Source organism: Streptosporangium sp. NPDC002524, assembly GCF_040295985.1.
In the GTDB taxonomy this organism is placed as follows: domain Bacteria; phylum Actinomycetota; class Actinomycetes; order Streptosporangiales; family Streptosporangiaceae; genus Streptosporangium.
On record NZ_JBEOWK010000017.1, the window covers coordinates 115344 to 228864 of the forward strand.

The window sequence follows — 113521 nt, forward strand, 5'->3', positions numbered from 1 at the left end:
CGATGATCTCCAGCAGCCCCGGCCGGAGCTCGGCGGGCTGCAGGTAGCTGACCCGCACCCGCTCGACGCCCTCGGTCGCGGCGAGGGAGGGCAGCAGCTTCTCCAGCGCCCTCAGGTCGCCCAGGTCCTTGCCGTAGGAGGTGGAGTTCTCGCTGACCAGCACCAGCTCCTTGACGCCCTGCTCGGCCAGCCAGGCGGCCTCGCCGAGGAGCTCCCCGGCGCCGCGCGAGACGTACGCCCCGCGGAAGGCGGGGATGGCGCAGAACGTGCAGCGCCGGTCGCAGCCGGAGGCGAGCTTCAGCGAGGCCACCGGGCCGTCGCCCAGGCGCTTGCGGAGCGGCCTGGGGCCGCTGGCGGGGGCCACGCCCTCGGGCAGCTCGCCGTGGCCGGGAATGGCCGTCTTGGGGGCGGCGGCGCGCTCCACCGGCGAGATGGGCAGCAGGGTCCTGCGGTCGCGCGGGCTGTGCGGGACGAGCGACCTGCCCGCCAGCACGTCGTCGAGGCGCGTGCCGATGTCGGTGTAGTCGTCGAAGGAGATGACGGCGGCGGCCTCGGGCAGCGCGTCGGCGAGCTGGTCGCCGTACCGCTCCGCCATGCAGCCCGCGGCGACCACCTTGGCCCCGGAGTCGGCCGCGGCGAGCAGCGTGTCGATGGAGTCCTTTTTCGCCGAGTCGATGAAGCCGCACGTGTTGACGACGACGACGTCGGGATCGTCGTCGCCCAGCTGCCAACCGGCAGCCTCAAGACGAGCGGCGAGTTCCTCGGAGTCGACCTCGTTGCGTGCGCAACCAAGCGTGATCAGCGATGCGGTTCGGCGGGATGACATGGTGAACACTACGGTATCGGGAGTTGGCCACTACCCGATGCACCTCCCCCCATTCAGGCACCGCCGCACCCCCTGCCCCGCCCCGGATGTCCCGCCGCCGGGACGGCGCGGACGCCCCGGCCGGACCCCGGTGACGCGGACGCCCGGGAGCCGTCCGAGACGGGCTCCGTACGGTGTGACCTAGCGTTTCTTGGTGGCGGGGGCCTCGTAGGAGCGGTTCACGACCTGCCCCCGGCGGCCGGGGGCGCCCAGGTTCTTGCCGTTCACCTTCAGCGAGACGGCTCCCCCGTCGCCGAAGGTGACCCGCATCCCGGTCTTCGCCTTCCAGGTCGAGGTCTTGCCCGCCGCGAGCGTCCCGGAGAAGAGCCTCCGGCCGGTCGAGTCCTGTACGTCGAGCCAGGAGGTGCGCTTCGCCCTGACCTGGAGGACGACCATGTCGCGCCGCCGCCGCTCCTCGGCCAGCGACGCGGCCCGGCGCGGCGAGTCGGGGCCGGAACCGGCCGTGGGCGGCGGCGGCACGGCGGGCACCGGCATCGGGCGGAGGTCCGCCACCGGGGTGTCGCCCCCGCCCATGGTCCGCACCACGCCGAAGATGACCACGATGCCCAGGGCCACCGCCATCGCCGTCGTCCAGTTGGGCGAGCGGCGCTCACGGATCTTCAGCGGCATGTCGGCCTGGAAGACGCTGGAGGCGCGCACCGGCAGCGGCACGCCCCCGTGCTGCTCGTCGTAGCGGTGCACCAGCGCCTCGGGATCGAGGTCAACGATCTTGGCGATGTTTCTTATGTGGCCCCGCGCGTAGAAATCTCCCCCGCACTGGGAGAAGTCATTCCTCTCGATTGCCTGGATGAGCACCTCGCGAATGCGTGTCCGCGCGCTCAACTGCCCGACGGTCATCCCCATTGACCGCCGGGCATCCGCCAGATCGCTTCCAATGCCCATGGCGCACGCCTCTCAGCCCCCGACGTTGCGTAGCGACACCTATTCAATCAGTAACCGCACGGAGGATGCGCGGCGGGGGTCACATTCCCGTACGGCGCCGTCATTCCCGGGCGGGCCGGTCGAGAGACGGTATTCACCGCCATGTACCGGCACTCCCCGGCGCGGACCGGCCGGAGCGCCGGCGACTCCCCGCGCGGACCGGCTCTAAGGACCGGCGACTCCCCCGCGCGCGCCGGCCGGACCCTCCCGTACGACGCCGTCGGCCCCCGCGCAGGCCGCCCGGGGACCTCGCACGGCACCGCGCGGGGCGGCCGGCCCTCGTGACGGGCTCCGCGTGGACCGGCCGGAAACCTCCCGCGCGTGCCGTCAGCCCCCGCGCAGGTCGATCAGCAGGCCGGGGAGCTCGTCCGGCTTGACCATGACCTCCCGCGCCTTCGACCCCTCGCTGGGCCCGACGACGTTCCTGCTCTCCAGCAGGTCCATCAGGCGGCCCGCCTTGGCGAAGCCGACCCTGAGCTTGCGCTGGAGCATCGAGGTCGAGCCGAACTGGGTGGTCACGATGAGCTCGGCCGCCTGGACCAGCAGGTCGAGGTCGTCGCCGATGTCCTCGTCGATCTCCTTCTTGACTGCCGTCGCGGCGGCCACGTCGTCGCGGTACTCGACCGCCATCTGGGCCTTGCAGTGCCCGACGATCTCGCCGATCTCCTTCTCGGAGACGAAGGCGTTCTGCAGCCGCATGGGCTTGCTGGCGCCCATCGGCAGGAAGAGCGAGTCGCCCTGCCCGACGAGCTTCTCGGCGCCCGGCTGGTCGAGGATGACCCGGGAGTCGGCGAGCGAGGAGGTGGCGAAGGCGAGCCGGGAGGGCACGTTGGCCTTGATCAGGCCGGTGACCACGTCCACGCTGGGACGCTGGGTGGCGATGACCAGGTGGATCCCGGCGGCGCGGGCGAGCTGGGTGATGCGGACGATGGAGTCCTCGACGTCGCGGGGGGCGACCATCATCAGGTCGGCGAGCTCGTCGACGATCACCAGCAGGTACGGATAGGGCTGGTAGACCCGCTCGCTGCCCGGCGGCGGCACCAGCTTGCCGGTGCGGACCGCCTTGTTGAAGTCGTCGACGTGCCGGAAGCCGCTGGCGGCGAGGTCGTCGTAGCGGCGGTCCATCTCCCCGACGACCCACTCCAGGGCCTCGGCGGCCTTCTTGGGGTTGGTGATGATCGGCGTGATGAGGTGCGGGATGCCCTCGTAGACGCTGAGCTCGACCCGCTTGGGGTCGACCAGGACCATGCGGACCTCGTCGGGGGTGGCCCGCATCAGGATCGAGGTGATCAGCCCGTTGACGCAGACCGACTTTCCCGCGCCGGTGGCGCCCGCGATGAGCAGGTGCGGCATCTTGGCCAGGTTGGCCACTATCGTGCGGCCCTCGACGTCCTTGCCGAGCCCGACGATCATCGGGTGGTGGTCGGCCTGGGCCACCGGGGAGCGCAGGATGTCGCCCAGCGAGACGAGGTCCTTGTCGGTGTTGGGGATCTCGACCCCGATCGCCGACTTGCCGGGGATCGGGGACAAAATCCGGACATCGGCTGACTTGACGGCGTACGCGATGTTCTTGGTGAGCGCGGTGACCTTCTCGACCTTGACCGCCGGGCCGAGCTCGATCTCGTAGCGCGTCACCGTCGGCCCCCGGGTGAAGCCGATCACCTGGGCGTCGATCATGAACTGTTCCATCACGCTGGTCAGCGCGTTGACGACGACGGTGTTCGCCTTCGTCTGCGGCTTGGGCGCGGTGCCGGGGCGCAGGAGCTGCGGCTCGGGCAGGGTGTACGGGCCCGCCTGGGGCGACAGGACGAGCTGCTCGACCTTGCGCGGGGCCGGGGTCGGCTCGGGAGGCGCGAACGACTCGGCTCTGGCCACGGCCTCGGCGGGCTCGTCGTCCACCAGGCCGGGCACGATCTCCGGCGAGTGCCCGGAGGGTCCGCCGGGGGTCTCCGCGACCAGGGGGGTGTCGTAGGGCTTGACGTGGTCGCCCAGCTCGGTGCCCTCGGGCTCCGCCTTCTTGCGGGTGGCGGGCTTTTTCCTGGACACGCGCGGCGTGGGGGGCAGGTCGCGGTTGAAGAGCATGTGCCGGATCTCGGCCAGCCGCTCCGGGACCCGGTGCACCGGCGTCGCGGTGATCACCAGGATGCCGAAGCCCGACAGGATCAGCAGCAGCGGGATGGTGATGAAGGACGGCAGGATGCTCGCCGGGGGCGCCGAGACGATGAATCCGATCATGCCTCCGGCGGCCGACACCTTGTCCATGCCGTCGGAGCTGCCCCCCGAGGGGTACGGCGTGCCGTGGACGACGTGCACGACGCCGAGCACGCCGATGGTCAGGGCGGACCAGCCGATGATCATCCGGCCGGTGTCGGCGTTCTGGTCGGGGTGACGCAGCAGCCGCCAGGCCAGCAGCATCAGAAGGATCGGGATCACCCAGGTCAGCGAGCCGAAGACGCCGCGCATGACGCTGTCGACCACGGTGGAGACCGTGCCGGTGTTCTTCCGCCAGGTCATCGCGGCCAGCACGACCGCCCCGGCGAACACCGCCAGGCCGAGCCCGTCGCGGCGGTGCACGGGGTCGAGCTCGCGCGCGTTCTGCCCCAGGGCTCGCGCGGCGCCGCCGATGCCCCCGGCGAGGAGCATCCAGATGCCCATGAACAGCTTGCCGATCATGATGAGCACCCAGCTGATCGGGTCGTGCTGGGGTGAGGGCTTGCGGGCCTGGCTCGTGCTCCTCCCCCGGCCGGCGGGCGCCCGCCTGGCGGGGGCCGTACGGGCCTGGGAGGCGCCCGAACGGCCGGAGGGCCCCTTGCCGGGGGGCTTTCCTGAGGAGCCTTTAGACGTACGGGTGGCCATGTTAGGGAGGTTAACGAGACGGGTGGTGGATTGCGCGCCGACTCGCCGCAGCGTCCGGCCCTCGCCGACGTTTCACAAGATCGGTCGATACTTCGTGAACAGTGATGTGGGGCACCAAAGGCCCCATTGGTTTGCTGGAAAGCGTCTTCCATTCCATGTATTGACATTGCGTTTCATGTAGTAGAACCTCCTCACCAACAGGGCGTTGGGAGGAGACACATGTCCGCACTCGACTGGTCCGTTCTGGGCGCGTACTTCCTTGTCATGATCGGTATCGGCGTGTGGTCGAAGCGCCGCATCAAGACCGTGATCGACTTCTTCACCGCCGGGGGCCGTATCCCCTGGTGGCTGTCCGGCATCTCGCACCACATGTCGGGATACAGCGCGGTCATGTTCGTGGCGTTCGCGGCCGTGGCCTACAACTACGGGCTCGCGATGTACGTCTGGTGGGCGCTGACGATCGGCATCGGGATCGGCATCGGCGCCTTCGTCTGGGCGGCCCGCTGGAACCGGCTCCGTTCCAAGCACGGGGTGATCTCCCCGCTGGAGTACCTCGCCCGGCGCTACAACCTGCCGACCCAGCAGGTGCTGGCCTACAGCGGCGCGCTGCTGAAGGTCGTGGACATCGCGGCGAAGTGGGTGGCGATCGCCATCCTGCTCCAGGGCTTCGCGGGCATCCCGATCCAGTGGGGCATCCTGGTCACCGGGGCCGTCACGCTGGTCTACATCACCGCCGGAGGGCTGTGGGCGGACGTGCTCACCGACTTCGGGCAGTTCGTCATCCAGGGCGTCGCGGGCATCGCCATGTTCGTCGCGATCATGGCCCAGCTGGACGGCGTCGCCACCCTGTGGACCATGTGGGACAAGCTGCCCCCGGGCCACGGCGAGCCGTTCGCCGGGCCGTACACCACGACGTTCTTCCTCGCCCTGCTGTTCATCAAGACCTTCGAGTACAACGGCGGCATGTGGAACCTGGCCCAGCGCTACATGGCCTCCCCCTCGGGCTCGGCCGCGAAGCGCTCGGCGCTGCTGTCCAGCGCGCTGTGGCTGGTCTGGCCGCTGATCCTGTTCATCCCGATGTTCGCCGCGCCGCTCATCGTGCCGGGCCTGGCCAACGCCGAGGAGGCGTACGTGCGGCTGGCGCAGACCCTGCTGCCGCAGGGCGTGATCGGGCTGGTGCTCGCGGGCTTCTTCTCCCACACCATGGCGATGGTCGCCTCCGACGCCAACGTGATCTCATCGGTCATCACCAGGGACATCGCACCCGTGATCGTCCGCAAGGTGCGCGAGCTGTCGGCGCGGGCCGAGCTGACCTTCGCCCGGGTGACCACGTTCACCTTCGTCCTGATCAGCATGGCGATCGCGATCTCGACCGAGGGCCAGGGCGTCGTGCTGAAGATCGTCGTCGACCTGGTCGCGGCGACGATGGGGCCGATCTCCATCCCGCTGATGCTGGGCATGCTGCCGTGGTTCAAGCGCAGCGGCCCGACCGCGGCCATCGTCTCCTGGGCCGCCGGGCTGGGCGTCTGGGCCTACGTCAAGTGGATCATCGAGTCCAAGGACACGGCGATGGTCGTCGGCGTGCCGCTGGTGACCTCGCTGGTCCTGTACGTGGTGATCGGGTTCCTCAGGCCGGAGAACCGCGAGGACCGCGACGCGCTCGTCGACTCCCTGTCCACCGAACCCGGGTCCACCGACCCGGAGCAGCAACAGCGTGCCGGAGCGGTCGGCTGACCGCTCCCCCTCCCCGGCACGGCCCGGGCCCCCACAGCGCGGTGGGGGCCCTCACGGCGTGCGACGCCATCCAGTGGTTCGACGCCTCGCGGACGCGGGGGGCGGGGTCTCAGGGGCTTCAGGGCGCGGCCGGTGGCCGCGCGGTCGTCCCCGGGCGTGGCGGGCTCCAGGACCCGCCCGCCCGGGAACATGCTTCTTCCACCGAGAGGGGAAGGGAAACACGCGAACCGGGAATTCGTCCGGTCCGGGAGCAGGGCTCCCGCCGGGCCACGCGCCGGACCCCGGCCACTCGCCGGACTCCGGTCACGTGCCGGACTCCGAGCACTCACCGGACTCCGGTCACGTGACCGGAGTCCAACCGCATGCCGGACTCCGGCCGCACGCCGGACCCCGAGGGTTACTTGTCGGACTCCAGGACACCGCCGTTGGCCACGTCCGACTTCTCGATCTCGGTGAAGACGATGCGTACCGCCTCGCGGCGCGCCTTCAGGATGTCCACGGCCGCCTCGGTCAGCGCCGCCACGAACTCGCGGCGCTGGTCGATGGTCCTGCCGGACAGGAGTTCCACGGTGATGTTCGGCATGCTGATCCTCCAGGCTCAGGTTGTTGCATAACATGAGACCACATCCCATTACATGGAACAACTGGAGACCGTAACCGACCCGAGGAAGCGGGAGACGACCGGCCCGGCCGTCGAGCCCGGCGACTCGGGGCAGCCGTACGGCGGCGCCGTCGCGCTCAGCCGTTGAGCGCCGGGGCGGCGGGAGCGCCCGGTGCGCCGAGGGCGGCGGAGACCTCGCGGGCCGCGGCGACGACGTCGGGCGCGAACCGCTCCAGGTCGTCGCGTCCCATGTCCATCGCGAGGGCGGAGATGGAGATGCCGCCGAGCACCTGGCCGGTGTGGTCGAAGACCGGGGCGCCCACGCAGAGGATGCCGGGCAGGTTCTCCTCGTTGTCGAGCGAGTAGCCGCGGGACCGTACCAACGCCAGGTCGGCCAGCAGGTCCTCCGGCGTCGCCAGCGTGGTGGGGGTCGGGGCGGGCATGCCCGTACGGGCGCAGATGGCGCGGACCTCGTCGGCGCCGAGCTGGGCGAGGACCGCCTTGCCGATCGCGGTGCAGTGCAGGCGCAGGCTCATCCCGACGCGGGACGGCATCTGGTACGGCCTCCGGCCCTCCAGCTTGTCGACGTAGACGGCCTCGTCGCCGCTGCGGATCGCGAAGTGCGTGGTGTAGCCGATGCGCTCGTGCAGGGCGTTGAGCGCGCCGGAGGCCTGGCGGGCCGGGTCGAAGCGGTTCATGACCCGGCCGGCCAGCGTGAGGATCCGGGGGCCCGGCTCGTAGCCGCCGCGGCCGTCGGCCCGCGCGAACCCCCACTCGACGAGCGACTGGAGGATGCGATGGACGGTCGACTTGGACACGCCCGTCGCGGCGGCGATGTCGGTCACGCGGTGGTGCTCGGCGATCGCCTCCAGCACCGCCAGCGCCTTGTCGATGGAACTGCCTTCCCTGACCACGATCGTGAGCCTACTGGTCAGCGCGCCAACCAGCCTCCGTCGACGGCCAGCAGGTGCCCGTTGACGTAGTCGGAGGCGCCGGACGCCAGGAAGACGGCGGCGCCCACGAGGTCCTCCGGGGTGCCCCAGCGCCCCGCGGGGATGCGGCCCCTGATCTCGGCCTCCCGGGCGGGGTCGTCCCAGAGCCGCTCGGTGTTGCCGGTCCTGATGTAGCCGGGGGCGATCGCGTTGACCTGCACCCCCGAGCCCGCCCACTCGCAGGCCAGCGCCCGCGTGAGCCCGGCGACGCCGTGCTTGGCGGCGGTGTAGCCGACGACGTTGACGCCGCCCTGGAAGGACAGCATGGAGGCGATCATGATGATCTTCCCGGAGCCCCGGGCGAGCATCCGTGCCCCGAGGACCTGGCTGAGCAGGAAGACCGCGTCCAGGTTGACGTCGAGCACCTCGCGGAAGGACTCGTGGGAGTGCTCGGCGGCCGGGGCCCTGCGGATGATCCCGGCGTTGTTGACCAGCACGTCTACCGGGCCGAGCCGCCCGGCCGCCTCGGGGACGGCCCGGGGGTCCGACAGGTCGAGCACCCACCGGGAGGCCTGCCTGCCGGTCTTGCGGACCTCCGCCTCGACCTCGTCCAGGTCGTCGTCGCGGCCGTGCAGCACGATGTCGGCCCCCGCCGCCGCCAGGCCCACGGCGAGGGCCCGGCCGATCCCGGTCCGCGCGCCGGTGACGAGCGCGGTCCTGCCCTCCAGTGAGAACATCAGCGCAGCTCGCCGATCTCGACCTGCTCCATGTCCTCGAAGGCCTGGTTCTCCCCGCCCATCGCCCAGACGAAGGAGTAGCTCCTCGTCCCGAAGCCGCAGTGCACCGACCAGGACGGGGAGACGACCGCCTGCCGGTCGGCGACGACGAGGTTGCGCGTCTCGTCGGGCCGTCCCATCAGGTGGATCACCCGCTCGCCGGGCGGCAGGTCGAAGTAGAGATAGACCTCGGTCCTGCGTTCGTGGGTGTGGCAGGGCATGGTGTTCCACATGCTGCCGGGCTCCAGCACGGTCACGCCGAGCACGAGCTGGCAGCTCTGGATGCCCTTCGCGTGGACGTACTTGTAGATCGTCCGGTCGTTGGAACCGTCCTGGCCGCCCAGCCGTACCGGCTCGGCGTCCTCCAGGGTCGCGGCGACCGTCGGGAGCGTGGCGTGCGCGGGGGTGGAGACCAGATAGAAGGCACCGCCCTCGAAGACCACCTCGCGGGCGCCCCGGCCGACGTAGAGGCATTCCTTGGCGCCCAGGGGGTACGCGGTGCCGTCGACGGTCACCGTGCCGGGCTCGCCGATGTTGACCACGCCGAGCTCGCGGCGCTCCAGGAAGTACTCCGACCTGAGCGGGTCGGGACAGTGCAGTCTCAGTGGCCCGTCGCCCGGCAGGGCCCCGCCGACCACGATGCGATCCTCGTGGGAGTAGAGCAGCCGCACCTCCCCGGGCACGAAGAGCTGCTCCACCAGGAACCGGCGGCGCAGCCAGTCGGTGGTCGCCCCGGTGATCTGGTCGGGTGCCGTGGCGTGCCGTACCTCCATCGCCCCTCCATTGTTCTATTACATGAAATTAGAAGCTGCTACATAGAACACTGTGAGCATACAACGGCCCCCTTCCCCGCGCACTCACCGCGATTCCCGCCGCGTACGGGCGTCCGGAAAACGATCCCCGGATCGCGAACCTTTCCCGCCGGAACCGGGTCCCACATAGGGGACCGCCACCGAACAGACCACCGAACAGATCACCGAGCGGATGGGAAAGACCGATGACGACTGGCACGGCACGGACGACGATCCGGCTGGCAGCGGCGGGCACGCTCCTCGCGACCGTTGCCCTCACGGGAGGCACCGCCCTCGCGGAGACAGGGGAAACCGCCGCGGGGATCCCGAGGAACTTCCTGCTGCACGAGCCGCAGGCCCGCAAGCCGGTCAAGTATCCGGGCGAGGAGACGTGGACCATCAGCGACCGGCTGGGGGCGAACCTGGGGATCAACCCGTGCGGCCTGCGCCGTCCCGCCGACCGCGGCCGGGTGGCCATGCGGACCGTCGACTACCGGGCCCCCGAGCACCACTCCGGCGAGCAGCTGGTGGTCTACCGCTCCACGGCCGCCGCGCGCGGGGCGATGGCCGGGCTCCTCGGGCAGGTCGAGAGGTGCGCCCGCGTCAAGTACGAGAACACGGTCACCAGGACCTGGGCCGACCCCGTCCGCGCCGGGGACCACGCCGTGCGGATCACCCTCCAGGGCTACGACGCCAAGGGCGTGCGCCCGGTCGTCGGCGGGCAGCGGGCCGTCGTCGTGCGCGAGGGCCGGGCAGTGGCGATCTACGTGCTGGCGGGCGAGTACGGCAGGGTGCGCGCCTCCGACTTCACCCGGCAGCTGAAGGACGCCAGGAAGATGGCCGCCAAGATCTGCTCCCTGCGCGGCGTCTGCTGACGGGCTGCCCGCCATGGGGAAGATCCGGTGCTCCGTCAGACGGGAAGTCCCCCGTCCGCCACGGAGAAGGGCCCAGTGAGCCGGCGCCCGTACGACGGGGGCCCGTACGGCGGCCGGTGAGGCCGCCGTACGGCGCGGGGGTCAGACCTCGACCACCACGGGGATGATCATCGGGCGGCGGCGGTAGGTGTCGCTCACCCAGCGCCCCACGGTCCTGCGGACCACGCGGCGGACCTGCTGGATGTCCACCACCCCGTCGGCCGCGTTCTCCTGCAGGGCCCTCTCGACCTGCGGCAGGATGTCGTCGAACATGGCCGGGTCGATGCCGGATCCCCTGGCGTGGATCTCCGGGCCCCCGGCGAGCTTGCCGGTGGCGGTGTCGACCACGATGACGATGGAGATGAAGCCCTCCTCGCCCAGGATGCGGCGGTCCTTCAGCGCGAAGTCGGTGACGTCGCCCACCGAGGTGCCGTCCACGTAGACGTAACCGGCCGGAACCGCGCCCACGATCTTGGCCCGGCCGTCGACCAGGTCCACCACGACGCCGTCCTCGGCGATCACGATGTGGTCGTCGGGCACCCCGGTCAGCGCGGCGAGCTTGGCGTGCGCCCGCAGGTGACGCCACTCGCCGTGCACCGGCATGAAGTTGGACGGCCGCGTCAGGTTGAGCACGTACAGCAGCTCACCGGCGGCGGCGTGCCCGGAGACGTGCACCTTCGCGTTGCCCTTGTGCACCACGCGGGCGCCCCAGCGCGACAGGCCGTTGATCACGTTGTTGACCGCGGTCTCGTTGCCCGGCACCAGCGAGGAGGCCAGCAGGACCGTGTCGCCCTCGGCGATGCGGATCGGGTGGTCGCGGTTGGCCATGCGCGACAGCGCCGCCATCGGCTCGCCCTGGGACCCGGTGCAGATCAGCACCACGTCCTCCGGCGGCCAGCCCTCGATCTCCTTGGAGTCGACGATCAGGCCCGGCGAGACTCTCAGGTAACCCAGGTCGCGGGCGACGCCCATGTTGCGCACCATCGAGCGGCCGACCAGCGCGACCTTGCGGCCGTGCTTCTCCGCCGAGTCGATGACCTGCTGGACGCGGTGGATGTGGGAGGCGAAGCTCGCCACGATCACCCGCTTGCCCGCGGTGCGGATGACCTCGTCGATGACCGGCGCGATCTCCCGCTCGCTGGTGACGAAGCCCGGCACCTCGGCGTTGGTCGAGTCGGACATCAGCAGGTCGACGCCCTCGCCGCCGAGCCTGGCGAACCCGCCCAGGTCGGTCAGCCGCCCGTCGCTGGGCAGCTGGTCCATCCGGAAGTCCCCGGTGTGCAGGACGATGCCCGCGGGCGTCCTGATCGCGACGGCCAGCGCGTCGGGGATGGAGTGGTTGACGGCGAGGAACTCGCACTCGAACGGCCCGAACCGGTGCCGCTCCCCCTCCACGACCTCGCGCTTGTTCGGCTGGATGCGATGCTCGGTGAGCTTGGCCTCGATCAGCGCCAGCGTCAGCCTGGATCCCACGATCGGGATGTCGCGGCGCTCGCGCAGCAGGTAGGGCACGGCACCGATGTGGTCCTCGTGCGCGTGGGTCAGGACCACGGCCTCGATGTCGTCCAGGCGGTCCCGGATGTACTCGAAGTCGGGCAGGATCAGGTCGATGCCGGGCTGGTCGGGCTCGGGGAAGAGGACCCCGCAGTCGACGATCAGCAGACGGCCTTCGTACTCGAACACGGCCATGTTGCGGCCGATCTCGCCGAGACCGCCCAGCGCGACGATGCGCAGGGCACCCTCGGGCAGCGCGGGCGGCAGCCCGAGTTCGGGGTGGGGGTGACTCATCCGGTCACACCTCTCTCAGAGGTCTCACATGCGACGGGGGTCCTCGTGGGCAGCAGGACTACTCCCTCGCCGAGCACTCCGTCCCCCAGCGGACCGACGTGTCTTCTTTCTCGCAAACTCTCGTTCCTCCCGGATGCGGCCGGTGAAGGCCGCGGCGTTTTATCTCATGTCACAACTTCGTCGGACAGCTTCACACCGCCCGCGATCAAGTCTTCGCGCAGCCTCGTGAGCTGCTCCCGGGTCGCCTCCACCAGGGGCGACCTCAGCGGCCCCGCGGGCTGCCCGACCAGGGACAGCGCCGCCTTCGCCATGATCGCGCCACCGGCCTGCGTCATGATCGCGGAGACCACGGGAAGCAGCCTGCGGTGGATGGCGAGCGCGCCCTCGACGTCCCCGGAGCGGTAGGCCCCGATCATCGCGGCGAGCTCCGCGCCCACGACGTGGCCGATCACGCTGACGCACCCCACGGCCCCCACCGATAGCCACGGCAGGTTGAGCGTGTCGTCACCCGAGTAGTAGGCCAGGCCGGTGGACGCGATGATCTGCGACCCCTCGAACAGGTCGGCCTTGGCGTCCTTCACCGCGACGATCCGCTCGTGCCCGGCGAGCCGCGCCAGCGTCTCGCCCTGGATCGGCACGCCGCTCCGGCCGGGGATGTCGTAGAGCATCACCGGCAGGGCCGTCGCGTCCGCCACCGTGGCGAAGTGGCGGTAGATCCCCTCCTGGGGGGGCTTGCTGTAGTACGGCGTCACCAGCAGGAGACCGTGGGCCCCGGCGCGCTCGGCGGCCTTGGCCAGCCCCACGCTGTGGTGGGTGTCGTAGGTCCCGGCTCCGGCGACGACCGTGGCGCGGTCGCCGACCGCCTCGACGACGGCGCGCAGCAGGCGCTCCTTCTCGTCGTCGGTGGTCGTCGGGGACTCCCCCGTCGTACCGCTCACGACGATGCCGTCGTTACGCTGCTCGTCCACCAGGTAGGTGGCGAGGCGCCCCGCTGTCTCGTAGTCGACCGCTCCGTCACTCGTGAACGGTGTGACCATCGCGGTCAGCATGCGGCCGAAGGGGGCGTCGGAGGTTCCAGTTGGCGCTGCCATAGACCGAACGCTACCTGGATCCGCTGAAACGGTGGACCCCGCCACCCCGCCTAACCTCCGTCCACCGATGGGCCCAAGAGCGAACATCCCCCCGAGGTGCCCGCTGCACACCGTACACGCGGATATACACCGCCGTGGCGACGGACCCCGGCCGACGCTCCGGGCGGACCGTTCCCGCGGTCGCGCGAGAGGCGGAACGCCGACCGGGCCGGACGTCACGGACGGCGGCACGGGCACGAGCGGCCGTCGCCGGAGAGAGCGGGACCGGTCACCGTCGAAGCCGTCGCCGGATCACCGCCTGAATCACTACTGAAGGGACGGAGAGCCCGTGAACCGGCACTCGCCCGCCTCGCGCCCGGTTTAATGAAATAACGAGAACTTTGTCCGCTTTAACGGCGGCGAGAGCACCCTTGAACGAGAAAGAGGCCGCCGATATGTGCTCGGGGGTACACACATCGACGACCTCTACCGTTGAATCGGCGTTCCTTACGCGGGCGTTACAGGGTCTCTGAGATATTTTTGGCCACTTCTGGGAGCGGCGGTAAAGTTGGAGCTCCAAATCGGAGCCATTACCCTGCGTTGTGCATTGAATACGACAGGATGGGACAACGCCCCAGACCCCCAGGGATGGACACGTGGCAAGCTCCGATCCTGTCTACCTGCGCGTCGTCGCCGACATCCGGCGCCAGATCGTCGACGGCTCCCTTCCCCCCGGCGCCCCGATCCCCTCGCGCGCCCAGCTGACCAGGAAGTACGGCGTGGGCGAGACGGCCGCCCGGCACGCGCTGCGCGTGCTCGTCGCCGAGGGCCTGATCGTCGGCCGCGTCGGCTCGGGCCACTACGTGCGCGAACAGCCGGTGCTGCTCCCCCTGCACCGATGGCGTTTCCACGACCACCACGCCCCCTTCGGCGCGGACATCCAGTCGCAGGGCACCCGGGCCACCTGGGACTGGCGGGCCGAGCCCGCCGGAGCCACCCCCGACATCGCCCACCGCCTCCGGCTGGACGAGTCGGCCCCGGTCACCCGCACCCACTACGTCTTCCGCGGCGACGGCAAGCCGATCCAGCTGGCCACCTCCTACGAGCCCGCCGAGTTCGGCGAGGCCGTGGAGGAGAGCCCCCGGAGCCTGATCGCCCGCCTGTCGGCCGTCGGCGTGAAGGTCACCGAGATCGTCGAGCAGGTCTACACCCGCGTCCCGCAACCGGCCGAGAGCGACGCCCTCGCCCTGCCCGCGGGCGTCCAGGTCCTGCACGTCGAGCGCACCCACTGGGCCGGGGACCGCCCGGTGGAGACCAGCGACATCGTCATCCCCGGCGACCGCTTCCGCCTCGTCTACAGCCACCCCCTGCACCCCTGACCCCCGGGTCCGGGGAAACGATCAGCCCGGGGAAACGCTCACAAAGCCTTAAAACCCTCTTCAGTTGCAATATCCCCTCTGGCCGTACGCGTGGCCGACCCTCGGACGGAACGGATCGACCAACCGTGATCCGTTCGTCGGATGGATCGGCCACGAAGAGGGGCAGCGGATGCGTAGATGGCGTGCGGCCACAGTGATCGCGACGATCGGTGTCGCGATGGGGGCGCTGCCCGGGACGGCGGTCGCCGACGGGGACGGAGACAGGGACCGCGACAGGCACCACCGCCGCACCCTCGACCTGCAGGCCCACCGGGGCGGGCTGGGGCTGGTCGTGGAGAGCACCCTCGCCTCGTTCGCCAACGGGCTGGAGGTCGGGGTCGGCACGCTGGAACTCGACGTGCAGATCACCGAGGACGGCAGGGCGGTCGTGACCCACGACCGGCAGGTCAACGGCAGGAAGTGCCGGGACACCGCCCCCGCGTTCGACGGCGATCCCGAGTTCCCCTACGTCGGCAAGTTCGTCAACACGCTGACCCTGGCGCAGGTCAGGACCATGGACTGCGGCAGCCAGACGCTGGCGGAGTTCCCCGGCCAGCGACCGGCCCCCGGAGCCCGGATGCCCCTGCTGAGCGAGGTGTTCGACCTCGTCAAGCGCTATCGCGCGCACGACGTCATGCTCAACGTCGAGACCAAGGTCGAGGCGGGGGCGCCGGAGCAGACGGCCCCCAGGGAGCAGTTCGTCCAGGTCGTGGCGGCCGAGATCCGCAGGGCCGGGATGCGGCGCCAGGTCACCGTCCAGAGCTTCGACTGGGGCGCCCTGATGCGGATGCGCCAGGTCGACCGGAGGCTGCCTCTCGTGGCCCTGACCAACCGGGACTTCCTCCAGACCGGACAGCCCGGCGCGTCCCCCTGGCTCGGCGGGATCGACATCGACGACTTCGGCGGCGACCCGCTCAGGGCGATCAAGTCCTTCGGCGCGACCGCCTTCTCCCCCGTGCACGGCACCCCGCAGAACGGGAAGATCACCGACCCCGGGTACCAGCCCTACGTCACCAGGGAGATGGTCGACCAGGCGCACCGCCTCGGCATCAAGGTGATCCCGTGGACCGTCGACGACGAGCCGACGCTGAACAAACTCATCGACGACGGCGTCGACGGCATCATCACCGACTACCCCGACCGCCTGCGCAAGGTGATGTCCGACCGCGGGTTCAGGCTCCCCCGGCAGTACTTCCGCAGGTAGTCCCGACCGGGCTCTTGCGGGCAGTCCCGACCGGGGGCCACGCCGGTTTCGCGACCACACCGGCCTCGCCCCCGGCCTCTCGTCGTCCGGCCGGAATGTCGGCGCCACCTGGTAGAACCGACCTGGTTTCCCAAGCCGGAGGTGCCGATTGCGCGTCAAGGACATGCCCGCCAACGACCAGCCGCGCGAGCGCCTCCTGTCCGGCGGGGCGACCGCGCTGGCCGACCGGGAGCTGCTCGCCCTGCTGATCGGCTCCGGCAGCCGGGGCACCAACGCGATGGAGCTCGCCTCCCACCTGATCGCCCACTGCGGCGACCTGCACGGCCTGGCCCGTTCCGACGCCCACCGCCTGATGCGCGTGCCCGGCATCGGCCCCGCGAAGGCGGCCAGGGTCATCGCCGCCTTCCATCTCGTACGACAGGCGCAGGCCGAACCCGAGCGGCGCCGCGTCACCTGTTCCGGGGACCTGGCCGCCGTGGCGGCCCCGCTCCTGCACGGCCTCAGTCACGAGCGGGTGGTCGTGGTGGTGTGCGACCCGAGCGGCGCGGTGACCCGCAAGACGATCGTGAGCGAGGGCGGCAGCGACCACGCGCCCGCCCCGGTCCGCGAGATCATGAGCACCGTCCTCACCTCCGGCGGCTCCTCGTTCGGCCTCGCCCACAACCACCCGAGCGGCTCACTCGACCCCAGCCCCGCCGACCTGGAGGTCACCGCCCGCCTGCGCGACGCCGCCGAGACCGTCGGCCTTCGCTTCCTCGACCACCTCGTCGTCACCGACACCGCCTGGCGCCGCGTCCCTCCGTGACAAACGGAGAGGGCCCGGCAGGTGAGTGTGGGAAGGGACGCCTGCCGGGCCGCTGTCCGGCGGCCCCGCACCGGACCCTCCGACCGATGCGGGACCGCCGCCCGACCTCCCCGGACGACATGGCCTCCTTCGGGAAGATCGGGGGCTTTTCGCGGGCGCCGGTCCGGAGTCGTCCTCCTCCCGGCGCCCGATCGTCAGCGGGCGGCGCCCATCAGGAGCCGAAGCCACAACTCCTGCGTCCGCCTGGCGACCACCCAGGGCGACTCGTGCACGACCACTCCCTTTCTCGCCCGTTCCGTTCGCCGTACGAACATCAGCCCGCCCGCCTGACAGAGCTCGTAGAAGGTGGGAAGGCAGTCACAGGTGTGCTCCTTGATCCGCAACCGGTCGGCCCTCGGCCGCTCGGGCCTCCAGTCGATCGGCTCGTAACCCACCTGCAACGGCGCCACGTGGTGCCCGTGATGCCGCCCACCCGGCACCCCCGCCACCACGAGGACTTCCATCCCCCACGTGCTCACTCGATGACGATACGTCTAGTCGTATCTTCTCGTCAAAATCATTATCGGCTTTGGGGGCATTAGAGGTAGCGTTATGACCGTGTCCGTAGCTGTTCGTCTATATTCTGAGTGTGCTCGATCATGATGGAGACACCCACCTCTACCTCCAGATCGCAGAGATCATCCGTCAGCGGATCACGGAGGCCAACCTTCCGTCAGGGCATGCCGTTCCGAGCGAGACCGACATCAGGAGCGAGTTCGGTGTCGCACGAACAACCGCGAGACGGGCGGTGCAGACACTTCGGGATGAAGGACTCGTCTACACGGTTCAGGGCGAGGGCACGTTCGTAGGCCCGCCCGACGAAGGAGTCCGTCAACCCCGCAGAACACCCATGTACCAGCAGATCGCCGACGAGATCGCCGAGCGCATTCGCACCGGTTCCCTGCAACAGCGCCGCCCTATCCCGAGCGAGACAACGCTGATGCAGCAGTACGAGGTGGCGAGGGAGACCGCGCGTCGTGCGATGGGACTTCTCCGTGAGCAAGGATGGATCTACACCGTGCCCCAGCGCGGGAGTTATGTCTCTCCTGAGGAGAAATGGCCGCAGGAATAGCGAGGACGTTTACAGATTCATCCTGGTCAGCCCTATCGATACATCTAACGTATGGCTGTGCTCGACAGAGACGGACCGGTTCCCCTGTATCAGCAGGTGGCCGACATTTTGCAGCGTCACATTGATGAGGGCGATCTCATCCTCGGTGACCCCGTTCCCAGCGAGGTCGACCTCGAGACCGACTATGGCATCGCACGCACTACGGCCCGCCGGGTGACCCGAGAACTTCGTGATCGGGGCCTGGCGCACACCATCCAAGGCAAGGGCACTTTCGTAGGCCCTGTGGGGATTCCACTCCGACGACGGAAAACCCCCATCTACGAAGAGATTGCCAACGAAGTTGCCGACATGATCCAGCAAGGCAGGATCATGGTCAATCGTCGAATCCCCAGCGAGAAACTGCTCATACGCGAGTACGGCGTCGCCAAGGCCACCGTCCGGCATGCCGTCGCGTTCCTGCGTAGTCAAGGCTGGGTTTTCACAGTGCCCCATCGCGGCACCTACGTGTTGCCGCCGGAGAAATGGCCGACACATACCCAGCAGCGCGACTCTTCGGGTGAGTGAGGGTTACGGGGTACGGGCGGGAGCGGCGGGCTTCCAGGGCTCGGTTGGCGTGGGGTTCCGTGGAGGTCTCGCTGTGGATCACTTCCAGGAGGCGGTGGTCCATGGCGATGACGAAGGGCATCCGGCGGGTGAGGAGAACGGGCCCACCGTGACGACCACGGCGGGCGCCGGAGGGCGGGCCGGTGGTCGCCGGACCCGGCCGGGTGTCACTGGAGTTCGTAGACCAAGGATGTTTTCCCGGGGCCGTCGCCGTGCTGGGCGTGGACCCACAGGTGGGTGGTGCCGGGCGCCGGAGCGATGTCCACGATGCGGGCGGGCGGACCGCTTCGCGGCGGAAGAGCGGACCTCGCCCATTCGCCGTTGCGCAGGTTGAGCACGTAGGGCGTTCCGTTCGCGGGATTGGCGGCGATCCACACACCGCCGACGGAGTCGGTGCGCACAGCCGCCAGCCCTGTGTGGTGGCCCACATCGAGTCTCACCTGGTTCCACGCCGCGCCGTTCCAGTGGAGGACGACCGGGCGGGCGCCGTCGGCCCAGCCGGGGCCGACCGCCCACGCGTCGTTCCCCAGTCCCGCCGCCAGGCCGCTCAGCCGGCCGAGGAAGGGTCGTCCGTGGCAATCGCGCCGCGCGATAGCCGGAGTGCACGGTAGCGGGGTCACCCTCCATCGCTCACCGTTCCAGTGCAGCGTTCTGGGCCAGCCCCTGTCATCGACCACCCACACGTCGTCGGGGCGGGCCGCCGCCACCGCGACCAGGTCCGTCGCCTCCGGGGGTGTTTTCCTGCGCAGGGCCGTGCCGTCCCAATGAACCATGTCCGCGGGAGGCCCCTCGGGACCGCCTCCCTGCGTGAGCCACACGTCGTTCCGGCCGACGACGGCGAAGTCGCCGGTCCAGTCCAGATGACGAGGACGATGACGCGTCCAGCGGCCACCGGAGAACTGCCAGAGATGCTCGGCCGAACCACCCTGTTCGCCGGGCACGTGGTTGATCACCAACACCGCGTCGCCGGACGGCGAGGCGCTGACGTCGATGTATCCGGCCTTCTTCAGCTGCCCGGGCAGGCTGCCGGCGGGATTCCAGCCGGAGGTGTTCCAGTGCAGCAACGACGTGCCGGGGCGCCCTTCGGCGGTGACGAACAGCCACGCCTGGTTTCCCGCGAGGGGAACGACCCGGTGCGTGGCGCCGGCCGCCGCGGGTTCGGCCGCGTATCTCAGGTGCCAGCGGGAGGTCAGCTCACCGATCCGCCGCACGTCGGCCGGTCCGGCGTCCCTCAGGGCCCGGCCCGCCGTGTCTCCCGCCAGCAGGCCCGCGATCAACAGAGCGGAGAACGCTGCCCGCCATCCCGATTCATTGCCCATGACTCAGATCTTCGTGCGACACCCGGCTTCGCGGGGCCTCGACGCGGAAGATCACGAAGTGTCACCGGAGCATCAGGGGGTTTCCCGCGCTTCGGTCACGGGTGCGGGCGGGAGCGGAGGGCCTCCAGGGCCCGGTCGGCGTGGGATTCCATGGAGGTCTCGCTGTGGATCACTTCCAGGAGGCGTCGGTCCACGTCGATGACGAAGGTCATCCGGCGGGTGAGGAACGGGCCCACCGCGACCGTACGGCGGGCGCCGAGGCGCCGGGCGACGGTGCCGTCAGGGTCGGAAAGCAGGGGAAAACCCAGCTGGTTGGCCTGGGCGAACCTCGCCTGCCGGTCGACCCGGTCGCGGCTGATCCCGATCCTGGTCGCCCCCTCGGCCGCGAAGTCGGCCGCCAGGTCACGGAAGTGGCAGCTCTCGGCTGTGCATCCGGAGGTCATGGCCGCCGGATAGAAGAAGAGCACCACCGGCCCCTTGGCCAGGAACTCGCTGAGCCGTCTCCGCGTACCCGTCTCGTCGAGGAGCTCGAAGTCCTCGACCACATCTCCCACCGAGAGGCTCACGCCCACGAGTCATCTCCTTATGTCATCGGGGGATCTCCGCTCGCCCCGGCCGTCGTGATCGGCGAGTGGAAGTCGGAGTCCCAACCTCATTTCTAAGCGATTCACCGGCCGAGCGACAGGCCCACAGCCGACCCACCCTGGAATATCCGTTCCTGTCCTCCGGAAACCCCGCGAACCGCCGCTGAACCTCTCAGCCGCGGGCCCGGCCCGGCCGTCCCCGGCGTCCCAGGTGCGCGTACGGGTGTACGACGGCGAGCGCGAGAAGCGTGAAGACCGGAGCGGCCACACCGGCCCAGGGCGGCGCGAAGCGCAGGAGCAGGGACGCGCAGAGGGCACCGAGGACGAGGGCGACGACGATGGCGGTGCGACGCCGGTTGTCGGTGGACCAGCCCGGCCCGGAGGTCTCGAACAGGGCGGTGAGGGTGCCCGTGACGAACGTGGCCGTGATGCCCGCGAGGTCGACCCGGCGGGCCGCCGCGGCCTGCATGCCCATGGCGCAGGATCCCGCTCCGATCAGCGCGAGGATCACGACGGGGCCGGGCGCGCCCCCGCTGATCGCCCAGCCGGCGAGGAAGGCGATCTGGAGGGCCAGGCCGGCCCACAGGAGCCTGACGGCGGCCGGCGACCACAACGCGTTTCCTCCGTGACGCCCCGGCATGGTGAAGCCGATGAGCAGCCCCGCGCAGAACCCCGCGCAGGCCAGCCCGGAACGCAGCGCGTGGAGCACCCAGTCCTCGCGGCCGGCGAGGGCGAAGAGGATGAGGTTGCCGGTCATGTTCGCGGTGAAGACCCCGCCGAGCCCGAGGAAGGCGATCGCGTCCATCGCCCCGGCCGCCAGCGTCAGCAGCACGAGAGCGACATGGCTTCGCCGCTGGACGGACCTCGTCTCGGGCGCTCGTACGGGAACGGGCTTCTCACCGGAAGCGGGCGCGGGAGGTGGGCCGACGGGCACCGAGGGGTCTTCGCCCTCAGGGCGAGTCATGGGGCTGATCGGCCATCTGCCGTCCTCCGGGGTCATGCGACTGCACGCATGGTGCATTTTCCCAGCTCGGAGCGGTTTCACCCGGCTTCTCACCTTCGGAAGCAGCCGGCACGACGCTTCTTCCCGAGTTGACCCCACACTCATGAGGGATCGTCCTATCCTGGCCGCATGCCGTACATCGAGGATCGGATCGACACCGTCGAAGCCGATATCACCGAGATCAAGAATCGTCTCGGCAGGTTGGAACGTTCGACGGGCAACATTGAGAAGAACTCCGCCGTCACACGGGACAACGTCGCCAAGCTCGAAGCCGGGCAGATCGAGATCCGCGACCTGCTCGCCCGTGTCGTCGCGCGGCTGGAGAACGTGGCCTCGTAATCCGTACGAGATCCGGACGGCAATGAGCCCCGGCCCGGGGAAGGCCGGGGCTTTCGTGTGCCGCCGGCCAGGCGTTCAGAACACCGGAATTATGTCCTCGGGGTCGAGGAAGTCGACCTGGACGCCGTCGATGTCGAGTTCGGGGATGGCGGGGAACTCGATGCCCCAGCGTTCGACGATGACGCGGATCCTGGCCATCGCCACGCGCCAGTTGTCGGCCTGTTCCTCGTACGAGAGCACGCCGAGGCCCGCGTCGCGGGCGTGGTCCATCAGGACGCGGTGGTTGTGCAGGAAGTACGGGGGGAGCTCCCAGAAGCCGCCGGGCGGCTCCCAGAGGATCATCGAGAGGAAGACGAAGCCCGCGCGCAGCTGGCGGGTGATCAGGGAGCGGGTGTCGTCGGTGAGGCCCGGCCACTCGTTCTCCAGGATGGTCATGCAGATCTGCAGGTGGCGCGACTCGTCGCGGCCGATGCGGTGGAACATGTCGCCGAAGACGGGGTGCCTGGTCCCGGTGGCCATGCCCCGGAACAGGGTGGACGCGGCCATCTCCCCCATCATGAAGCTGGTGAACAGCACCGGCAGGCTGTACCTGCCGACGGCGCCGCTGTAGCCCGTCCAGTAGCGGCCACCGTTGTGGTAGAGCCAGCCGATGTTGTTGTGGGCGGCCTTCTCCAGGTCGGTGGTGGGGGTCCAGTCGAGCGGCCCGCCCGGCCAGAGTTTGGCGATCGTGCGCTGGCAGCACTCCTCGTGGTTCATCTCGTCACGGGTGATCGAGAAGAAGCACTTCCTGACCGGGTCCTCCTCGTGCTTCTCGAACGCCTGGATGGTGGCGCGGGCGAAGACGGCCGGGCCCGAGGCGTCGAAGTTGGCGAGGACCGAGAACCAGTACATGATCCCGAGGCGCTGCTCGTGGGTGAAGTCGCTCGGCCGGAGATCGTCCCAGGGCAGGTCGGCCGGGTTCCAGACCACGCGCTTGGACTTCTCGTAGATGGCGGCGAGCTTCTCGGTCTCGACCCGCCACTCCATCGGGTAGATGTTCGGCTGGGGGATCTCGGGAGCGGGCCAGAAACCGCCCTCGGGAATCGTCAGGTCCGCCATGGTCACACCCCCTGTGACAGCTTCGCTTCACATTTTGCGCCTGTATGTCACGTCTTTCAAGGACGCTTCGGGATCCGGCCCGGCGCGCCACGCTCCGGGATCCGGCACAGAACACCCCCGCCCCGGGAATCCGGCCCGGCTTGACCCGGCCCGGTCCCGAAGGTGTTCAGGAGCGGGCCCGCTGTGTGAGAGCGACGCACGCGAGGACCGCCAGCGCCGCCGCGATCGTGACCGCGCCGAAGAGCTCGCCGAGCAGCAGCCAGGCCCACAGCAGCGTCAGCAGCGGCTGGGCGAGCTGGGTCTGCCCGGCGCGGGCGATGCCGCCCATGGCCAGGCCCGCGTACCAGGGGATGAAGCCGAGGAACATCGAGACCAGGCCGACGTACGCGAATCCGGCCAGTGAGGTGGCGGTGGGCCGCGGGTCGGTGGTGAGCGCGAGCGCGACGGTGATCGGCACGGTCAGCGGGGCGGCGAGGACGAGGGTGTGGGAGATCACCCGCCAGCCGGAGGTCTCGCGGGCGAGGCGCCCGCCCTCGGTGTAGCCGACGGCGGCCGACAGCAGCGCGCCGACGAGCAGCAGGTCGGCCCCGGTGACGTGGCCGCCGCCCATGCTGAGGGTGAAGGCGGTGATCGACACGGCCCCGAGGCCGCAGGAGACCCAGAACAGCGCCCTGGGCCACTCCCCCGCCCGCAGCACCGCGCAGGCGGCGGTGGCCGCGGGCAGCAGCCCGATCACCACGGCGGCGTGCGAGGTGGAGGCCCCGGCGTAAAGCGCCAGGCCGCTAAAGAGGGGGAACCCGAACACCACGCCCGCCACGATGACGCCGTACGACCGCAGCCGGGACCTGGGCGGCAGCAGCGGCACCCTGGCCACGAGCAGGAACGCGGCGGCCGCGACGGCCGCGACGGCGGCCCGGCCGACCGCGACCAGGTAGGGGTCGAAGCCCTCCATCGCGAAGACCGTCGCCGGGAACGACCCCGAGAACGCCAGCACGCCGAGCCCGGCCAGCAGGGTCCCCCGCCAGGCCCTGCCCGGCGCCTCGGGCGGCACCGCGCCGGACGGCCGCCGGTCGTGGCGCGCCTCTCTGGGAGACACCACCTGCACCGGCGAGGCCGTACCCGCCGCTATCCGATTTGGTACGATAGCGCTACTCTTTTCACTCATGAATGACGATAGCAGTATCGTCCGGCTCGCCGCCACGCTCCGTGATGAGGTGTCGCGGCTCCGTCCGGGCGACCGGCTGCCGTCGAGCCGGGAGCTGGTCCGGCTGCACAACGTGAGCCCGGTGACCGTGTCGCGCGCCATCGGCAGGCTCGCCGCCGAGGGGCGGGTGATCACCAGGCCCGGCAGCGGTGCCTACGTGGCCCCGGCGATCACGCGGGGCGGCGAGAGCGCCGACATGTCGTGGCAGACGGTCGCGCTCGGCGACAGGGTGGTGGACGACAGCGAGGTGAGCGGCCTGCTCACCGCCCCGCCCGAGGGGGTCATCCCGCTCACGGGCGGCTACCTCAACCCGGTCCTGCGGCCCTCCAGGGCCCTGTCGGCCGCCGCCTCCCGGGCGCTGCGCCGTCCCGACGTCTGGGCGATGCCGCCGCTGGCCGGTGTCCCCGAGCTGCGAAGGTGGTTCGCCCAGGAGCTGGGCGGCGACGTCACCCCGTCGGACGTGCTGATCGTCAGCGGCGGGCAGTCGGCGCTCGTCCACGCCTTCCGGGCCCTCGCCGCCCCCGGCACCCCCGTACTCGTCGAGACCCCCACCTACCCGGGCGCGCTCGCGGCGGCGCGGGCCGCCGGGCTCCGCGCGACGGCCGTGCCCGTCGACCGCGACGGGGTGCGGCCCGAGCTGCTCGCGGAGGCGTTCGCCGTGACCGGCGCGCGGGTCTTCCTCTGCCAGCCGACCCTGCACAACCCCACCGGCGCGACCCTGTCCCCGGAACGGCGCGAGCAGGTGCTGGCGATCGCCCGCGCGGCCGGGGCTTTCGTGATCGAGGACGACTACGCCCGCTACTTCGCCACCGCCCCCGTACCGCCGCCGCTGGTCGCGCTGGACGCCCACGGCACGGTCGTGCACATCAACTCGCTGACCAAGGTCCTGTCGCCGAGCCTGCGGGTCGCCGGGGTCGTCGCCCGGGGCCCCGCCGCGCGGCGCCTCCGGGCGAGTCAGCTCGTGGAGTCATTCTTCGTGGCCAGGCCGCTCCAGGAGACGGCGCTGGAGTTCGTCGGCTCGCCCGCCTGGCGGCGCCACCTGGCCACCCTGGGCACCGAGCTGGCCCTGCGCAGGGACACCCTCGCCGCCGCCCTCACCGCCCGGATGCCCGGCGCCGGGATCCATCTCGTCCCTCGCGGCGGCCTGCACCTGTGGGTACGGCTTCCCGAGGACCGGGACGAGGAGGCCGTGGTGGAGGCGGCGGGGAGGGCGGGCGCGCTGGTGAGTCCCGGACGGATCTACTACCCCGCCGAGCCGCCGGGCCCGCGCGTCAGGGTGACCCACTCGGCGGCCGTCCACACGGCCGAGCTGGTCGAGGGCGTCCGCAGGCTGGCGACGGCCCTGGACTCCCTCTGACCGTGCCTGACCTACTCCCCGGCGTCACCCTGCCACCGCGCCCGGCCCCGCTCTCCCCGCGCGAACCGGCTACGGCCCTGAACAGCCTCTAATCACGCCTGACCTGCCCTTCGGCGTCACCCTGCCACCGCGCCCGGCCCCGCTCTCCCCGCGCGAACCGGCTACGGCCCTGAACAGCCTCTGACCACGCCTGACCTGCCCTTCGGCGTCACCCTGACGCCGCGCCCAGCCCCGCTCTCCCGCGCGACCCGGTGACGGCCCTGGACAGTCCCTGGCCGCCTGACCGCCCTCGCGGGGGTTCGGGGGCGCCCCCTGCTCCCGAACCCCCGCGAGAGTGGTCAGGCGGCCGCGAAGACCTCGTGGTGGGTGACCGTGAGCTCGCGCTCGACCAGGAAGCGGTCGTCCTCGTCGTAGAAGACGGCGCGTGACGGATCGTCCCCGGCGAAGGCGGTGATCGCCTCCCACGACTCCCAGAGCGAGGTCAGCAGGAACTCGGCCCGCTCCCCCACGTCCCGGCGGGTGAAGCACACCCCCCGGTTGCCCTCGGTCGAGGTGTAGCCGACGTATCCCGTGGCCAGCAGGTATCTCTCATAATCGGCGGCGTCCTCGACGCGGGTCCACCCTCTCCACACCCTCATGATCATGGTCTCTCCTCCGATACGACCGATACGACCGGTCCGGCCGGTCCGGCGCGCGCCTGCCGGTCTCCCTGAACGCGAGATAGGCCAGGTACCACATGACAACCTCCTTGAAACACCATCTATGACCTTATGGCGGTGTCGAAAGGAGCACAACCCCCTAATGGCGTACAGTGGTTGCGAAGAGGGAGGAGGTGAGCGACGACATGGGCAATCCCTCCGAGCTGGTGATCGACTTCGTGAACACGTACGACGTCGAGGAGGAGACCGACGCGATCCCCTCCCCGGCCGCGCTGACCGCCTGGCTGGGCGGGCGGGAGCTGATCGGCCCCGAGGACACGGCCGACGAGCGGGACCTGGCGACGGCCGCCGATCTCCGCGAGGCCCTGCGCGAGGCCCTGCGCCACAACCACGACCGCCCCGGCGGTGGTGATCACGGCCCCGGGCTGTCGCGGCCCTTCGGCGCCCTCCCGCTGCGCGTCGCGCTGACCTCCGGGGGGCCGGTGCTCGAACCGGTCGCGACGGGGGTGCCCGGCGGCCTGGCCGGGATCGTCGCCGCCGTGATGAACGCCCACGCCGACGGGATGTGGCCGCGCCTGAAGGTCTGCACCGAGAGCAGCTGCCAGTGGGCGTTCGTCGACTCGTCCAAGAATCGTTCACGCTCGTGGTGTTCCATGAGGGTCTGCGGCAACCGCACGAAGACAAGGGCATATCGGGCCCGACGGCAGACGGAGCCGGGTTCACGTCATCTCTGAGTCGGATTCCCCGATACGGTGTAAGAGCCTGCCTCACGGATCCACCCGCCTGATGCCCGCTCGCGTGGCACGAGATCCACGAGACAGCGCGTTTCGAGGCGACGGCAGACGGCAGAGAAGGAGCGGGCCGAGATGGCAGACGTAGGCGTGCGGGCGGCTCGGCACGAGGATGTCGCCGCGGTGACGGGCACCCAGATCCGCGCGTGGAAGTACGGCTACCGGGATTTCCTTCCCGAAGGACCGCTGGAGCAGATGACCGGCCCCGCGGCCGAGAACATGTGGCGCCAGCAGTGGGACGACGCGATCACCTCGCCGCCCAGCCGCCGGCACCGCGTGCTGGTCGCCGTGGAGCAGGTCGTCCTCGACACCGACGCCTTCCCGGCGCTCGGCCCCGGCGGCATCGAGGCGATGGCCGCGCTGCAGGGCGCGGAGAAGGTCGCCGGCCTGGCCTCACACGCCCCGGCGGAGGACCCCGACCTCGACCCGACCATGGCCGGGGAGATGCTCACGTTCCTGATCGACCCCGACCACGTCCGGCGCGGACACGGCAGCCGGCTGCTGAACGCCACGGTCGACTACCTCCGTGACGACGGCTACCACACCATCGTGACCTGGGTCTTCGCCGACAACTACGCGGTGCTGGGCTTCCTGGAGTCCGCCGGGTGGGGCGCCGACGGGGCCGAGCGGGTCATCGACATGGGCCGTACGGTGCGGATGATCCGCCTGGCGACCGACATCAGCTAGAGCCGGAGAGGAACCTCGCACGCCCATGGCCACCCCGAGCCAGTGGATCGCCGGAGCACGTCCGCGCACCCTTCCCGCCGCCGTCGTCCCCGTCGCCGTCGGCACCGGAGTCGCGATCGGGTACGCCGGAGGGGTGTGGTGGCGGGCCCTGCTGGCCCTGTTCGTGGCCCTCACCCTCCAGGTGGGCGTCAACTACGCCAACGACTACAGCGACGGGGTGCGCGGCACCGACGAGGACCGGGTCGGCCCGATGCGCCTGGTCGGCTCGCGCGCCGCCTCACCTCGCCAGGTCCTCACCGCGGCCCTCGCCTGCTTCCTCGCCGCCGCGGTGGCCGGGCTCGTGCTCGTCGTGGTCACCGGGGCCTGGTGGCTGCTGCTGGTCGGCGCGCTCGCGATCGCCGCGGCCTGGTTCTACACCGGCGGCTCCAGCCCGTACGGCTACCGGGCGCTCGGCGAGGTCTCGGTCTTCGTGTTCTTCGGCCTGGTGGCGGTGGCGGGGACCACGTACGTCCAGCTCGAACACCTGCCCTGGCTCGCGGTGGCGGCGGCCGTCCCGGCGGGCCTGCTGGCCTGCGCGATGCTCGTGGTCAACAACCTGCGCGACATCGTGACCGACGGGCCCGCGGGCAAGCGCACCATGGCCGTGGTGCTCGGCGACAGCCGCACCCGCGTCCTCTACACCCTCTGCCTGGTCCTGCCCCTGGTGATCGCGCCCGCGCTGGTGCCCTGGCAGCCGTTCGCGGCGCTGGCACTGCTCGCCGCCCCGCTCGCGATCGCCCCGGTGAAGGCCGTACGGGCGGGCGCGACCGGCCCCGCGCTCATCGCCACGCTCCAGCAGACGGGCCGCTTCCAGCTCGTGTACGGCCTGCTGCTCACCATCGGCCTCGCCCTCTGACCTTCGCCTCCTCGGCCCCGGCAAGACCCCGCCTGAACCCCGCCTCACCGAACCCCGGCCGCTCTCCGGCCCTCCTGGGGCACGGCCCTGCGGTCCGCGGCATCGGCCCCTTCACAGAACGCGGCGCATCACGACGCGGGGGGCGACCTCGATGCCCAGCTCGCGCTCGTGGCGCACCAGGGCGGCCATCTCCGGCCCCCACTCGGCGGGGTCGAGCACGGAGAAGCCGCGCCGGGCGTACCAGGGCGCGTTCCAGGACACGTCGCGGTAGGTCGTCAGTGTCACGGCGGCGAAACCGGCCGAGGCCGCGTGCTCGCAGACGGCCTCCAGCAGGCTCCCACCGACTCCCCTGCGCCCGTGGTCGGGGTGGACGGCGAGCTGGTCGAGGTGGACCTCCCCGTCAACCAGGCCGAACAGGGCGAACCCGACCGGCGGGTCGCCCGCGACGAGCACCCGGGAGGGGTCGTCGGCCTCCTCGATCATCGTGGTCCCCGGCGGGAAGGTGATCCCGACCTGGGCGAAGACCCCGTCGGCCGCGAGCTCCACCGCCACCAGCCCGGCCAGCTCCTCCGGCCGCGCCCGGCGGACCTCAGTCGAAGTCGAAGATGGAGTGCTTGTCATAGAACTGGAGGATATAGCGGCACCGCTCGCAGATCATCAGGGTTAACCGGTGCGAGGTGATGCCCCAGCGGCTGTCGAGCCTGCCCTGCTCCTGCTGGAACGCGGTGCCGTGACAGAGCGGGCAGGCGAGCTCGGGAGGTGTCATGGCCGTACAACGAGCGGCGCCGGGCCCGGGGTTCCGGAGCCCGGCAGGACCGGCGGGACCGGGTTGGAACCGACAGGACCAGCGGGACCGGTGGGATCACGCGCCGGCTGTCGCGGAGCAGGAGGTTGCCGACAGCCTCGACTCCCAGATATGCATGCATTTCGCATAGACTTCTGACATGGAGTCAGCACTGGAAGCAGCCGTCAACGAGTGGCACGCGAGCGTGAACGCCGGCGACCTGGAGCGGTCGGCGAGGGCGGTCGGTGATCCGGTCGTCGTCCTGGGGCCGAAGGGCGCCGGTCCGATCACCCCGGAGCAGTTCGCGCAGTGGGTGGAACGCTCGGGGATCACGCTGATCCCGCGGTCGTGGCATCCGGTCGGTGAGCGCCTCATGGTCGTGGAGGAGGACGCCACCTGGCCCGAGAACCAGACCCCGACCCGGGTTGCGACGGTGTTCCGGGTAACCGGAGAGAAGGTCACCGCCGCTCTCCGGCTGCCCGATGTGAAGTCGGCGCTGGAGCTGGCCTACATCTGCCGCGAGATGGCGGCCACCGAATGAGCGGCTCAGGGCCGGGACAGGTCCTGTTCGCGTTCGTCCGGCACTGGTCGCGCAGGTCCTCGGACGGCGATCACGAGGTTGCCGAGCAGGGCCGGCTCGTGCTCGTCGCCGAGGCCGTCCACTCCCTGACCCAGCGGGGGATCACCGCAACGGTCAATGCCGTCGCCCACGAGATCGGCATCGATCAGAGCGGAGCGTCGCGACTGGTCAAAAGCGCGGCCGAGGCCGGTTACCTGGCCATGCGGGCATCGGAAACAGACGGTCGCCGGCGCGCGGCGACGGTCACCCCGTCCGGCCACACCCTGCTGGAACAGGCTCACAACTGGCAGGAGCAGGTCTTCGACCGGCTGACAGAAGGCTGGAGCGAGCAGCGGCGCCGCGACTTTCAGCGGGCGATGACGGACCTGATCGACCGATCCCACGAGGTGGACACCCGACCCATGCCAACGCCCCGCTGAGTGCGGTACGGAACGACTACCACCGACCTCGCGGCTTCACCGAGGTGCCACCGGCGTCCAGCCCTCCCACGCCTAGAGGTCGAGAAGGTGCTCCAGGCCGACGGTGAGGCCGGGGAGCTCGCGGACCCGGCGCACGCCCAGGAGCACGCCCGGGGTGAACGACGAGCGGTTCATGGTGTCGTGGCGGATGGTGAGGATCTCGCCGTCGCCGCCCAGGATGACCTCCTGGTGGGCGATGAGCCCGGCCAGCCGTACCGCGTGCACGCGGACCCCGTCGACGTCGGCGCCGCGCGCCCCGTCGAGCTCCGTGCTGGTGGCGTCGGGCATCGGCGCCGACCCCGCCTTGCGCCGCGCCTCGGCGACCAGCTCGGCCGTACGGCGGGCGGTGCCCGAGGGCGCGTCGGCCTTGTTGGGGTGGTGCAGCTCGACGATCTCGGCGGACTCGAAGTAGCGGGCCGCCTGCTGGGCGAAGTGCATCATGAGCACGGCCGCGATGCCGAAGTTGGGGGCGATCAGCGCGTTGACGCCGGGGTTGGCGTCCAGCCAGCCCCGCACGGTCGCCAGCCGGGCGGCGTCGAAGCCGGTGGTGCCGACCACCGGGTGGATGCCGTGGGAGACGCACCATTCGAGATTGTCCATGACGACGTCGGGGTGGGTGAAGTCGACCACCACCTCGGCGCCTTCCAGCCCCTCGATCGGGTCGCCCTGGTCGACGGCCGCGACCAGCTCCAGATCGTCCGCCGCCTCGACGGCCTTGCACACTTCGACACCGACGCGCCCTCGGGCGCCGAGAACTCCAACCCTGATCACGGGCCCAAGGCTATACCGAAGGGCCCCGGTGCAGCGGACGGCCCCGCGCGGGAACGCTGGGGCCGCTCGTACGTGGAGCCTGGAAGGACGGTGACGAGACGCCGGGGCCGCTCGTACGCGGAACGGGGAAGGACGGTGACGAAACGACGGACGGCCCCGGCGCGGAAACGCCGGGGCCGTCCATGCGTGGAACGGGGAAGGACCGTCAGCCGGTGACGACCGCGCTGAAGTCCCGGTCCTCCTTGTAGGGGCCGATGACCGCGAGGGACATCGGGCGGGTGAGGACGTCCTGGGCCACCTCGGCGATCTGCTCCGGGGTCACCGCGTCGATCCTGGCGAGCAGGTCGTCGACCGAGAGCAGCTCGTCGAAGACGAGGTCGCCCTTGCCGATCCTGGACATCCGGGAACCGGTGTCCTCCAGGCCGAGCACGAGGCCGCCGCGCATCTGGCCCTTGCCGCGGACGATCTCCTCCTCGGTGATGCCTTCGGCGACCACGCGGAGCACCTCCTCGCGGCAGATCTTCAGCACGTCGTCGATCTTCGACGGCAGGCAGCCGACGTAGATGCCGAACTGGCCGGTGTCGGCGAGGGCGGAGGTGTAGGAGTAGGCGGAGTAGGCGAGACCCCTCTTCTCCCTGATCTCCTGGAAGAGCCGTGAGGACATGCCGCCGCCCAGCGCCGCGTTGAGCACGCCGAGCGCGAAGCGGCGCTCGTCGGTGCGGGTGAGCGCGGTCGTGCCGAGGACCAGGTTGGCCTGCTCGGTCGGCCGGTGCACCACCCGCGTGCCGGAGCGGAGCTCGACGCCGGGCCCCGACACGCGCGGGGGCACCGGCGAGGCGTCGCCGCCCAGGGCCCCGGCCCGCTCGTAGGCCGCGGCGACCAGGGCCACCACCCGCTCGTGGTCGACGTTGCCCGCCACCGACACCACGGTGTGGGTGGGCAGGTAGTAACGCCGGTAGTACTCGGCGATCCGGTCGCGGCTGACCGCGGTGATCGAGTCGACCGTGCCGAGGATCGGCCTGCCGACCGGCGTGTCACCGTACAGCTCGGCGGAGAACTGCTCGTGCACCACGTCCGAGGGATCGTCGTCGTGCATGGCGATCTCCTCCAGGATCACGCCACGCTCGGCCTCGACGTCCTCCTCGCTGATGATCGAGGAGGTCACCACGTCGGCGAGCACGTCGATCGCCACCCGCAGGTCCTCGTCGAGGACCCGCGCGTAGTAGCAGGTGTACTCCTTGGCGGTGAACGCGTTGATCTCGCCGCCGATGCCCTCGATGGCCGCGGAGATCTCCAGGGCGTCCCGCGTGGGCGTGCCCTTGAACAGCAGGTGCTCGAGGAAGTGGGAGGAGCCCATGTGCTGGGGGGACTCGTCTCGCGATCCGATGCCGACCCACATGCCGACCGCGACGGAACGCACGGTCGGCATGGACTCGGTCACCACCCGGAGCCCACCGGGAAGGACGGTGCGCTTCACGACCCCGGCGCCGTCCTTGCCGGGGTGCAGAGTGGTGGTGATCACGAGTTGCGGTCTTCCCCTCCGCCGCCACCGCGGTTGCCGCCACCGCCGTTGCTGCTGCGGGTGCGGGTGCGGCGGGGCCGCTCCTCGCGGGGCCTGTCGTCGGCGGCGGACACCTCGGCGGCCGGGGCGGCCGGCGCCTCGGTGTCGCCGGACTCGGCCTTGGCCGCGGCCTCCTTCTCGATGACCTCGACGGGCACCAGGGAGAGCTTGCCGCGCGAGTCGATCTCGGCGATCTCCACCTGGACCTTCTCGCCGACGTTCATGACGTCCTCGACGTTCTCGATGCGCTTGCCGCCGTGCAGCTTGCGGATCTGGGAGACGTGCAGGAGGCCGTCCTTGCCCGGCATGAGGGAGATGAAGGCGCCGAAGGCCGCGATCTTGACGACCGTGCCCAGGTAGCGCTCGCCGACCTCCGGCATGTGCGGGTTCGCGATGGCGTTGATCGCCGACCGGGCCGCCTCGGCGGACGGGCCGTCGGTGGCGCCGATGTAGATGGTTCCGTCGTCTTCCAGGGTGATCTCGGCGCCGGTGTCGTCCTGGATCTGGTTGATCATCTTGCCCTTCGGGCCGATGACCTCTCCGATCTTGTCCACCGGGATCTTGATCGTGATGATGCGCGGGGCCGTCGCGTTCATCTCCGCCGGGGAGTCGATCGCCTCCTGCATCACGTCGATGATCGCGAGACGGGCGCCCTTCGCCTGCTTCAGCGCGGCGGCCAGCACGGAGGCCGGGATGCCGTCCAGCTTGGTGTCGAGCTGGAGGGCGGTGATGACGTCCTTGGTGCCGGCGACCTTGAAGTCCATGTCGCCCATGGCGTCCTCGGCACCGAGGATGTCGGTCAGCGTGACGTACTGGTCGCCCTCGTTGATGAGGCCCATCGCGATGCCCGCGACGATGCCCTTCAGCGGGACGCCCGCGTCGAGCAGCGCCATCGTCGAGGCGCAGACCGAGCCCATCGAGGTCGAGCCGTTGGAGCTCAGCGCCTCGGAGACCTGGCGGATCGCGTACGGGAACTCCTCGCGCAGCGGCAGCACCGGCAGGAGCGCCCGCTCGGCGAGCGCGCCGTGACCGATCTCGCGCCGCTTGGGCGAGCCCACCCGGCCGGTCTCACCGGTGGAGTAAGGAGGGAAGTTGTAGTTGTGCATGTAGCGCTTGGTGCGCTCGGGGTTGAGCGTGTCGATCATCTGCTCCATGCGGAGCATGTTGAGCGTGGTGATGCCCAGGATCTGGGTCTCGCCGCGCTCGAACAGGGCCGAGCCGTGCACGCGGGGCACGATGTGGACCTCGGCGCTGAGCTGCCGGATGTCCTTGACGCCGCGGCCGTCGATGCGGACGCCCTCGGCGATGACACGCTCGCGCATGAGCTTCTTGGTCAGCGACCTGAACGCGGCGCCGATCTCCTTCTCGCGGCCCTCGAAGTCGGGGCCGACCTTCTCCAGCACCAGGGCCTTGACCCGGTCGAGCTCGGTCTCGCGCTCCTGCTTGCCGGCGATGGTCAGCGCGGCGGCGAGCTCGCTCCGCACCGAGCCGGTCACGGCCTCCAGGACGTCGTCCTGGTAGTCGAGGAACAGGGGGTACTCGGCGGTCTCCTTGGCGGCGACCTTCGCGACCTTGGACTGCGCCTCGCACAGCACCTTGATGAACGGCTTGGCGGCCTCGAGGCCCTGAGCCACGGTCTCCTCGGTCGGCGCCACGGCACCCTCGGCGACCAGCTTGAGCGTGTCGCGGGTGGACTCGGCCTCGACCATCATGATCGCGACGTCGCCGTCGGCCAGGACGCGGCCCGCGACCACCATGTCGAAGGTGGCGCTGGCCAGCTCGGTGTTGGTCGGGAAGGCGATCCACTGGCCCTCGATCAGCGCGACGCGGACGCCGCCGATCGGGCCGGAGAACGGCAGCCCGGCGAGCTGGGTGGAGAGGGACGCGGCGTTGATCGCCACGACGTCGTACAGGTGCTCGGGGTGGAGCGCCATGACGGTGGCGACGACCTGGATCTCGTTGCGCAGGCCCTTGACGAACGAGGGGCGCAGCGGCCGGTCGATCAGGCGGCAGGTGAGGATGGCGTCCTCGGAGGGACGGCCCTCACGCCGGAAGAACGAGCCGGGGATGCGGCCCGCGGCGTACATCCGCTCCTCGACGTCCACCGTGAGGGGGAAGAAGTCGAGGTTCTCCTTGGGATTCTTGGACGCGGTGGTCGCGGAGAGGACCATCGTGTCGTCGTCGAGATAGACGACGGCGGAACCCGCCGCCTGACGCGCGAGCCGGCCGGTCTCGAACCGGATGGTACGCGTGCCGAATGAGCCGTTGTCGATAACGGCTTCGCTGCTGTGGACACCCTCCACGGGGGACCTCCTTGTGGGTCGGTCGCCCGCGTCCGGCCAGACGCACGTGTCGCGCCTGGTTCGTCGTGTTGCCGGCTCCCCGTAGGTGCAGCGCCGGTCTTCGATCGAAGCGCCCGGTTCCGTATGGCTTGTGCCAAGATGACCGGGGGCCACTACCGAGGACCGGCCCTCCGACGCCGTGGGGCGCGCTTGCTTGCGGACGCGGGGCACTGTCTCGGCTATTCAGTTTGCTCACCGGAGCGGCGTCTTCGTGGCGCGACGCGCCGACACCACCCCGTATGAGAGATGAGGGAGCGGCGCGAACGCCACTCCCTCATGACACTAGCGGCGCAGGCCGAGGCGCTCGATGAGCGAGCGGTAGCGCGCGATGTCCTTGCTCTGCAGGTACTTCAGCAGCCGGCGGCGGCGGCCGACGAGCAGCAGCAGGCCACGGCGGCTGTGGTGGTCGTGCTTGTGCACCTTCAGGTGCTCGGTGAGCTCGCTGATGCGCTTGCTGAGGAGCGCGATCTGCACCTCGGGGGAACCGGTGTCGGTCTCACCCTTGGCGTAGTCACCGATGATCTGCTTCTTTGCTGCGGTGTCGAGCGACACTTTTCTCCTTGAACCTCTGCGGGCACGCGCAATTCCGGCTCCCCGAACGACCGTGCGTGCCTACAGTCGCCGTGGCGAGATCAGCACCGGCACCATTGGACACCGGTTACAGAGCTGACATGCCAGGTTACCACCGGCTCCAACGCCCCCGCACATCCTACGAGAGCCCGGCGCGCCCCCGTCCGGAAACCCCTACGAGAGCGGGAAAACAGGGCCGGAAGGGCCGCGGTGCGCGAGACCCGTGTGACACGAGGGCCGGGCGGGATCGGGCGGGATTGCGCGGGATCGGGCGGGGAAGGTCAGCCGGTCAGGCGGCGCACCTCGTCCACGTCGGCGTGGATCTGCGCGACGAGCGCCTCGATCGAGTCGAACCTGGTGTTGCCGCGCAGCCTCGGCCCGAAGTCCACGGCCACGTGCGCGCCGTAGAGGTCGAGGTCGTCGCGGTCGAGCGCGTACGCCTCGACCGTGCGGGGCACGTCCTCGAAGGTCGGGTTGGTGCCCACCGAGATCGCCGCGGGCCAGCGCTCGCCGCCGTAGACGGCGGGCAGGTTGCCGGTCGGGACCCCCTGCAGCCAGCCGGCGTAGACGCCGTCGGCGGGGATGGCGGTGAACTCCGGCGACTCCAGGTTCGCCGTCGGGAAACCGAGCTGCCGGCCGCGCTGGTAGCCGCGGACGACCACGCCCTCGACCCGGTGCGGGCGGCCGAGCGTCTGGGTGACCGCCTCCATGTCCCCGGCGGCGATCTGCTCGCGGATCAGGGTGGAGGAGATCGTCTCCCCGTCGCTGACCAGCGGGACGGCCTCGGCCACGAAGTCGTACTTCTCCCCGAGGGTGCGCAGCGTCTCCACGTCGCCGGAGGCCTTGTGCCCGAAGCGGAAGTTCTCCCCCACCACGACCCCGGCGGCGTGCAGCCGGTCGACGAGCACGGTCTGCACGAACTCATCCGGGCTCATCCGGGAGAACTCCAGCGTGAACGGCAAAACGCACACCGCGTCGACGCCCAGCCCCGCGAGGAGCTCGGTGCGGTGCCTGGCCGTCGTGAGCCTCGGCGGGTGCGTGCCGGGCCGCACGACCTCCTCCGGATGCGGGTCGAAGGTCACCACCACCGAGGAAACCCCGAGACGCGCGGCCATCGCGACGGCACGGGCCACCATCTGCCGGTGCCCGCGGTGAACGCCGTCGAAGACGCCGATCGTGACGACGGACCTGCCCCAGTCTTCGGGCACGTCGTCCAATCCGTGCCAGCCTCGCACCGCAGCCTCTTCCCTCGTAGCGGATGAACCCCTAAAGCCTGCCATGCTCCCGGCCCTTCTCCCCAATCGGGGAGCCCCTTGACTTCGACGGGCCCCCGACCTCGAAAGGGTCCCGTCAGGACACCGGAGGAGCCCCGAAGGCCCTCACGGGACCTCCGGACGACCTCGCCGGGGCCTCGGCCGCCCCGGCGGAGGGAGCCGGGCGCGGGTACGGGCGGGCCGGGCGCACGAGGGCGGGCGGTCCCGTCAGGGGACTCAGAGGACTCAGAGGACTCAGGGGATTCAGGGAACTCAGGGGACGAAGACCGCGAGGGACTTCGCGATCTGGCCGTGCTCCTCCACCAGCGCCACCAGGGTGCCGTCGGGACCGAACACCCCGATCGGCCCGCTCCCCAGGCCCAGCGCGGGCAGCCGCCCGCCGTGCGCGACGGAGGACGCCTCCTCGGCGGTCACGTCCCTGCGGGGGAAGGCCGCCGCGACCGCGTCGGCCATCGGCAGGATCACGCACTCCGCGGCGAGCCGCTCCAGGGTGTGGGCCGCCGACAGGTCGTAGGGGCCCACCCGGGTGCGCCGCAGGGCGGTCAGGTGGCCGCCGACCCCCAGGTCGGCGCCCAGGTCGCGGGCGAGCGCGCGGATGTAGGTGCCGCTGGAGCAGGACACCGAGGCGTCGACGTCGACGAGGTCGCCGTGCCGGCGTACGGCGGTGATCTCGAAGGCCGACACGGTCACCGGCCGGGCCTTGAGCTCGACCTCCTCGCCCGCCCTGGCCCGCTTGTAGGCCCGTTCGCCGTTCACCTTGATGGCGCTGACCTGCGGCGGGATCTGCATGATCGGGCCGGTCAGCGCGGCGACCCCCTTCCTGACGTCCTCCTCGGCGACCTCCGCCGCCGACGCCGTGGCGATGACCTCGCCCTCGGCGTCGTCGGTGTTGGTGGACTGGCCGAGGCGGATCGTGGCGTCGTAGCCCTTCTCGGTGAGCGCGAGGTGGCCGAGCAGGCGGGTGGCCTTCTCGACGCCGACCACCAGCACCCCGGTGGCCATCGGGTCGAGGGTGCCCGCGTGGCCGACCTTGCGGGTGCCCGCGATGCCCCGGAGCTTGGCCACGACGTCGTGCGAGGTCCACTCGGCGGGCTTGTCGACGATGATCAGCCCGCTCGGCGGCGGGGTGCGCTTGGCGCGAGCCGTACTCATGTTGGTCCTTACAGGCGTGCCGGGAAAGGTTCTACAGCAGGGCCCGGAGACTCTCGATCGTCTCCTCGACGGGCCGGTGGGAGGTGAAACCCGCCGCCTTGGCGTGCCCGCCGCCCCCCAGCGCGGCGCTGACGCGCGAGACGTCCACCCCGCCCTTGGAGCGCATGGAGACCTGCCAGGCGCCGTCGTCGTCCTCCTTGAGGATGGTGGCGACATCCGCCTGGTCGGTGCGCCGGATCACGTCGATCATCCCCTCGACCTCGTCGTACGGCAGCCCGTACGCGGCACGGTCGGCGTGGGTGACGAACGTCCAGACCAGGCCGCCGCCCACCTCGGGCTCCAGGCGCACCCTGTCGAGCACGACGCCGAGCACCTTCAGGTAGCCGAACGGGGAACGGTCCCACAGCTCGCGGGCGATCCTCTCGGGATCGAGCCCGGTGGCCAGCAGCCGGGCGGCCATGGCGTGCGCGCCGGGGGTGGTGGAGGAGTGCCTGAAGGAGCCGGTGTCGGTGACGAGCCCGACGTACAGGCAGGTCGCGATGTCCTTGTCGACCGGCAGGCCGAGCCGGTGGAGCAGCTCCTCGGCGAGCACGGCGGTGGCCGCGGCGCCGGGGTCGACCAGGTTGAGGGTGCCGAACCCGGTGTTGGACGGGTGGTGGTCGAGCACGACCAGCTCGTGCGCCTTGACCGTGTTGCCGGTCAGCACGCCGAGACGCCCGACGGTGGGAACGTCGAAGGTGACCATCACCTCGGGCGCGTCCGGGTAGTGCGCGGGATCGGCGAGCAGGTCCTGCCCCGGCAGGAAGCGCAGCAGCCTGGGCACCGTGAAGCGCCGGTCGCCGAAGGAGGCGGTGACCCGCTTGCCCGCCGCGCGCAGCGCGATCCCGACGCCCAGCATGGAGCCGAGCGCGTCGCCGTCGGGCGAGACGTGGCAGGCCAGCGCGATCTCGTCCGCGGCGGAGATGAGCTCGACGGCCCGTGCCCAGTCCTGACCGGACACCGGGCCCGCCGAGTCGTCGTCACGCAGGTCGGGCGTCACGTCGCGGAGCGTCCCGCGCGTTCCGAGGATTCGTCTTCTTCGTCCCCGGAGTCGTCGCCGTCTTCCCGGTCCTCGGGCTTGCGGTAGGGATCGGCGTCCCCGGCGTGCGCAGCGCCCTCGGCCCGCTTGGCGATCTCCACGTCCCTGGCCTTCGCCTCGGCGAGCAGGTCCTCCAGGTGACGGGCGTTGTCGGGAAGCGGGTCGTGGGTGAACGTCAGCGTCGGCGTGTGGCGCAGGCCCGTCTGGCGGCCCACCTCCGAGCGGATGAGCCCCTTGGCGCTCTCCAGGGCCACGGCGGAGTCGGCCCGCTCGGCCTCGGAGCCGAACACGGTGTAGAACACCGTGGCCTCGCCCAGGTCGTTGGTGATGCGCGTGTCCGTCACGGTCACGAACCCCAGCCTGGGGTCCTTGATGCGGCGCTCCAGCATCTCCGCCACGATCTGCTGGATCCGATCGGCGATCTTGCGTGCGCGTGCGGCGTCCATAGCTCCCCCCTTCTCACGGGGAAGGCCGGTGCGGTAGGGGTCCGCGACCGGCCGTCTCCGTATCTAGTCCTCGTCCTCGTTGTAGAGCCGGTGCCTGGCGGACAGCAGCTCGATCTCCGGGTGGAAGGCGATCAGTCGCTCGCAGTCGTCCAGCACCGCGCCGCAGTTGGCGGCGGTGGAGGAGACGACCGCGATCCCGATCTCGGTACGGCGGTGCAGGTCAAGATGGCCGGTCTCCGCGACGGCCACACCCGGGAACCGTCGCTGCACCTCGGCGACGATGGGACGCACCACCGAGCGCTTCTGCTTCAGCGAGTGGACGTCGCCGAGCAGGATGTCCAATGTCAGGGCACCTACATACATAGTGGGTCACTCGCCACGGTTGTCACCCATGCCACGGGGCGCGGGCCCCGCCCACCGGCCGCGCCCCGAGGGGCACGGCCGATGGAACGGTTCCTTTGCCTGTCGAGGCATCAGGCTCGCGGCTTCTCCCGCATCTCGAAGGTCTCGATGACGTCATCGATCTTGATGTCGCTGTAGCCGACACCGATACCGCACTCGAACCCTTCACGGACCTCGGTCGCGTCGTCCTTGAACCGGCGCAGCGAGGAGACGGTGAGGTTGTCGGAGATGACGACCCCGCCGCGGATGATCCGGGCCTTGCTGTTGCGGACGATCGTGCCCGAGCGGACCAGAGCACCGGCGATGTTGCCGATCTTCGGCACCTTGAAGACCTCGCGGACTTCGGCGGTGCCCATCTGGACCTCTTCGAACTCCGGCTTGAGCATGCCCTTGAGGGCCGCCTCGATCTCCTCGATCGCCTGGTAGATGACCGAGTAGTAGCGGATGTCGACGCCCTCGCGCTCGGCCAGATCGCGCGCCCTGACCTCGGGACGCACGTTGAAGCCGATGATGACGGCGTTGTCGTCGGCGACCGCCAGGTTGACGTCGTACTCGGTGATCGCACCGACGGCGCGGTGGAGCACCCGCAGGCGCACCTCGTCGCCGACGTCGATCTTGAGCAGCGCGTCCTCCAGGGCCTCGACGGAACCGGAGACGTCACCCTTGATGATGAGCTTGAGCTCGTCGACCTGGCCCTTCTCCATCTCGCTGAAGAGCTCTTCGAGGGTGCGGCGGCGGCCGGACTTGGCCATGTCCGCGATGCGCTTGCGCGCGGCGCGCTGCTGGGCGATCTGGCGCGCCATCCGGTCGTCGGTGACGACGATGAAGTTGTCACCGGCCCCCGGCGTCGCGGTCAGACCCAGGACCTGCACCGGACGGGACGGGTCGGCCTCGGGGATCGAGTCGCCGTTGTCGTCGAGCATCGCCCGGACGCGGCCGAAGGCCTCGCCACAGACGATCGAGTCGCCGACGCGGAGCGTGCCGCGCTGGACCAGCACGGTCGCGACCGGGCCGCGGCCCTTGTCGAGGTGCGCCTCGATGGCGACGCCCTGGGCGTCCATCGTGGCGTTCGCCCGAAGGTCGAGCTCGGCGTCCGCGGTGAGCAGGATGGCCTCGAGCAGCTGCTCGATGCCGATCCCGTTCTTGGCGGAGATGTCGACGAACATCGTGGTGCCGCCGTACTCCTCGGCGACGAGGCCGTACTCGGTGAGCTGGGCCCGGACCTTGCCCGGGTCGGCGCCCTCCTTGTCGACCTTGTTGACCGCGACGACGATCGGCACGTCGGCCGCCTGGGCGTGGTTGAGCGCCTCGACGGTCTGCGGCTTCACGCCGTCGTCGGCCGCGACGACCAGGACGGCGATGTCGGTCACCTTGGCACCGCGGGCACGCATGGCGGTGAACGCCTCGTGACCCGGGGTGTCGATGAAGGTGATCTTGCGGTCCTCACCCTCGTGCACGGTGGCGATCTGGTAGGCGCCGATGTGCTGGGTGATGCCGCCGGCCTCCCGCGCCACCTCGTTGGTGTTGCGGATGGCGTCGAGCAGCTTGGTCTTACCGTGGTCGACGTGACCCATGACGGTCACCACCGGCGGGCGCGCGACCAGGTCGGACTCGTCGCCCTCGTCCTCGCCGAACTCGATGTCGAAGGTCTCCAGGAGCTCGCGGTCCTCCTCCTCCGGGCTGACCACAAGCAGGTTGTAGTCGAGCTCGGCGGCCAGGAGCTGGAGCGTCTCCTCGTTGACCGACTGCGTGGCGGTCACCATCTCGCCGAGGTGCAGCATGATCTGCACCAGGGACGCCGGGATCGCGCCGATCTTGTCGGCGAAGTCCGACAGGGAGGCGCCGCGCGACAGGCGGATCGTCTGCCCGTTGCCGCGGGGGGCCTGCACGCCGCCGATCGCCGGGGCCTGCATGTTGTCGAACTCTTGACGCCGCTGGCGCTTGGACTTGCGACCGCGGGTCGGGCGTCCTCCGGGACGGCCGAACGCGCCCGCGGTGCCTCCACCGCGACCACGGCCACCGCCGCCGGGACGACCGGCGAAACCGCCGCCACCGCCACCGGGACCACCGGTTCCGGTGCCGGGACGGCCAGCGCCGCCACCGCCACCCGGGCGACCGGCGAAACCGCCGCCGCCACCGGGACGACCGCCGCCACCGCCGGGACGGCCGGCGCCGCCACCGGGACGACCGGCGCCCGCACCGCCACCGGGACGGCCCGCACCGCCACCGCCGCCACCGGGACCGGCGGGCCGGCCCTGGGGCATCATCATCGGGCTGGGACGCGGACCACCGGGACGCGGGCCGCCGGGGCCACCCGCACCGCCGCCGGGACGCGGGCCACCGGCACCGGGACCCGGACGCGGGCCACCCGATCCGGGCGGGCCGGAACGGGCGCCGGGCGGACGGGGACCGGCGTTGTCGCGGTCCTGGCGAGGACCGCGGTCCTCGCGGGGACCGGGACGCGGGCCCCTGTCGCCGGGACCGCCGTCACGGCCGGGGCCACCGGGACCACCGGGGCCGCCGGCGCGCGGCGGACGGGCCTGGCCCATGCCGCTGGCGTTCGACGAGAACGGGTTGTTGCCGGGGCGCGGGCCACGCGGGCCCGGACGCGGGCCGGGCTTGGGCGCACCGGCACCGGGGGCACCGGCACCGGGCCTGGGGCCCGAAGGCGCTCCGCCCGGACCGCCCGCGGGACGACCGCCCTCGGGACGCGCCTCGGGGCGCTGGGCGGGACCCGGACGCGGAGCGGGCCTGGGACCCGGCTTGGGGCCGGGGCCGGAGGCCGCCGGGCGGCCGCTGTCGGTGCGGGGTGCCTCGAACCGCGGGGCCTGCACCTGCGGCGGCTGCTGACGCGGCGGCTGCGGGGGCTGGACCGGCGGAGCCGGGGGGACGACCGGCGGGGCCGCCTGCGGCGCGGGGGCCGCGGGACGAGCCGGTGCGGGCCCCGGACGAGGACCCGGCCTGGGGGCCGGTCCCGGCTTGGGGATGGATGTCGACGCCGCGGGGGCGCCGTTTGGCTGGCCGTCTCCCGGCCGAGGTGCCGCCTGAGGCGGCCTGGGGCCTCTGCCCCTGTCGGACGAGCCCTTACTGGGGCCGCCCAAAGCTTCCGTGAGCCTGCGGACTACCGGTGCTTCGATAGTCGAGGACGCCGAACGCACGAACTCGCCCATCTCCTGGAGCTTGGCCATGACGACCTTGCTCTCCACACCGAACTCCTTGGCGAGCTCGTATACCCGGACCTTCGCCACTGCACTCCCTTGTCTCGGCCCGGGAGGCGGTGCCGCCGGACCGTCGTTACGTTGACGTACTCATCGCCGCATGCTCATCAGGCGCTCATAGCTATCTGACCAGCCCATCAAATCGGCGTCCTACATGACAGTCGGTAACCATTTCACCCGATCCTTTCAGCGTGTCGCTCTTCCAGGTGGCCACGCAGCCGCGACAGGTCGAGCGGATCCGCGACGCGAAAAGCACGCGGAAACGCTCGGCGACGCTCTGCGAGTTCGAGACAGCTCAAGGTGGGATGCAGTGAAGCACCACGACCTTGGAGCCGTCTTCGCAGGTCAGGGACGATAACGCCCTCGACCACCACCAGGCGGAGCAGCTCGGAGGAAACCGTGCGAACCCGGCACCCCACACATGTTCTCAGTGGGGCAGCCTGGCCACCATATTCCAGCTTACCGTGTGGGCGCATCTGCGGGACCGGCCGCGTCCCCCGGCTGGGTGTCGGGACGGATGTCGATCCGCCAGCCGGTGAGGCGGGCGGCCAGCCGGGCGTTCTGCCCCTCCTTGCCGATGGCGAGGGAGAGCTGGTAGTCCGGCACGGTCACGCGCGCGGCGCGGCCGTCGAAGTCGATCACCTCTACGTGGGAAACACGGGCCGGAGACAGGGCATTCCCCACGAAGTCCGCGGGATCCTCCGACCAGTCGATGATGTCGATCTTCTCGCCGTGCAGCTCCGTCATCACGTTGCGTACCCGCGAGCCCATCGGGCCGATGCAGGCGCCCTTGGCGTTCACTCCCGGGCGGCGCGACCTGACCGCGAGCTTGGTGCGATGACCGGCCTCGCGGGCGACGGCGGCGATCTCGACCGTGCCGTCGGCGATCTCGGGCACCTCCAGCGCGAAGAGCTTCTTCACCAGGCCGGGGTGGGTGCGCGACAGGGTCACCGAGGGGCCCTTGTGGCCCTTCTTGACCTGCACGACGTAGCAGCGGATGCGGTCGCCGTGGACGTACTCCTCGCCCGGGACCTGCTCGCTGTGCGGCAGCACCGCCTCGATCTTGCCCAGGTCGACCAGGACCACCCGCGGGTCCTTGCCCTGCTGGATGACTCCCGCCACCAGCTCACCCTCGCGGCTGGCGAACTCGCCGAAGTTGATCTCGTCCTCGGCGTCGCGCAGCTGCTGCAGGATGACCTGCTTGGCGGTGGTCGCGGCGATGCGGCTGAAGTTGCCCGGGGTGTCGTCGAACTCCCTGAGCACCTCCCCGCTCTCGTCGTCGAGCTCGGCGGCGAAGATGGTCACGTGCCCGGACTTGCGGTCGAGCTCGGCGCGCGCCTTGGCCGCCGCGCCCTCGCTCCGGAAATATGCGATCAGCAGCGCGTCCTCGATCGCCTTGACGACCAGGTCGAAGGAGATGTCCTTCTCCCGCTCCAGGCTGCGCAGGACGCTCATGTCGATGTCCACGAGGCTTCCCCCTTAGCCCTCGTCGCCGTCTTCGCCGTCGTCTTCGGCGTCGTCGAGCCGGCGGAATTCCACCTGCACCCGTCCTCGGGTCAGGTCCTCATAGTCGATGCGGCGCGGCGCGCCGTCGACGTCCAGCTCCACGCCGGTCTCGTCGGTGGCGACGATCCGGCCCTCCACGGCGCTGCCGTCCCTCAGGTCGGCCTTGACCAGCCTCTTCACCGCGCGGCGCCAGTGGCGCGGCTCGGTGAGGGGGCGGTCGACCCCCGGGGAGGAGACCTCCAGCACGTACGGGGTGGCCCCCATCGCCTCGTCGGCGTCCAGCGTCGCGGAGACGGCGTGGCTGACCTCGGCGACGTCGTCGAGGCTCACGCCCCCGTCACGGTCGACCACGACACGCAGCAGCCGCCGCTTGCCCGCGGGGGTGACCGTGACGTCCTCCAAGTCGAGCCCTTCGGCTCCGACGACAGGTTCCAGAAGCTCTATCAGGCGGTCGCGGGATGTGGCGCTGCCCATGCCGACCTCCCATTGTCACGATCTCAGCCGGGCGGACCTCGCCCATGCGATTAACCAGCCTATCCACACCAGGGCGTGGAAACAGCGCCACTCGGTGTGGCGGAGCCGCCCGAGAAGCGAGGTGAGTGCCATTATTCCAAGCCCGTACGATGCTAAGTGCGTCAGCTGCCGACACAGAACCGGAGGTCGTCGTGCGTTCCGTCTCCCGGCGCGCCCTGCTGAGGGGCGGCGCTCTCGGGGTCGCGGCCGTGACGGTCACGGGATGCGCCGCCGAGGAGCGGGTTCCTCCCGCCGCCGCGCCGCCCGACCCCGAGACCGTGCTCCTGCGTGAGCTGATCGCGGGCAAGGAGCGGACCGTCGCCCTGTACGCCTCCGCGGCCTCGGCCCGTCTGGAGCCCTTCAGGCAGCGGCACGAGGCCCACCTCGCCGAGCTGCGCCGCCGCCTCCCGCCCGCGCCGTCCGCTTCGGCCCCCGCTCCCTCGCCCAGCTCGTCACCCGTCCCGTCGCCCTCCGGGAGCGCGGCCCCGGTTGTCCCGTCGGTGCGGACCCTGCGGAACATGGAGCACAGGGCCGCGGCGCTGCGCGTCCGCCAGATCGAGGGGGTCTCTCCCCCGCTCGCCCAGCTGCTCGCCTCCATCGGCGCCTGCGAGGCCGCGCACGCCCTGGCCCTGTCGAGGCCGCTGTGAGAGGCGCTTCGAGGGCCGGGGGCAGCGGGGCCGGGGCCGACCAGGGGCTCGGCACGGCGCTGGCGGCCGAGCACGCCGCCGTGTACGCGTACGGGGTCATCGCGGCCAGGGCCACGGGCAGGCTGCGCGCGGCGATGACGACGGCCTACAACGCCCACCGCGCCCGCCGCGACCGGCTCCGCACCATGATCATCGAGGCGGGCGGCACGCCCGCCGAGCCGAAGGCGGCCTACGAGCTCCCGGTCACGCCGTCGGGCGCGGCGCAGGCGGTGGAGCTGGCCGTGCTGGTCGAGCGGGGGGTGACCGGCGCCTATCTGGAGCTCGCGGCGTCCGCGGACCCGGGCCTGCGCGAGATGGCCGCCCTGGCCGTGCAGGAGTGCGCCGTCCGCTCCTACGGCCTGCGCCCCGAGATCGAGGCCTTCCCCGGCATGCCGCCCCGGACCGCGCCCGCGCCCACACCCGCCGCCACCCCCGCGGTGAGCCCGTCGCAGTGACGTCTCCCGACGTTTTTCCCGGGCGACCGTCTTCCGGCGGAAGGGCCGGAACCGGGCTGGTCAATGCGGAAAACGATCTTTCCCGAGGGGCCCGGATTCGCGAGCCGTGATTCGAACCCGCTTTCAAACATGTTTGCACCACGTCTGCCGGGTAGCTGGATCTCGCGAAATACGCCTAAGGAGGAAGTAATGGGCTGGGGATACCGGAAATCCATGAAGTTCGGTCCGTTCCGTCTTAACCTTTCGCGGGGTGGAGTGGGGCACAGCTGGGGAAACCGCGCATTCAGGGTTACCAAGACGGCCGATGGGCGCCGCACTCTGAGCGTCAACCTTCCCGGCGGCTTCCACTGGCGCAAGACGCTCAGCAGCAACAGCAGCCGTCGCTGATGGGCATCACCCGGGAACCGTTCGCGAACGCCGCTCGTTCTCATGACACGACGCGAGGTTTCGGGGAGTCCGGGGAGAAGGCAATGGGCTGGGGATACAGAAAGTCGATCAAAGTCGGTCCTTTCAGGATCGACCTGTCCCCGCGAGGGGTGGGCCACAGTTTCGGCAATCGCCGATTCCACGTCAGCAGGACCCCCGACGGTCGCAAATACGTGACCGTCAACCTGCCGGGCGGGTTCCACGTGGGCAAGGCGATCGGCCGGAGCTCCCGGCGCCACCAGCACTACCACTACTGACGCACTGACGTACTGACGGCCATATACGTGAGAGAGCGGCCCACCCCCTGGAGGGGGTGGGCCGCTCTCGTTGTGTTCCGGACGCCCCGCCTTTGGACGGGCCGGGATCACCCCTGGCAGGCCGCCACGCCTTTGGACGGGCCCGGATCCGCCCTTGGGGCCGCCGCGCCTTTGGACGGGCCGGGACCATCCCTGGCCGCCCGCGCCTTTGGAGAGGCCGGGACTATCCCTGGCAGGCCGCCACGACGCGCTCCACGGCCTCGGCGAGCGGGATCTCCTCCTTGACGCCGGTGGCGCGGTCGCGCAGCTCCGCGACGCCCTGGGTGAGCCCCCGGCCGACGATCAGGATCGTCGGCATGCCGAGCAGCTCCGCGTCCTTGAACTTCACCCCGGGCGAGACGCCGGGACGGTCGTCGACCAGGACGCGCAGCCCGCGGCCCTCCAGCTCCTCGGCGATCCGGGTGGCGGCCTCGACCTGGCCGTCCTTGCCGGTGCCCACGATGTGGACGTCGGCGGGGGCGATCTCGCGGGGCCAGACCAGGCCGAGCTCGTCGTGCCGCTGCTCGGCCAGCACCGCCACGGCCCGGGAGACACCGATGCCGTACGAGCCCATGGTGACGCGGACCGGCTTGCCGTCGGGGCCGAGGGCGTCGAGCTTCGCGGCGTCGGCGTACTTGCGGCCGAGCTGGAAGATGTGGCCGATCTCGATGCCGCGGTCGATGGACAGGCCGGAGCCGCAGACCGGGCAGGCGTCGCCCGCGCGGACCTCGGCGGCCTCGATGGTGCCGTCGGCGGCGAAGTCACGGCCGGCGACGACGTCCGCGGCGTGCTTGCCGGGCTCGTTGGCGCCGGTCACCCAGGCGCTGCCGTCGACCACGCGGGGGTCGACGAGGTAGCGGATGCCGAGGTCCTTGAGGACCTGGGGACCGATGTAGCCGCGGACCAGGCCGGGGTGCTTCGCGAAGTCCTCGGCCTCGAAGATGGCGGGCTCGCCGGGGGCGAGGGAGGCCTCCAGCCGCTTGAAGTCGACCTCGCGGTCTCCGGGGAGGCCGACGATCAGGGTCTCGGTCTTGCCCGAGCCGGGGACGGTCACCTTGATCACGATGTTCTTGAGCGTCTGGGCGGCGGTGATGCCGAGGCCGTGGTGCTCGTTGACGTGATCGACCAGGGACTCGATGGTCGGGGTGTCGGGGGTGTCGAGGACCCGCGCGGCGGGCCGCTCGTCGGTGATCGCGGGCGGCGCGGTGGTGACGACGGCCTCCGCGTTGGCCGCGTAGCCGCAGTTGTGGCAGGCCACGAAGGTGTCCTCGCCGGTCTCCGCGGGGGCGAGGAACTCCTCGGAGGCCGAGCCGCCCATCGCCCCCGACGTGGCGAAGCAGATCTTGTACGAGATGCCGAGCCGGTCGAAGGTCTTGACGTAGGTCTCGCGGTGGCGCTCGTAGGAGCGCTTGAGGCCGTCGTCGTCGAGGTCGAAGGAGTAGGAGTCCTTCATGATGAACTCGCGCCCGCGCAGGATGCCGGCCCGGGGGCGGGCCTCGTCGCGGTACTTGGTCTGGATCTGGTAGAGGGTCACCGGATAGTCCTTGTAGGAGGCGTACTCCCCCTTGACCATGTCGGTGAACATCTCCTCGTGGGTGGGACCGAGGAGATAGTCGGCCCCCTTGCGGTCCTTGAGGCGGAAGAGCGTGTCGCCGTACTCGGTCCAGCGGCCGGTCGCCTCGTAGTATTCGCGGGGCAGCAGGGCGGGGAAGAGCACCTCCTGGCCGCCCATCCGGTTCATCTCCTCGCGCACGACGCGCGTGACGTTCTCCAGGACCGTCTTGCCGAGCGGCAGCCAGGAGTAGACGCCGGGGGCGACGCGGCGGACGTAGCCGGCGCGGACGAGCAGCTTGTGGCTCGGGACTTCCGCATCTGCCGGGTCGTCCCTCAGCGTTCGAAGAAACAGCGACGACATGCGCAGCAGCACGGCTACTCCTAGCTAGCGAGGTTCGGTGTCCTACAGGCTATCGAGTCTCGCAAGCCGATTGTCTGCGGTCGGCCGCTTCCGCCGCCGGTGGTGGGGCCTCAGAGACCGGTGAGGAAAACGAAGTACGAGGCGCCGAGGACGAGCGCGATCAGCGCGGAGCAGGCCCGGTCGCAGCCGCGTCCCAGCGAGACCAGCATCCCCAGCGCGATCGCGACCACCACCACGACGCCCCACGGCCAGAAACCGGAGACGTGCTCGGGCCCGCCGGGCATCACCTTGTCGATCCCGTCGAACAGGGCCAGCCCCGCCGCGCCGCCGGCCGCGATGTCTCCCCAGCGGTCGTAGCGCTTGGCGAGGTAGGAGAGGACGCCGATGGCGACGAGGTTCGCGATCATGAGGTTCATCGAGGCGCCGTCGTCGCCGAGGCTCACGAGCCAGGCGTTCTTCTCGAAGATCGTGGCGACCAGCAGCGAGAGGATCGGGCCGAACGCGGCCAGCACGCTGGACAGGACGGCCCAGCCGATGCCGGCCGCCGTCCGTCCCATGATGACGACGAAAAGGAGGTAGGCGTACGGATTGTAAAGCGCGTACAGCAGCTCGGGTCCGTAGGCCAGCAGCGCTCCGACGCCCCCGAGGAGCATCCCCACGAAAAGAGAGAGGACGATGTGCCGGAGAATGGCGCGATCCCGGCGGTCTCCGGCGACGAAGTCAAGCGTGTAATTACGTTCTGCCAAAGCCACTGATCCCCCGATCACATTTGCTAGTGGCTATCAGCAGTGTATCTGACCTGCGGAAACATCTCGAACGTGTCAAGTTTACAAAGCAAGCGAGCGCTTGATAACAACGAAGTGGACGGGGGTTCGGCCGAGCTGTCGCGGCGAGCCTTTTCCGTGTTTCATCCGGGGGGCGGCCGGATCTCAGCGACGCCGTCCGCCCCTTTCCCGCCGAGCGTTCCCGGGTGTCCGTACGCCCGTGGCCGGTCCGTTCGGACTCGGGTGTTCGTACGTTCGTGGCCGGTCCGCTCGGACCCGGGTATCCGTACGCCGTGGCCGGTCCGTTCGGGTGGGGCCGTCCGGATGGGAGTCGCCCGGGTGGGTGGGTCTTCTCCGTCGCCGGGGCGGTGGCCCGCGCGGCCCGCGCGATACCGCGACGCGGCGCCAGCGGCTCGGCCGTCCCGGGGTGTCAGCCGCCGAGAAGGATCTCCCAGGGGTGGCGGGAAGTGGTCCTGCGGGTGGTGTCGAGCGCCTCGCCGAGGCGGCGCAGACCGGCCCTGCCCCGGAAGCGCTCGCGGTGCACGGGATCGACGGCGCGCAGGACGAACGGGACGCCCATGACGTCCAGGGTGGCGTCCCCCGCCGTGGCGGGACCGGAGCGGGTGACCAGGGTGCCGGGGCCGCCCGGATCGCGGACGTGCCTGGCCAGGACGGCGGCGATGTCGGCCGCGCCGGGGCCGTCGCGCCACTCGATGTGCCAGCCGTGGTCGGCCCCGCGCCACCAGGTCAGGTCGCGGCAGGACTCCATGAGCTCCGTCTCTCCCGCGAGCGCGGCCATCACCCGGCCGAACGCCTCGTACCGGAGCCCGCACGATGACCGGCCCTCACCGGAGGTGTCGGATATATCGGGAGTGTCAGGAGAGCCGGGAATGCGTCCTGTTCGGTGTGGTCCTCTCATGTCCTGAAGCGGACTGTCCTTCGGACGCCGGGCACCCGCTTTGCGACGCTTCTCCGCTCCTGAACTCACGAGAACCAACTGTGATCCGCCGGGCTTGCCCCCGCAAGTGCTGATTCGGTCGCCACGGGACGAGCCGAACCGGCCGGAGCATCAGAGTCGCTCCGGGCCTCGACCTGAACCCGGGAACCACCTCGCCCGACGGCACCGAAACCCCGGTTTCTCGCCCTCACCGCCGTCGGCACCGGCCTCTCGGTCACGGAACCTGACCGCGCCCCGTACGCAGGAGTGATCACAGGCCGGAGCGCCGCAGCGATCCCGCTCCTGTTCGACGAGCGAATAAGGCGACAAACGTGATATCCCAGTCGGTACCAGATGACGTCTTGATCGATGCGCCCGCCGTCCCCTGGGCGGACGAATCGATCATGTCGGCGCGTGAGTCTGGCAGGTTGCCCCTGGGTGATACAGAATCGAGCAGGGCATCGCGTTCATGACATCCAACGCCGAGGAGGCGACATGTCACTGCGAGTCGCGATCGTGGGGTCAGGACCCGCCGGGATCTACACCGCCGAGGCCCTGACGAAACAGGCCACCGTGCCTCTCAGGGTGGACGTCCTGGAGCGCCTGCCGACGCCGTACGGGCTGGTGCGCTACGGGGTGGCCCCCGACCACACCTCGATCAAGTCGATAGCGGGCTACCTGCGCGGCGTGCTGGAGCTTCCCGAGGTGCGGTTCCTCGGCGGTGTCGAGCTGGGCAAGGACGTCGACGTCAAGGACCTGCTCGACTGCTACGACGCCGTGGTCTACTGCACCGGCGCGATGGTGGACCGGCGGATGGGCATCCCCGGCGAGGACCTGCCGGGCAGCGTGGCCGCCACCGACTTCGTCAACTGGTACTGCGGCCACCCCGACATGCCCGCCGACCGCTTCGTCCTCGACAGTCCCGAGGTGGCGGTGATCGGCGTGGGCAACGTGGCGGTCGACGTGGTGCGCGTCCTGGCCAAGACGGCCGAGGAGCTGCGTGCCACGGACGTGCCCGAGGAGGTGCTGACCCGGCTGGCCGCCAGCGAGGTGAAGACCGTCCACATGATCGGTCGCCGGGGGCCCGAGCACGCCAAGTTCACCCTGAAGGAGCTCAGGGAGCTGGGCGAGCTGGCCAACGCGGACGTGCGCGTACGGCCGGAGGAGTGCGTGGCGGACGTCACGACGGCGTCCCGGCAGGTCCGGGGGAACGTCGAGGTCCTGCGGAGCTGGGCCACCCGCGCCGTCATGGGCCGTCCCCGGCGGCTGGACGTGCGTTTCTGGATGCGCCCGGTGGAGATCATCGGCGAGGAGCGGGTGGAGGCGCTCAAGCTGGAGCGCACCCGGCTGGTGGACGGCCGGGTCGTCGGCACCGGCGAGTTCGAGACCCTCCCCGTCGGCATGGTGCTGCGCTCGGTCGGCTACCAGAGCGTGCCGCTGCCCGGCGTCCCCTTCTCGGAGACCACCATGACCGTGCCGAACGAGGCCGGCCGGGTCCGCGACCGCGAGTACGTCGCGGGCTGGCTCAAGCGGGGCCCCACCGGGGTGATCGGCACCAACAAGTCCGACGCCGCCGAGACGGTCCGCACCCTCCTCGCCGACGTGGCCGGTCGCGATCCGGTACGCCGCGCGGACCTCGACGGCCTTCTCGCGGCCCGGGGGGTGTCGCCGATCACCTACGAGCACTGGCTCGCCATCGAGGCGGCCGAGGCGGCCCTGGCCAGATCCCTCGACCGGGGCGAACGGGTGAAGCTCCTCGGCCTCGCCGCGATGCTCACCGCCTGCGATCGGGAACCACGCCCGGGAGGCGGCCCGGGGACCGGCTGAACCCGCCGCACGGGGACCAGTGCCGGGAAACCTCCTGGGGTCCGGCCGGACCAGTCGGACCGGCCGGACCAGTCGGACCGGCCGGACCAGTCGGACCGGTCGAACCGGTAAGACCGGTAGGACCGGTCGGACCAGCGCGTCCGACTCGTACAGCCGCGCCCACCCGGACCCGCGCGCCCGGCCCGACCCCCGTAAGCCAGGCCCGGCCCCAGCACGCCCAGCCCGGCCCCCGTAAGCCCAGCACGTCCAGCACGCCCAGCACGTCCAGGAGGAGCAACCAGCATGCGCGTCACGCTCGCCGACCCGTCCGTCCTGATCCCGGGGTTCGAGGAGACCCACCGCGAGCAGTCCGCGCTGTACCCGTACCGGCCGGTCGAGTGGCAGCCCGTGCACACGGTCTACGTCCCGGCCGACCGGTTCGGCGCCGGGACGACGCGGGAGTGGGGTGACGCCGCGCTGGAGCTGTTCCGGCGGCACCTGTCCGAAGGCGACCTGGCCGCGATCCTCGGCACGACTCCCGGTGTGTCCTCCGGCGCGGGCGAGGACCTCGCCGGGGCCGTGCACGGGAGGGTGGCCGCCAAGCTCGCCCGGGAGCCCGTCGAGGACCTCCGGATCGACTTCGAGGACGGCTACGGGACGCGTCCCGAGGAGGAGGACGGCCACGCCTCCGCCGCCGCCGAGGCGGTCGCGGCCATGCACGCGGCCGGGACACTTCCCCGGCGCTGGGGGCTGCGGGTGAAGTCGTTCGCCGACGGGGACCCGGTCCGCGCCGTCAGGACCCTGGACGGTTTCCTCACCGGCGTGGCCGAGCGAGCCGGGGGCCTGCCCGAAGGGTTCGTCGTCACCTTTCCCAAGGTCCTTATGAGGGAGTATCTGCACCAGTTCGTCGACTGCCTCGACGCGCTGGAGGACGGGCTGGGCCTCGGCCCGAACACGCTGCGGTTCGAGATCCAGGTGGAGGCGCCGCAGACGGTGCTGTTCCTCCACGCGGACCTGACGACCTCCCTGTGGGGGAGGCTGGCTGCGGCGCACTTCGGTGTCTTCGACTACACGGCGAGCTGCGGCCTCCCCCCGCACGAGCAGCGGCTGGACCACCCCGCCTGCGACCACGCCAGGCACGTCATGCAGACGGTCTTCGCCGGGACCGGGGTGGAGCTGTCGGACGGCTCGCTGGCCGCCTCCCCCGCCTCGGACGACGGGCGTGACGTGCGGGACCTGTGGCGGCGCCACGCGGAGCTGGTCGGGCGCTCCCTGAACCACGGCTTCTACCAGGGCTGGGACATGCACCCCTCCCACCTGGTCAGCCGGTACGCGGCGGTCTACGCCTTCCACCTGTCCCGGTACGGGGAGTACGCCCACCGGGTGCGCGCCTGGGAGGAGCGCCGCGACGCCGGTGAGGGCGTGATGGACGAGCCCGCCACGGTCAAGACCATGGCAACCGCCCTCCGCCGCGCCGACCTGGCGCTGGGCACCGGCCCCGGGGAGCCGGCGGCCTGACCCCGGGGCCTCAGTCGATCAGGGCGCGCCACTCGCGGACCCGGCGGGCGTCGACCGGGTCCGACCAGGACGCCCTTACGGCGCTGCCGACGTGGAAGGCCCGCACGCCGTACTCCATCAGCACCCTGACGTGGCCGGGCCGCAGCCCGCCGCCCGCCATGATCAGCGGGCCGTCGCCGGCCTCGCACCGGGTCTTGAGCAGCGGCAGCCCGTCCGCCACGCCACCGGGCGCACCCGAGGTGAGCACGGTGGCGAGGTTGGGCAGGAGCCGGACGGCACGCCAGCTCGCCTGGGTGTCGGCCGCGTGGTCCACCGCCCGGTGGAAGGTCCAGGGCAGCGGCGCGACCGCGTGGATGAGCGCCTCGGTGGCGGCCAGGTCGACCGCTCCCGCCTCGTCGAGGAAACCGAACACGAACCCGGCCGCGCCCGCGTCGGCGAGGGCCCTGGCGTCGCGGCTCAGGGCCTTCAGCGACTCGGGCGTGGCCAGGAACGAGGCCTCGCCGCGCAACATCACCATCTGCGGCAGCGCGCATTCCTTGGAGATCGCAGCGACCGTCTCCGCCGCCGGGGTGAGCCCGTCGGAGGCCATGTCGGCGACGACCTCCAGGCGATCGGCGCCGCCCGCTTCCGCGGCGACGGCGTCGCGCACGTCGAGCGTGATCACCTCAAGCAAGGATCCGGTCATGAATGGAGGCTATCGGATGGCTTTGTCCTGGGATCGCCGTGGTTCAGACATGCTCGGGGACGGACGACCCGCGCCGGTCCGAGAAGGGCAACGCGAGGCCGGACGGGCGGGCGCGCAGGCCCCCCGGCCGCTGGAACAGGGCGCCGGAGGCGCGATGCGGCAGGTCGACCGTACGGAGATGCGCGAAACGCTGTCCCCGATAGTAGCCCTGCAACCTCGGGTTGTCCTTGGAGCAGTCAAGCCTGAGCCATCTTTTTCCCAGGGCCAGGGCCCGCAGGCCCGCCCAGTCGAGGAGCGCCTCCCCCAGCCCCATGCCCGCGTGGTCGCGCGCCACGGCCAGCTTGTGGACGTAGAGCGCCGAGCCGGGGTCGTCCCCCCGGGTCCAGAACTCGGGGTCGGCGTGGCCGTCCAGGGCGAGGGTGGCGACGGGCCCGCCCTCCCCTTCACGGCCGCCCGGCTCGTCCTCCCTGTCCAGCAGGTACAGGACGCCCTCGCCGATCAGCGGGGTGATGCGCCCGGCGGGGAACCCGTCGGCGGGCCACTGCCGTACGCCCTGGCGGTTCAGCCACCCGGCGGCCTCGGCGAGGAGCGCGAGCACCCCGTCGAGGTCACCGTCCGTGGCCCTGCGCAGCGTGAACGGGCGCGTGGCGGTGGGACTGGCGGTGTTCGAGTGCATGGTTCATCCCTTCGTTGCGTTCGGTGCGTGAGATGACACGGAACGTGTCCATGTGATGGCGCACGGCGTCCATGCCGGGCTAGGCGGATCGCCTAGGGGCCTGAGGCGAGCGGGAAGACCGCGATCGGCGGGGAGGGCGGGAGGAGACCCGCCGAGACGAAAGGCGCGGCCGGGGACGGCGGGAGAGACCCCGCCGAAGCGAGAGGAGCCCTCGAAGGCGGAGAAGCCCCCGAAGGCGGCGGGAGAAGACCCGCCGGAACGGGAGGCGCCGTCGGGGGCGGCGAGAAGAGCCCCATCGAGGCGAGGGACGCCGCCGAGGACGGCGGGGAGAGACCCGCCGGGGCGAAAGGCGCGGGAAAGCGGGAGGAGCGGCGAGAGCAGGGAGAGCGGGAGCCGCAGGGAGAGCGGGAGCCGCAGAGGGAGCAGGAGGCGCAGGGAGAGCGGGGAGAGCGGCGTCTAGCCGCCTGGCGGGCGCGGCCCGGTGCTCGCCCGCGGCGCGGGCGGAACGAGGGCCGGCCCGTCAGGGCGGTCACGGAGACGTCAACGGCTTTCCAGCTCGTACCGGATCAGGTGCTTGTCGGCGGGCAGGACGGACACCGCCACGCGTACGGGAGTGTCGTCCTCGTCGTAACCGACCCGGATGTAGACGACGACAGGCGTGCCGAGCTGGAGCTGGAGGCGCTCGGTCTCGGCGCTGTTGGGCATCCGCGCCCAGATGTCGTCGACCACCCGCACCTGCCGGTGGCCGAGTTCCTCCAGGACCTTGTTGGCCCCGCGCACGATGTCGCCGGGGCGGGTGATCTCGGAGTCGGCGACCAGGGCCAGGGGGAAGTAGGAGTCGTTGGTGTTGTACGGCTGGCCGTCCACGAAGCGCAGCCTCCGGCGGACCACGGCGAGCTCCTCGTCGGAGAGCTCCAGCCTGCTGGCGATCTCCTCGGCCGGTTGCACGATCGAGACCTCGATCTCCTGGCTCGGCGCGCGTCCCTCGCGGGAGACGGCCCAGGCGAAGGCCTCCAGGGTCTCCTCGCGCCGAGGCTGCAGCTCGCGCTGGGGGTGCATGAGCAGCGGGCGGCGTTCCCTGACGACGGTGCCCCGGCGGGGGGTGCGGGTGACCAGGCCCTCGTTCACGAGCTCGCCGAGGGCCAGCCGTACGGTGTTGCGGCTGACCTGGTGGACGAGCATGAGTTCCGCCTCGGTCGGCAGCTGATCCCCCGGGCCGAGCGCACCGGAGTAGATGGTCCTCCGTAGGTCGGAGGCCACCTGTTGATACAGCGTTGACCGTGCCATTAAGTCCCCTTTGTGCCAACAAAACTAGACGATCTGGTTCTAGCGGGGAACAGCCCCTTGACCCAACCTCCCAAGACCCGCATCATCCAATCGTTGGTACAAATCCATCGAAAGGTCAGCGAGGGGGTGGAGGCCGGTGCTGTCGGTCCGCACGGATACGCCGTACCTGCCCTGGCGCGATCCCCGCGAGGCAACACGTTTACTGCGTTACGCGTTGCACCGCCAGGGATTCACGCACACCTACCAGAGCAACGGGAACGGCATGTCCGTGCTCTCCGTGCTGACCGATCTGACTGTCTGGTGCAAGAACGGGTTGTTCGTCTGGAACGAGGACGGCGTCGAGTCGTCCCACCCGGCCGACGACCCGGTGGGAGCGGCCCGCCTCATCTCGCGGCACTACCGGCGGCCCGCCCCCGACGACGACCTCTCGGAGGAGGACACGGACCACCCGGTCCGCGCCCTCGCCGCCACAGACTCCGAGCGCGACTAGCAGGCCGAGGACCCCATCCCTCGCCGGGGTCCTCCGCCGCAGCGCTCGGGGCGGAACGCGTCCTGGCGGGTCCCCCACGCCCGCCAGGGCGCGTTTCCCATCGCGGGAACGCCGTCCACGGGACGGGACCCGCCAAGGCGTGACCGCTCGCCTCCCCACCCCCCGCCTCCGGCGGCGAGCGGCCCGCCGGGAGGGCGTGGGACGTGAAGACGTGAGACCGCGCGAGGGAAGACAATTGCCCTCATGCGGTTCGGGATCCTGGGCACCACACGGGCATGGCACGACGGCGCCACAAAGACATGGCACGACGGCGCCACACGGGCACGGCACGACGGCGACACAGGGGCATGGCACGACGGCGCCGAGAACCCCTCCGGGGGCTCCCCCGGCGCCACCTCCCACGTCACCGAAGCCCCCGACCCCGGGGACATCGGGGACACCGAGGACACCGGCATCGGGGACGAGGTCCGCATCGGCGGCCCGGCCCGGCGGGCGCTGCTGGGCCTGCTGCTCGCCCGCGCCGGCGAGGTGGTGACGGCCGACCTCCTGATCGACGACCTCTACGGCTCGCGGCCGCCGGGAGGGGCGGCGCACGCCCTGCAGTCGCAGGTGTCCCGGCTCCGCCAGGTCCTGGGACGCGAGGCCGAGATCGAGGCCGTCCCCTCGGGGTACCGGCTCGCGATCGATCCCGCCGACCTCGACGCCCACCGCTTCGAACGGCTCTCCGACGAGGGACGCCGGGCCCTGCTCGGCGGCGACCCGGTGCAGGCGGCCGTACTGCTGCGGCGGGCCCTGGACCTGTGGCGGGGGCCCGCGCTCGCCGACGCCGCGGACGCCGCCTCCGTACAGGCCCTGGTGCTGCGGCTGGAGGAGCGCAGGCTCGGCGCGCTGGAGGACCGGATCGAGGCCGACCTCCGGCGGGGCGAGCACCGGGCCGCGGTGCCCGAGCTGCAGGAGCTGACCGCGCGGCACCCGCTGCGGGAAAGGCTCAGGAGCCTCCTCATGCGCGCCCTGCGGGCGGGCGGCAGGCAGGCGGAGGCGCTGCTCGTGTTCGAGGAGACGCGGCGGCTGCTCGCCGACGAGCTCGGCGCGGACCCCTCGGCCGAGCTCGCGGCCGTCCACCAGGAGCTGCTCAGGGGTGAGCGGCCGTACGAGCCGCCCGCGCCACCGGCGCAGCTGACCAGCTTCGTGGGCCGCGCCGAGGACCTCGCCGAGGTCACCCGGCTGCTCGGGACGGCCCGCCTGGTCACCCTGCTCGGCCCCGGCGGGGCGGGCAAGACCAGGCTCTCGATCGAGGTCGCGGGCAGGCTGCCGGACGTCTGCTTCGTCGAGCTCGCGGCGCTGCGCGACGGGCGGCAGCTGCCGCAGACCCTGCTCGGCGCGCTCGGTCTCCGCGAGAGCGGGCTGCTCACCGGCCCCGAGGAGACGGAGCCCGTCTCCCGGCTGCTCGCGGCGCTGGCCGACCGGCCGCTGCTGCTCGTGCTCGACAACTGCGAGCACGTCGTCGAGGCGGCCTCGGACCTGGCCGCGCGGCTGCTCGCCGGATGTCCGGAGCTGCGCGTCCTGGCGACGAGCCGGGAGCCGCTCGGCATCACCGGCGAGAACCTGTGGCCGGTCCGGCCGCTCGGCCCGTCCCCCGCCGCGCGGCTCTTCGCCGACCGGGCCTCGGCCGTGCGCCCCGGTTTCGCGCCGGACGAGGCCGGGGCGGAGATCGTACGGCGGATCTGCGCCGAGCTCGACGGCCTGCCGCTCGCCATCGAGCTCGCGGCGGCCAGGGCCCGCACGTACGAGCTCCCGGAGCTCGCCGCCCGCCTGGACGACCGCTTCCGCCTGCTGTCGCGCGGCAGCCGTACGGCCGACGCCAGGCACCGGACGCTGCGCGCGGTCGTGGCGTGGAGCTGGGACCTGCTGTCCGGGGCCGAGCAGGTGATGGCGAGGCGCCTGACGGTCTTCTCCGGCGGCGCGACCGCCGAGGCCGCGGCGCTGGTCTGCGGGGTGCCCGACGCCGAGGACGTGCTGGACTCCCTCGCCGACAAGTCCCTCGTGGAGGTGGGCGGCGGGCGCTACCGGATGCTCGACACGATCCACGCCTACTGCGCCGAGCAGCTGGAGGTGGCCAGGGAGGCCGAGGCCCTGCGGCGCGCGCACGCGGACCACTTCCTGGAGCTGGCGCGGGAGGCGGACCCCCACCTTCGGCGGGCCGAGCAGCTCCGGTGGCTGGAGGTCCTCGGCGCGGAGCACGCCAACCTCCAGGCCGCGCTGCGCTGGACCGTCGAGGCGGGGGAGGTCGAGCTCGCCCTCGGGCTGTTCGCCTGCCTGTCACCGTATTTCTGGATGCGCGGCATGCGGACCCTGGCGACGGCACCGGCGGTCGCGCTCCTGGACGTGATCGGCGACAGCCCGCCACCGGGACTCGGCGACGGGTACGTGCTCTGTGCCCTCGTCGCGGCGGCCGGTGGCAGCGGACGGGAGGCGTGGGAACGCCACCGGGCGACGGCCGAGGCGGTCGTCGTCGACCCCGGCCGTCCGCACCGCCACCCGGTCGTCACCTTCCTCTGGCCGATGATCAACTCCGGCGCGGAGGATTCGAGCGTCGCCCTCGCGGTGATCGAACGCGGGCGGGCCGGGACCGACCCTTGGGAGAGGGCCGTCGTCCACCTGCTGTGGGGGTACCCGCACCTCGCGGCCGGGGACCTGGCGCGGGCCGAGGACGAGTTCACCTCGGCCGTCGACGCCTTCCGCTCGCAGGGCGACCGGTGGGGGACGTCGCTCGCCCTGGACGCGCTGGCCGGTCTCGCGGCCCTGCGCGGCGACCCCGGGAAGGCGATCACCCTGACCGACGAGGCCCTCGACCTCACCGAGCGGCTCGGCGCCCTGGAGGACATCCCCGACCTGCTGTGCAACCGGGGCGACTACCGCGTCCAGGCCTCCCGGACCGGGAAGGACCCCGCGGGCACCGGTCTCCGGCGGGCGCGCGCCGACTACGAGCGGGCCGCCGAGATCGCCCGCCACGCGGGCAGCCCCACCTACCTCGCCGCGGCGCTGCGCGGCCTCGGCGACATCGCGCGGCTGGAGGGCGACCTGGCCGGGGCACGCGTGCTGTACGAGCAGGCGCTCGACCGGTTCGAGACGCACTGGGTGCGGAGCGCGGGAAACCGGACGAGCGCGCTCCTCGGGCTCGGCAGGATCGCCGAGCTCTCCGGCGATCTCGCCGGGGCCCGTGCCCTGCACCGGCGGGCCGCCGAGGTGGCGGTGGAAACGGGGGCGATCACCGAGAGCGCCCGCCCGGTCGAGGCCCTCGCGGGGATCGCCCTGCTCGAAGGGGACGCCCCCGGGGCCGCCCTGCTGCTCGGCGCCGCCGTCGCCCTGCGGGGAGTCGCCGACGAGGACGACCCCGACGCCTCCCGTACGGCCGCCGCCGCACGGGCCGCGCTGGGCGAGACGCCGTACGAGGCCGCCCACCGCGAGGGCGCGCGGCTGTCCGGGCCGGACGCGCTGCGCCTGGCCGGTGTCTCCGAGACCTTCATCCGCACCTCACCGATCAGCGACCTCCGCTCGCGGTGACCCCGATGACCCCGGTGAGCTCGTGGTGGGAGTGGCGAGCTCGCGGTAGGAGTAGGGAGCCCCGGTGAGGGCGGTGAGCTCGCGGTAGGAGCGGTGAGCCCCGGTGGGAGTGAAGAGGTCGCGGTGGGAGGCGGCGAGCTCGCGGTGGAAGTGGTGAGCCCCGGTGAGGGCGGTGAGGTCGCGGTGAGCGGGCGGTGAGCGCCCTCGGACAGGCTCGTCTCATGAACACCACACCGCGGCTCAAGAACAAGAACATCCTGATCTCGGGGGCCGGCGTCGCCGGTCCGGCGCTGGCCTACTGGCTGCACCGCCACGGTTTCACCCCCACGATCGTGGAACGGGCGCCGGGCGTCCGCGACGGCGGCTACGCGGTCGACTTCCGCGGCGAGGCACACCTCACCATGCTCGACCGGATGGGGATCCTGGACGACATCCGGCGCGAGCGGACGAACATGGGCGCGATGGCGTACGTCAACGAAGCGGGCAGGAAGCTCTCCAGCATGCCCGCCGACGTCTTCAGCGGCGACCTGGAGATCCTGCGCGGCGACCTGGGGCGCATCCTGTACGAGCACACCCGGGACCACGTGGAGTATCTCTTCGACGACTCCATCACCGCGCTCGCCGAGGACGCCGAGGGTGTCCGGGTCAGCTTCGAGCGCGGTGAGCCGCGCCGGTTCGACCTGGTCGTGGGGGCCGACGGGCTGCACTCCAACGTCCGGGCGCTCGCGTTCGGCCCGGAGTCGCGGTTCGTGAGGGAGATGGGCCTGTACTGCGCGATCTTCACCACCGCCAACCACCTGGGACTCGACCACACCGGGCAGATCTACAACACCCCCGGCAAGCTCGTCGGCATGTACAGCGCCCGGGGGAACACCGAGGCGAAGGCGACGTTCTACTTCGGCTCCCCGCCGCTGAGCTACGACCGCCGCGATACCGAGCGGCAGAAGAAGATCCTCGCCGAGGCGTTCGCCGGTGTCGGCTGGGAGACCCCCCGGCTGCTGGACGCGATGTGGGAGGCCCAGGACTTCTACTTCGACTCGATCAGCCAGGTGCACATGGACAGCTGGTCGGCCGGCCGGGTCACGCTGCTCGGGGACGCGGCCTACTGCGCCTCGCCGCTGTCGGGCATGGGCACCGGCCTGTCCATGATCGGCGCCTATGTCCTCGCCGGGGAGCTGGCCGCCGCCGGGGGCGACCACCGCGCGGGCTTCGCCTCCTACGAGGAGGCCATGCGCGAGTACGCGGCGGGGTGCCAGAAGTCGGGCGACGGGGTGGGCAAGTGGATGGTTCCCGAGAGCCGGTTCATGGCCTGGTTCATCAACCAGAACTACAGGCTCCTGCCCTACGTACCGTGGAAGGGCCTGATCGCCAAGGGCATCCGGCAGACGGCGAACGCCATCGCCCTGAAGGACTACGGACGCTGACCCGGCCGGGCCTCGCACCACCGGCGAACGCCCTCGTTCGCGGCGAACCGCTCCGCGAGGAGCCGTGCGGCGGCCGGGTGGCCGCGTCAGGAAGTGGTGGCGCGGGCGGCGGCGTCGATGAGGTCGGCGACGGCGGCGGGCCGGGAGACGGTGACGGCGTGGGAGGCGTCGATCTCGACGGTCGTCGACCCCGCCCTCTTCGCCATGAAGCGCATCGACTCCGCCGGGATGGCCAGGTCCCGGGTGGTGACCATGGTCCAGGACGGGATGGTCTTCCAGGCCGCCCTGGTCGCCTTGTCCGCCAGCGCGGTCGCCTCGATGGGCCGCTGCGTGGCCGCCATCAGCCCGGCCGTCTCCGGGTCGACGTCGGCGGCGAACACCGCGCGGAACCCGTCCTGCCGGATGTACAGATCGGTCCCGGTGCCCCCACCGGCCGCCGGGTACGGCACCGGGTAGAGGGCGGAGCCGAGCTCGGCGCCGGGGAATTTGGCCGCCAGCTCGCCGGTGCTCTCCCCGACCTCCAGGTTGAAGCTGGCGACGTAGACGAGGGCGACGACGCCTTCGGCACCGTCGGCGGCCTCGCTCATCACCGATCCGCCGTACGAGTGGCCGGCGATCACGATCGGGCCGGTCAGGCTGTCGAGCACGCTGCGCAGGTAGACGGCGTCCTCCCGCAGTCCGCGCAGCGGGTTGGCGACGGCGACGACCGGGTAGCCGCGACGTTTGAGATCGGCCACCACGCCGTTCCAGCTCGCGGACTCGGCGAAGGCGCCGTGGACCAGGACGACGGTGGGAGTTCCCGTCGCGGTGGACTCGCGGGACGTGGTGCTCATGGGGACTTCCTCTCGGTGGCGGTACGGAGAGCGGCGGCTGCCGTTCCGATATGGAATATGCAATATATTGCTAACACTGTCAACGCCGGGCTCCGGTTGAAGTTTCCCGTCCGATGTGTGCAATATATTGCATGCCCATCCCGCACCACACGCCCGCCATCGACCGGCATCTCCTGCGTGACAACGTCTACCAGCGCCTGCGCGACGCCATCGTCGACGGCAGCCTCGCGCCCGGCGAGCAGCTACGCGACGTCGAGCTGGCGACCTGGCTCGGGGTGAGCCGCACCCCGGTCCGCGAGGCGCTGTTGCGGCTCGCGGAGGCCGGACTGGTCGTGGCCCAGCCGGGACGCTCCACGACGGTGAGCTCGCTGAACCTGCGCGACATCCGTGAGGCCCGCGACGTGGTGGCGGCGATGCACGAGCTCGCCGTCCGTGAGGCGGTGGGCGGTCTCACCGAGGCCGACCTCGACGCGATGCGCGAGGCCAACGACCGGTTCCGCGCGGCGATCGAGACGGGCGACGTCGAGGCGGCCCTGCGCGCCGACGACGAGCTGCACGGCATCCCCGTGAGGGTGGCCTCGAACCGTGCCCTGGCCTCGGTCCTCGACCAGTTCACGCCGGTGCTGCGCCGCGCCGAGCGGCTGCGCTTCTCGTCGCTGGGCGGACGCGCGTCCCTCGCCCGGCACGACAACCTGATCCGGCTCTGCGCCGCCGGGGACGCGGAGCAGGCGGCGGCGGTCGCCTTCGACACCTGGCGCACGCTCCCGGCCGTCGAGGAGTGAGCAGGCCCCTGTCCGTTTTCCCGGCCACCGTGGAGTGAGCATGGCTCTGTCCGATTTCCCCCGCCACCGGCTGACCTTCGGGCCGAGTCCCGTCCACCCGCTGCCGCGCCTCACCCGGCACCTCGGCGGGGCGTCGGTCTGGGCGAAGCGCGAGGACTGCAACTCGGGGCTCGCGTACGGCGGCAACAAGACCCGCAAGCTCGAGTACATCGTCCCGGACGCGCTCGCGCAGGGCGCGGACACGCTGGTGTCGATCGGCGGACACCAGTCCAACCACACCCGCCAGGTCGCCGCCGTCGCCGCGTCGCTGGGGCTGCAGGCGGTGCTGGTGCAGGAGAACTGGGTCGACTGGCCCGACCCCGTCAACGACCGGGTCGGCAACATCATGCTGAGCCGGATCATGGGCGCCGAGGTCCGGCTCGACCCGGCCGGTTTCGGCATCGGCTTCAAGGACTCGTGGAACCGGGCCATCGAGGACGTGAAGGCGCGCGGCGGCACGCCGTACCCGATCCCGGCGGGCGCCTCCGACCACCGGCTCGGCGGGCTCGGGTTCGCGAACTGGGCGTACGAGGTGGCGGAGCAGGAGCGTGAGCTGGGCGTCTTCTTCGACACCGTCGTGGTCTGCGCGGTCACCGGCTCGACCCAGGCCGGCATGATCGCCGGATTCGCCGCACTCGAGGAGGCCGGAGGGCGTCCGCGCCGGGTGATCGGGATCGACGCGAGCGCGAAGCTCGGCGAGACCCGCGAACAGGTCGCCCGGATAGCGCGGGCCACGGCCGAGCTCATCGGCGTCGGCCGCCCCCTGCGGGACGACGAGATCACGATCCTGGACGGGTGGGCCGGGGACCTGTACGGGATCCCGGTGCGGTCGACCCTGGACGCGATCCGGCTCACCGGCGAGCTCGAAGGCGTGATCATCGACCCGGTCTACGAGGGCAAGTCGATGGCCGGCCTGATCGACCTCGTCACCGGCGGGGAGATCCCCCGCGACGCCACCGTCCTGTACGCGCACCTGGGCGGCCAGCCCGCGCTGAACGCCTACAGCGGCGTGTTCACCCACACGCGGCGGCTGACCTGACGTTGCGCGTTCGCCCTCCACACGGCGGCCGACCTGGCACCGGTCGCGGCTCCTGGCCTACGGCTTACGGCGCACGGTTTATGGCGCACGGTTTATGGCGCACGGTTTATGGCGCACGGTTTATGGCGCACGGCGCGTGACGTGTGGCTCGTGGCTTACGGTCCGTGACTCACAGCTCATGACTCACGGCCCATGACCGGACCGCTCCGAAGTCGCCCGCGTGCCGTGACCGGCGAGGACCGCCGACCGTTGGCCGTCGACCATGACCGCCGGGTGGGTGGCTCAGCTGAGACCCCCGTTGGCCTGGAGGTTCTGGCCGGTGAGCCAGCGGCCGTCGGGGCCCACCAGGAAGCCCACGACGTCCGCGATGTCCGAGGGGTCGCCGAGTCGGGAAAGCGGGGTGAGGGCGGCGATCTGGGTCAGGAGCTCCTCCGGGTTGGTGCCGCGCAGCAGGTCGGTGTCCGTGGCGCCCGGGGAGACCGTGTTGACGGTGATGCCCCGCTCACCCAGCTCACGGGCCGCGACGGCGGTCAGCTGTTCGAGGGCGCCCTTGCTCGCCGCGTAGGGGGCGATGCCCGCCGCGGGGCGGACGGTGTTGAGGGTGGAGATGTTGACGATCCGGCCGCCGTCGCGCATGTGCTTGGCGGCGTACCGGATGGTCAGGAAGGCGGCCTTGGCGTTGACCGCCATGGCGCGGTCGTACAGCTCCTCGGTGGTCTCCGCGATGGAGATCGGGGTGAAGCTCAGCGCGGCGTTGTTGACCAGGATGTCGAGGCCGCCGAGAAGCTCGTCGGCGGTCTCCATCAGCCACTGCGCGGCGCCGCGCTTGCCGAGGTTGACCTGGACGGCGCGGGCGCTCCCGCCCGCCTCCTTGACCAGCCGCTCCACCTCGCCCGCTGACGTGGCGGCCTTCGCGTAGGTGAAGAGGACGTCCGCCCCGTCGCGGGCGAGACGCTCCACGATCGCCCGGCCGATGCCCCGCGACCCCCCGGTGACCACCGCCGTCTTGCCCTCCAGTACCGTCATGCCGACCTCCACGCCTCTCCCGTGATGTCCTCGACCGTCCTTCGGGCCGTCGCGAGCCCTCGCTCCCGCGTCCCTTTTCAAGCCCCTTGATCCCCTTTTAAGGCCTCCCCTGTGAGACGTCCCTTTTTGAGGAGCCCCCTTTTACGCCGCCCCATATGAAACGCCCTCGGTCCCCCACGACTTCGGGCCTCACCGTCGAACCTATGATCGACCGGCGCGGTTGTCGACGCCTTTCCCCGCCCCGCCTGGGGGCCGGTACCGGTCCCCGCGAGCCCCGCGGGAACGGGGACCGGGGGAAACGGGGAATTGGCGCGTTCCAGATCCGTGATGCTCCAGGTGTGGCGGAGTTTCGGTCCCACGACCTAATCTGCCCACCATGACCACCGATGGGCGCTCGGCGCACATTCTCGACGTCCTGATCACCGAGTTCGGTGATTCCATGAAGCGCGACCCCGCCGCCTTCCGGCGCAAGTTCCGGAAGATGGCCGCCTCGCCCTTCGCCTTCTACCGGGGCAGTGCCTGCCTGTTCTACGCGGACATGACCGGCGCGTTCGCCGACGACGCCTTCCTGGACGGGCAGACGCGGCGCGTCTGGATCCACGGTGACCTGCACGCCGAGAACTTCGGCACCTACATGAACGCCTCGGGCGTCCTGGTGTTCAACGTCAACGACTTCGACGAGGCCTACGTCGGCCCGTACATCTGGGACCTGCGGCGGTTCGCGGCCAGCGTCGCGCTCATCGGGTACGCCAAGGCGCTGTCGGACGACGTCATCAGCGGCCTGGTGACCGAGTTCGCCCACTCGTACCTCTCCGAGCTGCACGGCATCTCGGACGGCGGGGACGACGCGATCGGCTCGCTCACCCTGGACACCACGAGCGGCGTGCTCCACCGGGTGCTGCAGCTCGCCCGGCTGAACACCCGGGTGGCGCTGCTGGACCTGGAGACCACCGTCGAGAACTTCGACCGCAGGTTCGCCGTCATGGACGGCCGCTATCCGGTGGACCAGGAGACCCGCGAGGCGGTGGAGGTGGCCTTCCTCGACTATCTGACGACCCTTCCCACGGTCTCCGAGGTCGAGCACAAGATCAAGGACTTCGCGCTGCGCACCGGCATCGGGATCGGCTCGGCCGGGCTGCCCTCGTACAACATGCTCCTCGAGGGCCACACCCAGGCCCTGGAGAACGACGTCATCCTCTACATGAAGCAGGCCCAGGTTCCGGCCGTGGCGCGGCACATCACCGACGAGAAGGTGCACGGCTACTTCAAGCACCAGGGTCACCGCACCGCCGAGTCGCAGCGGGCCCTGCAGGCGTACGCCGACCCGTGGCTCGGCTACACCACGCTGAACGGCGTCGGCCAGCTGGTCGCGGAGGTCTCCCCCTACTCCGCCGACCTGAACTGGGGCGACGTCAACGAGCCGGACGAGCTGGCCTCGGTCATCCGCGACCTGGGCCGGGCCGTGGCCAGGATGCACTCGGTGGCCGACGACGAGTCCAGCCACGACCTGGTCGACTTCTCCACCGAGGACGCGATCGTGGCCGTGATCGGCGGCGACACCGACGGCTTCACCCGTAACCTCGTCGGCTTCGCCCACGCCTACGGGGCGCGGGCCAGGGCCGACCACGGGCTCTTCGTCGACCTGTTCAGGAACGGCCGCCTCCCCGGCCTCTGACCTCGCGGGCCTCGGCGTGGTGGCAGGCGACCTGGGCGGCGGCCGAGGACGGCAGGACGGGCAGCGCCCGTGACGCGCACAGCCCCTCGACCCCCGTCTCGGCCGCCGCGCCCGACGCCAGGATCTGGCAGCGCGGGTGGAAGCGGCAGCCCGGCGGGATCCGGGTCGGGTCCGGTGGCTCGCCGCCCAGCACCACGGGCGACGGCGACTCCGGCAGGACCGACAGCAGCGCCTGGGTGTACGGGTGCGACGGCTCGGTGAGGATCCGCTCCACGGGCCCCGACTCGACGATCCTGCCGAGATACATCACCGCGACGCGGTCGGCGATGTTCCAGGCCAGCCCGAGGTCGTGGGTGACGACCAGCGCCGACAGGCCCAGCTCGTCGCGGAGGCGGAGCAGCAGCGCGAGGATCTCGCCGCGCACCGACGCGTCCAGCGAGGCCACCGGCTCGTCGGCGACGAGCACCCTGGGGTCGAGCGCGAGGGCTCCGGCGATGACGACCCGCTGGCGCTGGCCGCCGGACAGCTCGTGCGGGTAGCGGTTGAAGAACCGCTCGGGAGGCCGCAGCCCGGCGCGCGACAGCGCCGACGCGACCCGCTCCCCCTCCGCCGGCAGCCGGTGGATGCGCGGCCCCTCGGCCACCGCCTCGTAGACGGTGTGCCGGGGGTTGAGCGATCCCGTGGGGTCCTGGAGGACGAGCTGCACCTCGCGCCGGTGGGCCCGCAGCGCGCGCGAGGAGTAGGCCAGCGGGACCCCGCCGTACAGGACCGCCCCCGAGGCGGGCCGCTCCAGGCCGAGCAGGGTGCGGGCCAGCGTCGTCTTGCCGCAGCCGGACTCGCCGACCAGCGCGACGATCTCCCCCTGGCCCACGACGAGGTTCACCCCGTCCACCGCGCGGGCGCGGCGCCCGCGCGAGGCGAACTCCACCCGCAGGTCCCGCGCTTCGAGCAGGGTCATCGGGCCTCCCGGTCGGCGCGGACGTGAACACACGCGGCGGTGTGCGCCGCCTCGGCACGGCCCACCTGGGTGCGCCCCACCTCGGCACGGCCCGCTTCGGTACGGCCCACCTGGGTACGGCCCTCGGCACGGTTCACCGGCCAGAGCTCGACCGGTTCCGACGCGCAGGAGACGAGCGACACCGGGCAGCGGGGATGGAAGGAGCACCCCGCGGGCAGGTGGGCCGGGTCGGGCGGGTCGCCGCCCAGGCCCCTGGGCGCCATCCTGGAGGCGGGGTCGCCGACGGTGGGGAAGGCCTCGGCCAGCGCCCTGCCGTAGGGGTGCCTGGCGTCCCGGAAGACCTCGTGCGAGGGACCGGACTCGACCACGCGGCCCGCGTACATGACCGCGAGCCGGTCGCACGTCGAGGCCAGGACCGACAGGTCGTGAGAGATCATGATGAGGCCGATCCCGTGCCCGGCGACGAGCGAGCGGATCAGCGAGAGCACCTGGGCCTGGATCATCACGTCCAGCGCGGTGGTCGGCTCGTCGGCGACGATCAGGCGCGGGGAGCAGGCGAGCGCCATGGCGATCATCACGCGCTGGCGCTGCCCGCCGGACAGCTCGTGCGGGTAGCCGCGCGCCCGCCAGGCGGGCAGGCCGACCTGCTCCAGCAGCTCCGCCGTCCTGCGCCGCGCCGCCGCGCCGGTCGCCATGCCGTGCACCCGCAGCGGCTCGGCGATCTGGTCGCCGATCCTGCGCACCGGGTTCAGGGCGTGCTGGGCCCCCTGGAAGACCAGGGAGGCCGACGCCCACCGGACCGCGCGCAGCCGCCCCCAGCTCATCGTGAGCACGTCCTCGCCGTCCAGCAGGATCTCCCCGGACACCAGCGTGTCCCTGGGCAGCAGCCGCAGCAGCGACATCGCCAGCGTCGACTTGCCCGACCCCGACTCCCCAGCCACGCCTAGGGCCTCGCCCTCCGCGAGAGCGAGCGAGACGCCCCGCACGGCGGGGACGTCCCCGGCCGCGCCCCGGTAGGTCACCGCCACGTCGCGCAGTTCGAGCAGGCTCACGAGACCCCCCGGACGCGTGGGCCGGGCGTGGCCGGGACTTCCGGAGGCCGCGGGTCGAGTACGGTCACGAGGCCCCCCGAAGGCGTGGGTTGAGTACGGTCTCCAGGGCGCGTCCGCAGAGGGTGAACGCCAGGACGACCAGGATGATGCACAGGCCGGGCGGCAGCACGTACCACCAGGCGCCCGAGGTGGCCGCACCCCAGTCGTAGGAGGCGCGCAGCATGCCGCCCCACGACACCTGGCCGGAGTCGGCGCCCAGGAAGGCGAGGGTGGATTCGGTGACGATGGCGCTGGCCACCGTGAGGGTGGTGTTGGCCAGGACCAGCGGGGCGACGTTCGGCAGCACGTGGCGGGTCATGACGTGCCAGTGCCCCGCGCCCAGCGCCCTGGACCTCTCGATGTAGGGCCTGGCCTCGACCGCCAGCGTCTGGGCCCGGATCAGCCTCGCCGTGGAGGCCCAGGAGGTCACCCCGATCGCCAGGATGATCGTGGACGTGCCGCCGCCGAGGACCGCCGCGAGGACCAGGGCGAGGACCAGGGCGGGCAGCACCAGGAACCAGTCGGTGACGCGCATCAGCACGGCCGAGGCCCAGCCGCGGAAGTGCCCGGCCGCGATGCCGAAGACCGTGCCGATCACCATGCTGAGCAGCGCCGACATGAACCCGATGAGCAGCGAGACCCGGGCGCCCCACAGGAGCATGAGCAGGACCGAGCGGCCCGACTCGTCGGTGCCGAGCGGGAAGCCCGCGCCCGGCGGCGCCATCTTGGCGCCCGTCGCCCTGGTCACGTCCATCCCGGCCGGGTCGGTGACCAGCGGCGTGACGAGGGCCGCCAGGACGGCGACCAGCAGGATCGCCGCACCGTACAGCCCGGCCCTGTTCCCGCCGTACGCGCGGAGGAACCGTGCGAGCGCGGCACGGCGGCGCGTCCTGGCGATCGCGCGCGACGTCCCGGCGCCCGTAGCGCCCGGAGTTCCGGCGGCTCCGGTCGCACCGGGGGTTCCGGTGGCGACACCGGTCGTGTCCCTTTCCCGCGAGCCGTCCTCCCCCGGAGCGCCGACCCCGGGGACTTCCTCCCTCGTGTCCTCGTCCTCCTCCTTCGTGCTCACGCCGACCTCACCCTCGGATCCAGGACGTGGTAGACCACGTCGGCCAGCGTGTTCATGACGATCACCGCGACGCAGACGAGCATGAAGGTCCCCTGCATGACCGCGTAGTCGGGTCCCCTGATCGCCTCGACGAACAGCAGGCCGAGGCCGGGCCAGGAGTAGACGAACTCCACCGAGACCGCGCCGCCGACCACGAAGCCGATCTGCATGAAGACCAGGGTCACCGTCGGCAGCAGCGCGTTCGGCACCGCGTGGCGCCGCCGGACGTCGTCGTCGCGCAGGCCCTTGGCGCGGGCGGTGGTCACGTAGTCCTGGCCGATCTCGTCGAGCAGCGAGGAGCGCATGACCAGCAGGTACTGCGCGTAGACGACGGCGACCAGGGTGAGGCACGGCAGCACCAGGTGGTGGGCGACGTGCAGGAGGTAGAGCGGCCCGCCGGGAGCGTCGACGTCCTCCATGCCCCGGGTGGGGAACAGGCCGGGGATCGGCCCCATCCCCGCGGCGAGGACCATGAGCAGCAGCAGTCCCAGCCAGAAGGTCGGCACCGACCACAGGGTCAGCGCGGTCCCCGTGGAGAAGCGGTCGAACCGGCCGCCGTGCCGCCAGGCGGCCCTGGTGCCCTGCCACATGCCCAGGCCGACCGCGACGGCGAGCCCGGTGCCGACCAGCAGCAGCGTCGGCCCCACCCGCTCGCCGATGAGCGCGGCGACCGGCCTGCGGTACTCGTACGAGGTGCCGAGGTCCAGCCGCAGGGTTCGCAGGACGAAGTCCAGGAACTGCTCGCCCAGCGGCCTGTCCAGGCCCATCTGCCGCCTGAGCAGGGCGAGCTGCTCCGGAGTGACCGGCACGTCGCGGGTGTAGGCGATGGTGGGGTCGCCGGGGATCAGGCGGAACAGGAAGAACGTCGCGACGATCACCAGCCCGATGCCGAACAGCGCCCCGCCGAGCTTGACCAGCGCGTAGCGCGCCACGCTCCGACGGGCACCGTTCCGACCGTCTTCCGGCGACGCCTTCGTCGGCTCCGACGCTTTCGTCAGCTCGCCCGGCGGTGTGCTCATCGGCCGCTACTCGCGGTCGTCGGCGGTGGCGCGGCGCCGCCTGGTGAGGAGGAGGACCCCGCCTCCGGCGAGCACGACGACGGCCACCGCCACCACGATCCAGACGACACCCGTGGAGTCGTCGTCGGCGGCCGGGGTCGCGCTCTCCACCGCCCGCAGGGAGTAGACCGGCCAGTAGCCGCTCCCGCCGTACAGGATGCCCTTGTCCTCCGGGATCGGGGTGATGGAGGCGATCCGGTCCTTGCGGTAGCCCTCCAGGTTGTTGGGATAGTAGAGCGCGATGACGGGGGCCTCGGTGTAGAGCCGCTCCTGCATCCGCTTGATCAGTTCGACGCGCGCGGGCCTGTCGAGCTCGGCCAGCTGCTCCTGATAGAGCCTCTCGAACTCGTCGTCGCAGAAGAACGACTCGGTGCCGCCGCCCTCGCCGCTCGCGGTGGGCCTGCGGCTGCACAGGTGGGTGGCGAGGATCTCCTCCGGGTCCGGGTTGACCGACCAGCCGCTGATCGCGATGTCGTAGAGCGCCGTGCCGCCCGTCTCCTCGGTGAACTTGTTGGAGTCGAGCTTGCGGGTGGTGATCTGGATGCCGATGTCCCTGAGCCAGCCGGTGAGGAACTGGGCGAGCTTGTCCTCGACGGGGTCCTCGGTGTGGATGCTGAAGCGCATCTCCAGCTTGCGGCCCCCGCCGGGCATGGTCCTGATCCCGTCGGCGTCCTTGGCGTACCCGGCCTCGTCGAGGACGCGGTTGGCCTCGGCCGGGTCGAAGGCGACGGCCTTGTCGCCCTCGGCCCTCCAGAAGAACTCCTGGTACATCGGCGGGATGATCGAGCCGTCGGCCGGGACGGCGAGCCCGTTCTGCACCTGCGTGACGAGGGTCTTCTTGTCGATCGCGTGGTGGATCGCCCTGCGTACCCTGACGTCCTTCAGGGCGGGGTGCCCGTCGCCGATCGGCTCACCGCCCGCCGTCGCGGCGCCCGGGTTGAGCTGCAGGTAGCTGGCGCGGCGGCCCTGGGTGTTCCACCGTACGAGGTTCGGGTCGCCCGCGAGGGTCCCGAACTGCGGGGGTGCCAGCCGCCCGATCCAGTCGACGTCGCCCTTCTTCAGCCCGGCGCTTGCCGCCTCGGGATTCTCGTAGAAGACGACGTGCAGCTCGTCGATGGCGGGGGCGCCGCGCCAGTATGACGGGTTGGCCCGCAGCTTCACGTAGTTGTTCTTGCTGTGCTCGACGGCGATGTAGGGCCCGCTGCCGACGGCGGGGTACGTCTCGTTCTCGAAGGTGCCGATGTCGGGAACGCCCTCCCACACGTGCTTGGGCACGATCGGGACCGGCAGCTCCAGCATCGAGGCCTGCGGCTTCTTCGTCTTGATGACGAGGGTACGGTCGTCGGGTGCCGTCACGGTGTCGAAGTTCTCGACGGCGGGGCCGTTCGCGGTCTTGGCCGCGTCGTCCGTCATGATCTTGTTGAAGGTCCACGCGGCGTCCCCCGCGGTGATCGGCCTGCCGTCCGACCAGGTGGCGCCGGACCGGATCGTGAAGGTCCAGGTCAGCTTGTCCGGTGACGTCTTCCACGATTCGGCGAGGTCGGGGCTCGGCTTCAGGGTCTTGGAGTCGGGCACCGTGAGGTGGCCGTACATCCAGCGGTGGATCGACGTCGAGATCAGCCGGACGGCCAGGAACGGGTTCATCGAGTCCATGCTCTGCGTCGCGCCGAGCCGGACGATCCTCTTCCGCGGCTGGGGTGCCCGCGCGGCGGCAACGTGTTGGCCGGGAGCGGCGGCGACGTGCCGGACGGGGGACGCCGGGAGCGCGACACCCCCGGAGGACGCGGGGGGTAAGACACCTCCGGAAGGTGCGGACGGTATGGCAACGCCGGGAAGCGCGGGGCGCTCCAGAGGTGACGCGTGCGCGAGGGGGAGCGCCGTCGCCGACAGCGCCGTCGACAGTCCCAGGCCCAGCACCGCCAGGCGCGCACCCGTTTTGAGCATGCCGTAACCCCACCTTCGGATCAGTGACTTCCTGACAACGAAGGCACACCATATAAACGGCGCGTGTCAACGAGCGGTGGAAAATTGTTTCACTCTCGTTTTATTTGGCGACATTATTTTTCAGATCCCACGGCACGAAACGATACAAAAGGTATTCAAAGGCGAAAACAGGACACTCAACCCCGTGGGACCGACCGGTTGGTATGGACGGGGTCGTCGGGGGTGCGGCATGCTACAGAACATGACTCTGTTCTCGGTGGAAGGCAAGACCGTCGTCGTCACGGGCGGTTCCCGGGGAATCGGCCGGATGATCGCGGCCGGGTTCGTCGACGCGGGAGCCACGGTTTACATCTCCTCGCGGAAGGCCGCCGAGGTCGGCAAGACGGCCGCCGAGCTGGGGTGCACCGCGATACCCGCCGACCTGTCCACGGAGGACGGGGTGTCCGCGCTGTTCGAGGCCGTCGCGGAACGGGAGTCCCGGCTCGACGTGCTGGTGAACAACGCCGGGGCCACCTGGGGCGCGCCGCTGGAGGAGTACCCCGAGCAGGCCTTCGACAAGCTCTGGGGGATCAACGTCAAGGGCGTGTTCTACCTGACCCAGCGGTTCCTGCCGCTGCTGCGCGCCGCCGCGAGCCCCGAGGACCCGGCCAGAGTGATCAACATCGGCTCGGTGGACGGCCTCCGGGTGCCGACGATGGAGAACTACGCCTACTCGGCGGCCAAGGCGGCCGTGCACATGCTCACCCGGCACCTGTCCCAGCGGCTCGCCAGGGAGTCGATCACGGTCAACGCGATCGCCCCGGGGCCGTTCGAGTCGAAGATGATGGCCTTCGCGCTCGACGACCCGGACATGCGCGCGGCGGTCGCCTCCCACGTCCCGATGGGCAGGATCGGCAGCCCCGAGGACATGGCGGGCGCCGCGATCTATCTGTCCTCACGCGCAGGGGCCTACCTCACCGGGGCCGTGATCCCGGTGGACGGCGGCATCTCCGGCCACGCGTAGACCACGCGTAGACCACGCGTAGACCACGCGGCCACACGTGACCCACGCACAGGCCACGCGCGAGCCACACGTCCACGCGTAAACCACGCACAGGCCACGCGGCCACGCGGGCCACACAGTCACACGGTCACACGGCCGCGCGGTCACAAAGTCACATGGTCACACGGCCACGCGGCCACACAGTCACGCGCAGGCCACGTCGCCGACGGACGTCACCGGCGGACGTCACCGGCGGACCCGGAAGCCCCGGAAGCCCCGGAGACTCGTCGGCAAAAGCGGACTCTTCCCCCAAGGGTTGCCTGTAGGCATCTTTGGCCCCAAAAGCCCCAAAAGCACTATCCGTAACACAAGTGTAAAATTTTACCCCTTGCCGTCATTTCTTCCAGATGACAGCTTTACCTCATGCTGAAGCGTTTCAAGGTGATGGCGCCGGTCGTACTGGCCGTCGCCATCGCCCTTCCCGCCGGAGCCGCCCAGGCGGACCCCACCCCGGCCGCACCCCCCGTGACCACCTGTGACGCCACCCGGACTCCCCCCGCGTACAACGGCAAGGTGCCGACGCCGAAGAGCGTTCTCGGCTTCGAGCTCGGTGAGCGGGAGGTCACCTCGGCCGAGTCGGACACCCTGCTCACCGCGATCGACCGGGCCAGCGACCGGGTCGTCTCCGGCACCCTGGCCACGACCGCCGAGGGACGCCCGCTGAAGTACGCGATCGTCGGCACCTCGAACAACATCAGGAACCTGCGCGCGATCGAGACCTCGATCAAGCTGCTGCGCAACCCCCTCACCCCCGCCTCCGCGGCGAAGGTCCTCGCCAGGAACACGCCCGCGATCCTGTGGATCGCCGGAAACGTGCACGGCGGTGAGGAAAGCGGCACCGACGCGGCGCTGAGGACCCTGCACGACCTGGCCGGACGGGACGACTGCGCGGCCAAGCGCATCCTGGACAACGCCGTCGTGGTGATCCTGCCGACGCAGAACCCCGACGGCCGCGAGGCCGACACCCGGCGCAACGCCTACTCGTTCGACATGAACCGCGACTGGTTCGCGCGGACCCAGCCGGAGACCGACGGCAAGATCGAGCTGATGCGCAAGTATCCGCCACAGCTCTTCATCGACGCCCACGAGATGGGCGGCACCGAGTACTTCTTCCCGCCGAACGCCGACCCGTTCTACCACGACATCGCCGAGCCGACGATCGACTGGATCAACAACACCTACGGCGCCGCGATGATCAACGAGTTCACCGCGCGCGGGATCCCGTTCTTCAACCGCGACGTCTACGACATGTTCTACATGGGCTACGGCGACACGGTCCCGACGACCGGGTTCAACGCCGCGGGCATGACGTTCGAGAAGGGGAGCTCCTCCCCGATCGCCGCGCGGGCCTTCGAGCAGTGGCTCACCCAGTGGGTGTCGCTCTCGGCCGCGGCGGCCAAGAAGACCGAGATCCTCACCACCTGGCACCGCATGTACGCCGACGCGCTCAAGCAGGGCCTCGACGGCAAGCTGGAGCCGAACCAGGTCTACAACCCGGGCAACGAGGTCATCACCCAGGTCCCCGACCGCAAGGTGCGCCACTACTTCCTGCGCGCCGACGACCCGGCCAAGAAGGCCGAGACCGAGCTGATCGTACGGCGGCTCCAGCGCATGGACGTCCAGGTGTTCAAGCTGGCCCTGCCGCTCACGGTCAAGGACTTCAAGGCCTACGGCAGGCCCGAGGCGAGGACCACCCTGCCCAGGGGCACCTACTGGATCCCGATGGCCCAGGGCCAGAAGCACTGGATCCAGGCCATGCTGAACGAGGACACCTACACGCCGTTCCCCTACTTCTACGACGTGACCGCGTGGAGCCTGCCGCTGCTCGGCAACGTCTCCGGCGGGTCCTCCGGCCAGGTGCTGCTGCCCCTCGCGACGCCGGTCCAGGCGGTGGACGCCCCGTCCACCAAGGTGACCACCTCCCGCAAGATCGGGGTCCTGCAGCTGTCCGGCGGCACGGCGCAGAACGCCGCCGAGTCCTCCGGCTGGCTCCGGCACCGCCTCGACCGCGACTGGAAGCTGCCCTACACCGTGCTCACCCCGGCCGACGTGGCCGCGGGCAAGCTGACCGGGCTGGACGTGGTGCTCGTGCCCGACGGCTCGGCCAACGCGGCGAACACCACCCTCGGCGACGCCGGGCGCGCGGCGCTGCGCGACTGGGTCTCCGGCGGCGGACGCTACGTCGGCTGGGCGGGCGGCACCCAGCTCGCCGTCCTGGCCGGTGTCTCCGGCGTGACGCTGGCCGAGCCGACCTCGGACATCCCCGGCTCGCTCTTCAGGACGAACGTGGCCCAGGGTCCGCTGAGCAAGGGCGTCGGGGCGAGCGTCATGCAGTTCTACGCGTACGACCTGGTCATGCGCGCGGCCAACCCCGCGCACGTGGTGTCCTCCTACCCGGCCGCGAACTCGTCCGACTGGTACCAGTCCGGTTTCGCGCTGGGCGCCGAGGAGCTCGGCGGGACGGCCGCGGCGGTCGACGAGCCGGTGGGCAACGGTCACGCGGTGCTGTTCGCCGCCGAGCCGAACTTCCGCGCCTTCACCGACGGCACGATGAAGATCATCTCTAACGCCATCACCGCCGACCTGCCGTCCGCCTCCGCGAGCGCGCGGGCGCTCCCCTCCGCCCCCTCCACCGCCGAGGCCTCGCGGGCCGCGACGGCCATCCCGGACCGCGGAGCGCCGATCCGCGTCACGGTCCCCGCGGCCGACCGCGACAAGGTCGTCGCGGCGCTGAAGGGCTTCGGCGCCACCTGGACCGAGCAGCCCGCCACCGGCGGGGCCGTCCGGTTCACCGTCGCCAACCCCGAGGAGCTCGACCTGCACGAACACCCCTGGGCCCGGAAGCTCCCCGGCGCCCTGCGCACCGCCGGGGTCTCCCCGCTCGCGGTGGTGATGCCGCAGTAACACTCACCGGCAAGTGCGCGGCGCGCGTCCCCTTCCCCGGGACGCGCGCCGTCGCGTTTCACACACGACGCGTTTCATACAGGACGCCCTCCGTACAGAACGCTCCTCGCACGGGACGCAGCTCTCCGTACGGAGAGCGTCCCGCACGGGAGGGCCTTCGCGGCTCAGAGCGCCTCGGCCAGGGCGCGGGCCAGGTTGGCGGCGGCCCCGGGCGCGTACCGCAGGAACAGGTACGGCTCGGTGAGCTCGACCTCGATGAGAGCCGGACTCCCGTCGGCGAGGCGGACCAGGTCCACCCGGGCGTAGAGCACCTCGGGAAACTCACCGAGCACCCGCTCCGCCAGGGCGAACTGGTCGGGCCCGGGGACGCGGAGCTTCCCGTGGTCGTTCCCCTGCCCCGGCCTGCTCGCGCTCTCCACCAGCATCGCGTTGCGCCGGATCGCGTGACTGAACCGGCCGCCGAAGTACAGCAGCGAGGTCTCCCCCTCGGCCTCGACCATGTCCAGGTACGGCTGGATCATCGCGGTCCGCCCCCCGGAGGCCAGCCGGGCCGCGTGCGCCTCGGCCTCCTTCCGGTCCACGGTCCTGATCGTGTCGCGGGCCCCCGCCGAGACGGAGGGCTTGACCACGTACTCGTCCAGGACGGGAAAGTCCACCGCCTCCCCCGGCCCCACCCAGTAGGTCGGGATGGACGGCACGTCCAGCTCCCGCAGGTAGGTCTTGTCGGTGTTGCGCTCCAGCACGGCCGCCGGGTTGAGCACCCGCGTGACCGACTCCGTCCGATGGGCCCACGCGAGGAACTCCTCCCGCCGCTCCACGTAGTCCCAGGGCGTACGGACCACGGCGGCGTCGAACACGGCCCAGTCGACCTCGGGATCGTCCCACCGCACGATCTCCCCGGCGATCCCCTCCTCGGCCCACGCCGCGACGACGACCTCCTTCTCGTCGTCACCCCCCTCCGGGTCGGCAAAAGTCACGTACGCCACGGAAACACCCACGGAAAGCCTCCTACACCAGCCCAGGTCAGTACCAAATCAACAGAAGGCACCTTACCTACAAGTGATATGGGCGTTATGACCGGGATGTCGCGCATGGTTGACGTCCTGCTCGGTACGGCCGCCCACGGCCCATGGTTCGGCTCTTCGGATGAGCCGGAGACCTCGGAGACCGTGTTCAGATCGCGGACAGGTCCGCGACGACGTTCGCCGCCGACGTGTTCCGTGCCCGGTTCCAGGAGGTTCCGGCCCACAGGTGCAGCGTCTCGGCGTCCCCGCCGGCCGCCGCGGCGCGGCGCAGTGGCGCGGTCAGGTGGTGGAGCTGCGGGTAGGCCGCGGGTGCCCGGCCTGAGTACTCCGTCATGAACCGGTTGACCAGGCCGCGCGCCGGACGCCCGGTGAAGGCCCTGGTGACGTCGGTACGGGTGAAGCGGGGATCGGTCAGCGCCGCACGGTGGACCTCGCCGGTGCCATTCTCGGGGCAGAGCAGGAAGGCGGTGCCCGCCGCCGCCGCGACCGCTCCCGCGGACAGGACCCGGGAGACGTCCGCGGCCGAGGCGATACCGCCGGCCGCGATCAGGGGGAGCCGCGACACCTCTCGTACCCGGGACAGCAGGCGCTCCAGGCTCATCGCCTCGACGTCCGCGTTGGTGAACGACCCGCGGTGGCCGCCCGCCCCCTCCCCCTGGACGCACAGCACGTCGGCCGCCGAGGCCAGCCGCGCCTCCGCCTCCGACGTCACCGTGACCATCACGGTGGTCCCCCTGTGGCGGAACGCCTGGATCAGCTCGTCCTCCGGACAGCCGAACGTGAAACTCACCACCGCGGGCGGGTCCGCCAGCAGATCCGCGACCTTGGCCGGGAAGTCGTCGTCGCCCCCGCGCGGGACTCCCAGGGGGGCGCCCAGCCGCCGCGCCTCCCCCTCGATGACCTTCGCGTAGGCGTCGATCTCGGCCTGGTCGGCGTCGTCGGCCGTGGGCATGAACACGTTCACCCCGAACGGGCAGGAGGTGAGCTCGCGCGTCCGGTCGATCTCCTGGCGCGTCTGCGCGGCCGTCTTGTAACCGGCCGCGAGGAAGCCCAGCCCTCCGGCTTCGGACACGGCCGCGGCCAGCTGGGGCGTGGACGCCCCACCGGCCATGGGAGCCTGCACGACCGGCAGCCCGAACGGCCACGACCACGCCACCGGATCGGACATCGGCTCCTCCTCCCCCAGCGCCCTCGTGACCTGATCAACCTGATCACCGGCACCGCGACGACGAACGAGACCGAGACGGGACGGACAAAACTCCCATCGATCTCCATCGGCCTCTGAAAGCCTATGCCACCGCCCGGCGCCACCTCGTTCCAGGTCAGGCGTCAGGCGGTGCTCTGTCAGGAGCTCCAGGCCTCGCGGACCGGCTCCGGGTCGGGGGTGTCGACGAGGAGCTTGGCGACGGCGTCGCCGATGTCGGCGGGGTCCCAGCGGGCGCCCCGGTCGGCGCGGGGGCCGTGCCGCCAGCCGTCGGCGAGGGAGATCGCCCCGCCCCCGACCTCGAAGACCCGGCCGGTGACGTGCCGGGACCCGGCCGAGCCGAGCCAGGCCACCAGCGGCGCGATGTTGGCCGGGTGCGTGACGTCGAAGCCCCCCTGCCCGGCCCCGGCGTCGAAGCCGTCCGCCGGTCCGGCCGTCGCGGCGCGGGTCTTCCCGGTCATCCGGGTGCGGGCGGTCGGGACGATCGTGTTCACCGTGACGCCGTAGTGGCCGAGCTCCGCCGCGGCGACCTGGCCGAGTGCCACGACGCCCGCGGTGGCCGCGGAGTGGTTGCCCTGGCCGGCGCCGCCGAACAGCCCCGCCCCTGAGGAGGTGTTGATCACCCGGGCGTCCACCGGGTCGCCCGCCTCCGACCGCTCCCGCCAGTGGGCGGCCGCGTGCCGCAGCGGCAGGAAGTGGCCCTTGAGCTGGACCCGGATCACGTCGTCCCACTCCTGCTCGGTCATCGAGACGAGCATCCGGTCGCGGACGAACCCCGCGTTGTTGACGAGTATGTCCAGTCGCCCGAAGGCGCTCAGCGCCGTCTTGACCAGTCGGGCCGCGCCGCCCCACTCGGTGACGTCGTCGCCGCTGGCCACGGCCCGGCCGCCCAGGTCACGGATCTCCTCGACCACCTCCAGGGCGGGGCCCGCGGAGCGCCCGTCGCCCTCGCGGCCGGTGCCGAGGTCGTTGACCACGACCCGGGCTCCCTGCCTGGCGAACTCCAGGGCGTGCTCCCTGCCGATGCCGCGCCCGGCGCCGGTCACGATCGCCACCCGCCCGTCACAGATCCCGCCCATGCCAAGGCCCCTTTCGTCGCGATCAGGCAGAGTTTCCCGGTTGTTCACCTTTCATGTCTAGATGCGATCCTTCACCGGCTCGACGAAGCCGTACGGGACTTCGCGGCGTCAGGTGACGGTGAGGCCGCGGCCCGCGAGGATCAGGGCGGCCTGGGTGGGGCTGATGACCGCTCCGCGCAGCGAGCGGAGCCGGGTGTCGTCGACCTCTCCGAGGTCGGCCCCGCGCAGGTCCGCCTTGGTGAAGACCGTCTCGACGATCCGGGCGCCGATCATGCGGCAGTCGTCGAACACGGTCTTGGTGAAGTCGCAGCCCGACAGGTTGGCGTCGTCGAAGCGGACGCCCCGCAGGTGGAGACCCCGGAGCGAGCAGCCGGTGAGGTCGGCCAGGGCGAGGTTGGAACCGTCGAACCGGTAGCCGGTGCCCCGGCAGGCGGACAGCACCGCGCCGATCATGCGGCAGCCGGTGAAGGTCGCGTCGGTGAGCAGGGCCAGCTCGAAGCGCGCGCCCGACAGGTCGACGTCGGTGAAGGTCGCGTCGACGAGCTCGGCGTTCGCGAACCTGAGCCCCGCTCCCCCGCCACCGGAGAAACGCGCCCCGTCCAGGTCCGCACGGCGGAAGTCGGCCCGCTCCAGCACGCACTTCTCGAACGAGGCCTCCACCAGCGACGCCCCGGTGAGGTCGGCGCCGGTGAGATCGCACTCCCGGAACACGTAGGGCCCGTCACCGGTCAGAAGATCTCCGAGCGAGAGCCCCGCCAGATCGACCCCGTGGATCTCTCGCTGGCCCGCCAGCAACTGTGCCGCATCCATCCCGCGATTCAAGCAGCCCGCCCCGACAGAATCCCGGCCGCCGTACTCCCGGGAGACCGCCGCACGCCAAGAGACCGCCGTACTCCCGGGAGACCGCCGCACGCCGAGAGGTCACCGTACTCCCGTGAGACCGCCGCACGCCAAGCGGTCGCCGTACTCCCGGAAGACCACCGTACGCCGAGAGACCGCCGGCCCCGAGGAGAGGGCCATCGGTCAGGCGGTGCCCGTGTCCCCGGCGAGGAGTTCGGCGGCGGCCTGGCCGCAGACGCGGGCGGCCCCGTGGGTGGCGATGTGGACGGCGCCGAGGTCGGAGCGGCCGGGCAGTCCCATCTCGACCACGACGGCGTCGGCGCGGGCGGCCAGCAGGTGCCGGAGCGCGTCGGCCTGCCAGGGGTGGCGGTGCGCGTCGCGGACGACGATGACCAGGGGACGCTCGGCCGCCGCGGCGAGCACGGCCTCGACGGCGCCTCCGGTGGCGGTGGAGGCGACCAGCCGGGTGACCGTGGTGCCGGGGAGAAGCTTGCCGAGCGGCTCGCCCACGCCCCACGGGGTGTCCTTCTCGATGGCGAGGTTCATCTCGGGGGCGAGCTCGACGACGTGCGGCGGGGCGGGCAGGGGGAACACCACGGCCGCGGAGCGGCGGGTGATCCGCAGCGCCCGGCGGGCGGCGTCCAGGCCGATCGACGGGGTGCCGGGACGGCCGGAGGCACCGGAGGCATCAGAGCCCGAGAGCGCGCCCCGGTGGGCGGTCGTGGTCCAGAGGGCGAGCTCGCAGACGCGGCGGGAGGCGTCGGCGAGCCGTTCCTCGGAGAGCCTGCCCTCGATCACGGCGTCCACGATCGCGTCGCGGATCCCGATCGCGGTCTCCTCCCCCGCGTGCTCGCCGCCCACGCAGATCGCGTCGGCCCCCGCGGCGACGGCGCGGACCGAGGCCCCGCCGATGCCGTACGGGCCGGAGACGGCGGCCATCTCGATGCCGTCGGTGACGATGACGCCCTCGAAGCCCAGCTCGACCCTGAGCAGGTCGTGCAGGACCGGGCGGCTGAGGGTGGCGGGCATCGCGGGGTCCAGGGCGGAGACGAGCAGGTGGCCAGTCATCACCGTGCGCACCCCCTGCTCGACGGCCGCGCGAAAGGGCCGCAGCGCCACGTCGCGCAGCGCGCCGGCGGGAGCGGCGACGAGCGGCACCCCGTGGTGGGAGTCGACAGAGGTGTCGCCGTGGCCGGGGAAGTGCTTGGCGCAGGCGGCCACCCCCGCGGACTGCATCCCCCGGATCCAGGCGGCGGTGTGCCGGGCGACGAGGTCGGGGTCCGCGCCGAAGGAGCGCAGGCCGATGACCGGGTTGTCGGGGTTGGAGTTCACGTCGGCCGAGGGGGCGAAGTTGAGGTTGACGCCCGCCCTGGCCAGGTCGCGGCCGAGGTCGGCGGCGAGTTCCTCGGTGAGGCCGGTGTCGTCGACCACGCCGAGGGCGAAGTTGCCGGGCCGGGTGCTCCCGCCCGCGGCCTCCAGGCGGGTGACCTCGCCCGACTCCTCGTCGATGCCGACCAGGACCTGGGGGTTCTCCTCCCGGAGCGCGGCCGTGAGATCGGCCACCTGGGAGGGGGTGGCGATGTTCCTGGAGAAGAGCACCACCCCGGCCAGCCCCTCGCCGAGCCGGCGTCGGAGCCAGTCGGGCGGGGACTTGCCCTCGAAGCCGGGAAAGACCACCGTCTCCGCCAGGCGGAGCAGCTCTGGGCCGCGCTTCATTCACCCCTCCTCGCCTGACGGCCGGTCGGCGTTCCTGCCGAAGACGCGCAGGCACCACGTTGTACCGGACCCCTGGGGAAAGCGCTCCCACAGCGGCTTTGCGCAAATCTAATAGGAAAGTTTCCTAATTGCTAGTGGGCTGACCATAGGCCTTTGACTCAGGATTTTGCGGATCGGAACGATGGACGAGTCCGAGGTCCGCTGATACGGAGCCGAGAACGGGAGTCGCCCGCGTACGACGGGACCCGCCGGCACCCACGTGGAAAACCGAATCCGCCGACGACATCGGCGGATCCGCCCGCGCGATCGGGAGGCGGTGGTGAATCAGCCCGCGTGACAGGAGGCGGTGGTGAATCCGCCCGCGCGGTCGGGAGATGGCGGCGGATCCGTCGCACGATCAGGGGGCGTCCGCACGATCAGGGGGCGCCCGCGGGCCCGTCCGCGCGGCACCGGGCGCGGAGGCTCGTCCCCGCGCCGTCCGGCGGTCGCTCGCCGTCCCCGCACCGGGCACGGACCACGCCAGCGGCGTGACCGTCCCCTTCCACGGGAGGTGTAGCAAGCATTTGGCGAGGGCCGGGAACGGGAGTGAGCTGGCGCGTTCCGGTGAACAAGCGATTGCGCAAGGGCTCATAATGGGGGCGTGAACACGCGAAAGAACTCCGGCGGCACGACCACGACCCCGGTCAAGCGCCAGGGCGGGACCAGGCGCGCGGCCACATCCGGCCCCGCTTCGGAGCGCCGCGACCATCTCGTCAAACTCGCCGCCGAGCTCTTCGCCCGCAAGGGCTTCCAGGCGACCACCGTCCGGGAGATCGCGGAGGAGGCGGGCATCCTGTCCGGAAGCCTCTACCACCACTTCGACTCCAAGGAGACGATCGTCGACGAGGTGCTCACCACCTTCCTCGACGACCTCGTCGGCCGCTACCGCACCGCCCTGGACAAGAGCGGCGACCCCCGCACGATCCTCTCAGAGATGGTGCGCATCGGGTTCAGCACGCTGGAGCCGCACCGCGCGGCGATCACCGTCATGCAGAACGACTGGAACTACCTGAGGTCACTGCCCGGCGACCGCTTCGACTACCTGGTCAGGGCCGAGGACGAGGTCGAGCGCATGTGGGTCGAGCAGATCAGGCTCGGCCAGGCCGACGGCCTGTTCCGCGCCGACGTCGACCCCAAGCTCACCTACCGCATGATCCGCGACACCATCTGGGTGGCGGTGCGCTGGTTCCGCCCCGGAGGCCGTCTCAACACCACCGGCCTCGCCGAGCACTACATCACCGTCCTGTTCGACGGCCTGGCGACCGGCGAGCGGAGTAGCCAGAAAGCATGACGCCCGCCGAACCCGGCGCGGCGAGCGGCGCGGCCTGTGAGAATCAAGCGTCCGCGAAGCGAACGGGAAGTGGTGGGCGAGCATGGAGATACTGCAGAAGGCCGTGCGAATGGCGCTCACCGACGTGGCCGACCCCGCCAAGGCCCCGGTCATGCAGGCCTACATGAAGTCGTCGATGCCGTTCCTCGGCGTGCAGGCCGCGCCCCGCCGCGCCGCGCTTAAGCGGGTCTTCGCCGACTATCCCGTCGACACCGCGTCCGCGTGGCGGGAGGCGACGCTGGCCCTGTGGCGCGGGGCCGAGTATCGCGAGGAGCGCTACGCGGCGATCGAGCTGACCGGCTTCCGCTTCTATCGCGTCTACCAGACGCTCGACGCCCTCCCGGCGTACGAGGAGATGATCGTCACCGGGGCCTGGTGGGACTACGTCGACGAGCTCGCCGTCCACCGCGTCGGCGGCCTGCTCGCGACCTTCCCCGACACCATGCGCCCCCTCATGCTCCGCTGGGCCCGCGGCACCGACCTGTGGAAGCGCCGCACCGCCATCCTCAGCCAGAACCGCTTCAAGTCCGCCACCGACACCGGCCTGCTGTACGCCTGCATCGAGCCGAGCCTGTCCGACAACGACTTCTTCGCCCGCAAGGCGATCGGCTGGGCCCTGCGCGAGTACGCCAAGACGAACCCCGGCGAGGTCGTCCGCTACGTCGACCACACCCGCATCAGCGGCCTGAGCCGCCGCGAGGCCCTGAAGAACCTCCCGACCCGGTGACCCGGAAGCCCGCGCTCCGTCTTACTCGTACCCGGACACGCCGGTCTCGCGGCGGACGACGACTCCGGTGAGCGTCGTTCGCGGAACGGCTCCTACGGGAAAACGGCTCCTACGGGAAGAGGCCGAGTCGCGGCACGAGACGCTCGCAGAAGTCGATGATGTCGGCGGTCCACACGGTCGCCTCGTCGAGCTCGTCGCCGGTGACCGCCTCGCTCGGCTGGCCCGAGTATTCGAGGACGTTCCTCCTGCGCCGCATGTGGTCCAGCCGGCGGAAGGACGCGCCCTCCCTGGTCTGTCCGAACTGGGCGGCGACGGCCTCCCTGAGGGCGATGTGCCCACCGGCGGACGTGGCGCGCAACCCCTGGGCCTGCAGGAGCGCGGCGGAGGCCTTCCTCGCGGCGTCGTAGCAGAGGGTGTAGGCGCCGTCGGGATCGGTGTCACGGATCAACTCCACCGATTCGAGGTGGCTTCGCGCTGACTCGATCATCGACTCGGCCATGTGATGGGCCAGAGGAACCCGCTGGAGCTCACGATTGTCAAGAAGCTTGCGGATCGCGGCTTCGCCGATGGTCCACTGCACTGCCGGGCTCCCTCTCGACCTCCACGACGACCGTCGGCCCGTTCGCGATCTCGCGGAGCAGGCCTTCGCCGCCAGACTCCCACGCGGATACGCTCCGTAACACCGGATTCACGGAAATGCCCAGACGACGCTCGGCTCGTTCCGCCGCGTCGTAGACGTCCCCCCGGGACGGCGAGCCGACGACCAGGAGGTCCACGTCGTTGGGCTGAGGGCCGGGCCGGCCGTGGTAGCGGGCGGCCCAGGAGCCGAAGATGACGAGCCGTTCGATCTCGGGCACCGACGCGAACTCCTCCGAGATGATCGCGGGAGGGCCGAAGGTGACGGCCAGCAGTTGCGCCAGCGGCCGCGAGGCGGCGGTCTCGGTGTTGGCTCTGACGAGCCGCGCCCTGCCGATCTTGCGCTCCCGGAGGAGACCGGCGCGTACGAGGCGATGAACCTCGCGCTGGACCGTGGGCAGAGGGGAACCGAGGACCTCGGCCAGGTCGGTGATCGTGGATTCCTCGTCGGCGGCCAGGAAGAGGCGGGCCAGCAGGCGGGCCTGAAGTCGTGATCGGAAGATGGGCATGAGCTCGGGAGCCAAAGCTCTCATATAGCTGACGATAACTCTCGTTATTCGAGAACGTCAACGATGCCGATCGGGAGTGTCACGAAGAGGGCCCCGGCGGGGTGGGGTGCCGCCGGGGCCCGGGAGGGTTAGCTGATCTTGAAGGGGTCCCCGTAGACCTTCCAGGACAGCGGGGTGTTCAGGTCGAGGTTGCCGTTGTTGAGGAAGACCCGCTGGGCGGTGTCGACCCGGCTGGTGTCCTCGTGGGCCTCCTCGGCCTTCATCGCGACCTTGCGCGCGTCGAGGAAGGCGTGCAGGTACTTCGTCTCGTCACCGCCCTGCGCGGGGGGCTTCGCCTTCTTCAGGGCGTTCTTGCGGATCGCGCCGAAGCTCTGCGGGTCGGTGCCCCCGCCGTGCATGACGATGGCGTCGTAGTAGGCGAACTGCCCGAGGGCGCGCAGGCCGTCCTTCTTGGCCTGGCTGACCGCGGGGTTGAAGTAGACCCGGTCGCGCTCCTCGTTCTGGGCCTGCTGGAAGACCGTGTCCTTGGCCGCGGTGGCCCAGTCCCTGGTGTAGTTCGGGTCGAGGCCCGCGTGGGAGTCGGTGCCGTCGACCTTGCGCAGGGCGGGAAGGTACTTCGCCAGCACGTTCCCCGGCTTGAGCTGGGTGTAGCGCTCGACGAGGTCGAGCATGTCCCCGGTGCCGGAGCAGAAGCCGATGATCCCGGCGGTGTAGCCGCGGCCGTCGTCGATGTCCTCGATGTACTTGTACTGCGCCTTCCAGTCCAGCGAGGAGTTCTCGGCGCTGGACACCAGCTGCATGGCGATGTCCTTCTTGCGCGGGTCGGTGAGGTCGACCGCCGCGGAGGACACGGACAGGTCGGCGGGTGCCACCGCGGGCACGGTCGCGGGAGAGAGCGTGGCGGCGTGCCCGGCACCGGCGGGGGCGATCAGGGCCGGGACGGCGACCGCGGCCGAGGCCAGCAGGAGGCGCGGGGTACGACGGCCGGAGCGGGGATTCGACGAGAAGGACACGTGTCTCTCCAGGGAAGGGGGTCGGAGGAACACCCGGAGGCTCTCCGAAGGGGGTTTCGCGCGGGCTCTCCGGGGACGGGGCCGAAAGGCCGGGGACGGACGGGAACGGACGGGAGGCGTGCGTGGAGGAAGTGGTCCCGGTCGCGAGGAATCCATCCCCCGCGTTAGGAAACTTTCCTAACGAACTTACCCCCCACCACTCCCCGTCCGTCAACCCGTTCGCGCCGATCGAACCTGAAGGCAGTCTTAGGAGAGGCTCAAGCGCCCCTGAGCGAGAGCGGCCGGCGATCACGCGCGACACCCCGCGGCCATGGGCCGAAACGCGGGCGGGCCACCGCCGGGCGTCGGGTGCCGGGCGTCGGGTGCCGAAGAACTCTCACGAGGGCGACCGGTGTCCCGCGCGGGTGTCAGCGGGTCACGGTGAGCACGATCTTGCCGAACCGGGCGCCGGACTCCATGTGCCGGTGCGCCCCCACGACGTCCTCCAGCGGGAACAGGCGGTCAACCACCGGGCGGAAGACCCCGGCGCGCAGGCCGGAGACGACGAACGCCTCGGCCCGGCGGAGCCTCCGGGGGTCCTTCGTGGTCTCCAGCACCGTGTAGGTGCGCACGTTGAGGGCGGGCATGCCCAGGTCGAATCCCGGATACGGCGTCGGCCGCCCGCTCAGCGCCCCGTACAGGAGGAGCGTGCCGCCCGGGGCCACCGCCCGCGCCAGGTCGGTCACGCCCGGCCCGGCGACGGCGTCGAGGACGTGCTCGGCCCCCCTGCCGCCGGTCAGGGCCAGCAACCTGGCCGGTACGTCCTCCTCGTCGGAGACGATCACTTCGGCCGCGCCCTCCTCCAGCAGCCGTTCCCGCTTGGCGCGGGTCCGGGTGACGGCGATCGGCGTCGCCCCCACCCGGTTCGCCGTGTGGATCGCGGCCAGGCCGACGCCGCTGGAGGCGGCGTTCAGCGCCACCACGTCACCCGCCCCCATCCCGCCCACCTCCACCAGCGCGCCGTACGCGGTGAGGTAGGGCATCCACACGGCGGCCCCGGACACCGCGTCCACCCCGTCGGGCCGGTGCAGGAGCGCGGCCGCGGGAACGATCGCCCGCTCGGCGTAGACGCCGTAGTCGTTCTGCGAGAACGCCGGAACGCTGCTGACCGGCTGCCCCTCCGCGAACCCGCTCACCCCCGGGCCGACCGCCTCGACCACCCCGGCCGCCTCGGCGCCGAGCCTGGCCGGGAGCCGCTTCACCGGCTCGATGTACTCGTCGCGGCGGAACAGCGCCTCCGCCCTGTTCACCCCGATCGCCTCGACCCGGACGCGTACCTCGCCCGGTCCCGGCTCGCCCGTCTCCAGGTCCTCCAGCCGCATCACCTCGGGCCCGCCGATCTCGTGGAACCGCACGGTTCTCGCCATGTCACCGTCCTCCGCTCGTCGTGAACGAGATCCACTGTCACGCAGAAGTACGATCGCTGTCAAACTTTGATGGTGGTCGTACTATGGCCCCATGGGACGTACGCCGCCACATCCGCAGGTGTCGCAGTTCGACCTCCAGCAGGTGCTGGAGGCCCTCGTCGATCCGGTGCGCCGGAGCGTCGTCGCGCAGCTCGACGCCGCCGGTGAGGACATCAGGTGCGGAGACTTCGACATGCCGGTCGGCAAGTCCACCGCCACCCACCACTTCAGGGTGCTGCGCGAGGCGGGCCTGATCCGGCAGTACTACGTCGGGACCTCGCGGATGAACGCCCTCCGCCGCGCCGAGATGGACGAGGCGTTCCCCGGCCTGCTCGACGCCCTCACACGGTCCGGGAAGAACTCCGGGGAGAACTCCGGGAAGAACACCGTCCTCCCCGTCCGGGCTACTTGAGCGCGCCCGCGGTGAGGCCCTTCTGGATCTGGCTCTGGAAGAGCGTGTAGACGACGAGCATCGGCAGGATGGCCATGCTCAGCGCGGCGAACAGGGCCGACCAGTCGGCGTCGTAGCCCGCGGCCGTGGAGATGTCGGCGATGCCCTGGGTGAGCACCCACTTGTCCCGGTCGGAGTTGAGCAGCACCAGCGGCAGCTGGTACTGGTTCCACTGGCCGAGCACGTTGAAGATGGTCACGCTGACGATGCCCGGCTTCGCCATCGGGAGCATGATCTGGAAGAACACCCTGGCGTGCGAGGCCCCGTCCACGAAGGCCGCCTCGGCCACCGCCCCCGGCAGCGTCCTGAAGAAGGCCGCGAGGAAGAAGACGGTGAAGGGCAGCGAGTACGCGATGTAGACCAGCACCAGCCCGCCGTGCGTGTTCAGCCCGATGTACGGGCCGATCACCGGGACCGCCCCCATGTTCTGCACGACGAAGAACAGCGGGGTCAGCGCCAGGTAGACCGGGAAGGCGAGGCCCGAGACGAACAGCAGGTAGATCGACCGGTTGCCCCGGAAGCGATAGCGGGCCAGCACGTACGCGGCCATCGAGCCGAACAGCATCGTGCCGAAGGTGCCGAAGGCCACCACGACGACGCTGTTGATCATGTACTGGCCGATGTGCGCCTGCTCCCAGGCGCGGGCCCAGTTGTCGACGCGCAGGGAGGCGGGCAGCGACCAGGCGTCGCCGAAGATCTCGTCCTCGCTCTTCACCGACGCGAGGAACGTCCACACGATCGGCACGACGACCAGGACCGTCCAGACCAGCAGCGCGACGTGCGTCAGGACCGACAGGGGGCCCAGGCGCCTCCTGCGCTCCTCGCGGGCGAGGGCCCTGCTCCGGGGAATCACGACGTCCGCCACTAGAACTCGATCCGCTCACGCCGCGACAGGCGCAGGGCCAGCGCCGCGAACCCGATGGTGAAGAAGAAAAGCACCACGCCCATCGCGGAGGCGTAGCCGAACTTGAAGTACTGGAAGGCGGTGCGGTAGATCTCCGCCGCCATCACGGTCGTGGAGTGGTCGGGGCCGCCGTGCTCGGCCGTCATCACCCACACGATGGCGAAGACGTCCAGCGCCGCGATGCCGAGATAGACCCAGCCGACCTGGATGGTGTCCCACAGCAGCGGCAGCGTGACCCGCAGGAACAGCTGCGGCCCCCCGGCCCCGTCGATCGCCGCCGCCTCGAACAGGTCGCGCGGGATGGAGGCGATGCCCGCGGAGAAGAGCACGACGTAGAAGCCGACCGCCTGCCAGACCAGTACGGCGAGGATCGACCAGAACGCGACGTCGGTGCTGGACAGGAAGCCGACCGGCTCGAACCCCAGGGCGATGAGCGGCGCGTTCAGCATGCCGCTGCGGTCGGGCCTGAAGACCTGCTGGAACAGCACGGCGACCACGGCGACGGCCAGCACCTGGGGGAAGAAGAACACCACGCGGTAGAACTTCGACCCCCAGATGCCCCCGGTGCCGCCCCGCCCGCCCGCGTTGAGCAGGAAGGCGAAGAAGAGCGCGATCCCCAGCGTGAGGACCGGCATCAGGATCAGCAGGACGAGGTTGTGCCGGACCGCCTGCCAGAACACGTTGTCGGCCAGCAGCCGCTGGAAGTTCTCCAGGCCGACGAGGCGCGGGCTCGCGTTCACCCCGCGCCAGTCGGTGAACGCGATGTAGAAGGCCTGCGCGTAGGGCGCGATCACATAGATCAGGTAGAGCGCCACCGGGATCGCGAGGAATCCCGTGACGAACCGTGTCCTGCCGTGGTTCATCGCCGCTTACCGTTCCCTCGGTCGCGTGTCCTGCCGTGGTTCATCTCGGCTCACCGTTCCCTCGGCGGCGCGCCCGCAGGCGCCGTCCCGGCACGCCTCGTGCGCGACGGCCCGCCGTCGTGCGCCGTCGTGTGCCGTCGTCACCGGCTGAACTTCTTCACCGATGAGTCCTTCTTGATGGCGTCGGCCTTGGCCTGGGCGCGCTCCGCCCACTGGTCGACGGTCAGCTTGCCCGCCATGAGCTGCCCGGTCGCGGCGGCCACCTCGTCGTGCAGCTCGACGTACCACTTGCGGAACAGGAACCAGACGGCGTTGTCGCCCGCCGCCGCCAGCGCGGCCGAGGCGCTCTTCAGGCCGGGCTTGAGCGTACGGCCCTCGTCGGCGCCCTTGACGACCGTGAGCGTGGAGACCAGCTCCATGAACTTGCCCGCGCCCTCCTTGGAGAGCATGGCGCGCATGTACTCCAGGCCCGCGCGGGGGTTGGCCGACTTCGCCGGGACGACGTACTCCTCCCCCGGCTGGGCGTGCAGGGTGCCGTACGGCAGGGCGTCGGAGGAGCCGAAGTCGGGGAGCGCGAACATCGCGTAGCCGAAGTCGGCCGGGGTGGAGTCCTTCTGCTCGTTCTCCAGCCAGGAGCCGCAGGGCAGCATCGCGACCTGGCCCTTGTTGTGCGCCGTCTGGGTCTGCACGTGGTCGAGCCCCGCGGTGCCCTGCAGCAGGTACTTCGACCCGATCTCGACGAAGGCCTCCGCGGCCTGCCGCACCGGCTCGGCCTTCCAGGCGCCGTCCTGGAGGTTGTCGATGTCCTTCAGCACGTCCTTGCCGCCGATCTTGGCGGCGAGCGTGAGGATGGCCTCGTAGATGTAGAACGGGTGCTTGCCCGCGTAGGTGAAGGGCGCCATCTTGCCCGACTTCTTGATGGTCTCGCACAGTGCCAGGAAGTCGGCCCAGGTCTTGGGGACCTGCCAGCCCTCGGCCTCGAAGAGCTTCTGCGAGTACCAGATGCCCCAGACGGTGTTGGCGTAGTTGAGGACGTACGGCTTGCCGTCGTAGCTGCCCAGCTCGATCGCGTTCGGGTCGATCGTGTCGCGCACCTTGACGGCGGGGTCGTCCCAGCTCGGCGCGTCGTACAGCGGCGTGAGGTCGGCGAGCTGGCCGTCCTGGACCAGGGCTCCGAAGTCCATCGCGTTGGCGCCGGAGTTGTTGACGAACTCCGGCGGGTCGCCACCGGCGAAGCGCGGCTGGAGGGTCTTGGCGACCTCCTTGGTGGCGTTGTGCTTGATCTCCAGCTTGGGGTGCCTGCCCTTGAGCAGCGGCTCGTGGACGTCCGTGGCGTAGGCGTCGCCGAAACCGCCGTCGAAGATCCAGACCTCCAGGGGCCGGTCCTCGGCGAAGCCGAGCGGGTTGGCCGCGCTGGTGGCCCCGACGACGGGCGCCGAGGAGGCGGCGCCTCCGTTGCCCGCCGGGGTGGCGCACGCGGACAGGACCGGCAGGGTGAGGCCGGCCAGGGCCGCGCTGCGCAGGAGCTCGCGCCTGGATAGCTGGGTCATGCTTCCTCCTGGAAGTGGCCTGGGAACGGAAGGCGGTGGCCTGGGGGTGAGAGGTGGCCCGGGAACGATGAACGGCCGGGGAACGGAAGGCTGTGGCCCGGGGGTGAGGGGTGGCCCGGGAACGATGAACGGCCGGGGAGCGGAAGGCGGTGGTCAGGCACCTCGCCGGATCCTTCCGGCGTAGCGGTTCTCGAGGGCGCGGTTGTGCTCGTCGCCCCCGGTCACGTTGGCGGAGCGGTAGACCGGCGGGGTCAGGCCCGCCTCGGTCAGGCCGCGCACCACCTCGGCCACGACCATCTGGGCCAGCAGCGCCGAGGTGATCGTTGACACCGCCCCGAACGTGCCGCCGTCCTGGAGCGGGAGGACCGCGTCGCCGTACGGGGCGCGGTTGTCGAGCACCACGTCGGCGAGGTCGAGCAGCTTGCGGCCCGAGGGGTGGCGGGAGGTCATCGCGGTGCTGTGCCGCACCGACGTCAGGGCGACCAGGTCGTGCCCGTGCTCCTTGACGATCGAGGCCAGCTCGACCACCGACCCGTTCACCCCGGAGCTGGAGATCAGCACGAACACGTCCCCCGGCCGGACGGGAGCCAGGTCGTAGATCCGCCGGGCGATCGACGGGTCGCGCTCCAGCTCGCCGGGCGCCCCGAGAAGGACGCTCGCCGGGGCGTCCCCGTACAGGACGACGTCGCGCAGGGCGAGGCGGTTGCTGGGCACCAGGCCGCCCGCGCGCCCGGCGATCTCCATCGCGATCGCCTCGGAGTGGCCGGAGCCGAACGCCTGGATCACGCCGCCGCCGGTCAGGGACGCGACGATCAGCGCCGCCGCCTCCCCCACCGCGGCCTTCTGGGTCCTGGACACCTCGTCCACCAGTGCCTTGACCTCGTGGACGTATTCGGAGGCCCCGATCTCCACGGTCAGCTCCTCTCCACGCGATGGCTCTCCAGAGCCCGGATCGTCAGCTCGAAGGCCTCGTTGGTCTGCTCGTAGGTGCGCTGCGCGACCGCGACGTAGACGGTGTCGAGGACGAAGAGCTGGGAGTGGACGGCGGCCAGGCCGCCCAGCCTGAAGGTGGTCTCGCGGCTCGCGGTGGTCAGCACCAGGTCGGACAGCTCGGCCAGCGGGGAGCGGGCGAAGGAGGTGACCGCGACGGTGAGCGCGCCCCGGTCCCCGGCCTCGCCGAGGGACTCCAGCACCTCGCGGGTGCGGCCCTGGTGGGAGATGCCGATCGCGACGTCGCCCTCGCCGAGCAGCGCGGCGTCGGCGAGCGCCTCGTGCGCGTCGGCGTGGCTCCAGCAGGGGACCCGGATCCGGCGCAGCCGCCCGCCCATCATCACGGCCACCGCCCCGCTGGTGGAGACCCCGAAGATGAGGACGCGGCGGGCCGCGACGACGGCCTCGGCGACCTTGGCGACGGTGCCCGCGTCCAGCTGGGCCGCCGTCTCCTGGATGAGCCGGGAGTCGGCGGCGGCCATCACGCCGATCGCCGCGTCGAGCGGATCGGTGGGACCGATCTCGTGGCCCACCCCCGCGTCCCAGTTGGCCTGCGCGGCGCGCCCGTTCTCGGTGGCCAGCGCGACCCGCAGCCCGGCGTACCCGGCGAAGCCGAACACCCGGCAGAAGCGGGTCACCGTGGCGGGCGAGCTGCCGCTTCGCTCGGCCAGCGTGATGATCGTGGAGCGCGCCGCCTCCGCGGGGTCGGCCAGGATCGCCTCCCCCACCCGGCGCAGGGCCTCGGGCAGCGCGGGCGTCTCGGTCTGGATGCGTCCGAGCGCGCCTGCGGCCACAAGCATTCCTTTCATCGGGAGTCATCTGGGTGAAAATTATTCTCAAGTCAAGCTCGCGTCAAGGCTGTCCAGGGCACAGTTGGGGGCACAACGCCTACGGCGTCGGGGCTTCGGGGAAAAATTCCGACAACCTTCGGCGCCGTTCGAGCGTCGTTCCTAACAGAGGTTCCAGAAAAGGAGCCGCCCGACGGAGGCGAACCCCACGATGACTCCACGTCCGGCCGACACGCCGCACCAGGTTTCCAGTGCGCACGTCCACGACGAGCTGGCCGCCAGGCGCGCCCGGCGCGCCAGGGACCAGAGACTGCGCAACGACCCGCACATCCGGCTGCTGGAGCGCGAGCACGGCGTCCGCTTCACCGTCGAGGAGCTCCAGGCCGCGGACCGGCAGGCCGAGGAGCTGCTGGCGCCGCTCCGCCAGGAGCCGCCCCTCGACGAGGAGACCCGCTCCCTGCAGCTGCTCGTCTGGCGCCGCCTGGGCCCGAGGGGGTTCCAGGGATTCATGCAGGAGCTGGAGGAGATGGAGGCCGAGCTGGCCAGGGCCAGGCACGACGGCTGGGGTGAGATCAGCTAGACCTCCCCCCGCTCCCCCCGCTCCGGCGGGCCCCCTCGTACGTCCTCCACCCCGGCGGGCCCCCGCGCCCGCGCGCACGCCGTCGCGGTCTCACCAGGCCACGGTGACGCGACCATCCCCCAGGCGAGCGATCGATCGCTTCCGTGCGCGGTAAAGTGGAGGGAGATCCACTTTCACGCGTTAGGCCACCATGCTCCGTCAGCGACTCCAGCCCTCCACGCCGTACGCCGCCCTGATCTTCGACTGCGACGGGACCCTCGTCGACACCGCGGCCGCCAACGAGAGCGCCTGGCGGACCGCGCTGGCCGGATGGCAGGTGGACCTCGACCCCGCCTGGTACCAATCACGCACCGGCCTGTCCGCCGACCGCCTGCTGGCCGAGCTGGAGACCGAGACCGGGGCCGAGCTCGACTACCGGGCCGTGCGCGCGGCGGCACTGGACGCCTACCAGTGGCTGATCCCCACCATCACCCCGCACGAGACGGTGAGCGCGGTCGCCGAGGCGAACCGGGGGCGGGTGCCGATGGCCGTGGCCTCGGGAGGCGCCCGCCAGGCCGTGGAGGAGACCCTGCGCGTCACCGGCCTGCTCCCCCTCTTCGACACCGTGGTCACCCGCGACGACGTCCGCTACGGCAAGCCGGCCCCCGACGTCTACCTCCTCGCGGCGCGCCGCCTCGGCGTCGCCCCGCACGCGTGCGTCGCCTACGAGGACACCGACGAGGGAGTGGCGTCCGCCCTCGCCGCCGGGATGACCGTCATCGACGTCCGCCCCTCGCTCCGCCGGAACGCCGTCTGACCCGCCCCCGGCGACGGCCTGAGACGGCCCACGCATTGGCTACCTGTACTATCCAACGATGCGGATATCCGAGCTCAGCGCCGCATCGGGCGTGCCCATCCCGACGATCAAGTACTACCTGCGCGAGGGCATGCTCCCCCCCGGGGAGCAGACCTCGGCCACCAGGGCGCGGTACGGCGAGAACCACCTGCGCAGGCTGCGGCTGATCCGGGCGCTGCTGGAGGTCGGGCGGTTGTCCATCGCCGCCATCGGCAAGGTGATGGCCGCCGTCGACGACGAGAGCCTGGACCTGCACCACGTGCTCGGCACCGCGCAGTACGCCATGGCCCCGGCGGTCGAGCCGCACGCGTCCGGCGACGAATGGGCCCGCGCCCGCGCCGAGGCCGACGCCATGATCGCCGGTCTCGGCTGGCGGGTGGATCCCGCCGCCCCGGCCCGCGACGAGCTGGCCCAGGCCGTCCTCACCCTCGGACGGCTCGGCCTGCCCGCGGGCGGCGAGGCCCTGCGGCCCTACGCCGACGCCGCCCTGCGCCTGGTGACCGAGCACGAGATCGGCACCATCCCGCTCGACGGCCCCCGCGAGGCCGCGGTCGAGGCCATGGTCCTCGGCACCGTCGTGCACGGCAGGGTGCTCGACATCATGCGGAGGCTCGCCCACGAGTCGGTCTCGGCCCGCGTCTTCGGCACTCCATAACCCACATGGGACAAATGGGATTAAAGCCCCCAGAGCAATAATCGGCTTCTTGTGTGACGGATGTCTCAATCGTTCCAATCGTCCCGCGAAATGGCAGCTCACAGCCTCGAAACGGGGGTGTGCGGATTTCAATACGGCCACTGCCTGCTCATATAGGGCTGGGTAACACCCTGTTCACACACGGGCAACAGTTGCGAAATCGCGACTTGCGAATCTTTGAGGGCAGCAGATCCCTCCATCCTCAAGGACTCCGCCGATGACCTTCAAGGCTGAATACATCTGGATCGACGGCACCCAGCCGACCGCCAAGCTTCGCTCCAAGACCAAGGTGATGGCGGACGGTGCGGAGCTCCCGATCTGGGGCTTCGACGGGTCCAGCACGAACCAGGCCGACGGCTCCTCCTCGGACCGGGTGCTCAAGCCGGTGTTCACCTGCCCGGACCCGATCCGCGGCGGCAGCAACGTGCTGGTGCTGTGCGAGGTGCTCAACATCGACATGACCCCGCACGAGAGCAACACCCGCGCCGCCCTCGTCGAGGTCGCCGACAAGTACGCCGCCCAGGAGTCGTGGTTCGGCATCGAGCAGGAGTACACCTTCTTCAAGGAGGGCCGCCCGCTCGGCTTCCCGATCGGCGGCTTCCCGGCCCCGCAGGGCGGCTACTACTGCGGCGTCGGCGCCGACGAGGTCTTCGGCCGCGAGATCGTCGAGAAGCACCTCGACTACTGCATCGAGGCGGGCCTGGCCATCTCCGGCATCAACGCCGAGGTCATGCCGGGTCAGTGGGAGTTCCAGATCGGCCCGGCCGGTCCCGTCGAGGTCTCCGACCACATGTGGATCGCCCGCTGGCTGCTCTACCGCACCGCGGAGTCCTTCAACGTCGGCGCCACCCTGGACGCCAAGCCGGTGAAGGGCGACTGGAACGGCGCGGGCGCGCACACCAACTTCTCCACCAAGGCGATGCGCGAGAAGTACGACCCGATCATCACCGCCTGCGAGGCCCTCGCCGCGAACGCCCTGGAGCACGTCAAGTACTACGGCGCCGGGATCGAGGACCGCCTCACCGGCCTCCACGAGACCGCCCCCTGGAACGAGTTCAGCTACGGCGTCTCCGACCGCGGCGCCTCGGTGCGCATCCCGTGGCAGGTCGAGGTGGAGAAGAAGGGCTACATCGAGGACCGGCGTCCGAACGCCAACGTCGACCCCTACCTCGTCACCCGCCTCATCGTGAACACCTGCTGCTCCGCTCTGGAGAAGGCCGACCAGGTCTGATCCGGACCGACAGACTCGAAGGCCGCGAACGCCCTGCCGGGGGCGTCCGCGGCCTTCGGCGTTCCGCGCCCGCCCGTCCGCTCCGCGGAGCAAGACGAGACGTTGCGACTCGCGAGTGGTACATTCGGGCACGTGAAGACACCGAACCCGGCCCGTCGCAGCGAGCAGTCGCGCCAGGCCATCCTGAGCGCCGCCTTCGACCTGGTCGTCGAGTCCGGATACGCCAAGCTGACGGTGGAGGCGATCGCCGCCCGCGCGGGGGTGGGCAAGCAGACGATCTACCGCTGGTGGCCTTCCAAGGGCGCCGTGTTCGTCGACGCCGTCCTCGCCGTGACCGGGGACGAGAAGGGGCACCTCGCGCTGCCCGACACCGGCGACCTCGGGGCCGACCTGCGCGTCGTGCTGCGGGCGATCGTCGACGAGTACAACGACCCCAGGCTCGACACGATGAGCCGGGCGATGACCATCGAGGCGCTGAACGACCCCGGGATCAACACCGAGATCACCGAGCGGATCATGGGACCGCACCTGGAGGCGACCAGGGACCGGCTGCGCAGCGCCCAGCGGGCGGGCCAGGTGGCCGAGGACGCGGACCTGGACGTGGCCGTCGAGCTGCTCTACGGGCCGATCTACCACCGCTGGATGCTCCGCACCGCCCCCCTCACCCACGAGTACGCCGACACGGTCGCGGAGTTCGCCCTCAGGGCCCTGAGAGCGACCTAGCGGCGATCGAGCACAGGCCCGACCCCGTACCCCCGGCTCAAGGCTCAGAGAGCGACGCAGCGGCCCGGCGGCGCAGCGGCGATCGGGAGCGCGGCCGGGACGGCCCGGACGCTCCTGACAGCCCTGACGACTCCTGGCGCCCCTGACGATCCCTGGCGCCCCTGACGGCCCGGACGATCCCCGGCGGCCCGGACCGAAATTACCGGGCGCGCCGTCCGCACGGGACGGGCTCCGGCCGCCCGGCGCGTCCCGGCCGGAGACCCCCGCCGGTCCGGGTGAGGCCCGGACCTGGCCGGGATCGGCGCGGACTCGTCACCGGGCGTCTGAGCACGCACGATGAATCCGTCGGCCCAGAACAAAAGTAAAATGTTCCCCCAGGGAGCGCTCCCTCGTTCCGTTCCCCCAGTTCCACGGGCCCGAACGACTTCACGTCACGAAAATCCTACAAAACAGGTGCTTTAGGACAGCGCTAAACGGGTACCTCGCGCCGTACCATAACTGCGATGCGGGACGTAGTGGAGCAATTACAGCGCTTGGGCATGTCGGGCTACGAGGCCAAGGCTTATGTCACCCTGGTCGGTGCCGGACAGCCCCTCAACGGCTACGAGGTGGCCAAGCGTTCAGGCGTGCCGCGCAGCACGGTCTACGAGACGCTCGGCAAGCTGGTGGCCAAGGGGGCGGCCTACGAGCTGCGCGGCTCCGACGACGCCACCGACTACCTGCCGCTGCCGCCGCGATCCCTGCTGGAGCGGATGCGCAGGGAGTTCACCGACTCGATCGAGTCGCTGGAGGTCTCGCTGCCCGCGATCGTGGCGCCGCCCAAGGCCCACCTGATCCACAACCTCAAGGACGCCGGGGCGCTGCTCGCCCGCGCCGAGGACGTGGTGGCCGGGGCGCGGGGCGACCTGTTCCTGTCGATCTGGCCCGAGGAGATGGGACTGCTCTCCTCGCTGGTCAGACGGGCGGTCGAGCGCGGGGTCGAGACCTCGGTGATGCACTTCGGGACGGCGCGGGAGCAGGTCGGCAACCTGTACGAGCACCGCTTCCCCTCCCCGCCCCCCTTCCTCGACGAGCAGGGCGGCCTGAAGGAGAACCCGGACCACCGGCTGCTGGTCGTCGCGGGCGACCGCAGGGAGGCCCTGGTCGGCGGCTTCGCCGGGGGCACCGCGTGGGGTGTCTACACCGAGGACCCGGCCGTCGTCGCGATGGCGGTCGAGTACGTCAGGCAGGACATCGCCCTGCAGATCGTCGCCGACCGGGTCGGGCACGAGGCGATGCGCGAGATCTGGGCCACCGACCCCGACCTCAGGCGTTTCCTCGCGGACCGCGACCGCCCGGCCGCCCTGCTGCGCGCCGCCGGGGCGCCCGGCCACCGCCCCTACGGTTCTCCCCCGTCCCCGGGGACCCTCGGCCCCCACGACCACGCCTGACAGATGTTTGGTTTAACAGTGATGTGACATCCTTCGTAGAGATTGTCTCCATATCGGATGTCTCCATCTCGGGGGAAGGCAGGACATGGAAAAACCGGTCATCATGACGGTCGACGACGATCCCGGCGTGTCCCGTTCCGTCGCCCGCGACCTGCGGCGGCGCTACGGCCACTCCTACCGGGTCGTCCGGGCCGACACAGCGGCCGACGGCATGGCCAGCGTCCGCGAGCTGCGGCTGCGGGGCGACGACGTGGCGGCGATCCTCGCCGACTACCGGATGCCCCAGATGAACGGCGTGGAGTTCCTGGAGCAGGCCATGGACCTGTACCCGTACGCGCGCCGCGTGCTGCTGACCGCCTACGCCGACACCGAGGCCGCGATCCAGGCGATCAACGTGGTCGACCTCGACCACTACCTGCTCAAGCCGTGGGACCCGCCGGAGGAGAAGTTCTACCCGGTGCTGGACGCCCAGCTCGACGCCTGGCAGCGGACGGACCGGCGCGAGTCCGACGAGCTGCGGGTGGTGGGCGCGCGCTGGTCGGCCCCGTCGTACGAGGTCAGGGACTTCCTGTCGCGCAACCAGGTGCCCTACCGCTGGATGCTCGCCGACTCCCCCGAGGGCGCCGAGCTGCTCGCGGCGGCCGAGGAGAAGGCGGCGGGCGAGAAGGCGGCCGTCAGCCCGGCCAGGCTGCCGCTGGTCGTCACCGGCGACGGCACGAAGCTCGTCGCGCCGAACCCCTCCGAACTCGCCCAGGCCGTGGGGCTGTCCACCGCCCCGGCGACCGACTTCTACGACCTGATCGTGATCGGGGGCGGCCCCGGCGGGCTGGGCGCGGCGGTCTACGGCGCCTCCGAGGGGCTGCGCACCGTGATGGTCGAGCAGCACGCCTCGGGCGGGCAGGCGGGCCAGAGCTCCAGGATCGAGAACTACCTGGGCTTCCCCGACGGCGTCTCCGGCGCCCAGCTCGCCGACCGGGCGCGGCGCCAGGCCGCGAAGTTCGGCGCCGAGCTGCTCACCGCCCGCACGGTCACCAGCCTGGAGGTCAAGGGCCGGGCCCGGGTGGTCGGCTTCGCCGACGGCGGCACGATCGCCGCGCACACCGTCATCCTGGCCACCGGCGTCTCCTACCGGCGGCTGAACGCCCCCGGCCTCGACGACTTCATCGGCTCCGGCTGCTACTACGGCGCGGCCCTGACCGAGGCGCCCGAGTGCGCGAACCGCGACGTCTACATCGTCGGCGCCGCCAACTCGGCCGGCCAGAGCGCCGTCTACCTGTCGGGGTACGCCAGCAAGGTCCACCTGATCGTCAGGAGCGACGGGCTGGAGCGGACCATGTCGCACTACCTGATCGAGCAGATCTCGCGGATCCCGAACATCGAGGTGCACACCGAGACCGAGGTGGTCGGCGCCGAGGGCGAGGGCCACATGGAGCGGATCACGCTGAAGGGCCCCGAGGGCGAGCGCACGGTCGAGGCCGAGTGGCTGTTCGTCTTCATCGGCGCCCAGCCGATCACCGACTGGCTCGGCGAGGCCATCGAGCGCGACGAGAGAGGCTTCGTCCTCACCGGCCCCGACCTGACCGCCGACGAGAACAGGCCGCGCAACTGGCCGCTCCGGCGGGAGCCGTACCACCTGGAGACGAACGTGCCGGGGGTGTTCGCCGCGGGCGACGTCCGGGCCGACTCGATCAAGCGGGTCGCATCGGCGGTCGGCGAGGGCGCGATGGCCGTGGCCCTCGTGCACCGCTATCTGGAGAAGACGTGACCGCCCCGGACGAGGTCCCGCACGGCGATCACGAGGGAGGTCACATGATCGACATCGAGGTGCTCCGCGGGCTGTTCCTCTTCGAGAAGCTCGACGACGACAAGCTCCGCTGGCTCGCGAAGTACGGGGACGAGGAGGAGTACGACGCGGGCGCGCCGATCGTCAAGCAGGGTGACCCGGCCGACTGCTTCGCCGTGCTCGTCGACGGCGAGGTGGTGATGGTCACCGAGACCACCGCCGGGCCGGTCACGATGACCCCGACCTCGCAGCCCGGCGCCTACGGCGGCGCGGTCCTGGCCTACCTGGGCGACCGCGCCCCGGCCACCTACAGCCACACGCTGCGCGCCACCAAGCCGACGCGCATGTTCATGCTCCCGGCCAGGAAGTACGGCATGATCATGGCCGAGTGGTTCCCGATGGCGGTGCACCTGCTCGACGGCGCCCGGATCGGCGGGATGGCCCAGCGGGAGCTCGTCGACCGGCGGCAGCGGCTCACCGCGCTCGGCACGATCACCGCCGGGCTCACCCACGAGCTCAACAACCCGGCCGCGGCGGCCGTACGGGCCGTGGACGAGCTTCGGGAGAAGACGAAGACCTCGCGCAGGCGGCTGGCCGCGCTGGCCGAGGACGGCATCGATCCCGAGCGGCTGCGCGCCCTGATCGACCTGCAGGAGGCGTGCGCCGCCAGCATCGCCGAGGCGCCGTCCCGCTCCCCGCTGCAGATCTCCGACGCCGAGGACGAGCTGGCCGACGCCCTGGAGGAGGCGGGGGTGGCGGACGCCTGGGAGATCGCCCCGCCGCTGGTGGCGGCCGGGTTCAAGGTCACCAAGATGGACAAGGTCCGCGAGGCGCTCGGCGAGCGCTACCTGGACGGGGCGATGCACTGGCTGTCGGAGGCCATCGAGATCACCCAGATGCTGAACGAGGTGACCGACGCGACCGAGCGGATCTCCTCCCTGATCGCCTCCGCCAAGCAGTACTCCCAGATGGACCGGGCGCCGTACCAGACGGTGGACGTGCGGGAGCTGCTGGACAGCACGCTCACCATGTTCCGCGGCAAGATCCCGCCGGGGATCACCATCGCCACCGACTACGACCCCGAGCTGCCGCCCATCCCCGCCTACGCCGGGGAGCTCAACCAGGTGTGGACCAACCTGATCCACAACGCGCTGGACGCGATGGCCGGCACCGGCGTACTGACCGTCCGCACCCGGCTCGAACACGACACGATCGCGCTGATCGAGATCTGCGACACCGGCCCCGGCGTCCCCGAGGCCCTGCGCGAGCGGATCTTCGAGCCGTTCTTCACCACGAAGTCGGTCGGCGAGGGCACGGGGCTCGGCCTCGACATCTCCTTCCGGATCGTCGCCGGACGCCACGGGGGCGACCTGCGCGTGGAGTCGGAGCCAGGGAACACCCGCTTCGAGGTGCGCCTCCCCCTCACCGAGACGGCCGCTCCCGCCTGAGACCGGAGGTCGTGGAGCCTCCCGCCTTTCGGAGCGGGAGGCTTTACGGCGTCCGGGAGCCTTGGACGTCTGAGTACCGCGCACGTTCGGAGCCGTGCACGTCCGGGAGCCGTGGACTTTCAGGAGCCGTGGACGCCCTTGGCGATGTCCATCAGGCGGGCCAGGACGCCGCCCCCGGAGACGCGGACGCCGTCGTGCTGCCACTCGTTGGTCACCCAGGTCCGCACGTTGCCCACCGCCCGCGCGGTGCCCATGGACAGGCCCTCGTCGACGTACATGTCGTCGTAGTAGACGGCGGCGACCACCGGGACCCGGTTGGCGGCGAGCCGGGCGGGATCGTAGAGGGCGGGCCAGCCGTCGGTCTCGGCGAGGATCTCTGCGGCGCCCTTGAAGGGACGGAGCGCGGCGATCTCGTCGAACATCCACGGGTAGATCATCTCCCCGGTGGGCAGCGTCGTCGCCGCGTCCTCGCGGAACTCCCCGGGCAGCAGCCGGTGCGCGGCCCAGCCGGTGGCGGCGCCCTGGGCGTAGATCGACTCGTGCAGGACCGCGTAGAGCGGGTTGCCGACGAAGCCGGTGGCCATCATGACCTCGTACAGGAACAGGTCGGAGAGCCTGTCGCCGGTCCAGGCCTCCTCCAGCACCCAGTGCAGGTACTCGGCGCCGTCGCTCATGCCCAGGCACATGCCGAGGGTCTGCAGGCGGCGTACGGTCAGCACGTCGCCGTCGGGGAGGAGGACCTCGTGGCTGCGCAGGTGGGCGGCGATCGCGTCCAGGCGGCCCGAGTCGTGCGGGTAGCGGGCGAAGTAGCGGTCCACCTTGTCGCGGACGCGCGGGTAGGTGCGGGAGTAGACGTCGTCGGCGGTGGCTTCGAGCCCGGACAGGCCGCCGGTCACGTAGCAGGCCGCCAGGCCCTCGGGGGCCCGGGAGAGGTAGGTCAGCGTGATGAAGCCGCCGTAGCTCTGGCCGAGGGTCTCCCACGGCCGGTCGCCGCAGAGCTCGCGCCTGATCAGCTCGGCGTCGGCCACGATCGAGTCGGCCCTGAAATGCCCGAGGCGGGCGGCGAGCTCGGCGTCCGTGCCGCGCGCGGTCTTCGCGGTGATGGGGGTGCTGCGGCCGGTCCCCCGCTGGTCGAGCAGGAGGACCCGGTGGGTCTTCAGCGCGTGCCCCAGCCACCCGTCGGCGGCGGCCGGGCGCGGTGACTTGCCGCCGGGACCGCCCTGCAGGAAGAGCAGCCACGGCAGGTCCTCGCCCCGCCGCGCCGGGTCCACCGCCTCGCGGGCGAAGACCTCGATCGTCTCGCCACCTGGGTCGGCGTGGTCGAGGGGGACGGTGAACACGTGGTCGGTGAGCGCCACACCGGGCAGAAGGACAGTCACCCACGGAAAGCTATCGGACCCGCGCGCCCGTTTCCGCCCCAGGTAGACGATGCCGACCAGGGGTTCGGACGTCTCATCGACACGGATCGTCGCTCTCCGTGACCTGTGAAACGACTCGATAACACCACCTTGACGCAGACGGAGCTTTGCCTCTTAAATTTCAATATGAATTAAGCCTCGAAGTTGAGTGGTCACCACTCCCCGTGAGCGCTCACAAAGCGCGGGAGGGTGACTCGACGCGCAGAGGGCACCGGCTGGGGACCGCCCCGGCGCCCCCGCCACCGACCGTCGTCCCGGCGCTGCCCGTCAGGCGACACATCCGCGTAACCACGCAAGGAGCGATCAAGGGATGACCCAGACCGACGACCGGACCGGCACCGGCCTGGCCCTGTTCCCGCCCGCTTTCCGCTGGGGGGTCGCCACCGCCGCCTACCAGATCGAGGGCGCCACCGCGGAGGACGGCCGTACCCCCTCCATCTGGGACACCTTCTCCAGGACGCCCGGCCGGGTGCACCTCGGGCAGAGCGGCGACGTCGCCTGCGACCACTACCACCGCTACGCCGAGGACGTCGCCCTCATGAGGGAGCTCGGCGTCAACACCTACCGCTTCTCCATCTCCTGGCCCCGCATCAAGCCCGACGGCACCGGGCCGGTGAACCCCCGCGGCCTCGACTTCTACGACCGGCTGGTGGACACCCTGCTGGCCGCCGGGATCGACCCCATGGCCACGCTGTACCACTGGGACCTGCCGCAGACCCTGGAGGACGCGGGCGGGTGGACCGTGCGGGACACCGCCCACCACTTCGCCGGGTACGCGGAGGCGGTGTACGACCGGCTCGGGGACCGGGTCAGGACCTGGACCACCCTCAACGAGCCGTGGTGCTCGGCCTTCCTCGGGTACGGCACCGTCGACCAGGCTCCCGGCCGCGCCGAGCCGGACTCGGCCTTCCTCGCGGCGCACCACCTGCTGCTCGGCCACGGCCTGGCGGCCCGCGCCCTGCGTGCGGCGGGCGCCAGGGAGGTCTCGGTCACGGTCAACCTCACCCCGGTCTCCCCCCGCGACCCGCAGGACCGGCACGACGTCGCGGCGGCCAGGCTCGTCGACGGCCTGCACAACCGGATCTTCCTCGACCCGATCGTGTACGGGCGCTACCCGGCCGACATGCTGGAGCACACGGCCCGCTTCACCGGCCTGGGCCACATCCTCGACGGCGACGAGGAGCTCATCGGCGCCCCGATCGACTTCCTGGGGGTCAACTACTACGCGCCGACCTACGTCGCGGCGAAGGTCGGCACCCCCTCCTCCGACCGCTTCCCCGGCACCGAGGGCGTCGAGCACCCCGAACCCGACCTGCCGGTGACCGCCATGGGCTGGCCCGTCGAGGCGGACGGCCTGCGCAGGCTCCTCGTGCGGCTGGCGCGGGACTACCCGTCCACCCCGCTGATGATCACCGAGAACGGCGCCGCCTACCACGACTCCGCCGAGGACGGCAGGGTGGCCGACTCCGAGCGCGTCGAATACCTGCGCACCCACCTGCTCGCCGCCCATCAGGCGATCCAGGAGGGAGTCGACCTGCGCGGCTATCTGGCCTGGTCGCTGATGGACAACTTCGAGTGGGCGTACGGCTACGACAAGCGGTTCGGGCTCGTCCACGTCGACTACGACACCCAGACGCGCATCCCCAAGGACAGCGCCCTGTGGTACAGCGGGGTCATCGGCAGGAACGGGATCTGACCCGGGAGTCCCGGACACCACCTGACACGGATGCTCCTCCTTCCCGGGGCGGGGGAGCATCCGTGTTCGTCGCGTCATAAGACCGGACGATGTCCGTCGCGGCCCGTCGCCGCTCGTGGCCATTCGTTGTCGCTCGTTGTCGCTCGTCGCGGGTCGCCGCCCGTTGCCGTTCGCCGCGGCCCGTCGCGGTCCGTCGCCGCTCGTCGCGGGTCGCCGCTCGTCGCGGTTCCTCGTGGCCCCGTCGCGGTCCGGCGCCGTTCGCCGCGTCGTACGGCCGGGCACGGCGGCCTTCGCCGGGGGGCGGCCCCGGAGGGCCGTCCCCTCCGGGCGTCACGCGGTGATCGCCAGCAGTTCCGGGTCCACCGGGTGGCGCAGCGGCCGGCCCGCCAGCGCCAGGAGCACCTCGTCCACCGCGCACGCCCCCAGCCTGGCCAGCTCGTTGCCCAGCGCCCCGGCGACGTGCGGGGTGAGGATGACGTTGGGCAGGTCCCACAGCACCGAGTCGGCGGGGACGACCTCGGGCTCGGTCACGTCGAGCACCGCCGACAGCCTGCCGGTGGCCAGCTCGGCGACGAGCGCCCCCTGGTCCACCAGGGAGCCCCTGGCGGTGTTGATGAGCGTCGCGCCGTCGCGCATCGCGGCCAGGCGGGCCGCGGTGACCATCCCCCGCGTGTCGTCGGTGGCCGGGGCGTGCAGGGAGACGATGTCGGAGGCGGCGAACAGCTCGTCGACCCCGACCAGGCGGGCACCGAGCGCCCCCGCGCCCCGGGCGTCCAGGTACGGATCGGCGATCAGCACGTCCAGGTCGAAGGGGGCGAGCAGCTCCGCGACCCTCCTGCCGATCCTGGAGGCCCCGAGCAGGCCGACGGTCCTGCCGTAGTTGCCGTAGTCGCCGTAGTCGCGGTGGCCGTCACGCCCCTGGTACAGGCGCAGGTCCACCTTCCTGGCCCGGTACTCGCGGGCGAGCGCGAGGACGGACTTGCCGGTGAGCAGGATCATCGCCACGGTGTACTCGGCGACCGGCAGGGCGTTCGCCGAGGCGGCCGAGCTCACCGCGATCCCCCGGGCGAACACGGCCGGGCCGACGTGGCCCTTGACGCTCCCCGCCGCGTGCACGACGGCCCTCAGGCGCGGCGCGCACCGCAGCACGGGCTCGTCGATGAGCGGGCAGCCCCAGCCGGTGACCAGGACCTCCGCCCGCTCCAGGCGCGCCCGCGCCTCGTCGGTCCCGAAATCGGTGAGCGGCGCCGCCAGGTCGGCCTCGGCCGCCGCGCGGAGGCGGTCGCCGACCTCGGAGGGGAACAGGCGGGCGGGCAGCCCCGGGTACATCGCCAGCACCACCGACGGCTGACCGGCGGTCACCGGCCGGCCCAGATCAGGCCCCGCCGGGTGAGCTCGTACACGGTGGGGTGCCGCAGGTCCTCCATCCGGTGGCCGACGGCGGAGAAGAAGACCTTCCCCCTCCCCCACCGGCGGGTCCAGACGACGGGCATCGGGGTCTCCGGGGAGACGAACCGGGTGGTGGCGAGGACCTCGTTGTGGGCGTCGGTGAGCATCCAGTACTGCTCGGTCTCGACGGTGAAGTCGTCCAGCCCGGCGACGATCGGGTGGTCCGCGTGCGCGGGGTCGATGACGACGTCGTAGGTGAGGAAGTCCTCGGGGTGGTGCAGGAAGAGCCCGCCGACCATCCGCAGATAGTCGTGGCTGCCGTCGAAGGTCGCGACCAGGCCGCCGTGCCAGCCCGCGAAGCCGGTGCCCGCGCGGACCGCGGACACCAGCCCCGACTCCTGCTCAGGCGTCAGGACGCCGCCCGTCCAGCACTGCACGATCAGGTCGGTCCCGGCCAGCAGCGGCCCGTCGGCGTAGACCTCCAGGTCGTCGGCGACGGTCACCTCGAAGCCCGCGGCGGCCAGCTCGGGGACGAACAGCTCGGTCGCCTCGACGGGGACGTGCCCCTCCCAGCCGCCGCGGACGACCAGTGCCCTCCTCATCGGCGGCCGGCCGGGTCGCTCGCCCACTCGGGCAGGGTGAGCGGGGTGCGCTGGACCCCGATCCACTGGCGCCTGGTGAAGCCCGGCATCTGGTTCTCCGCCCCGTGACGGGCGTGCGCGTCGTTGACGTGGACCTCGCCCGCCCGCAGCCGCTCGGCCACGTCCATGCCGCGCATCAGGTCGGCGGTGAACACCGAGTCCATCATCATCGGGTGCCGGTTGGCCAGCTCGACGGCCTCGTCCTCGGAGTCGACCACCGTCACGGGGATGACCGGCCCGAAGATCTCCTCGGTGAACGCGGGCATGTCCGGGGTCACGTCGGCCAGCACGGTGGGGCGGTAGAACAGCCCGTCGTAGGTGCCGCCGGTGACCAGCCGGGCGCCCTTCGCGATCGAGGGCGCGACGATCCGCTCGTGCAGCCGGGTCCGCTGGCCCTCGCTGATCAGCGGGCCCAGGTCGGTGTCCGGCGACATCGGGTCGCCCAGGCGCAGCGCCTCGACCCGCCTGGTCACGGCATCCAGGTAGCGGTCGGCGACCTCGCGGACGACGATGTGCCGGCTGGAGCTGATGCACGTCTGCCCCTGGAACTCCAGCGAGGCGATCATGGCGTGGGAGGCGGCCAGCTCGACGTCGGCGTCCTCCAGGACGATGAAGGCGTTGTCGCCGCCCAGCTCCAGGCGGATCGAGCGCAGGTCGGTGGCGGCGGAGGCCGCGATGGCGAGGCCGACCTCGCGGGAGCCGGTGAAGTCCAGCAGGTCCAGCCCCCGGTGGTCGGCGAGCGCCCAGCCGGCCTCGGGACCGTCCCCGGTGACCACGTTGAACACCCCGGCGGGCAGCCCGGCGGCCTCGGCGGCCTCGGCCAGCACGTGGCCGCCGACCAGCGGGGTCAGCTCGGCGGGCTTGAGCACGATGGTGTTGCCGAACGCCAGGCCGGGCGCGACCATCCGCATGGCGAGGTTCATCGGGTAGTTCCACGGCGTGATGACGCCGATGACGCCCAGCGGCACCGCGCGCGACAGCGAGAGCTTGCCCGCCTTGTACGGCGGCAGGATGTCCCCGGCGTTCTCGGTCGCCTGGACGGAGGAGATGAGGAGCTGGCGGATGCTCGTGCCCACCTCGTCCTCGGCCTTGGCCCGCACCCCGCCCGTCTCGCGGACGCTCAGCTCGACCAGCTCTTCGTAGCGGCTCTGGAGGTGCTCGGCGATGCCCCGCAGGTATCCGGCCCGCTCGGGTGCCGAGAGGGCGGCCCAGGCGGGCTGCGCGGCACGGGCCGCGGCGACGGCCCGGTCGACGTCGGCGGGACCCCCCAGCGCGTACGTGCCGATCCGCGCGCCGGTCGCCTTCTCGTGCACGGGGGCGGTGCCCCCCGAGGCGGCGTCCTGGAATGTCCCGTCGATGTACAACCTGCCCACAGCCATCCCCTACATCAATTATTACTCTTAGTACAGAATGCAAAATAAGTGCTGGACAGAGGCGGCGTCAACAGTCCCGGGGGACGCCTGTGAAGGCGGTCACGGCACCTCGTCCCGAGGTCAGGCGGGCGCGGGGCCCCGGCCCCGAGGCCGGGCGAGCGGGCCGGAATCCCGGCCGGGCGCGGGGTCAGGCGGGGGCGTGCCCGGCCGGTGCCGGGGTCGGGGGCGCGACGCGGCCCGCGGGGCGCACCGCGTGGCTGCGCAGCAGGAAGTCCTCGACGACCAGGGTGGCCGCGCCCAGCGCGACCGCCTCGGCGCCGAGCCTGCCCAGCTCGATCGACGCCTGCGAGAAGGGCAGCGGCAGGGCGTACCGGGCGGCGGCGGCGCGGATCTCGGGAAGGAACCTGCGCCCGAGGAGGGACCCGGCCCAGCCGCCGAGGATGACGCGCTCGGGGTTGAAGAGGTTGATCAGGTTGGCCAGCCCGGCCCCCAGGCAGCGGACGGCCTCGTCGAGCGCGGGCCGCGCGAGCGGGTCGGCGAGGAGTTCGGCGAAGACGCTCTCCTCGTCGTCGCCCCCCAGGTCCCTCCCCGCGCCGGCCAGGATCGCCTCGGCGCCGATGTAGGCCTCCAGGCAGCCCTGGCCGCCGCAGCGGCAGGGGCGCCCGTCGAGGACGATCTTCGTGTGGCCCCACTCGCCCGCGCCGCTCGCCGTTCCCCGGTAGGTGACGCCACTGTTGATGATGCTCGCCCCGGCGCCCGTGCCGATGAAGGTCATGACCAGGTGCTGGGCGCCCTTGCCCGCGCCGAACCAGAGCTCGGCCTGGCCCGTCGTCTTGACGCCGTTGTCGGCGAAGACCGGGAGCGAGGTGCCCTCGCGGATGAGCGCGCCCAGGGGTACGCCGTCCCAGCCGAACGCGCGGGCGTGGATGAGCAGGTCGGAGCCCTGCTCGGCGACGCCGGGGACGCCGAGGCCCATGCCGAGCACCTCGGACTCCTTGGCCCCGGCGTCGGACAGGACCGCCTCCAGGCCGTCGAGGATGTGCCGGGCCACCACGGCGGGCTCGTGATGGCTGGGGTCGAGGGCGAACTCCTTCCTCGCCCGCTCCTCCAGCGCCAGGTCGTACAGCTCCACCCGGACGCGCGTCTCGCCGACGCCCACCCCGACCACGTATCCGTACGAGGGATCGACCTTGAGCATGATCCGCGGCCGTCCGCCGTCGGAGTCGACGGAGCCGGTCTCCACGACGATGCCGTCCGTGATGAGGTCGCCGATCACGTTGCTGACCGTGGCGGCGCTGAGCCCCGTCAGCTGGGCCAGATCGTGCCTGCTCAGCTCTCCGGCGAAGTACAGCGTCCACAGGACCACGGACCGGTTGCCCTTGCGCACGTCACGAAGGGTCCCCCGCTGCGGACGGCTCATGCTTCTCCCCGGGGAAGTAATTTCAGATGTTAGTACAACTACTCTAGTCACTGCCGGACCTGGCTTTTCTGCCGCGCTCCCCCGCACGGGGAACGGTCCGCCCGCGTCGCGCGTGAGGAGAGTTTCCCAGGTCGTGCCGCGCGTCGCCACGCCCTCCGGCACCGCGAGCACGCCGAGGAGAGGACCCCGCTCTCCTGGGCCTGGACGGCTCCGGTTGTTAGGCTCGGCCACCAAGCAAGTGCTCACTTTAAGACACGAGGACGGGCGATGGCGGCAGACGGCGGGACCAAGGGCCGGGCGGACACGTACGGGCACTGCGACCCGAGGTTCTCGCGGGTACGGGAGGTGTTCGACGCGCACTTCGCCGGCGGCGAGGAGCTGGGCGCGTCGTTCGCGGTCTTCCTGGACGGCGAGCCGGTCGTGGAGCTGTGGGGCGGGGTCGCCGACCGCCGCAGCGGGCGGGCCTGGGAGCGCGACACCCCCGTGCTGGCGTACTCGTGCACCAAGGCGGTGACCGCGACGGCCGCGCAGCTGCTGGCCGAGCGCGGCCTGCTCGACGTCACCGCCCCGGTCGCGGACGTCTGGCCGGAGTTCGCGCGGCGCGGCAAGGAGCGCGTCACCGTCGAGCACCTCCTCACCCACCAGGTGGGGCTGCCCGCGATCGAGGAGCCGGTCCCGGTCGAGGAGTTCGAGGACCAGGCCGCCATCGCGGACCGGCTGGCCGGGCAGGAGCCGATCTGGGAGCCGGGCACCGCGCACGGCTACCACGCGCTGACGTACGGGTTCCTGGTCGGCGAGGTGATCCGCAGGGTGTCGGGCAAGTCGGTGAGCGAGATCGTGGCCGCCGAGGTCTCCGGCCCCCTCGGCCTGGAGCTCTGGGTCGGCGCCCCGGACGACGTGGCGGCGCGGGCGGCCCGGCTGTCCGCCGGGGACCGCCCCGCGCCCCCCGCCGCACCTTCCACCGCCCCGTCCACCGGCCCGTCCACCGGCCCGCTCGCGGAACCCGCGCCGGTGGCCGAGCTGCCGGGACAGGGGCCGGGAGACCCGGTCTACGAGATGGCCAGGGCGGCCCTCGACAAGGACAGCCTGATGAACCGGGCGCTGGGCAACCCGCCGATCCACAAACTGCGGGGCGGCGCCAACCACCCGGTCGTGCTGCGCGCGGGCTGGCCCGCGATGGGCGCCGTCACCACCGCGCGGGGCCTGGCGGGCTTCTACCGCGACCTGGTGGCCGGGCGGATCCTGCGCCCGGAGACCCTGCGCGGCGCGACGCGCAGGAGGGTGAGCGGCCCGGACAGGGTGCTGTACCTCGACAGCTCCTTCGGCCTGGGCTACATGCGCCCGGCGATGACCTTCCTCACCCCGGCGAGGGGCGCGGAGACCGCGTTCGGCCACACCGGCATGGGCGGGTCGCTGGGCCTCGGCGACGTCGAGCACGGCCTGGGTCTGGCGTACACGATGAACAGGATGGCGGGCGCCGCCTCGGGGAACCTCCGCGCCTACCGCCTGGCCGAGGCCGTCTACGAGTCGCTCCCCCGGAGCGGCCAGAGCGGCCAGAGCCGCTAAAGCGGCCGGACCGGCTGACCTCGGCCCCCCGAGGTCCAGCAAGGTCCGGCGAGATCCGCTGAGGTCAGCCGAGACCCGGCGAGACCCGGCGAGGTCCGTCGAGGTCCGTCGAGGTCAGTCGAGGTCCGCTGACGCCCGGCGCGATCGGATACCGAGCATGACTCCACCATCACCCTTCGCAAAAGTTGACCAATCGTGACAACCAACCGCATGGGTGAGACCGTCGAACAAGTCGAGGGCACTCGGAAGGGGACGGGATGGTTCCGGGATACCACGAGGTTCGGGAACTCGGCGTCGGCGGAGGCGGGCGGGTGGTGCTTGCCACGTACGCCCCCACCGGCGCCTACGTGGCCATCAAATACCTCAACTCGGCCCTCAGGGACGATCACCGCTTCCTGGCGCGCTTCCGCGCGGAGGCGCGCGTCATGGTGGAGCTGCAGGACCCGAACGTGGTCCAGCTCTACGAGTACTACGAGGACGTGCTCGAAGCCGCGATCGTGATGGAGCTGGTCGACGGGGTCGCGCTCAGGCGGATCCTGTCCGAGCACGGCAGCACGAGCCCGGAGGCGGCGCTCGCCGTGCTCAAGGGCTCGCTGCTCGGCCTGGCCTTCGCGCACGCCGCCGGTGTCGTGCACCGCGACTACAAGCCGGAGAACGTGCTGATCCAGGCCGACGGCGGCAGCAAGCTGGCCGACTTCGGCATCGCCGCCCACGTCGGGGAGACCGGGACGACCGCGGGCACCCCGGCGTACATGG

The 113521-nt window shown here is 71.3% G+C and carries 105 protein-coding genes (2 of these 105 only partly in view); 42 read left to right on the plus strand and 63 right to left on the minus strand.

Features of this window, described 5'->3' with window-relative positions; translation table 11 throughout:
- The 3 genes from rimO to ABT053_RS27860 all read right to left on the minus strand — a co-directional run.
- Nucleotides 1–826, minus strand: the 5' portion of a protein-coding gene (gene rimO / locus ABT053_RS27850; RefSeq protein WP_350972721.1) for a 30S ribosomal protein S12 methylthiotransferase RimO. It extends 584 nt beyond the left edge of the window; the window shows 826 of its 1410 coding nt (coding positions 1–826); its start codon is at nucleotides 824–826; the stop codon falls past the left edge of the window.
- A gap of 180 nt (nucleotides 827–1006) precedes the next feature.
- A complete protein-coding gene (locus tag ABT053_RS27855) occupies nucleotides 1007–1768 on the minus strand; it encodes a helix-turn-helix domain-containing protein (protein ID WP_350972722.1) in 762 nt (253 codons plus the stop codon).
- Nucleotides 1769–2134: 366 nt separating this feature from the next.
- Complete coding sequence (locus tag ABT053_RS27860; protein WP_350972724.1) at nucleotides 2135–4663, minus strand: DNA translocase FtsK; 2529 nt, start codon at nucleotides 4661–4663, stop codon at nucleotides 2135–2137.
- 219 nt (nucleotides 4664–4882) lie between these two features.
- On the opposite strand from ABT053_RS27860, the gene ABT053_RS27865 reads away from it, so the two are divergent.
- Nucleotides 4883–6397 (plus strand): sodium:solute symporter family protein, encoded by a 1515-nt coding sequence (locus tag ABT053_RS27865; RefSeq protein WP_350972725.1) that lies wholly within the window; start codon nucleotides 4883–4885, stop codon nucleotides 6395–6397.
- 397 nt (nucleotides 6398–6794) lie between these two features.
- On the opposite strand, the gene ABT053_RS27870 is transcribed toward ABT053_RS27865, so the two are convergent.
- The 4 genes from ABT053_RS27870 to kduI form a co-directional block, all read right to left on the minus strand.
- Nucleotides 6795–6980, minus strand: coding sequence for a tautomerase family protein (locus ABT053_RS27870; RefSeq protein ID WP_350972727.1), 186 nt, complete (start codon nucleotides 6978–6980; stop codon nucleotides 6795–6797).
- A 155-nt stretch (nucleotides 6981–7135) separates the two neighbouring features.
- A complete protein-coding gene (locus ABT053_RS27875) occupies nucleotides 7136–7912 on the minus strand; it encodes an IclR family transcriptional regulator (RefSeq protein ID WP_350972728.1) in 777 nt (258 codons plus the stop codon).
- A 17-nt stretch (nucleotides 7913–7929) separates the two neighbouring features.
- Nucleotides 7930–8667, minus strand: coding sequence for an SDR family oxidoreductase (locus ABT053_RS27880; protein WP_350972729.1), 738 nt, complete (start codon nucleotides 8665–8667; stop codon nucleotides 7930–7932).
- Complete coding sequence (gene kduI / locus ABT053_RS27885) at nucleotides 8667–9479, minus strand: 5-dehydro-4-deoxy-D-glucuronate isomerase (RefSeq protein ID WP_350972730.1); 813 nt, start codon at nucleotides 9477–9479, stop codon at nucleotides 8667–8669. Before kduI ends, ABT053_RS27880 begins: the two co-directional genes overlap by 1 nt.
- A gap of 224 nt (nucleotides 9480–9703) precedes the next feature.
- Between kduI and ABT053_RS27890 the strand changes: the two genes are divergently transcribed.
- Nucleotides 9704–10372 carry a hypothetical protein gene (locus ABT053_RS27890; RefSeq protein WP_350972731.1) on the plus strand — a complete coding sequence of 223 codons (669 nt, stop codon included), beginning with the start codon at nucleotides 9704–9706 and terminating at the stop codon, nucleotides 10370–10372.
- 141 nt (nucleotides 10373–10513) lie between these two features.
- On the opposite strand, the gene ABT053_RS27895 is transcribed toward ABT053_RS27890, so the two are convergent.
- Together ABT053_RS27895 and dapA are read right to left on the minus strand one after the other, a co-directional pair.
- Complete coding sequence (locus ABT053_RS27895; RefSeq protein ID WP_350972733.1) at nucleotides 10514–12199, minus strand: ribonuclease J; 1686 nt, start codon at nucleotides 12197–12199, stop codon at nucleotides 10514–10516.
- Nucleotides 12200–12363: 164 nt separating this feature from the next.
- On the minus strand, nucleotides 12364–13290 hold the full coding sequence (gene dapA / locus ABT053_RS27900; RefSeq protein WP_350972734.1) for a 4-hydroxy-tetrahydrodipicolinate synthase: 927 nt from the start codon (nucleotides 13288–13290) through the stop codon (nucleotides 12364–12366).
- 635 nt (nucleotides 13291–13925) lie between these two features.
- Here dapA and ABT053_RS27905 point away from each other — a divergent pair.
- The 3 genes from ABT053_RS27905 to ABT053_RS27915 all read left to right on the plus strand — a co-directional run bounded on the left by ABT053_RS27905 (nucleotide 13926) and on the right by ABT053_RS27915 (nucleotide 16696).
- Nucleotides 13926–14648 carry a GntR family transcriptional regulator gene (locus tag ABT053_RS27905; RefSeq protein WP_350972735.1) on the plus strand — a complete coding sequence of 241 codons (723 nt, stop codon included), beginning with the start codon at nucleotides 13926–13928 and terminating at the stop codon, nucleotides 14646–14648.
- Nucleotides 14649–14817: 169 nt separating this feature from the next.
- Complete coding sequence (locus ABT053_RS27910) at nucleotides 14818–15891, plus strand: glycerophosphodiester phosphodiesterase family protein (protein WP_350972737.1); 1074 nt, start codon at nucleotides 14818–14820, stop codon at nucleotides 15889–15891.
- Nucleotides 15892–16039: 148 nt separating this feature from the next.
- Nucleotides 16040–16696, plus strand: a complete 657-nt coding sequence (locus tag ABT053_RS27915) for a JAB domain-containing protein (RefSeq protein WP_350972739.1) — start codon at nucleotides 16040–16042, stop codon at nucleotides 16694–16696.
- 194 nt (nucleotides 16697–16890) lie between these two features.
- Here ABT053_RS27915 and ABT053_RS27920 read toward each other — a convergent pair whose 3' ends face one another.
- Nucleotides 16891–17214 (minus strand): hypothetical protein, encoded by a 324-nt coding sequence (locus tag ABT053_RS27920; RefSeq protein WP_350972741.1) that lies wholly within the window; start codon nucleotides 17212–17214, stop codon nucleotides 16891–16893.
- A 110-nt stretch (nucleotides 17215–17324) separates the two neighbouring features.
- On the opposite strand from ABT053_RS27920, the gene ABT053_RS27925 reads away from it, so the two are divergent.
- On the plus strand, nucleotides 17325–17807 hold the full coding sequence (locus tag ABT053_RS27925; protein WP_350972742.1) for a GntR family transcriptional regulator: 483 nt from the start codon (nucleotides 17325–17327) through the stop codon (nucleotides 17805–17807).
- Between the two features lie 51 nt (nucleotides 17808–17858).
- Nucleotides 17859–18371, plus strand: a complete 513-nt coding sequence (locus ABT053_RS27930; protein ID WP_350972744.1) for a GntR family transcriptional regulator — start codon at nucleotides 17859–17861, stop codon at nucleotides 18369–18371.
- A gap of 206 nt (nucleotides 18372–18577) precedes the next feature.
- On the opposite strand, the gene ABT053_RS27935 is transcribed toward ABT053_RS27930, so the two are convergent.
- From ABT053_RS27935 to ABT053_RS27945, 3 genes are all read right to left on the minus strand, one after another.
- The gene (locus tag ABT053_RS27935) at nucleotides 18578–19729 is read right to left on the minus strand and encodes a hypothetical protein (protein WP_350972746.1); all 1152 of its coding nucleotides are present in this window, start codon (nucleotides 19727–19729) and stop codon (nucleotides 18578–18580) included.
- A gap of 95 nt (nucleotides 19730–19824) precedes the next feature.
- Nucleotides 19825–20301, minus strand: a complete 477-nt coding sequence (locus ABT053_RS27940) for a peroxiredoxin (RefSeq protein WP_350972748.1) — start codon at nucleotides 20299–20301, stop codon at nucleotides 19825–19827.
- A gap of 184 nt (nucleotides 20302–20485) precedes the next feature.
- Nucleotides 20486–21277 (minus strand): YoaK family protein, encoded by a 792-nt coding sequence (locus ABT053_RS27945; RefSeq protein ID WP_350972749.1) that lies wholly within the window; start codon nucleotides 21275–21277, stop codon nucleotides 20486–20488.
- 168 nt (nucleotides 21278–21445) lie between these two features.
- Here ABT053_RS27945 and ABT053_RS27950 point away from each other — a divergent pair, with 168 nt between their 5' ends.
- Nucleotides 21446–21655, plus strand: coding sequence for a hypothetical protein (locus ABT053_RS27950; RefSeq protein ID WP_350972750.1), 210 nt, complete (start codon nucleotides 21446–21448; stop codon nucleotides 21653–21655).
- 75 nt (nucleotides 21656–21730) lie between these two features.
- Here ABT053_RS27950 and ABT053_RS27955 read toward each other — a convergent pair whose 3' ends face one another.
- Both ABT053_RS27955 and ABT053_RS27960 read right to left on the minus strand, forming a co-directional pair.
- Nucleotides 21731–22753 (minus strand): hypothetical protein, encoded by a 1023-nt coding sequence (locus ABT053_RS27955; protein WP_350972752.1) that lies wholly within the window; start codon nucleotides 22751–22753, stop codon nucleotides 21731–21733.
- Between the two features lie 166 nt (nucleotides 22754–22919).
- Entirely contained in the window at nucleotides 22920–23849 is a 930-nt protein-coding gene (locus ABT053_RS27960) for a DMT family transporter (RefSeq protein ID WP_350972753.1), read from the minus strand.
- Between the two features lie 67 nt (nucleotides 23850–23916).
- Here ABT053_RS27960 and ABT053_RS27965 point away from each other — a divergent pair, with 67 nt between their 5' ends.
- Nucleotides 23917–25314, plus strand: coding sequence for an aminotransferase-like domain-containing protein (locus ABT053_RS27965; RefSeq protein ID WP_350972755.1), 1398 nt, complete (start codon nucleotides 23917–23919; stop codon nucleotides 25312–25314).
- A 338-nt stretch (nucleotides 25315–25652) separates the two neighbouring features.
- Here ABT053_RS27965 and ABT053_RS27970 read toward each other — a convergent pair whose 3' ends face one another.
- Nucleotides 25653–25958 (minus strand): hypothetical protein, encoded by a 306-nt coding sequence (locus tag ABT053_RS27970; protein ID WP_350972756.1) that lies wholly within the window; start codon nucleotides 25956–25958, stop codon nucleotides 25653–25655.
- A gap of 188 nt (nucleotides 25959–26146) precedes the next feature.
- Here ABT053_RS27970 and ABT053_RS27975 point away from each other — a divergent pair, with 188 nt between their 5' ends.
- The 3 genes from ABT053_RS27975 to ABT053_RS27985 all read left to right on the plus strand — a co-directional run bounded on the left by ABT053_RS27975 (nucleotide 26147) and on the right by ABT053_RS27985 (nucleotide 28346).
- Entirely contained in the window at nucleotides 26147–26707 is a 561-nt protein-coding gene (locus ABT053_RS27975) for a CGNR zinc finger domain-containing protein (RefSeq protein WP_350972759.1), read from the plus strand.
- Between the two features lie 132 nt (nucleotides 26708–26839).
- Nucleotides 26840–27451 (plus strand): GNAT family N-acetyltransferase, encoded by a 612-nt coding sequence (locus ABT053_RS27980; protein WP_350972761.1) that lies wholly within the window; start codon nucleotides 26840–26842, stop codon nucleotides 27449–27451.
- Nucleotides 27452–27476: 25 nt separating this feature from the next.
- The gene (locus ABT053_RS27985) at nucleotides 27477–28346 is read left to right on the plus strand and encodes a 1,4-dihydroxy-2-naphthoate polyprenyltransferase (RefSeq protein ID WP_350972763.1); all 870 of its coding nucleotides are present in this window, start codon (nucleotides 27477–27479) and stop codon (nucleotides 28344–28346) included.
- Nucleotides 28347–28457: 111 nt separating this feature from the next.
- On the opposite strand, the gene ABT053_RS27990 is transcribed toward ABT053_RS27985, so the two are convergent.
- Nucleotides 28458–28967, minus strand: coding sequence for a GNAT family N-acetyltransferase (locus tag ABT053_RS27990; protein ID WP_350972764.1), 510 nt, complete (start codon nucleotides 28965–28967; stop codon nucleotides 28458–28460).
- Nucleotides 28936–29112, minus strand: coding sequence for a hypothetical protein (locus ABT053_RS27995; protein ID WP_350972766.1), 177 nt, complete (start codon nucleotides 29110–29112; stop codon nucleotides 28936–28938). The genes ABT053_RS27990 and ABT053_RS27995 overlap by 32 nt, the downstream gene beginning before the upstream one ends.
- Nucleotides 29113–29290: 178 nt before the next feature.
- Here ABT053_RS27995 and ABT053_RS28000 point away from each other — a divergent pair, with 178 nt between their 5' ends.
- Nucleotides 29291–29671 carry a hypothetical protein gene (locus tag ABT053_RS28000; protein WP_350972768.1) on the plus strand — a complete coding sequence of 127 codons (381 nt, stop codon included), beginning with the start codon at nucleotides 29291–29293 and terminating at the stop codon, nucleotides 29669–29671.
- On the plus strand, nucleotides 29668–30129 hold the full coding sequence (locus tag ABT053_RS28005; protein ID WP_350972770.1) for a MarR family winged helix-turn-helix transcriptional regulator: 462 nt from the start codon (nucleotides 29668–29670) through the stop codon (nucleotides 30127–30129). Before ABT053_RS28000 ends, ABT053_RS28005 begins: the two co-directional genes overlap by 4 nt.
- 72 nt (nucleotides 30130–30201) lie before the next feature.
- On the opposite strand, the gene dapB is transcribed toward ABT053_RS28005, so the two are convergent.
- The 13 genes from dapB to rimP form a co-directional block, all read right to left on the minus strand.
- The gene (gene dapB / locus ABT053_RS28010; protein ID WP_350972771.1) at nucleotides 30202–30939 is read right to left on the minus strand and encodes a 4-hydroxy-tetrahydrodipicolinate reductase; all 738 of its coding nucleotides are present in this window, start codon (nucleotides 30937–30939) and stop codon (nucleotides 30202–30204) included.
- A 205-nt stretch (nucleotides 30940–31144) separates the two neighbouring features.
- Nucleotides 31145–32458 (minus strand): M16 family metallopeptidase, encoded by a 1314-nt coding sequence (locus tag ABT053_RS28015; protein WP_350972932.1) that lies wholly within the window; start codon nucleotides 32456–32458, stop codon nucleotides 31145–31147.
- Nucleotides 32458–34803 carry a polyribonucleotide nucleotidyltransferase gene (locus ABT053_RS28020; RefSeq protein WP_350972772.1) on the minus strand — a complete coding sequence of 782 codons (2346 nt, stop codon included), beginning with the start codon at nucleotides 34801–34803 and terminating at the stop codon, nucleotides 32458–32460. Before ABT053_RS28020 ends, ABT053_RS28015 begins: the two co-directional genes overlap by 1 nt.
- A gap of 321 nt (nucleotides 34804–35124) precedes the next feature.
- Complete coding sequence (rpsO, locus tag ABT053_RS28025; RefSeq protein ID WP_030904195.1) at nucleotides 35125–35394, minus strand: 30S ribosomal protein S15; 270 nt, start codon at nucleotides 35392–35394, stop codon at nucleotides 35125–35127.
- Nucleotides 35395–35693: 299 nt separating this feature from the next.
- A complete protein-coding gene (locus ABT053_RS28030) occupies nucleotides 35694–36647 on the minus strand; it encodes a bifunctional riboflavin kinase/FAD synthetase (RefSeq protein WP_350972775.1) in 954 nt (317 codons plus the stop codon).
- Nucleotides 36648–36938: 291 nt separating this feature from the next.
- A complete protein-coding gene (gene truB / locus ABT053_RS28035) occupies nucleotides 36939–37838 on the minus strand; it encodes a tRNA pseudouridine(55) synthase TruB (RefSeq protein WP_350972777.1) in 900 nt (299 codons plus the stop codon).
- Between the two features lie 31 nt (nucleotides 37839–37869).
- The gene (locus tag ABT053_RS28040; protein WP_350972779.1) at nucleotides 37870–38877 is read right to left on the minus strand and encodes a DHH family phosphoesterase; all 1008 of its coding nucleotides are present in this window, start codon (nucleotides 38875–38877) and stop codon (nucleotides 37870–37872) included.
- Nucleotides 38874–39362, minus strand: coding sequence for a 30S ribosome-binding factor RbfA (rbfA, locus tag ABT053_RS28045; protein ID WP_350972782.1), 489 nt, complete (start codon nucleotides 39360–39362; stop codon nucleotides 38874–38876). Before rbfA ends, ABT053_RS28040 begins: the two co-directional genes overlap by 4 nt.
- Nucleotides 39363–39425: 63 nt before the next feature.
- Nucleotides 39426–39725, minus strand: coding sequence for a DUF503 domain-containing protein (locus tag ABT053_RS28050; RefSeq protein WP_329091737.1), 300 nt, complete (start codon nucleotides 39723–39725; stop codon nucleotides 39426–39428).
- A gap of 110 nt (nucleotides 39726–39835) precedes the next feature.
- On the minus strand, nucleotides 39836–43012 hold the full coding sequence (gene infB / locus ABT053_RS28055) for a translation initiation factor IF-2 (protein WP_350972785.1): 3177 nt from the start codon (nucleotides 43010–43012) through the stop codon (nucleotides 39836–39838).
- A gap of 143 nt (nucleotides 43013–43155) precedes the next feature.
- The gene (locus tag ABT053_RS28060) at nucleotides 43156–43458 is read right to left on the minus strand and encodes a YlxR family protein (protein WP_350972787.1); all 303 of its coding nucleotides are present in this window, start codon (nucleotides 43456–43458) and stop codon (nucleotides 43156–43158) included.
- Entirely contained in the window at nucleotides 43442–44437 is a 996-nt protein-coding gene (nusA, locus tag ABT053_RS28065) for a transcription termination factor NusA (protein ID WP_350972934.1), read from the minus strand. The genes ABT053_RS28060 and nusA overlap by 17 nt, the downstream gene beginning before the upstream one ends.
- A 24-nt stretch (nucleotides 44438–44461) precedes the next feature.
- Entirely contained in the window at nucleotides 44462–44962 is a 501-nt protein-coding gene (gene rimP / locus ABT053_RS28070; RefSeq protein ID WP_350972788.1) for a ribosome maturation factor RimP, read from the minus strand.
- Nucleotides 44963–45153: 191 nt separating this feature from the next.
- Between rimP and ABT053_RS28075 the strand changes: the two genes are divergently transcribed.
- The 4 genes from ABT053_RS28075 to ABT053_RS28090 all read left to right on the plus strand — a co-directional run bounded on the left by ABT053_RS28075 (nucleotide 45154) and on the right by ABT053_RS28090 (nucleotide 46825).
- Nucleotides 45154–45648, plus strand: coding sequence for a hypothetical protein (locus ABT053_RS28075; protein ID WP_350972791.1), 495 nt, complete (start codon nucleotides 45154–45156; stop codon nucleotides 45646–45648).
- The gene (locus ABT053_RS28080; RefSeq protein ID WP_350972793.1) at nucleotides 45645–46142 is read left to right on the plus strand and encodes a ferritin-like domain-containing protein; all 498 of its coding nucleotides are present in this window, start codon (nucleotides 45645–45647) and stop codon (nucleotides 46140–46142) included. The genes ABT053_RS28075 and ABT053_RS28080 overlap by 4 nt, the downstream gene beginning before the upstream one ends.
- Nucleotides 46143–46331: 189 nt before the next feature.
- Nucleotides 46332–46529 (plus strand): DUF4236 domain-containing protein, encoded by a 198-nt coding sequence (locus ABT053_RS28085; RefSeq protein ID WP_350972795.1) that lies wholly within the window; start codon nucleotides 46332–46334, stop codon nucleotides 46527–46529.
- An 83-nt stretch (nucleotides 46530–46612) separates the two neighbouring features.
- Entirely contained in the window at nucleotides 46613–46825 is a 213-nt protein-coding gene (locus ABT053_RS28090; protein ID WP_350972796.1) for a DUF4236 domain-containing protein, read from the plus strand.
- Nucleotides 46826–47048: 223 nt separating this feature from the next.
- Here ABT053_RS28090 and ABT053_RS28095 read toward each other — a convergent pair whose 3' ends face one another.
- From ABT053_RS28095 to ABT053_RS28105, 3 genes are all read right to left on the minus strand, one after another.
- Nucleotides 47049–48791 carry a proline--tRNA ligase gene (locus tag ABT053_RS28095; RefSeq protein ID WP_350972799.1) on the minus strand — a complete coding sequence of 581 codons (1743 nt, stop codon included), beginning with the start codon at nucleotides 48789–48791 and terminating at the stop codon, nucleotides 47049–47051.
- A 98-nt stretch (nucleotides 48792–48889) separates the two neighbouring features.
- Nucleotides 48890–49525 carry a hypothetical protein gene (locus ABT053_RS28100; RefSeq protein ID WP_350972802.1) on the minus strand — a complete coding sequence of 212 codons (636 nt, stop codon included), beginning with the start codon at nucleotides 49523–49525 and terminating at the stop codon, nucleotides 48890–48892.
- 448 nt (nucleotides 49526–49973) lie between these two features.
- Nucleotides 49974–50462, minus strand: coding sequence for a hypothetical protein (locus ABT053_RS28105; protein WP_350972804.1), 489 nt, complete (start codon nucleotides 50460–50462; stop codon nucleotides 49974–49976).
- Nucleotides 50463–50975: 513 nt separating this feature from the next.
- Between ABT053_RS28105 and ABT053_RS28110 the strand changes: the two genes are divergently transcribed.
- Nucleotides 50976–52307, plus strand: a complete 1332-nt coding sequence (locus tag ABT053_RS28110; RefSeq protein ID WP_350972806.1) for an FAD-dependent oxidoreductase — start codon at nucleotides 50976–50978, stop codon at nucleotides 52305–52307.
- 282 nt (nucleotides 52308–52589) lie between these two features.
- On the plus strand, nucleotides 52590–53804 hold the full coding sequence (locus ABT053_RS28115) for a DUF6986 family protein (protein ID WP_350972808.1): 1215 nt from the start codon (nucleotides 52590–52592) through the stop codon (nucleotides 53802–53804).
- 10 nt (nucleotides 53805–53814) lie between these two features.
- Here the strand turns inward: ABT053_RS28115 and ABT053_RS28120 are convergent, their stop codons facing one another.
- From ABT053_RS28120 to ABT053_RS28130, 3 genes are all read right to left on the minus strand, one after another.
- Complete coding sequence (locus tag ABT053_RS28120; RefSeq protein WP_350972811.1) at nucleotides 53815–54489, minus strand: copper homeostasis protein CutC; 675 nt, start codon at nucleotides 54487–54489, stop codon at nucleotides 53815–53817.
- Between the two features lie 43 nt (nucleotides 54490–54532).
- The gene (locus tag ABT053_RS28125) at nucleotides 54533–55165 is read right to left on the minus strand and encodes a GNAT family N-acetyltransferase (protein WP_350972813.1); all 633 of its coding nucleotides are present in this window, start codon (nucleotides 55163–55165) and stop codon (nucleotides 54533–54535) included.
- 540 nt (nucleotides 55166–55705) lie between these two features.
- Complete coding sequence (locus ABT053_RS28130) at nucleotides 55706–56452, minus strand: GntR family transcriptional regulator (RefSeq protein ID WP_350972816.1); 747 nt, start codon at nucleotides 56450–56452, stop codon at nucleotides 55706–55708.
- Nucleotides 56453–56666: 214 nt separating this feature from the next.
- On the opposite strand from ABT053_RS28130, the gene ABT053_RS28135 reads away from it, so the two are divergent.
- The 3 genes from ABT053_RS28135 (at nucleotide 56667) to ABT053_RS28145 (ending at nucleotide 61930) form a co-directional block, all read left to right on the plus strand.
- A complete protein-coding gene (locus tag ABT053_RS28135) occupies nucleotides 56667–56942 on the plus strand; it encodes a hypothetical protein (RefSeq protein ID WP_350972818.1) in 276 nt (91 codons plus the stop codon).
- A 243-nt stretch (nucleotides 56943–57185) separates the two neighbouring features.
- Nucleotides 57186–60506, plus strand: a complete 3321-nt coding sequence (locus ABT053_RS28140) for an AfsR/SARP family transcriptional regulator (RefSeq protein ID WP_350972821.1) — start codon at nucleotides 57186–57188, stop codon at nucleotides 60504–60506.
- A 221-nt stretch (nucleotides 60507–60727) separates the two neighbouring features.
- On the plus strand, nucleotides 60728–61930 hold the full coding sequence (locus ABT053_RS28145) for an FAD-dependent monooxygenase (RefSeq protein WP_350972823.1): 1203 nt from the start codon (nucleotides 60728–60730) through the stop codon (nucleotides 61928–61930).
- 86 nt (nucleotides 61931–62016) lie between these two features.
- Here the strand turns inward: ABT053_RS28145 and ABT053_RS28150 are convergent, their stop codons facing one another.
- Nucleotides 62017–62763: an alpha/beta hydrolase gene (locus ABT053_RS28150; RefSeq protein ID WP_350972826.1), complete on the minus strand. Its 747-nt coding sequence runs from the start codon at nucleotides 62761–62763 to the stop codon at nucleotides 62017–62019.
- 131 nt (nucleotides 62764–62894) lie between these two features.
- Between ABT053_RS28150 and ABT053_RS28155 the strand changes: the two genes are divergently transcribed.
- On the plus strand, nucleotides 62895–63545 hold the full coding sequence (locus ABT053_RS28155) for a GntR family transcriptional regulator (RefSeq protein WP_350972828.1): 651 nt from the start codon (nucleotides 62895–62897) through the stop codon (nucleotides 63543–63545).
- A gap of 40 nt (nucleotides 63546–63585) precedes the next feature.
- Nucleotides 63586–64623, plus strand: a complete 1038-nt coding sequence (locus tag ABT053_RS28160) for a 1-aminocyclopropane-1-carboxylate deaminase (protein ID WP_350972830.1) — start codon at nucleotides 63586–63588, stop codon at nucleotides 64621–64623.
- Nucleotides 64624–64905: 282 nt separating this feature from the next.
- Here ABT053_RS28160 and ABT053_RS28165 read toward each other — a convergent pair whose 3' ends face one another.
- Entirely contained in the window at nucleotides 64906–65649 is a 744-nt protein-coding gene (locus ABT053_RS28165) for an SDR family oxidoreductase (protein WP_350972832.1), read from the minus strand.
- A gap of 376 nt (nucleotides 65650–66025) precedes the next feature.
- On the opposite strand from ABT053_RS28165, the gene ABT053_RS28170 reads away from it, so the two are divergent.
- Complete coding sequence (locus ABT053_RS28170) at nucleotides 66026–67324, plus strand: DUF2252 domain-containing protein (protein ID WP_350972835.1); 1299 nt, start codon at nucleotides 66026–66028, stop codon at nucleotides 67322–67324.
- On the opposite strand, the gene ABT053_RS28175 is transcribed toward ABT053_RS28170, so the two are convergent.
- The 5 genes from ABT053_RS28175 to ABT053_RS28195 all read right to left on the minus strand — a co-directional run bounded on the left by ABT053_RS28175 (nucleotide 67296) and on the right by ABT053_RS28195 (nucleotide 73483).
- Complete coding sequence (locus ABT053_RS28175; RefSeq protein ID WP_350972837.1) at nucleotides 67296–68282, minus strand: ABC transporter ATP-binding protein; 987 nt, start codon at nucleotides 68280–68282, stop codon at nucleotides 67296–67298. The genes ABT053_RS28170 and ABT053_RS28175 overlap by 29 nt on opposite strands.
- A complete protein-coding gene (locus ABT053_RS28180; protein WP_350972839.1) occupies nucleotides 68279–69334 on the minus strand; it encodes an ABC transporter ATP-binding protein in 1056 nt (351 codons plus the stop codon). The genes ABT053_RS28175 and ABT053_RS28180 overlap by 4 nt, the downstream gene beginning before the upstream one ends.
- A gap of 64 nt (nucleotides 69335–69398) precedes the next feature.
- Nucleotides 69399–70271 carry an ABC transporter permease gene (locus ABT053_RS28185; protein ID WP_350972935.1) on the minus strand — a complete coding sequence of 291 codons (873 nt, stop codon included), beginning with the start codon at nucleotides 70269–70271 and terminating at the stop codon, nucleotides 69399–69401.
- Nucleotides 70272–70438: 167 nt separating this feature from the next.
- Nucleotides 70439–71500, minus strand: a complete 1062-nt coding sequence (locus tag ABT053_RS28190) for an ABC transporter permease (protein WP_350972841.1) — start codon at nucleotides 71498–71500, stop codon at nucleotides 70439–70441.
- A gap of 6 nt (nucleotides 71501–71506) precedes the next feature.
- Nucleotides 71507–73483 (minus strand): ABC transporter substrate-binding protein, encoded by a 1977-nt coding sequence (locus ABT053_RS28195; protein WP_350972844.1) that lies wholly within the window; start codon nucleotides 73481–73483, stop codon nucleotides 71507–71509.
- A gap of 241 nt (nucleotides 73484–73724) precedes the next feature.
- On the opposite strand from ABT053_RS28195, the gene ABT053_RS28200 reads away from it, so the two are divergent.
- Together ABT053_RS28200 and ABT053_RS28205 are read left to right on the plus strand one after the other, a co-directional pair.
- Entirely contained in the window at nucleotides 73725–74486 is a 762-nt protein-coding gene (locus ABT053_RS28200) for an SDR family oxidoreductase (protein WP_350972846.1), read from the plus strand.
- A gap of 402 nt (nucleotides 74487–74888) precedes the next feature.
- The gene (locus ABT053_RS28205) at nucleotides 74889–77429 is read left to right on the plus strand and encodes a M14 family zinc carboxypeptidase (RefSeq protein WP_350972847.1); all 2541 of its coding nucleotides are present in this window, start codon (nucleotides 74889–74891) and stop codon (nucleotides 77427–77429) included.
- Between the two features lie 164 nt (nucleotides 77430–77593).
- Here ABT053_RS28205 and ABT053_RS28210 read toward each other — a convergent pair whose 3' ends face one another.
- The 5 genes from ABT053_RS28210 to ABT053_RS28230 form a co-directional block, all read right to left on the minus strand.
- Nucleotides 77594–78427, minus strand: coding sequence for an ATP-grasp domain-containing protein (locus ABT053_RS28210; RefSeq protein ID WP_350972848.1), 834 nt, complete (start codon nucleotides 78425–78427; stop codon nucleotides 77594–77596).
- A gap of 175 nt (nucleotides 78428–78602) precedes the next feature.
- Nucleotides 78603–79622: a nitronate monooxygenase gene (locus ABT053_RS28215; RefSeq protein ID WP_350972850.1), complete on the minus strand. Its 1020-nt coding sequence runs from the start codon at nucleotides 79620–79622 to the stop codon at nucleotides 78603–78605.
- A 176-nt stretch (nucleotides 79623–79798) separates the two neighbouring features.
- Nucleotides 79799–80737: an SDR family oxidoreductase gene (locus ABT053_RS28220; RefSeq protein ID WP_350972852.1), complete on the minus strand. Its 939-nt coding sequence runs from the start codon at nucleotides 80735–80737 to the stop codon at nucleotides 79799–79801.
- Between the two features lie 108 nt (nucleotides 80738–80845).
- On the minus strand, nucleotides 80846–81547 hold the full coding sequence (locus ABT053_RS28225) for a pentapeptide repeat-containing protein (protein ID WP_350972853.1): 702 nt from the start codon (nucleotides 81545–81547) through the stop codon (nucleotides 80846–80848).
- Nucleotides 81548–81760: 213 nt separating this feature from the next.
- Entirely contained in the window at nucleotides 81761–83293 is a 1533-nt protein-coding gene (locus tag ABT053_RS28230) for a glycoside hydrolase family 3 protein (protein ID WP_350972855.1), read from the minus strand.
- Between the two features lie 640 nt (nucleotides 83294–83933).
- Here ABT053_RS28230 and ABT053_RS28235 point away from each other — a divergent pair.
- Together ABT053_RS28235 and ABT053_RS28240 are read left to right on the plus strand one after the other, a co-directional pair.
- Nucleotides 83934–84623 (plus strand): TetR/AcrR family transcriptional regulator, encoded by a 690-nt coding sequence (locus ABT053_RS28235; protein WP_350972856.1) that lies wholly within the window; start codon nucleotides 83934–83936, stop codon nucleotides 84621–84623.
- An 82-nt stretch (nucleotides 84624–84705) separates the two neighbouring features.
- A complete protein-coding gene (locus ABT053_RS28240; RefSeq protein WP_350972857.1) occupies nucleotides 84706–85389 on the plus strand; it encodes a DNA alkylation repair protein in 684 nt (227 codons plus the stop codon).
- A 109-nt stretch (nucleotides 85390–85498) separates the two neighbouring features.
- On the opposite strand, the gene ABT053_RS28245 is transcribed toward ABT053_RS28240, so the two are convergent.
- The 4 genes from ABT053_RS28245 to ABT053_RS28260 form a co-directional block, all read right to left on the minus strand.
- Complete coding sequence (locus tag ABT053_RS28245) at nucleotides 85499–85969, minus strand: hypothetical protein (RefSeq protein ID WP_350972858.1); 471 nt, start codon at nucleotides 85967–85969, stop codon at nucleotides 85499–85501.
- Nucleotides 85926–86558 (minus strand): helix-turn-helix domain-containing protein, encoded by a 633-nt coding sequence (locus ABT053_RS28250; protein WP_350972860.1) that lies wholly within the window; start codon nucleotides 86556–86558, stop codon nucleotides 85926–85928. The genes ABT053_RS28245 and ABT053_RS28250 overlap by 44 nt, the downstream gene beginning before the upstream one ends.
- A gap of 104 nt (nucleotides 86559–86662) precedes the next feature.
- A complete protein-coding gene (locus ABT053_RS28255) occupies nucleotides 86663–87547 on the minus strand; it encodes a chitosanase (RefSeq protein WP_350972861.1) in 885 nt (294 codons plus the stop codon).
- Nucleotides 87548–87954: 407 nt separating this feature from the next.
- Entirely contained in the window at nucleotides 87955–88953 is a 999-nt protein-coding gene (locus ABT053_RS28260; protein WP_350972863.1) for a zinc-dependent alcohol dehydrogenase family protein, read from the minus strand.
- Between the two features lie 91 nt (nucleotides 88954–89044).
- Here ABT053_RS28260 and ABT053_RS28265 point away from each other — a divergent pair, with 91 nt between their 5' ends.
- Complete coding sequence (locus tag ABT053_RS28265; RefSeq protein ID WP_350972865.1) at nucleotides 89045–89404, plus strand: ArsR/SmtB family transcription factor; 360 nt, start codon at nucleotides 89045–89047, stop codon at nucleotides 89402–89404.
- On the opposite strand, the gene ABT053_RS28270 is transcribed toward ABT053_RS28265, so the two are convergent.
- The 5 genes from ABT053_RS28270 to ABT053_RS28290 form a co-directional block, all read right to left on the minus strand.
- The gene (locus ABT053_RS28270) at nucleotides 89397–90308 is read right to left on the minus strand and encodes a carbohydrate ABC transporter permease (RefSeq protein ID WP_350972867.1); all 912 of its coding nucleotides are present in this window, start codon (nucleotides 90306–90308) and stop codon (nucleotides 89397–89399) included. The genes ABT053_RS28265 and ABT053_RS28270 overlap by 8 nt on opposite strands.
- On the minus strand, nucleotides 90308–91210 hold the full coding sequence (locus ABT053_RS28275) for a carbohydrate ABC transporter permease (RefSeq protein ID WP_350972868.1): 903 nt from the start codon (nucleotides 91208–91210) through the stop codon (nucleotides 90308–90310). The genes ABT053_RS28270 and ABT053_RS28275 overlap by 1 nt, the downstream gene beginning before the upstream one ends.
- Nucleotides 91211–91350: 140 nt before the next feature.
- Nucleotides 91351–92760, minus strand: a complete 1410-nt coding sequence (ngcE, locus tag ABT053_RS28280; protein ID WP_350972869.1) for an N-acetylglucosamine/diacetylchitobiose ABC transporter substrate-binding protein — start codon at nucleotides 92758–92760, stop codon at nucleotides 91351–91353.
- Between the two features lie 153 nt (nucleotides 92761–92913).
- Nucleotides 92914–93672, minus strand: coding sequence for a sugar isomerase domain-containing protein (locus tag ABT053_RS28285; RefSeq protein WP_350972870.1), 759 nt, complete (start codon nucleotides 93670–93672; stop codon nucleotides 92914–92916).
- Between the two features lie 2 nt (nucleotides 93673–93674).
- Nucleotides 93675–94559, minus strand: coding sequence for a MurR/RpiR family transcriptional regulator (locus ABT053_RS28290; RefSeq protein ID WP_350972871.1), 885 nt, complete (start codon nucleotides 94557–94559; stop codon nucleotides 93675–93677).
- Between the two features lie 190 nt (nucleotides 94560–94749).
- Between ABT053_RS28290 and ABT053_RS28295 the strand changes: the two genes are divergently transcribed.
- The 8 genes from ABT053_RS28295 (at nucleotide 94750) to ABT053_RS28330 (ending at nucleotide 103262) form a co-directional block, all read left to right on the plus strand.
- The gene (locus tag ABT053_RS28295; RefSeq protein ID WP_350972873.1) at nucleotides 94750–95118 is read left to right on the plus strand and encodes a hypothetical protein; all 369 of its coding nucleotides are present in this window, start codon (nucleotides 94750–94752) and stop codon (nucleotides 95116–95118) included.
- 190 nt (nucleotides 95119–95308) lie between these two features.
- A complete protein-coding gene (locus tag ABT053_RS28300) occupies nucleotides 95309–95914 on the plus strand; it encodes an HAD family hydrolase (protein ID WP_350972875.1) in 606 nt (201 codons plus the stop codon).
- A 58-nt stretch (nucleotides 95915–95972) separates the two neighbouring features.
- Nucleotides 95973–96608 carry a MerR family transcriptional regulator gene (locus ABT053_RS28305; protein WP_350972876.1) on the plus strand — a complete coding sequence of 212 codons (636 nt, stop codon included), beginning with the start codon at nucleotides 95973–95975 and terminating at the stop codon, nucleotides 96606–96608.
- A gap of 256 nt (nucleotides 96609–96864) precedes the next feature.
- Nucleotides 96865–97878: a glutamine synthetase gene (gene glnII / locus ABT053_RS28310; RefSeq protein ID WP_350972877.1), complete on the plus strand. Its 1014-nt coding sequence runs from the start codon at nucleotides 96865–96867 to the stop codon at nucleotides 97876–97878.
- A gap of 132 nt (nucleotides 97879–98010) precedes the next feature.
- A complete protein-coding gene (locus ABT053_RS28315; RefSeq protein WP_350972879.1) occupies nucleotides 98011–98601 on the plus strand; it encodes a TetR/AcrR family transcriptional regulator in 591 nt (196 codons plus the stop codon).
- Nucleotides 98602–99104: 503 nt separating this feature from the next.
- Nucleotides 99105–100031 carry a TrmB family transcriptional regulator gene (locus tag ABT053_RS28320; protein ID WP_350972880.1) on the plus strand — a complete coding sequence of 309 codons (927 nt, stop codon included), beginning with the start codon at nucleotides 99105–99107 and terminating at the stop codon, nucleotides 100029–100031.
- An 85-nt stretch (nucleotides 100032–100116) separates the two neighbouring features.
- Nucleotides 100117–101796: an NAD(P)/FAD-dependent oxidoreductase gene (locus tag ABT053_RS28325; RefSeq protein ID WP_350972881.1), complete on the plus strand. Its 1680-nt coding sequence runs from the start codon at nucleotides 100117–100119 to the stop codon at nucleotides 101794–101796.
- 44 nt (nucleotides 101797–101840) lie between these two features.
- Nucleotides 101841–103262, plus strand: a complete 1422-nt coding sequence (locus ABT053_RS28330) for an ATP-binding protein (RefSeq protein WP_350972883.1) — start codon at nucleotides 101841–101843, stop codon at nucleotides 103260–103262.
- Between the two features lie 119 nt (nucleotides 103263–103381).
- On the opposite strand, the gene ABT053_RS28335 is transcribed toward ABT053_RS28330, so the two are convergent.
- Nucleotides 103382–104641, minus strand: a complete 1260-nt coding sequence (locus tag ABT053_RS28335) for an alpha/beta fold hydrolase (protein WP_350972885.1) — start codon at nucleotides 104639–104641, stop codon at nucleotides 103382–103384.
- Nucleotides 104642–104990: 349 nt separating this feature from the next.
- On the opposite strand from ABT053_RS28335, the gene ABT053_RS28340 reads away from it, so the two are divergent.
- Nucleotides 104991–106376: a GH1 family beta-glucosidase gene (locus ABT053_RS28340; RefSeq protein ID WP_350972886.1), complete on the plus strand. Its 1386-nt coding sequence runs from the start codon at nucleotides 104991–104993 to the stop codon at nucleotides 106374–106376.
- 330 nt (nucleotides 106377–106706) lie between these two features.
- Here ABT053_RS28340 and ABT053_RS28345 read toward each other — a convergent pair whose 3' ends face one another.
- From ABT053_RS28345 to ABT053_RS28360, 4 genes are all read right to left on the minus strand, one after another.
- Nucleotides 106707–107738, minus strand: coding sequence for a hydroxyacid dehydrogenase (locus tag ABT053_RS28345; protein WP_350972887.1), 1032 nt, complete (start codon nucleotides 107736–107738; stop codon nucleotides 106707–106709).
- The gene (locus tag ABT053_RS28350; protein ID WP_350972888.1) at nucleotides 107735–108394 is read right to left on the minus strand and encodes a ThuA domain-containing protein; all 660 of its coding nucleotides are present in this window, start codon (nucleotides 108392–108394) and stop codon (nucleotides 107735–107737) included. The genes ABT053_RS28345 and ABT053_RS28350 overlap by 4 nt, the downstream gene beginning before the upstream one ends.
- A complete protein-coding gene (locus ABT053_RS28355) occupies nucleotides 108364–109779 on the minus strand; it encodes an aldehyde dehydrogenase family protein (protein WP_350972890.1) in 1416 nt (471 codons plus the stop codon). Before ABT053_RS28355 ends, ABT053_RS28350 begins: the two co-directional genes overlap by 31 nt.
- A gap of 187 nt (nucleotides 109780–109966) precedes the next feature.
- Nucleotides 109967–111199: an ROK family transcriptional regulator gene (locus tag ABT053_RS28360; protein WP_350972891.1), complete on the minus strand. Its 1233-nt coding sequence runs from the start codon at nucleotides 111197–111199 to the stop codon at nucleotides 109967–109969.
- A gap of 267 nt (nucleotides 111200–111466) precedes the next feature.
- Here ABT053_RS28360 and ABT053_RS28365 point away from each other — a divergent pair, with 267 nt between their 5' ends.
- Both ABT053_RS28365 and ABT053_RS28370 read left to right on the plus strand, forming a co-directional pair.
- Nucleotides 111467–112765, plus strand: coding sequence for a serine hydrolase domain-containing protein (locus ABT053_RS28365; RefSeq protein WP_350972893.1), 1299 nt, complete (start codon nucleotides 111467–111469; stop codon nucleotides 112763–112765).
- Between the two features lie 257 nt (nucleotides 112766–113022).
- Nucleotides 113023–113521 carry the start of a serine/threonine-protein kinase gene (locus ABT053_RS28370; protein WP_350972896.1) on the plus strand. It continues 1721 nt past the right edge of the window, so 499 of the gene's 2220 nt are visible here — the first part of the coding sequence; it begins with the start codon at nucleotides 113023–113025; its stop codon lies beyond the right edge, outside the window.

Bases quoted from the DNA above. Each gene is read 5' to 3' on its own strand.
- ABT053_RS27855 (WP_350972722.1), bottom strand. From the start codon at position 1,768: ATGGGCATTGGAAGCGATCTGGCGGATGCCCGGCGGTCAATGGGGATG.
- ABT053_RS27860 (WP_350972724.1), bottom strand. From the start codon at position 4,663: ATGGCCACCCGTACGTCTAAAGGCTCCTCAGGAAAGCCCCCCGGCAAG.
- ABT053_RS27865 (WP_350972725.1), top strand. From the start codon at position 4,883: ATGTCCGCACTCGACTGGTCCGTTCTGGGCGCGTACTTCCTTGTCATG.
- ABT053_RS27870 (WP_350972727.1), bottom strand. From the start codon at position 6,980: ATGCCGAACATCACCGTGGAACTCCTGTCCGGCAGGACCATCGACCAG.
- ABT053_RS27880 (WP_350972729.1), bottom strand. From the start codon at position 8,667: ATGTTCTCACTGGAGGGCAGGACCGCGCTCGTCACCGGCGCGCGGACC.
- kduI (WP_350972730.1), bottom strand. From the start codon at position 9,479: ATGGAGGTACGGCACGCCACGGCACCCGACCAGATCACCGGGGCGACC.
- ABT053_RS27890 (WP_350972731.1), top strand. From the start codon at position 9,704: ATGACGACTGGCACGGCACGGACGACGATCCGGCTGGCAGCGGCGGGC.
- ABT053_RS27895 (WP_350972733.1), bottom strand. From the start codon at position 12,199: ATGAGTCACCCCCACCCCGAACTCGGGCTGCCGCCCGCGCTGCCCGAG.
- dapA (WP_350972734.1), bottom strand. From the start codon at position 13,290: ATGGCAGCGCCAACTGGAACCTCCGACGCCCCCTTCGGCCGCATGCTG.
- ABT053_RS27910 (WP_350972737.1), top strand. From the start codon at position 14,818: ATGCGTAGATGGCGTGCGGCCACAGTGATCGCGACGATCGGTGTCGCG.
- ABT053_RS27930 (WP_350972744.1), top strand. From the start codon at position 17,859: ATGGCTGTGCTCGACAGAGACGGACCGGTTCCCCTGTATCAGCAGGTG.
- ABT053_RS27935 (WP_350972746.1), bottom strand. From the start codon at position 19,729: ATGGGCAATGAATCGGGATGGCGGGCAGCGTTCTCCGCTCTGTTGATC.
- ABT053_RS27945 (WP_350972749.1), bottom strand. From the start codon at position 21,277: ATGACTCGCCCTGAGGGCGAAGACCCCTCGGTGCCCGTCGGCCCACCT.
- ABT053_RS27950 (WP_350972750.1), top strand. From the start codon at position 21,446: ATGCCGTACATCGAGGATCGGATCGACACCGTCGAAGCCGATATCACC.
- ABT053_RS27955 (WP_350972752.1), bottom strand. From the start codon at position 22,753: ATGGCGGACCTGACGATTCCCGAGGGCGGTTTCTGGCCCGCTCCCGAG.
- ABT053_RS27965 (WP_350972755.1), top strand. From the start codon at position 23,917: ATGAATGACGATAGCAGTATCGTCCGGCTCGCCGCCACGCTCCGTGAT.
- ABT053_RS27970 (WP_350972756.1), bottom strand. From the start codon at position 25,958: ATGATCATGAGGGTGTGGAGAGGGTGGACCCGCGTCGAGGACGCCGCC.
- ABT053_RS27980 (WP_350972761.1), top strand. From the start codon at position 26,840: ATGGCAGACGTAGGCGTGCGGGCGGCTCGGCACGAGGATGTCGCCGCG.
- ABT053_RS27985 (WP_350972763.1), top strand. From the start codon at position 27,477: ATGGCCACCCCGAGCCAGTGGATCGCCGGAGCACGTCCGCGCACCCTT.
- ABT053_RS27990 (WP_350972764.1), bottom strand. From the start codon at position 28,967: ATGACAAGCACTCCATCTTCGACTTCGACTGAGGTCCGCCGGGCGCGG.
- ABT053_RS27995 (WP_350972766.1), bottom strand. From the start codon at position 29,112: ATGACACCTCCCGAGCTCGCCTGCCCGCTCTGTCACGGCACCGCGTTC.
- ABT053_RS28000 (WP_350972768.1), top strand. From the start codon at position 29,291: ATGGAGTCAGCACTGGAAGCAGCCGTCAACGAGTGGCACGCGAGCGTG.
- ABT053_RS28005 (WP_350972770.1), top strand. From the start codon at position 29,668: ATGAGCGGCTCAGGGCCGGGACAGGTCCTGTTCGCGTTCGTCCGGCAC.
- truB (WP_350972777.1), bottom strand. From the start codon at position 37,838: ATGAGTACGGCTCGCGCCAAGCGCACCCCGCCGCCGAGCGGGCTGATC.
- rbfA (WP_350972782.1), bottom strand. From the start codon at position 39,362: ATGGACGCCGCACGCGCACGCAAGATCGCCGATCGGATCCAGCAGATC.
- ABT053_RS28050 (WP_329091737.1), bottom strand. From the start codon at position 39,725: ATGTATGTAGGTGCCCTGACATTGGACATCCTGCTCGGCGACGTCCAC.
- ABT053_RS28060 (WP_350972787.1), bottom strand. From the start codon at position 43,458: ATGCGCCCACACGGTAAGCTGGAATATGGTGGCCAGGCTGCCCCACTG.
- nusA (WP_350972934.1), bottom strand. From the start codon at position 44,437: ATGAGCGTCCTGCGCAGCCTGGAGCGGGAGAAGGACATCTCCTTCGAC.
- rimP (WP_350972788.1), bottom strand. From the start codon at position 44,962: ATGGGCAGCGCCACATCCCGCGACCGCCTGATAGAGCTTCTGGAACCT.
- ABT053_RS28085 (WP_350972795.1), top strand. From the start codon at position 46,332: ATGGGCTGGGGATACCGGAAATCCATGAAGTTCGGTCCGTTCCGTCTT.
- ABT053_RS28090 (WP_350972796.1), top strand. From the start codon at position 46,613: ATGGGCTGGGGATACAGAAAGTCGATCAAAGTCGGTCCTTTCAGGATC.
- ABT053_RS28105 (WP_350972804.1), bottom strand. From the start codon at position 50,462: ATGAGAGGACCACACCGAACAGGACGCATTCCCGGCTCTCCTGACACT.
- ABT053_RS28110 (WP_350972806.1), top strand. From the start codon at position 50,976: ATGTCACTGCGAGTCGCGATCGTGGGGTCAGGACCCGCCGGGATCTAC.
- ABT053_RS28115 (WP_350972808.1), top strand. From the start codon at position 52,590: ATGCGCGTCACGCTCGCCGACCCGTCCGTCCTGATCCCGGGGTTCGAG.
- ABT053_RS28120 (WP_350972811.1), bottom strand. From the start codon at position 54,489: ATGACCGGATCCTTGCTTGAGGTGATCACGCTCGACGTGCGCGACGCC.
- ABT053_RS28125 (WP_350972813.1), bottom strand. From the start codon at position 55,165: ATGCACTCGAACACCGCCAGTCCCACCGCCACGCGCCCGTTCACGCTG.
- ABT053_RS28130 (WP_350972816.1), bottom strand. From the start codon at position 56,452: ATGGCACGGTCAACGCTGTATCAACAGGTGGCCTCCGACCTACGGAGG.
- ABT053_RS28140 (WP_350972821.1), top strand. From the start codon at position 57,186: ATGCGGTTCGGGATCCTGGGCACCACACGGGCATGGCACGACGGCGCC.
- ABT053_RS28145 (WP_350972823.1), top strand. From the start codon at position 60,728: ATGAACACCACACCGCGGCTCAAGAACAAGAACATCCTGATCTCGGGG.
- ABT053_RS28150 (WP_350972826.1), bottom strand. From the start codon at position 62,763: ATGAGCACCACGTCCCGCGAGTCCACCGCGACGGGAACTCCCACCGTC.
- ABT053_RS28155 (WP_350972828.1), top strand. From the start codon at position 62,895: ATGCCCATCCCGCACCACACGCCCGCCATCGACCGGCATCTCCTGCGT.
- ABT053_RS28160 (WP_350972830.1), top strand. From the start codon at position 63,586: ATGGCTCTGTCCGATTTCCCCCGCCACCGGCTGACCTTCGGGCCGAGT.
- ABT053_RS28165 (WP_350972832.1), bottom strand. From the start codon at position 65,649: ATGACGGTACTGGAGGGCAAGACGGCGGTGGTCACCGGGGGGTCGCGG.
- ABT053_RS28170 (WP_350972835.1), top strand. From the start codon at position 66,026: ATGACCACCGATGGGCGCTCGGCGCACATTCTCGACGTCCTGATCACC.
- ABT053_RS28175 (WP_350972837.1), bottom strand. From the start codon at position 68,282: ATGACCCTGCTCGAAGCGCGGGACCTGCGGGTGGAGTTCGCCTCGCGC.
- ABT053_RS28190 (WP_350972841.1), bottom strand. From the start codon at position 71,500: ATGAGCACACCGCCGGGCGAGCTGACGAAAGCGTCGGAGCCGACGAAG.
- ABT053_RS28195 (WP_350972844.1), bottom strand. From the start codon at position 73,483: ATGCTCAAAACGGGTGCGCGCCTGGCGGTGCTGGGCCTGGGACTGTCG.
- ABT053_RS28200 (WP_350972846.1), top strand. From the start codon at position 73,725: ATGACTCTGTTCTCGGTGGAAGGCAAGACCGTCGTCGTCACGGGCGGT.
- ABT053_RS28205 (WP_350972847.1), top strand. From the start codon at position 74,889: ATGCTGAAGCGTTTCAAGGTGATGGCGCCGGTCGTACTGGCCGTCGCC.
- ABT053_RS28215 (WP_350972850.1), bottom strand. From the start codon at position 79,622: ATGTCCGATCCGGTGGCGTGGTCGTGGCCGTTCGGGCTGCCGGTCGTG.
- ABT053_RS28220 (WP_350972852.1), bottom strand. From the start codon at position 80,737: ATGGGCGGGATCTGTGACGGGCGGGTGGCGATCGTGACCGGCGCCGGG.
- ABT053_RS28225 (WP_350972853.1), bottom strand. From the start codon at position 81,547: ATGGATGCGGCACAGTTGCTGGCGGGCCAGCGAGAGATCCACGGGGTC.
- ABT053_RS28230 (WP_350972855.1), bottom strand. From the start codon at position 83,293: ATGAAGCGCGGCCCAGAGCTGCTCCGCCTGGCGGAGACGGTGGTCTTT.
- ABT053_RS28240 (WP_350972857.1), top strand. From the start codon at position 84,706: ATGGAGATACTGCAGAAGGCCGTGCGAATGGCGCTCACCGACGTGGCC.
- ABT053_RS28250 (WP_350972860.1), bottom strand. From the start codon at position 86,558: ATGAGAGCTTTGGCTCCCGAGCTCATGCCCATCTTCCGATCACGACTT.
- ABT053_RS28260 (WP_350972863.1), bottom strand. From the start codon at position 88,953: ATGGCGAGAACCGTGCGGTTCCACGAGATCGGCGGGCCCGAGGTGATG.
- ABT053_RS28265 (WP_350972865.1), top strand. From the start codon at position 89,045: ATGGGACGTACGCCGCCACATCCGCAGGTGTCGCAGTTCGACCTCCAG.
- ABT053_RS28275 (WP_350972868.1), bottom strand. From the start codon at position 91,210: ATGAACCACGGCAGGACACGGTTCGTCACGGGATTCCTCGCGATCCCG.
- ngcE (WP_350972869.1), bottom strand. From the start codon at position 92,760: ATGACCCAGCTATCCAGGCGCGAGCTCCTGCGCAGCGCGGCCCTGGCC.
- ABT053_RS28290 (WP_350972871.1), bottom strand. From the start codon at position 94,559: ATGAAAGGAATGCTTGTGGCCGCAGGCGCGCTCGGACGCATCCAGACC.
- ABT053_RS28295 (WP_350972873.1), top strand. From the start codon at position 94,750: ATGACTCCACGTCCGGCCGACACGCCGCACCAGGTTTCCAGTGCGCAC.
- ABT053_RS28300 (WP_350972875.1), top strand. From the start codon at position 95,309: ATGCTCCGTCAGCGACTCCAGCCCTCCACGCCGTACGCCGCCCTGATC.
- ABT053_RS28305 (WP_350972876.1), top strand. From the start codon at position 95,973: ATGCGGATATCCGAGCTCAGCGCCGCATCGGGCGTGCCCATCCCGACG.
- glnII (WP_350972877.1), top strand. From the start codon at position 96,865: ATGACCTTCAAGGCTGAATACATCTGGATCGACGGCACCCAGCCGACC.
- ABT053_RS28320 (WP_350972880.1), top strand. From the start codon at position 99,105: ATGCGGGACGTAGTGGAGCAATTACAGCGCTTGGGCATGTCGGGCTAC.
- ABT053_RS28325 (WP_350972881.1), top strand. From the start codon at position 100,117: ATGGAAAAACCGGTCATCATGACGGTCGACGACGATCCCGGCGTGTCC.
- ABT053_RS28330 (WP_350972883.1), top strand. From the start codon at position 101,841: ATGATCGACATCGAGGTGCTCCGCGGGCTGTTCCTCTTCGAGAAGCTC.
- ABT053_RS28340 (WP_350972886.1), top strand. From the start codon at position 104,991: ATGACCCAGACCGACGACCGGACCGGCACCGGCCTGGCCCTGTTCCCG.
- ABT053_RS28360 (WP_350972891.1), bottom strand. From the start codon at position 111,199: ATGAGCCGTCCGCAGCGGGGGACCCTTCGTGACGTGCGCAAGGGCAAC.
- ABT053_RS28365 (WP_350972893.1), top strand. From the start codon at position 111,467: ATGGCGGCAGACGGCGGGACCAAGGGCCGGGCGGACACGTACGGGCAC.